Origin of the sequence: Rhizobium sp. JAB6 (assembly GCF_003024605.1) — a bacterium.
Lineage (GTDB): Bacteria > Pseudomonadota > Alphaproteobacteria > Rhizobiales > Rhizobiaceae > Rhizobium.
Genome location: NZ_PYJQ01000011.1, coordinates 1 through 115,343, shown reverse-complemented (window position 1 = coordinate 115,343; position 115,343 = coordinate 1). Strand labels below are relative to the sequence as shown.

94 protein-coding genes, 2 tRNA genes and 9 pseudogenes (1 of these 105 running past the window's edge) are annotated in these 115,343 nt (G+C 58.5%); 47 read left to right on the top strand and 58 right to left on the bottom strand.

Translation table 11 applies throughout. The features are described from left to right. Window positions 1–1,270 carry the 3' end of an NAD-glutamate dehydrogenase gene (locus tag C7U61_RS18970; RefSeq protein WP_106999618.1) on the top strand. It extends 3,521 nt beyond the left edge of the window, so 1,270 of the gene's 4,791 nt are visible here — the last part of the coding sequence; the start codon falls outside the window, past its left edge; the stop codon is at window positions 1,268–1,270. A 51-nt stretch (window positions 1,271–1,321) separates the two neighbouring features. Beyond that, window positions 1,322–2,710, top strand: coding sequence for an MFS transporter (locus C7U61_RS18965; RefSeq protein ID WP_181315876.1), 1,389 nt, complete (start codon window positions 1,322–1,324; stop codon window positions 2,708–2,710). Between the two features lie 66 nt (window positions 2,711–2,776). Here C7U61_RS18965 and purH read toward each other — a convergent pair whose 3' ends face one another. From purH to htpX, 4 genes are all read right to left on the bottom strand, one after another. Further along, entirely contained in the window at window positions 2,777–4,393 is a 1,617-nt protein-coding gene (gene purH, locus C7U61_RS18960) for a bifunctional phosphoribosylaminoimidazolecarboxamide formyltransferase/IMP cyclohydrolase (protein ID WP_106999616.1), read from the bottom strand. A gap of 96 nt (window positions 4,394–4,489) precedes the next feature. Beyond that, on the bottom strand, window positions 4,490–6,193 hold the full coding sequence (locus tag C7U61_RS18955) for a heparinase II/III family protein (protein WP_106999615.1): 1,704 nt from the start codon (window positions 6,191–6,193) through the stop codon (window positions 4,490–4,492). A gap of 92 nt (window positions 6,194–6,285) precedes the next feature. Beyond that, entirely contained in the window at window positions 6,286–7,695 is a 1,410-nt protein-coding gene (locus C7U61_RS18950) for an RsmB/NOP family class I SAM-dependent RNA methyltransferase (protein ID WP_106999614.1), read from the bottom strand. Beyond that, the gene (htpX, locus tag C7U61_RS18945) at window positions 7,692–8,690 is read right to left on the bottom strand and encodes a zinc metalloprotease HtpX (RefSeq protein WP_106999613.1); all 999 of its coding nucleotides are present in this window, start codon (window positions 8,688–8,690) and stop codon (window positions 7,692–7,694) included. Before htpX ends, C7U61_RS18950 begins: the two co-directional genes overlap by 4 nt. Before the next feature lie 224 nt (window positions 8,691–8,914). On the opposite strand from htpX, the gene C7U61_RS18940 reads away from it, so the two are divergent. Next, entirely contained in the window at window positions 8,915–9,133 is a 219-nt protein-coding gene (locus tag C7U61_RS18940) for a DUF1674 domain-containing protein (protein ID WP_106999612.1), read from the top strand. 201 nt (window positions 9,134–9,334) lie between these two features. On the opposite strand, the gene acs is transcribed toward C7U61_RS18940, so the two are convergent. Further along, the gene (acs, locus tag C7U61_RS18935) at window positions 9,335–11,293 is read right to left on the bottom strand and encodes an acetate--CoA ligase (RefSeq protein ID WP_106999611.1); all 1,959 of its coding nucleotides are present in this window, start codon (window positions 11,291–11,293) and stop codon (window positions 9,335–9,337) included. Between the two features lie 224 nt (window positions 11,294–11,517). On the opposite strand from acs, the gene C7U61_RS18930 reads away from it, so the two are divergent. Together C7U61_RS18930 and C7U61_RS18925 are read left to right on the top strand one after the other, a co-directional pair. Continuing rightward, window positions 11,518–12,225: a DUF1013 domain-containing protein gene (locus tag C7U61_RS18930; protein WP_106999610.1), complete on the top strand. Its 708-nt coding sequence runs from the start codon at window positions 11,518–11,520 to the stop codon at window positions 12,223–12,225. Between the two features lie 106 nt (window positions 12,226–12,331). Continuing rightward, a complete protein-coding gene (locus tag C7U61_RS18925; protein WP_106999609.1) occupies window positions 12,332–12,973 on the top strand; it encodes a carbonic anhydrase in 642 nt (213 codons plus the stop codon). Window positions 12,974–13,069: 96 nt separating this feature from the next. Here the strand turns inward: C7U61_RS18925 and C7U61_RS18920 are convergent, their stop codons facing one another. The 10 genes from C7U61_RS18920 to C7U61_RS18875 all read right to left on the bottom strand — a co-directional run bounded on the left by C7U61_RS18920 (window position 13,070) and on the right by C7U61_RS18875 (window position 22,270). Further along, on the bottom strand, window positions 13,070–13,891 hold the full coding sequence (locus C7U61_RS18920) for a lytic murein transglycosylase (protein WP_106999608.1): 822 nt from the start codon (window positions 13,889–13,891) through the stop codon (window positions 13,070–13,072). 283 nt (window positions 13,892–14,174) lie between these two features. After that, a complete protein-coding gene (locus tag C7U61_RS18915) occupies window positions 14,175–15,209 on the bottom strand; it encodes an aspartate-semialdehyde dehydrogenase (protein WP_069613887.1) in 1,035 nt (344 codons plus the stop codon). A gap of 369 nt (window positions 15,210–15,578) precedes the next feature. Next, entirely contained in the window at window positions 15,579–16,088 is a 510-nt protein-coding gene (locus C7U61_RS18910; protein WP_106999607.1) for a DNA starvation/stationary phase protection protein, read from the bottom strand. Between the two features lie 400 nt (window positions 16,089–16,488). Beyond that, a complete protein-coding gene (locus C7U61_RS18905; protein WP_106999606.1) occupies window positions 16,489–17,238 on the bottom strand; it encodes a glucose 1-dehydrogenase in 750 nt (249 codons plus the stop codon). 157 nt (window positions 17,239–17,395) lie between these two features. Continuing rightward, the gene (locus C7U61_RS18900) at window positions 17,396–17,650 is read right to left on the bottom strand and encodes a helix-turn-helix domain-containing protein (RefSeq protein ID WP_083258232.1); all 255 of its coding nucleotides are present in this window, start codon (window positions 17,648–17,650) and stop codon (window positions 17,396–17,398) included. A 151-nt stretch (window positions 17,651–17,801) separates the two neighbouring features. Then, window positions 17,802–18,566, bottom strand: a complete 765-nt coding sequence (gene lpxE / locus C7U61_RS18895; RefSeq protein WP_106999605.1) for a lipid A 1-phosphatase LpxE — start codon at window positions 18,564–18,566, stop codon at window positions 17,802–17,804. A gap of 194 nt (window positions 18,567–18,760) precedes the next feature. Beyond that, entirely contained in the window at window positions 18,761–19,873 is a 1,113-nt protein-coding gene (gene leuB / locus C7U61_RS18890; RefSeq protein ID WP_106999604.1) for a 3-isopropylmalate dehydrogenase, read from the bottom strand. A gap of 154 nt (window positions 19,874–20,027) precedes the next feature. Then, window positions 20,028–20,846, bottom strand: a complete 819-nt coding sequence (locus C7U61_RS18885; RefSeq protein ID WP_106999603.1) for a sugar phosphate isomerase/epimerase family protein — start codon at window positions 20,844–20,846, stop codon at window positions 20,028–20,030. A 384-nt stretch (window positions 20,847–21,230) separates the two neighbouring features. Next, window positions 21,231–21,839: a 3-isopropylmalate dehydratase small subunit gene (gene leuD, locus C7U61_RS18880; protein WP_106999602.1), complete on the bottom strand. Its 609-nt coding sequence runs from the start codon at window positions 21,837–21,839 to the stop codon at window positions 21,231–21,233. Between the two features lie 194 nt (window positions 21,840–22,033). Further along, the gene (locus C7U61_RS18875; protein ID WP_106999601.1) at window positions 22,034–22,270 is read right to left on the bottom strand and encodes a hypothetical protein; all 237 of its coding nucleotides are present in this window, start codon (window positions 22,268–22,270) and stop codon (window positions 22,034–22,036) included. Between the two features lie 111 nt (window positions 22,271–22,381). Between C7U61_RS18875 and C7U61_RS18870 the strand changes: the two genes are divergently transcribed. Both C7U61_RS18870 and C7U61_RS18865 read left to right on the top strand, forming a co-directional pair. Beyond that, the gene (locus tag C7U61_RS18870; RefSeq protein WP_106999600.1) at window positions 22,382–23,326 is read left to right on the top strand and encodes a CoA ester lyase; all 945 of its coding nucleotides are present in this window, start codon (window positions 22,382–22,384) and stop codon (window positions 23,324–23,326) included. A gap of 36 nt (window positions 23,327–23,362) precedes the next feature. Next, on the top strand, window positions 23,363–23,569 hold the full coding sequence (locus C7U61_RS18865) for a DUF1737 domain-containing protein (protein ID WP_106999599.1): 207 nt from the start codon (window positions 23,363–23,365) through the stop codon (window positions 23,567–23,569). 326 nt (window positions 23,570–23,895) lie between these two features. On the opposite strand, the gene C7U61_RS18860 is transcribed toward C7U61_RS18865, so the two are convergent. Further along, window positions 23,896–24,333, bottom strand: coding sequence for a metallopeptidase family protein (locus C7U61_RS18860; protein WP_106999598.1), 438 nt, complete (start codon window positions 24,331–24,333; stop codon window positions 23,896–23,898). A 162-nt stretch (window positions 24,334–24,495) separates the two neighbouring features. Between C7U61_RS18860 and C7U61_RS19700 the strand changes: the two genes are divergently transcribed. The 5 genes from C7U61_RS19700 to bfr all read left to right on the top strand — a co-directional run bounded on the left by C7U61_RS19700 (window position 24,496) and on the right by bfr (window position 31,306). Further along, window positions 24,496–25,476, top strand: a complete 981-nt coding sequence (locus C7U61_RS19700; protein ID WP_245410839.1) for a hypothetical protein — start codon at window positions 24,496–24,498, stop codon at window positions 25,474–25,476. A 40-nt stretch (window positions 25,477–25,516) separates the two neighbouring features. Continuing rightward, a complete protein-coding gene (locus C7U61_RS18855; RefSeq protein WP_245410843.1) occupies window positions 25,517–26,944 on the top strand; it encodes a DNA polymerase Y family protein in 1,428 nt (475 codons plus the stop codon). Continuing rightward, complete coding sequence (locus C7U61_RS18850; protein ID WP_106999596.1) at window positions 26,941–30,405, top strand: error-prone DNA polymerase; 3,465 nt, start codon at window positions 26,941–26,943, stop codon at window positions 30,403–30,405. The genes C7U61_RS18855 and C7U61_RS18850 overlap by 4 nt, the downstream gene beginning before the upstream one ends. Window positions 30,406–30,543: 138 nt before the next feature. After that, the gene (locus C7U61_RS18845; RefSeq protein ID WP_245410838.1) at window positions 30,544–30,855 is read left to right on the top strand and encodes a (2Fe-2S)-binding protein; all 312 of its coding nucleotides are present in this window, start codon (window positions 30,544–30,546) and stop codon (window positions 30,853–30,855) included. After that, window positions 30,821–31,306: a bacterioferritin gene (gene bfr / locus C7U61_RS18840; protein WP_069611399.1), complete on the top strand. Its 486-nt coding sequence runs from the start codon at window positions 30,821–30,823 to the stop codon at window positions 31,304–31,306. Before C7U61_RS18845 ends, bfr begins: the two co-directional genes overlap by 35 nt. 142 nt (window positions 31,307–31,448) lie before the next feature. On the opposite strand, the gene C7U61_RS18835 is transcribed toward bfr, so the two are convergent. The 7 genes from C7U61_RS18835 to C7U61_RS18805 all read right to left on the bottom strand — a co-directional run bounded on the left by C7U61_RS18835 (window position 31,449) and on the right by C7U61_RS18805 (window position 37,915). Continuing rightward, the gene (locus C7U61_RS18835) at window positions 31,449–31,988 is read right to left on the bottom strand and encodes an RNA pyrophosphohydrolase (RefSeq protein WP_106999595.1); all 540 of its coding nucleotides are present in this window, start codon (window positions 31,986–31,988) and stop codon (window positions 31,449–31,451) included. A 13-nt stretch (window positions 31,989–32,001) separates the two neighbouring features. Next, window positions 32,002–33,195 (bottom strand): divergent polysaccharide deacetylase family protein, encoded by a 1,194-nt coding sequence (locus C7U61_RS18830; protein ID WP_106999594.1) that lies wholly within the window; start codon window positions 33,193–33,195, stop codon window positions 32,002–32,004. A 215-nt stretch (window positions 33,196–33,410) separates the two neighbouring features. After that, window positions 33,411–34,739 carry a S41 family peptidase gene (locus tag C7U61_RS18825; RefSeq protein ID WP_106999593.1) on the bottom strand — a complete coding sequence of 443 codons (1,329 nt, stop codon included), beginning with the start codon at window positions 34,737–34,739 and terminating at the stop codon, window positions 33,411–33,413. Then, window positions 34,729–36,171: a murein hydrolase activator EnvC gene (locus C7U61_RS18820; protein WP_245410837.1), complete on the bottom strand. Its 1,443-nt coding sequence runs from the start codon at window positions 36,169–36,171 to the stop codon at window positions 34,729–34,731. The genes C7U61_RS18825 and C7U61_RS18820 overlap by 11 nt, the downstream gene beginning before the upstream one ends. Window positions 36,172–36,357: 186 nt before the next feature. Continuing rightward, a complete protein-coding gene (gene rlmH, locus C7U61_RS18815; protein ID WP_047634055.1) occupies window positions 36,358–36,840 on the bottom strand; it encodes a 23S rRNA (pseudouridine(1915)-N(3))-methyltransferase RlmH in 483 nt (160 codons plus the stop codon). 169 nt (window positions 36,841–37,009) lie between these two features. Continuing rightward, window positions 37,010–37,456, bottom strand: coding sequence for a ribosome silencing factor (rsfS, locus tag C7U61_RS18810; protein WP_069611404.1), 447 nt, complete (start codon window positions 37,454–37,456; stop codon window positions 37,010–37,012). Window positions 37,457–37,615: 159 nt separating this feature from the next. Then, complete coding sequence (locus C7U61_RS18805) at window positions 37,616–37,915, bottom strand: DUF1330 domain-containing protein (protein WP_106999592.1); 300 nt, start codon at window positions 37,913–37,915, stop codon at window positions 37,616–37,618. A gap of 170 nt (window positions 37,916–38,085) precedes the next feature. On the opposite strand from C7U61_RS18805, the gene C7U61_RS18800 reads away from it, so the two are divergent. After that, window positions 38,086–38,472, top strand: coding sequence for a winged helix-turn-helix domain-containing protein (locus tag C7U61_RS18800; RefSeq protein WP_106999591.1), 387 nt, complete (start codon window positions 38,086–38,088; stop codon window positions 38,470–38,472). On the opposite strand, the gene modC is transcribed toward C7U61_RS18800, so the two are convergent. From modC to rplU, 11 genes are all read right to left on the bottom strand, one after another. Then, entirely contained in the window at window positions 38,469–39,542 is a 1,074-nt protein-coding gene (modC, locus tag C7U61_RS18795; protein WP_106999590.1) for a molybdenum ABC transporter ATP-binding protein, read from the bottom strand. The two genes, C7U61_RS18800 and modC, sit on opposite strands and share 4 nt — an antisense overlap. Further along, window positions 39,539–40,240, bottom strand: a complete 702-nt coding sequence (gene modB / locus C7U61_RS18790; protein ID WP_106999682.1) for a molybdate ABC transporter permease subunit — start codon at window positions 40,238–40,240, stop codon at window positions 39,539–39,541. The genes modC and modB overlap by 4 nt, the downstream gene beginning before the upstream one ends. A gap of 85 nt (window positions 40,241–40,325) precedes the next feature. After that, window positions 40,326–41,123: a molybdate ABC transporter substrate-binding protein gene (gene modA, locus C7U61_RS18785; protein WP_106999589.1), complete on the bottom strand. Its 798-nt coding sequence runs from the start codon at window positions 41,121–41,123 to the stop codon at window positions 40,326–40,328. A 557-nt stretch (window positions 41,124–41,680) separates the two neighbouring features. Further along, complete coding sequence (locus tag C7U61_RS18780) at window positions 41,681–42,262, bottom strand: nicotinate-nucleotide adenylyltransferase (protein WP_245410842.1); 582 nt, start codon at window positions 42,260–42,262, stop codon at window positions 41,681–41,683. Between the two features lie 37 nt (window positions 42,263–42,299). Further along, a complete protein-coding gene (locus tag C7U61_RS18775; protein ID WP_106999681.1) occupies window positions 42,300–43,583 on the bottom strand; it encodes a glutamate-5-semialdehyde dehydrogenase in 1,284 nt (427 codons plus the stop codon). Then, a complete protein-coding gene (gene proB, locus C7U61_RS18770) occupies window positions 43,576–44,745 on the bottom strand; it encodes a glutamate 5-kinase (protein ID WP_106999587.1) in 1,170 nt (389 codons plus the stop codon). Before proB ends, C7U61_RS18775 begins: the two co-directional genes overlap by 8 nt. Next, a complete protein-coding gene (gene obgE / locus C7U61_RS18765; protein ID WP_106999586.1) occupies window positions 44,742–45,848 on the bottom strand; it encodes a GTPase ObgE in 1,107 nt (368 codons plus the stop codon). Before obgE ends, proB begins: the two co-directional genes overlap by 4 nt. A gap of 266 nt (window positions 45,849–46,114) precedes the next feature. Beyond that, on the bottom strand, window positions 46,115–46,702 hold the full coding sequence (locus C7U61_RS18760; protein WP_106999585.1) for a GNAT family N-acetyltransferase: 588 nt from the start codon (window positions 46,700–46,702) through the stop codon (window positions 46,115–46,117). Next, entirely contained in the window at window positions 46,699–47,334 is a 636-nt protein-coding gene (locus C7U61_RS18755) for a GNAT family protein (RefSeq protein WP_106999584.1), read from the bottom strand. The genes C7U61_RS18760 and C7U61_RS18755 overlap by 4 nt, the downstream gene beginning before the upstream one ends. 128 nt (window positions 47,335–47,462) lie before the next feature. Then, window positions 47,463–47,732: a 50S ribosomal protein L27 gene (rpmA, locus tag C7U61_RS18750; protein ID WP_004127267.1), complete on the bottom strand. Its 270-nt coding sequence runs from the start codon at window positions 47,730–47,732 to the stop codon at window positions 47,463–47,465. Between the two features lie 32 nt (window positions 47,733–47,764). After that, the gene (rplU, locus tag C7U61_RS18745; RefSeq protein ID WP_004127263.1) at window positions 47,765–48,082 is read right to left on the bottom strand and encodes a 50S ribosomal protein L21; all 318 of its coding nucleotides are present in this window, start codon (window positions 48,080–48,082) and stop codon (window positions 47,765–47,767) included. Between the two features lie 304 nt (window positions 48,083–48,386). On the opposite strand from rplU, the gene C7U61_RS18740 reads away from it, so the two are divergent. Further along, a tRNA-Ser gene (locus C7U61_RS18740) sits at window positions 48,387–48,476 on the top strand. A gap of 154 nt (window positions 48,477–48,630) precedes the next feature. Here the strand turns inward: C7U61_RS18740 and C7U61_RS18735 are convergent. After that, complete coding sequence (locus C7U61_RS18735) at window positions 48,631–48,882, bottom strand: hypothetical protein (protein WP_106999583.1); 252 nt, start codon at window positions 48,880–48,882, stop codon at window positions 48,631–48,633. A 535-nt stretch (window positions 48,883–49,417) separates the two neighbouring features. Between C7U61_RS18735 and C7U61_RS18725 the strand changes: the two genes are divergently transcribed. After that, window positions 49,418–50,506 (top strand): Fic family protein, encoded by a 1,089-nt coding sequence (locus C7U61_RS18725; protein WP_106999581.1) that lies wholly within the window; start codon window positions 49,418–49,420, stop codon window positions 50,504–50,506. Here C7U61_RS18725 and C7U61_RS18720 read toward each other — a convergent pair whose 3' ends face one another. The 3 genes from C7U61_RS18720 to C7U61_RS18710 all read right to left on the bottom strand — a co-directional run bounded on the left by C7U61_RS18720 (window position 50,507) and on the right by C7U61_RS18710 (window position 52,225). Next, entirely contained in the window at window positions 50,507–51,382 is an 876-nt protein-coding gene (locus C7U61_RS18720; protein ID WP_348627061.1) for a DUF6880 family protein, read from the bottom strand. It abuts the gene before it with no gap. 105 nt (window positions 51,383–51,487) lie between these two features. Further along, window positions 51,488–51,967 carry a DUF2442 domain-containing protein gene (locus C7U61_RS18715; protein WP_106999580.1) on the bottom strand — a complete coding sequence of 160 codons (480 nt, stop codon included), beginning with the start codon at window positions 51,965–51,967 and terminating at the stop codon, window positions 51,488–51,490. A gap of 15 nt (window positions 51,968–51,982) precedes the next feature. Next, a complete protein-coding gene (locus C7U61_RS18710) occupies window positions 51,983–52,225 on the bottom strand; it encodes a DUF4160 domain-containing protein (protein WP_106999579.1) in 243 nt (80 codons plus the stop codon). Between the two features lie 93 nt (window positions 52,226–52,318). Here C7U61_RS18710 and C7U61_RS19560 point away from each other — a divergent pair, with 93 nt between their 5' ends. Beyond that, the gene (locus tag C7U61_RS19560; protein WP_181315882.1) at window positions 52,319–52,600 is read left to right on the top strand and encodes a hypothetical protein; all 282 of its coding nucleotides are present in this window, start codon (window positions 52,319–52,321) and stop codon (window positions 52,598–52,600) included. On the opposite strand, the gene C7U61_RS19740 is transcribed toward C7U61_RS19560, so the two are convergent. The 4 genes from C7U61_RS19740 to C7U61_RS18690 all read right to left on the bottom strand — a co-directional run bounded on the left by C7U61_RS19740 (window position 52,558) and on the right by C7U61_RS18690 (window position 55,262). Continuing rightward, window positions 52,558–52,689, bottom strand: coding sequence for a hypothetical protein (locus tag C7U61_RS19740; RefSeq protein ID WP_348627060.1), 132 nt, complete (start codon window positions 52,687–52,689; stop codon window positions 52,558–52,560). The genes C7U61_RS19560 and C7U61_RS19740 overlap by 43 nt on opposite strands. A gap of 114 nt (window positions 52,690–52,803) precedes the next feature. Beyond that, complete coding sequence (locus tag C7U61_RS18700; RefSeq protein WP_106999578.1) at window positions 52,804–53,076, bottom strand: helix-turn-helix transcriptional regulator; 273 nt, start codon at window positions 53,074–53,076, stop codon at window positions 52,804–52,806. Window positions 53,077–53,738: 662 nt separating this feature from the next. Further along, a complete protein-coding gene (locus C7U61_RS18695; protein WP_106999577.1) occupies window positions 53,739–54,134 on the bottom strand; it encodes a cupin domain-containing protein in 396 nt (131 codons plus the stop codon). A 207-nt stretch (window positions 54,135–54,341) separates the two neighbouring features. Continuing rightward, a complete protein-coding gene (locus C7U61_RS18690) occupies window positions 54,342–55,262 on the bottom strand; it encodes an alpha/beta fold hydrolase (protein ID WP_106999576.1) in 921 nt (306 codons plus the stop codon). A gap of 147 nt (window positions 55,263–55,409) precedes the next feature. Between C7U61_RS18690 and C7U61_RS18685 the strand changes: the two genes are divergently transcribed. From C7U61_RS18685 to C7U61_RS19410, 11 genes and pseudogenes are all read left to right on the top strand, one after another. After that, the gene (locus C7U61_RS18685; RefSeq protein WP_106999575.1) at window positions 55,410–55,874 is read left to right on the top strand and encodes a helix-turn-helix domain-containing protein; all 465 of its coding nucleotides are present in this window, start codon (window positions 55,410–55,412) and stop codon (window positions 55,872–55,874) included. Between the two features lie 217 nt (window positions 55,875–56,091). After that, window positions 56,092–56,754, top strand: coding sequence for a flavin reductase family protein (locus C7U61_RS18680; RefSeq protein WP_106999574.1), 663 nt, complete (start codon window positions 56,092–56,094; stop codon window positions 56,752–56,754). A gap of 772 nt (window positions 56,755–57,526) precedes the next feature. Then, a complete protein-coding gene (locus tag C7U61_RS18675; protein WP_106999573.1) occupies window positions 57,527–57,781 on the top strand; it encodes a type II toxin-antitoxin system ParD family antitoxin in 255 nt (84 codons plus the stop codon). After that, window positions 57,781–58,074, top strand: a pseudogene (locus C7U61_RS18670) (type II toxin-antitoxin system RelE/ParE family toxin). Before C7U61_RS18675 ends, C7U61_RS18670 begins: the two are co-directional and overlap by 1 nt. Window positions 58,075–58,230: 156 nt before the next feature. Beyond that, the gene (locus tag C7U61_RS18665; RefSeq protein WP_106999680.1) at window positions 58,231–58,482 is read left to right on the top strand and encodes an antitoxin; all 252 of its coding nucleotides are present in this window, start codon (window positions 58,231–58,233) and stop codon (window positions 58,480–58,482) included. Beyond that, window positions 58,479–58,789: pseudogene (locus C7U61_RS18660) on the top strand (type II toxin-antitoxin system RelE/ParE family toxin). The gene C7U61_RS18665 and the pseudogene C7U61_RS18660 overlap by 4 nt, the downstream one beginning before the upstream one ends. Before the next feature lie 311 nt (window positions 58,790–59,100). After that, the gene (locus C7U61_RS18655; RefSeq protein ID WP_106999572.1) at window positions 59,101–59,775 is read left to right on the top strand and encodes an invasion associated locus B family protein; all 675 of its coding nucleotides are present in this window, start codon (window positions 59,101–59,103) and stop codon (window positions 59,773–59,775) included. 20 nt (window positions 59,776–59,795) lie between these two features. Further along, on the top strand, window positions 59,796–61,574 hold the full coding sequence (locus C7U61_RS18650) for a ShlB/FhaC/HecB family hemolysin secretion/activation protein (protein ID WP_245410836.1): 1,779 nt from the start codon (window positions 59,796–59,798) through the stop codon (window positions 61,572–61,574). A 56-nt stretch (window positions 61,575–61,630) separates the two neighbouring features. Further along, complete coding sequence (locus tag C7U61_RS18645; protein WP_106999570.1) at window positions 61,631–62,185, top strand: hypothetical protein; 555 nt, start codon at window positions 61,631–61,633, stop codon at window positions 62,183–62,185. 67 nt (window positions 62,186–62,252) lie between these two features. Next, complete coding sequence (locus C7U61_RS18640; protein ID WP_106999569.1) at window positions 62,253–78,464, top strand: hemagglutinin repeat-containing protein; 16,212 nt, start codon at window positions 62,253–62,255, stop codon at window positions 78,462–78,464. Continuing rightward, window positions 78,461–78,802 (top strand): hypothetical protein, encoded by a 342-nt coding sequence (locus C7U61_RS19410; RefSeq protein ID WP_146143966.1) that lies wholly within the window; start codon window positions 78,461–78,463, stop codon window positions 78,800–78,802. Before C7U61_RS18640 ends, C7U61_RS19410 begins: the two co-directional genes overlap by 4 nt. A gap of 636 nt (window positions 78,803–79,438) precedes the next feature. Here the strand turns inward: C7U61_RS19410 and C7U61_RS18635 are convergent. Continuing rightward, on the bottom strand, window positions 79,439–80,356 hold the full coding sequence (locus C7U61_RS18635; RefSeq protein ID WP_106999568.1) for a DUF1003 domain-containing protein: 918 nt from the start codon (window positions 80,354–80,356) through the stop codon (window positions 79,439–79,441). 469 nt (window positions 80,357–80,825) lie between these two features. On the opposite strand from C7U61_RS18635, the gene C7U61_RS18630 reads away from it, so the two are divergent. Next, window positions 80,826–81,782: a phytanoyl-CoA dioxygenase family protein gene (locus C7U61_RS18630; RefSeq protein ID WP_106999567.1), complete on the top strand. Its 957-nt coding sequence runs from the start codon at window positions 80,826–80,828 to the stop codon at window positions 81,780–81,782. 117 nt (window positions 81,783–81,899) lie between these two features. On the opposite strand, the gene C7U61_RS18625 is transcribed toward C7U61_RS18630, so the two are convergent. The 5 genes from C7U61_RS18625 to C7U61_RS18605 form a co-directional block, all read right to left on the bottom strand. After that, a complete protein-coding gene (locus C7U61_RS18625; RefSeq protein ID WP_106999566.1) occupies window positions 81,900–82,385 on the bottom strand; it encodes a DoxX family protein in 486 nt (161 codons plus the stop codon). A gap of 18 nt (window positions 82,386–82,403) precedes the next feature. After that, window positions 82,404–83,159: a DNA-binding domain-containing protein gene (locus C7U61_RS18620; RefSeq protein ID WP_106999565.1), complete on the bottom strand. Its 756-nt coding sequence runs from the start codon at window positions 83,157–83,159 to the stop codon at window positions 82,404–82,406. Window positions 83,160–83,169: 10 nt separating this feature from the next. Beyond that, window positions 83,170–84,024 carry a DUF692 domain-containing protein gene (locus tag C7U61_RS18615; protein WP_106999564.1) on the bottom strand — a complete coding sequence of 285 codons (855 nt, stop codon included), beginning with the start codon at window positions 84,022–84,024 and terminating at the stop codon, window positions 83,170–83,172. Between the two features lie 112 nt (window positions 84,025–84,136). Further along, window positions 84,137–84,421, bottom strand: a complete 285-nt coding sequence (locus C7U61_RS18610; protein ID WP_106999563.1) for a DUF2282 domain-containing protein — start codon at window positions 84,419–84,421, stop codon at window positions 84,137–84,139. Between the two features lie 46 nt (window positions 84,422–84,467). After that, window positions 84,468–84,734, bottom strand: coding sequence for a DUF2282 domain-containing protein (locus tag C7U61_RS18605; RefSeq protein ID WP_092718462.1), 267 nt, complete (start codon window positions 84,732–84,734; stop codon window positions 84,468–84,470). A 291-nt stretch (window positions 84,735–85,025) separates the two neighbouring features. Between C7U61_RS18605 and C7U61_RS18600 the strand changes: the two genes are divergently transcribed. From C7U61_RS18600 to C7U61_RS18580, 4 genes are all read left to right on the top strand, one after another. Continuing rightward, window positions 85,026–85,592 (top strand): sigma-70 family RNA polymerase sigma factor, encoded by a 567-nt coding sequence (locus tag C7U61_RS18600; protein WP_106999562.1) that lies wholly within the window; start codon window positions 85,026–85,028, stop codon window positions 85,590–85,592. Next, window positions 85,579–86,214, top strand: a complete 636-nt coding sequence (locus C7U61_RS18595) for an NrsF family protein (protein WP_106999561.1) — start codon at window positions 85,579–85,581, stop codon at window positions 86,212–86,214. Before C7U61_RS18600 ends, C7U61_RS18595 begins: the two co-directional genes overlap by 14 nt. Before the next feature lie 241 nt (window positions 86,215–86,455). Beyond that, window positions 86,456–86,529 (top strand) — tRNA-Gln (locus C7U61_RS18590). Between the two features lie 1,011 nt (window positions 86,530–87,540). Further along, window positions 87,541–88,350 (top strand): ABC transporter permease, encoded by an 810-nt coding sequence (locus C7U61_RS18580; protein WP_348627059.1) that lies wholly within the window; start codon window positions 87,541–87,543, stop codon window positions 88,348–88,350. Here the strand turns inward: C7U61_RS18580 and C7U61_RS18575 are convergent. Next, window positions 88,351–88,719: pseudogene (locus tag C7U61_RS18575) on the bottom strand (DDE-type integrase/transposase/recombinase); the annotation flags it as partial. It abuts the gene before it with no gap. A 79-nt stretch (window positions 88,720–88,798) separates the two neighbouring features. Between C7U61_RS18575 and C7U61_RS18570 the strand changes: the two are divergent. The 3 genes from C7U61_RS18570 (at window position 88,799) to C7U61_RS18560 (ending at window position 91,197) form a co-directional block, all read left to right on the top strand. After that, on the top strand, window positions 88,799–89,182 hold the full coding sequence (locus C7U61_RS18570) for a transposase (RefSeq protein WP_106999679.1): 384 nt from the start codon (window positions 88,799–88,801) through the stop codon (window positions 89,180–89,182). After that, a complete protein-coding gene (tnpB, locus tag C7U61_RS18565) occupies window positions 89,179–89,523 on the top strand; it encodes an IS66 family insertion sequence element accessory protein TnpB (protein WP_106999558.1) in 345 nt (114 codons plus the stop codon). The genes C7U61_RS18570 and tnpB overlap by 4 nt, the downstream gene beginning before the upstream one ends. Window positions 89,524–89,598: 75 nt before the next feature. After that, a complete protein-coding gene (locus C7U61_RS18560) occupies window positions 89,599–91,197 on the top strand; it encodes an IS66 family transposase (RefSeq protein ID WP_106999557.1) in 1,599 nt (532 codons plus the stop codon). Between the two features lie 8 nt (window positions 91,198–91,205). On the opposite strand, the pseudogene C7U61_RS19695 reads toward C7U61_RS18560, so the two are convergent. Further along, window positions 91,206–91,919: pseudogene (locus C7U61_RS19695) on the bottom strand (transposase); the annotation flags it as partial. Window positions 91,920–92,283: 364 nt separating this feature from the next. Here C7U61_RS19695 and C7U61_RS18550 point away from each other — a divergent pair. Further along, the gene (locus tag C7U61_RS18550; protein WP_106999556.1) at window positions 92,284–95,589 is read left to right on the top strand and encodes a glycosyltransferase; all 3,306 of its coding nucleotides are present in this window, start codon (window positions 92,284–92,286) and stop codon (window positions 95,587–95,589) included. Between the two features lie 50 nt (window positions 95,590–95,639). Then, window positions 95,640–96,551 carry a class I SAM-dependent methyltransferase gene (locus tag C7U61_RS19405; RefSeq protein ID WP_146143965.1) on the top strand — a complete coding sequence of 304 codons (912 nt, stop codon included), beginning with the start codon at window positions 95,640–95,642 and terminating at the stop codon, window positions 96,549–96,551. A gap of 955 nt (window positions 96,552–97,506) precedes the next feature. Here the strand turns inward: C7U61_RS19405 and C7U61_RS18530 are convergent. From C7U61_RS18530 to C7U61_RS18495, 8 genes and pseudogenes are all read right to left on the bottom strand, one after another. Continuing rightward, a complete protein-coding gene (locus C7U61_RS18530; RefSeq protein ID WP_106999553.1) occupies window positions 97,507–99,219 on the bottom strand; it encodes a capsular polysaccharide synthesis protein in 1,713 nt (570 codons plus the stop codon). Between the two features lie 236 nt (window positions 99,220–99,455). After that, a complete protein-coding gene (locus C7U61_RS18525) occupies window positions 99,456–101,021 on the bottom strand; it encodes a hypothetical protein (RefSeq protein WP_146143964.1) in 1,566 nt (521 codons plus the stop codon). Between the two features lie 265 nt (window positions 101,022–101,286). Continuing rightward, window positions 101,287–101,868: pseudogene (cysC, locus tag C7U61_RS18520) on the bottom strand (adenylyl-sulfate kinase); the annotation flags it as partial. A gap of 476 nt (window positions 101,869–102,344) precedes the next feature. Then, entirely contained in the window at window positions 102,345–103,004 is a 660-nt protein-coding gene (locus C7U61_RS18515) for a WbqC family protein (RefSeq protein ID WP_146143963.1), read from the bottom strand. A gap of 3 nt (window positions 103,005–103,007) precedes the next feature. Next, entirely contained in the window at window positions 103,008–103,958 is a 951-nt protein-coding gene (locus C7U61_RS18510) for a hypothetical protein (RefSeq protein ID WP_106999549.1), read from the bottom strand. After that, window positions 103,955–104,905 carry a glycoside hydrolase family 32 protein gene (locus tag C7U61_RS19400; RefSeq protein WP_146143962.1) on the bottom strand — a complete coding sequence of 317 codons (951 nt, stop codon included), beginning with the start codon at window positions 104,903–104,905 and terminating at the stop codon, window positions 103,955–103,957. Before C7U61_RS19400 ends, C7U61_RS18510 begins: the two co-directional genes overlap by 4 nt. Continuing rightward, window positions 104,902–105,570 (bottom strand): acetyltransferase, encoded by a 669-nt coding sequence (locus tag C7U61_RS18500; RefSeq protein ID WP_106999547.1) that lies wholly within the window; start codon window positions 105,568–105,570, stop codon window positions 104,902–104,904. Before C7U61_RS18500 ends, C7U61_RS19400 begins: the two co-directional genes overlap by 4 nt. Window positions 105,571–105,578: 8 nt before the next feature. After that, on the bottom strand, window positions 105,579–106,211 hold the full coding sequence (locus tag C7U61_RS18495; RefSeq protein ID WP_181315875.1) for a class I SAM-dependent methyltransferase: 633 nt from the start codon (window positions 106,209–106,211) through the stop codon (window positions 105,579–105,581). Between the two features lie 118 nt (window positions 106,212–106,329). Between C7U61_RS18495 and C7U61_RS18490 the strand changes: the two genes are divergently transcribed. From C7U61_RS18490 to C7U61_RS18445, 10 genes and pseudogenes are all read left to right on the top strand, one after another. Then, complete coding sequence (locus tag C7U61_RS18490; RefSeq protein WP_245410835.1) at window positions 106,330–108,030, top strand: radical SAM protein; 1,701 nt, start codon at window positions 106,330–106,332, stop codon at window positions 108,028–108,030. Continuing rightward, window positions 108,027–109,178, top strand: coding sequence for a DegT/DnrJ/EryC1/StrS family aminotransferase (locus C7U61_RS18485; RefSeq protein WP_106999545.1), 1,152 nt, complete (start codon window positions 108,027–108,029; stop codon window positions 109,176–109,178). Before C7U61_RS18490 ends, C7U61_RS18485 begins: the two co-directional genes overlap by 4 nt. Window positions 109,179–109,565: 387 nt before the next feature. Next, window positions 109,566–109,700: pseudogene (locus C7U61_RS18480) on the top strand (ATP-binding protein); the annotation flags it as partial. Between the two features lie 343 nt (window positions 109,701–110,043). Next, complete coding sequence (rfbB, locus tag C7U61_RS18475) at window positions 110,044–111,111, top strand: dTDP-glucose 4,6-dehydratase (protein ID WP_106999544.1); 1,068 nt, start codon at window positions 110,044–110,046, stop codon at window positions 111,109–111,111. Then, complete coding sequence (gene rfbD, locus C7U61_RS18470; RefSeq protein ID WP_106999543.1) at window positions 111,108–112,010, top strand: dTDP-4-dehydrorhamnose reductase; 903 nt, start codon at window positions 111,108–111,110, stop codon at window positions 112,008–112,010. The genes rfbB and rfbD overlap by 4 nt, the downstream gene beginning before the upstream one ends. A gap of 87 nt (window positions 112,011–112,097) precedes the next feature. Then, window positions 112,098–112,985, top strand: a complete 888-nt coding sequence (rfbA, locus tag C7U61_RS18465; RefSeq protein ID WP_106999542.1) for a glucose-1-phosphate thymidylyltransferase RfbA — start codon at window positions 112,098–112,100, stop codon at window positions 112,983–112,985. 61 nt (window positions 112,986–113,046) lie between these two features. Then, window positions 113,047–113,595: a dTDP-4-dehydrorhamnose 3,5-epimerase gene (gene rfbC, locus C7U61_RS18460; protein WP_106999541.1), complete on the top strand. Its 549-nt coding sequence runs from the start codon at window positions 113,047–113,049 to the stop codon at window positions 113,593–113,595. Window positions 113,596–113,860: 265 nt separating this feature from the next. After that, window positions 113,861–114,532 (top strand): annotated as a pseudogene (locus C7U61_RS18455) (transposase); the annotation flags it as partial. Then, window positions 114,532–115,107: pseudogene (locus C7U61_RS18450) on the top strand (plasmid pRiA4b ORF-3 family protein); the annotation flags it as partial. The pseudogenes C7U61_RS18455 and C7U61_RS18450, both read left to right, overlap by 1 nt. A 32-nt stretch (window positions 115,108–115,139) precedes the next feature. Continuing rightward, a pseudogene (locus C7U61_RS18445) lies at window positions 115,140–115,265 on the top strand (transposase); the annotation flags it as partial. Window positions 115,266–115,343: the final 78 nt, after the last annotated feature.

Genomic DNA, 115,343 nt, shown 5'->3' with positions numbered 1-115,343 from the left:
CCGGCTGACACGCGCCAAGCGCGACACGCTGCTTGCCTCCATGACCGATGAGGTGGCGGCGCTCGTTCTGCGCAACAACTACCTGCAATCCCTGGCGATCTCGCTGACGGAGCGCAAGGGCGCTGCCAATGGCCTGGAACTCAGCCGCTTCATGAGCGTGCTGGAAGGGACAAAGCAGCTCAACCGCAAGGTCGAGACCCTGCCCGACGATCAGACCTTCGCAGAGCGTTATGCCAATGGGCGACCGCTGACGCGGGCCGAAATCGGCGTGCTGCTTTCCTACGCCAAGATCGTCCTCTTCGATGCGATCGTTGCCAGCGACTTGCCCGACGATCCCTACTTCGCCGCCACCCTCAGCCGCTATTTCCCGGCCAAGATGCAGCGCTCGAACGCCACCGATATCGAACGCCATCGTCTGCGCCGCGAAATCATCGGCACGGCGCTTGCCAACGAAGCGATCAATCGGGGCGGCCCGGGCTTTGCGGTCAGCATGATGGATGCTACGGCGGCGTCGGCTGCCGAGGTGGTGAAGGCCGCCGTCATCGCCCGCGACGGCTTCGATCTTGACCGGCTCTGGAACGAGACCGACGCGCTCGATGGCAAGATCGGCGGCCAGATGCAGAACCGCGTCTATGGCGAGATCACCGAGGTCTATACCGTGCTGACTCGGCTCCTGCTGAAGACCGGGGCGGCCAAGGGCGAGATCGAGGAAACCGTTGGCCGGCTGCGCGCAGCATTGAAGAAGCTGCGACCCGTCTTTCTGACCCATATTCCTGCGGATTTTGCAGCCGAAATCGCCGCTCGCGAGACGGAATACCAGGCTGCCGGACTGCCGGAGACGCTCGCTTCGGAGATCGCGACGATCTACGCGCTTGTTCTCGTGCCTGAAATCATGCAGATCGCCGAGCGCACCGGCGATACTCTTAACCGAGCGGCGGAAAGCTACTTCACAGTGTCGCAGACCTTCCGCGTCGGCCGTCTGCTGCTTGCCGGCAGCCGTATCGTCACCGGCGACCACTATGAGAGCCTGGCTTTGGCGCGCAGCCTCGACCAGATCGCCGGCGCACGCCGCGATATCGTCATCTCCGCATTGTCCAACCATCCGAAAGACAAGCAGCCGGTTCAGGCGTGGCATGCGGAAGACCGCATCCGCATCAATCGCATCGCCGAAGAACTTGGCGGCCTCAGTGAAAGCGGCGACCCCAATCTCGCCCGTATCACCGTCGCCGCCGGCCTGCTCAGCGACCTTGCGAACGGCCGGGCAAGGTGACACAGTCCGCCCCGACCCGTTAGGCGGATGAGGGATTGAGGGCTAAATCTGGTGGCAACAGAAATTGTTGACAATGACGTGCCGGCAAAAGTGCCGGCACGCGGCATCTGGGGCTGGATGTTTTTCGATTGGGCGGCTCAGCCGTTCTTCACGGTCGTTACCACCTTCATCTTCGGCCCCTATTTCGTCGCGCGGCTGACGGCCGATCCGGTTTCCGCCCAGACGACGTGGAGCAACATGGCGACGATCTCCTCGGTGGTCATCGCCGTCCTCTCCCCCGTCCTCGGCTCGATCGCCGATCAATCCGGCGCCCGCAAACCATGGATCGCCTTCTTCGCCGTCATCAAGATCACAAGTCTCTTCTGTCTTTGGGGCGCAGCACCCGGATCGCCCGCAATCTATCCAGTGATCTTCATGATCCTCGCTTCGATCTCGGCCGAGTTCTCGATCGTGTTCAATGATTCGATGATGCCTCGGCTGGTCGCCAAAGACGATGTCGGCAGGCTGTCGAACGCTGCCTGGGGGCTCGGCTATCTCGGCGGCATGATCGTGCTGATCACCGTTGTTGCACTGCTGGCCGGCAACCCGCAGACCGGCAAGACCATTCTCGGCCTGCCGCCGCTCTTCGGCCTTGATGCCGTGTTGGGCGAGGATGCGCGCATTACCGGGCCAATCTCGGCCGTGTGGTATTTCATCTTCATCCTGCCGATGTTCCTTTTCACGCCGGACGCCGCCCGCGGCCTGCCGCTTGGCGCAGCGGTGCGTTCGGGCCTGCACGAGCTCTCCGCGACCCTCGGCGAGCTCAAGCGCCGGCGCGGAATCAGCCTCTTCCTCATCGCCCGCATGATCTATCAGGATGGCGTCAACGGTCTCTTGATCCTCGGCGGCACCTTTGCGGCCGGCATGTTCGGCTGGGCTACGATCGAGATCGGTATCTACGGCATCATCCTGAACGTCATCGCCATCTTCGGCTGCTTCGCCGCCGGTTACGTCGATCGCTGGCTGGGCTCGAAAATGACCGTCATCATCAGTCTAACACTGCTGCTCGTCGCCACTTTCGGCATCCTCTCGACCGGCCCTGGTTTCACGCTCTTCGGCCTCGTGCCGCTCTCCACCGCCAGCTCGGGCGGTCTGTTCGGCACGGCGGCCGAAAAGGCCTATATCGGCTATGGTCTCTTGATCGGCATCGCCTTCGGGCCTGTCCAGGCCTCCTCACGCTCGTATCTTGCCCGCAGCGTCAGCCTCTCCGAGGCAGGCCGCTATTTCGGCATCTACGCACTGTCAGGCCGCGCCACCAGTTTCATGGCGACACTGTTCTTCTCGCTGGTGACTTATTGGAGCGGCTCGGCCCGCCTCGGCATGGCGACGCTCGTCCTTTTCCTCGCCGGCGGCCTGCTGCTTCTGCTGCCCACGCCCTATCCGGCTGATAAAGCGACGTAGACATAGAAAATCCCGGCTGGTTCACCAGCAGGGATATACGATTTTCCGCTAAGGTATATCCGCCGATCAGTGGCGGAAATGACGCACGCCGGTGAAGACCATCGCGACATTGTGCTCGTTGGCCGCGTCGATCACTTCCTGGTCGCGCATCGAGCCACCCGGCTGGATGACGGCCGTGGCGCCAGCGGCAATCGCCGAGAGCAACCCATCGGCAAACGGTAGAAAAGCTTCTGAAGCAACGGCAGAACCACGCGTCAGCGGCTCTGCAAGCCCCATCGCCTTGGCAGCTTCCTCGGCCTTGATGGCGGCGATCCGGGCGGAATCGACGCGGCTCATCTGACCCGCACCGATGCCGGCCGTCTGGCCGTCCTTGGCATAAACCACGGCGTTCGACTTCACATGCTTGGCGACGCGGAAGGCGAACTTCATGTCTTCCAGCTCCTGCGCCGTCGGCGCGCGCTTGGTCACCACCTTCAGCTCCATGTCCTCGACCAGCGCGTTGTCACGGTTCTGAACGAGCAGGCCGCCTGAGACGGTCTTTGCGGTCAGGCCGGCTACGCGCGGATCGGGCAGGGCGCCGACCGAGAGGAGGCGCAGATTCGGCTTGCGGGCGATGATCGCCTTGGCTTCCTCGCTCACTTCGGGCGCGATAATGACCTCGGTGAAGAGCTTGACGATCTCTTCCGCCGTTGCAGCATCGAGCAGGCTGTTCAGGGCGATAATGCCGCCGAACGCAGAGGTGGAATCGCAGGCGAGGGCGCGCTTATAGGCTTCCGCGAGGCTGGGACCGGTGGCAACGCCGCAGGGATTGGCATGCTTGATGATCGCGCAGGCCGGACCGTTTTCCGGCAGGAACTCGGCAACGAGCTCATAAGCGGCATCGGTATCGTTGATGTTGTTGTACGAAAGTTGCTTACCCTGGATGAGCGTCGCCGTGGAAACGCCGGGGCGGTTTTCGCCGGTCAGGTAGAAAGCAGCCTTCTGGTGCGGGTTTTCGCCATAACGCATTTCCTCGCGCAGAACACCGCCAATGACGCGGTGGCGTGGCGTGGTGATATCGAGCGCTTCGGCAAACCAGTTGGAGATCATCGCATCATAGGCTGCGGTGCGGGCAAAGGCCTTGGCGGCCATGCGCTTGCGGAAATCATAGGTCGTCTGGCCCGCATCGGTGGAAAGTTGGGCCAGCAGTTCGGCATAATCGGCGGGATCGGTGAGCGTGGTCACATAAGCGTGGTTCTTGGCCGATGCGCGGATCATTGCCGGGCCGCCGATATCGATATTCTCCACCGTCGTCGGATAATCGCCGCCGGCCTTGCGAACGTCCTCGAAGGGATAGAGATTGATCACTGCAAGATCGATGCCCTCGATCCCATGCTCCTTCATCGCAGCCTTGTGTTCGGCATCGTCACGGATGGCGAGCAGACCGCCATGCACCTTCGGATGCAGCGTCTTGACGCGACCGTCCATGATCTCCGGGAAATTCGTCACTTCCGATACGTCGGTCACCGCAAGGCCCGCTGCGGCAATCGCCTTGTGCGTGCCGCCGGTCGACAGCAGGCGCACGCCCTGTTCGCTCAGCGCACGCGCCAGCTCGACGATGCCGGTCTTATCGAAAACGGACAGAAGCGCGGTTTTCACCTGCACCTTGTCGGGAGCGGGAATTTTCTTGGAAACGACGGCCATGGGCTTTCTCCGGTCTAGCACAGGGAGACGAGGCGTCCGGCGTAGATGGCGCGGGACGGATAATGCCGCCCCGTTAGCATAGCTCACGCGCTTAGCCTATGGCCGATGCGATAAAAACCAGCGGATTTCCGGCTTTTCCGTGATCCGGAAGACGATCTCGAGCTGATCGGAGGAGCGCATGCCAGACGGATCGGCAAAGAAGATATCCTCCGCCACAAGCACCTCGTTGCCGGGTGAGGAGAAGACCCAAGTCTCTCCATCCGGCGCGATCAGCAGCGCGGCATCCGTCTCGGTCTGCAGCAGGCTGATGGAGGGGTGAATGTGGAAGCGGGCCGAAGCAATGCCTTCGCCTTTCGGCTGATGCTTCTTGCCTTCGGGCACGAAGAACCGGTCGCGGCCGGCGACGATCGTGCCGCTGGCATTGAGACTGATCTCGCGCTCATGGACATAACCGAAGGCGGAGAGATAGCCGTCATGCGCCGCGCGGACATAGTCGCGCCCGTCCTCGGTCTCGGCGCGCTCGACGATGACCTTCTTGACGCCGCTGACCATGATCGGCCCGAGCGACTTCGATTTGGAGAACTGACAGGACGAGGTGTCGTTGAGCGTCACGGTCGAATGCGCAGCGGTCGCCCGCGCCGCCTGCATGAAGCGGTCGCCGGCAAATTCGGGTGTGCCGGAATTGATGATGAAGCGCGACTTGCCCGATGACATTTCGAAGGAAAGACAGCCGGCATGCGCGGTGCGGCTGAGATCGACAGAGGCTGCAGTTCCCGTATCGACGATAACGACGGCCGAACCGGCCGCCAGCCGATGATATTTGGTATGCGGCAGCGCCTTGAAAGCCTGCCCCGCCGTTTCGTCATAACGCAACACCGACATCAGCTCGTTGGCGAGGGTCGAGGTCGCGCCGTTGAACAGTGCCAGGTCGCCGTCCTGGTGACGGAAAAAGCGCAGCGCCGGATACATGCGGTCGATGCCGGGGATCAGCCGTACCGGCACATCGTGGCCGAGATTGACGTAGGTCTGGCGCAGCGGCAACAGATCGAGCAGCAGCTCCAGCGATGCGCGCGGGTTGCGGGAGATGTGGCCGCCATCCTGCAGAATCTGTCGGTCGATCTCGCGATCGAGCGCCTGCCCCGTCCGTTTCAGCGTCAGCGAACTGCTCGGCATGGCGACGGAGGCCATGGCTAGCGCAATGCGCACGCGGAATCGTGTGATGCCATCGGGCGACGACGCTACGATCCGGCGCAGAAAACGCACATGGAAAACGAGCATGCGCATGAAGCGGCGGTAGAAGCCGCTATCGGTGCCCTGCAGAAGCACGGGCGAATGCGACAGAAGCGCGATCAGGCGCTGCGCCGCTATATCTGGCGACCAGGCAAGCCCATGCAGCCGGCGGCCGTGAACGGCAATCCAGTCGGTAAGGATCGACCGTGCCACGGCCGAGGCCTGATCGCTCTTTTCCGCCCGCAAATGCCGCAGCCAGCGAAAATTATGCAGCCGGGCGGCAAAGGCCAACGAAGGCAATTCGAGCGAGAAGGGCGATGCCCCCTGTGTTTCCAGAACGCGTCCGGCCAGCAAGATGCGGCCGTTCAGGAGCTCTTCCGCAAAAAAGGGATCGACGCTGCGCAGGTCTGTCGGTGCCACGATCAGGCGTTCCGGCACACGCATCGTGTGGCGGGTGAGACGCAATCGCGTCAACGCCGCGCGGCGCGACATCCGCCGCCATGCTTCCCGCATGTATGAATTCACAAAACCCTGCCGCAGATCTGCATATGTGCTTCTGCATACTCTCATTAGCCGTGGTTAAAAAGAGGTTACGAATATATCAATTAAGGACATGTTTGCCGGTTTTTTAACCGTCCGGTAAAGCGATCCGAGCTCAGCACCTAATGCGTGCGGCGAAGCACCACGGCAAAGAAGCCGTCGAGACCGGAGGCAAAGCCATCGGAAAGCGGCAACATGTCCGGCGTGGTGCGGAAAGCGCCAAGCGGCGATATCGCCGCTTCCAGACCCGGCCAGTCGCTGGCTTTGATCGGGACGCGTTCGACACTCTTCGTGTCGGCAAGCAGACGCGCGACCAGATCCTCACCCTCTTCCGGATCGAGCGAGCAGTTGGAAAACACCACGACGCCACCCGGCTTGACCAATGTCAGGGCATGGCGAAGCAGGCGCTCCTGCAGGGCGGCGAGCTTGGCGATATCCTCCGGCCCCTTGGTCCAGAGCACGTCCGGATGGCGGCGTGTCGTTCCCGTCGATGAGCATGGAGCATCGAGCAAAGCGGCGTCGAAAAGTTCGTCGGGCTTATATTTGCTCATATCGGCAACGACGGTTTCGGCTTCGAAGCCAAGACGCGCCAGATTGCCGGTCAGCCTCTTCAGGCGATTGGCGGATTGATCGAGCGCCGTTACCTGGGCGCCGGCGAGAATGAGCTGCGCCGTCTTGCCGCCCGGTGCCGCGCAGAGATCCACGACCCGCTTGCCGGTTATCGAGCCGAAAAGCTTTGCCGGAATGCTGGCGGCGGCATCCTGAACCCACCAGTCGCCGTCGTCGAAGCCTTCCAGCGAGGGAATGGTCCCTTCGAACGCGGCAAGCCGCACGCCGCCGGTCGGCAGTACCACGCCGTTTAGGCGTTTGGCCCAGCCTTCTGGATCGGATTTGACCGTGAGATCGATCGCCGCCGGCTCGAGCTGCGTGTCGGAAATTTTCAGCGCAGCGGGAGCGCCATAGGCCGCTTCGAGGCGGGACAGGAACCAGCCTGGCATGGCCGGCACGTTCGCAATGCGCTCGAGAATTTCCTGCTTCTCGCGGCCGATGCGGCGGAGGATGGCATTGACCAGCTTGGCAAACCGGCGGTTGCGGGGATCGCGGTTAGCCTGTTCGACAGCAAGATCGACGGCGGAATGATCCGGCACGTCGAGATAGAGAATCTGCGTCGCACCGACGACGAGCACGTGATGCAGGGCGCGGGCGCCTTCCGGCAAGGGCGAATCGAGCAGCGACGATATCGCCGCCTCGATGCGCGGCAGGTGTCGCAGCGCGCTGTTCAGGATGGCCCGCACCAAGGCGCGGTCGCCGTCGCTGAGCGTCGTATAGGCGGCACTGCCGCCTTCGGTATCAAGCATGCCGTCGAGCGAGGTCTTGCGGTCGAGCACGGCTCCCAGGATCTTCGACGCCGCGGCACGGGCCGCAAGGCCCGGCTTCGACGGTGACGTATCAGGCTGCCGCGATGGCTGCGGCCGTTTGCCCGATCGTTTTCCGTCTCTGTTGGAAGCGTTGTTTTTCGTGTCAGAACTCAAGACCAGGGACCCTTCGGCGGTTGCGAACCACCGCGACCCGTATTCGGCACGGAGCGCGATTTGCGCCCCGGATTAGCAGTGAAGGACGGCCCCGTCGAGCCAAAGGCGGAAGATGGGCCGGAAGACGGTGTCATCGGCGAGGCGCGGCCGCCACCGTAACGGGCCATTTCATGCAGCGCGGCGATACGGTTTTCCGTATTCGGATGGGTTGAGAACAGGTTGTCCATGCGCTCGCCGGAAAGCGGATTGATGATGAACATATGCGCGGTCGCCGGATGGCCTTCGGCCTCTTCGTTTGGAATATGCGCCGCACCGCGGGCGATCTTGCCGAGTGCGGAGGCAAGCCACAACGGATTGCCGCAGATTTCCGCGCCACGGCGGTCGGCCGAATATTCGCGCGTCCGGCTGATCGCCATCTGCACCAGCATGGCAGCCAGAGGGGCGACGATCATCGCGACAAGAACGCCGACCATGCCGAGCGGATTGTTGTTGTCGCGGCGGCCGCCGAAGAAGAAGGCGAAGTTGCCGAGCATGGAGATGGCGCCGGCAAGCGTCGCCGTAATGGTCATGGTCAGTGTGTCGCGGTTCTGGACGTGGGCAAGCTCATGCGCCATCACGCCGGCCACCTCCTCCGGCGTCAGCGCATGCAGCAGGCCGGTGGAGGCGGCAACGGCGGCATTTTCCGGATTGCGGCCCGTCGCGAAAGCATTCGGTTGCGGGCTGTCATAGAGATAGACTTTGGGCATCGGCAGGCCGGCATTGCGGGCGAGATCGCGGACGATGCGGTAGAATTCCGGCGCGCTGCGCTCATCCACCTCCTGCGCGCCGTAGGTGGAGAGTACCATCCGGTCGGAATTCCAGTAGGAAAAGAAATTCATGCCGGCTGCGACGACAAATGCGATCAGCATGCCCGATTGACCGCCGATCAGAAAACCGACGCCCATGAAAAGCGCGGTCATGAAGGCAAGCAGCATGGCAGTACGCATGAGATTCATCGAAAGGTCTCCAACACATCTGTTGTCCGAACCTTTTTCTTTGCGGCCGGACGCGCCGGAGCCGGATGATTTCGGGTCTCTTCGACCTGAAATCTGAATCCGCTCCGGAATTAAAAATAGCAGAGCATGATGTCGCCCGAAAACCGCTCACACTTTTCGGCATCATGCTCTATGATTTGGCTATTCCTCCTCTCATTTCAATATTTCGGAGGTCGCGCGAGACCATGCAAACCGCAGATAACGACAATAAACTCGACACCGAAGCCGCTGAAATTACGCATAAGCCGCTCTCACCCGCCGCAAAACGCGCTCTCGCCGAAGCTGAGGAGCGCCGCAAGGCGCAGTCAAAATCCGAGTTGCCTACCGAAATCGGCGGCCGTGGAGGCGCCGACCCCGCCCGCTTCGGCGACTGGGAAATCAACGGCCGGGCGATCGATTTTTGAATTTCTGTCGGATTATTTCGTGAGGTGAGGTAGAGCCGGGCCGGTTGCTTGCTGGCATAACGCCAGGAAAGCCGGTGCGGTCCCTGCCTGCCTCTCCCTTGCAAAATCTAGCACTTATCTTTGCGGCTAAACACTGATTTTGCTTTCCCGCCCGCCTCTTCGGCAAACTCAAAGGCGGCGGGATAGCGCGAAGGCTCGACTTTAAGCCGCATCCGGCTTGTTCTGCCTGTTGGCGATCAGATCATCGACGACGGCCGGATCGGCGAGCGTCGAGGTATCGCCGAGTGCCCCGAAATCGTCTTCGGCGATCTTGCGCAGGATGCGGCGCATGATCTTGCCAGAGCGGGTTTTCGGCAGGCCGGGGGTGAACTGGATCTTGTCCGGCGAGGCGATCGGGCCGATTTCGGTGCGGACGTGCTTCACCAGTTCCTGCCGCAGTGCCTCGGTGCCTTCCATCCCGACCATCAGCGTCACATAGCAATAGATGCCCTGCCCCTTGATCGAATGCGGATAGCCGACGACGGCCGCCTCCGACACGTGTTTGTGCGACACCAGCGCCGATTCCACTTCCGCCGTGCCGAGACGGTGGCCCGAGACGTTGAGCACGTCGTCGACACGACCAGTGATCCAGTAATAGCCATCCTCGTCGCGGCGGCAGCCGTCGCCGGTAAAATACTTGCCCTTGTAGGTGGAGAAGTAGGTCTGGATGAAGCGTTCATGGTCGCCATAGACGGTGCGCATCTGGCCGGGCCAACTGTCGGCGATGACGAGATTGCCGTCGGCCGCCCCTTCCAGCACATTGCCCTCATTGTCGACCAGCTGCGGCTGCACGCCGAAGAAGGGCAGGGTGGCCGAACCGGCCTTCAGATCGGTTGCGCCGGGAAGCGGCGTGATCATGTGACCGCCGGTTTCTGTCTGCCACCAGGTATCGACGATCGGGCAGCGGCTGTCGCCGACCACCTTGTAATACCATTCCCAGGCTTCCGGATTGATGGGCTCGCCGACGGTGCCGAGGATGCGCAGGCTGGAGCGCGAGGCGCGCTTGACGAAATGGTCGCCGGCGCCCATCAGCGAGCGGATCGCTGTCGGCGCGGTATAGAAGATATTGACCTTGTGCTTGTCGATGACGTCCCAGAAACGGCCCTGATCGGGATAGTTCGGTACGCCTTCGAACATCAGCGAGGTCGCGGCGTTCGCAAGCGGCCCGTAGACGATATAGGAATGGCCGGTCACCCAGCCGACATCGGCTGTGCACCAGTAGATATCGCCGGGATGATAGTCGAACACATATTCATGCGTCATCGCCGCATAGACGAGGTAGCCGGCCGTCGTGTGCAGCACGCCCTTCGGCTTGCCCGTCGAGCCGGAGGTGTAGAGGATGAACAGCGGATCTTCCGCCTTCATCTTGGCCGGCGGGCAATCCGCCTTCACTTTGGCGGTTTCCTCGTGATACCAGACATCACGGCCGGGCTCCCAGCCGACCTTGCCGCCGGTGCGGCGCACCGCGATCACGGTTTTGACCGCAACCTGCTGCTTGGCGGCGATCTGAATGGCCTTATCGGTGTTTTCCTTCAGCGGGATCGACTTGCCGCCGCGAACACCTTCGTCGCAGGTGATGACGACGGTCGAGGCGCAATCGACGATGCGGCCCGCAAGCGCCTCCGGCGAGAAGCCGCCGAAGACGACCGAATGCACCGCGCCGATGCGGGCGCAGGCGAGCATCGCATAGGCCGCCTCCGGGATCATCGGCATGTAGATGGTGACGCGGTCGCCCTTCTTGACGCCATGCTTTTTCAAGACATTCGCCAGCCGGCAGACCTGCTCGTAGAGCTCGTTATAGGTGATCTTCTTGTCGATATAGGGATTGTCGCCTTCCCAGATGAAGGCAACGCGGTCGCCATGCTTCTTCAGATGCCGGTCGATGCAATTATAGGAGACGTTGGTCACGCCATCCTCGAACCACTTGATCGAGACCTTGCCGGTGAACGACGTGTTCTTCACCTTCGTAAAGGGCTTGAACCAATCGATGCGCTTGCCGTGCTTGCCCCAGAACTTGTCGGGATCCTCAACGCTCTGCTCATACCACTTCTGGTACTTCGCCTTGTCGATCAAGGCATGCGCCTTGGCCGCCTTCGTCACAGGATGAACCTTCTCCGACATCTCTTCCTCCTCAACTCCCTTGCACTCCGATTTGCCGTTGTGAGTGCTCTTTCCGCGCAATAAATAGCAGGTCAAACTACGACAGCAATTGGACAAAGTGCATTTCATGCGCAAAGAATTGCAATTACGCGACACTATCGCTATATAGGGCCGTATTTCCCGGACATTGTGGTGTTACACCCCGGACCGCGACACCGGCGCGGACTGACAGAAGGACTATATCCATGGCTCAACAATTGCTCATGCCGAAGGCAACTGCCATCTGGCTTGTCGACAATACGGCCTTGTCATTCGACCAGATCGCGCAGTTCTGCAAGCTGCATCCGCTCGAAGTGAAGGCGATTGCCGATGGCGAAGCCGCACAGGGCATCAAGGGCCTCGACCCGATCTCCACCGGCCAGCTGACGCGCGACGAAATTGCCCGCGCCGAAGCCAATCCGAACCACAAGCTGAAGCTCTCCGAGCCGAAGGTCCGCGTGCCGGAATCCAAGCGCCGCGGCCCGCGTTACACGCCGGTCTCCAAGCGTCAGGACCGCCCGAACGCGATCCTGTGGCTGGTGCGCAACCATCCGGAACTGAAGGATGCGCAGATTTCCCGTCTCGTCGGCACCACCAAGTCCACCATCGAGCAGATCCGCGACCGTACGCACTGGAACGCAGCCAATCTGACGCCGATGGACCCGGTCACGCTCGGCCTCTGCAGCCAGATCGATCTCGACATGGAAGTCGAAAAAGCCTCCAAGGGCCGTCCGCTGCCGACGGCCGCCGAACTCGGCGCAACCCTGCAGCCGGCTCAGGAAACCGAAAAGCTCGGCTTCAGCTATGAGCGTGAAGAAGAGAAGGAAAAGGAAATCGACGCCGACGCCGTTTTCGCCAAGCTGAAGTCGCTGAAGTCGACCAGCCGCGACGACGAGGACGACGACCAGTTCTAAGATCCGGCGATTGTATTTTTTCGAAAGCCCCGGCCTTGTGCGCGCGACCGGGGCTTTTTGCAGCGCAACGGTTGCCATCGGCCAAAGCGCGCGGTAATTCAATATCATGAAAAGCTTTCCCGACACCCTTCTGAACGGTTATCGCAACTTCATGAGCGGGCGTTATGCCGATGAGCGCGAACGCTACCGCACTCTGGCTGAGCTTGGCCAAAGCCCGTCGACCCTCGTGATCGCCTGCAGCGACTCCCGCTCGGCGCCGGAGATCATCTTCGATGCCGGGCCTGGAGAGCTCTTCGTTATCCGTAACGTCGCCAATATGGTGCCTCCCTACGAGCCGGACAGCAATTTCCACGCGACTTCGGCAGCGCTCGAATTCGCGGTTTTGTCGTTGAAAGTGTCGGATATCGTCGTCATGGGCCATGGCCGCTGCGGGGGTATCCGCGCCGCGCTCGATCCCAATGCCGAACCATTGTCGCCCGGCGATTTCATCGGCCGATGGATGGCGCTGCTGAAGCCGGCGGCCGAGCAGATCCAGAGCAACGACATCATGACGCAGACCGAGCGTCAGACGGCTCTGGAACGCATCTCGATCCGCAATTCGCTCGACAATCTGCGCAGCTTTCCGGAGATCAGGGCGCGCGAGGAAGAAGGCAAGCTTAGTCTTCACGGTGCCTGGTTCGATATTTCGACCGGCGAACTCTGGGTCATGGACCCGGCGACGCGCGATTTCATCCGCCCTGAGATTTAAAGGGGCCTGGCGCTTAGTTCGGCGGAAGGCAGATTAAATGAAAAGGCGCTGCAGACCGGCCGGTCGCAGCGCCTTTTTGGTTTGACGAGAGGGGGCTTACTTGCCGTCGATCTGCTGGCCGATATAGGCGATTGCCTGCTGGTAGACCTTGGCGTCGTTCCAGCCTGCGATGGCGGCGAAATTCGGCTCGCCCGGCTGATAGCCGGCGCCGGGCTGCCAGCCATGGCCGCGCAGGAAGTTCGCCGTCGAGGCCAGCGCATCCGCGCGCGATCCCACAAGATCGACCCTGCCATCGCCATCCTCGTCTACGCCGTAGAGGACCACGTTTTTCGGCATGAATTGCGTCTGGCCGATTTCGCCATGAGCTGCACCGCGCGCCGCCGGGCTGAGATAGCCTTCACCGACGAGCTTGAGGGCCGCATAGAGCTGCTCGGTAAAGAATGCGGACCGGCGGCAATCATAAGCCAGGGTCGAGACCGCCGACAGCGTATGCTGGTCGCCCATATAGCTGCCGAAGCCGGTTTCCATGCCCCAGATGGCGATGATCGGGCCTGGGGGAACGCCGAAACGCTTCTGGATCTTGGCGAAGAGCGCGGCATTGGCCTGCTTCATGCTCCTGCCGCGATTGATGATCGTCTGTCCCCCGCGCTTCTTCATGAATTCCTCGAAGGAAAGCTTGAAGCTCTTCTGGCCGCGGTCGGCGCGGATGGTGGGCTGGTTGTAATGAACGTTGGCGAAGGCCCTGTCGAGGGTGGAGGGGCTGACGCCCTGTCCCTGCGCTTCCCGCTTGAATTCCTGCACCCAGTTCTCGAATCCGGCGGAAGTGTTGCCGCAGGAGGCGGCGTTTGCCGCAAGCGGCATTCCCAGCAGCAACCCGCCCGCCACGAGAGCTGCCATTCCAGACTTTGTGAAGCGCATTCAGTGTCCCCGAATTCTTACCGCGACGCGAACGCGGTAACCGTTTTCGATGGCGCGAAAACCCTTGGAAGCCAAGGGATCACGCCGGTTTAGTCGCCACCGGACCATGCCAGCATCCGGCCATCATGTCATTATATTTCAGCGAGTGATGTTTTCGTTTCCGATAAAACAGTGCCGCCAAAATCATTCAAAAAAGCCCCGCCTTTCATCGAAATGGCGGGGCTTCCATTCTATTCTGAATACTCAAGGATGGTTGATAAACCGTAAATTGGTTTACAGACCCTTATGCAGCCTGCTTTCGGGGCTTGATCAGGCCGCGGTTGACGAGCAATTCGGCGATCTGAATGGCGTTGAGCGCTGCACCCTTGCGCAGGTTGTCGGAGACGACCCACAGGTTGAGGCCGTTCTCGACGGTCGCGTCTTCACGGATGCGCGAAATATAGGTCGCATCCTCGCCGGCGGATTCGTAGGGCGTGATATAGCCGCCGTTTTCGCGCTTGTCGATGACGAGGCAGCCCGGCGCTTCACGCAGGATGTCGCGGGCCTGATCGGCAGTGATCTCGTTCTCGAACTCGATGTTGACCGATTCCGAATGGCCGATGAAGACGGGCACGCGCACGGCGGTGCAGGTGACCTTGATCTTCGGGTCGAGCATCTTCTTGGTTTCGGCCAGCACCTTCCACTCTTCCTTGGTATAGCCGTCTTCCATGAAAACATCGATATGCGGAATGACGTTGAAGGCGATGCGCTTGGTGAACTTCTTCGCCTCGATCGGGTCGGCGACGAAGACGGCGCGGGTCTGGTTGAAGAGCTCGTCCATGCCGTCCTTGCCGGCGCCGGAGACCGACTGATAGGTCGAGACGACGACGCGCTTGATCTTGGCGAAGTCATGCAGCGGCTTCAGGGCCACGACGAGCTGCGCGGTCGAGCAATTCGGATTGGCGATGATGTTGCGCTTGGTAAACTGCGTAACGGCATCCGGGTTTACTTCCGGCACGATCAGCGGCACGTCGGCGTCGTAGCGCCACGCGGAGGAGTTGTCGATGACGACGCAGCCCTGGGCGCCGATCTTCGGCGAGAACTTCTTCGAAACGTCGCCGCCGGCCGACATCAGGCAGATGTCGGTGTCGGAGAAATCGTAATTCTCCAGGTTGGAAACCTTCAGCGTCCGGTCGCCGAACGAGACTTCGGTTCCCTGCGAGCGGGCCGACGCGAGCGCTACGACCTCATCGGCCGGGAAGCCGCGTTCGGCCAGGATATTGAGCATTTCGCGGCCGACGTTCCCGGTCGCGCCCGCTACTGCAACTTTGAAACCCATTTCTCAAGCTCTCTTTCTCTTCTCTCCTCTTTGGCGAGGGGGGAACCGCGGCCATGACGACCGGTTCCTGTCCCCGGCCGAGCCGGGGAGAGAGCGGCAGGCCAGAGACGTCAGACGGTTTTCGTCGTCGTTTTGGCCTTGGTTTTGGAAGAAACCGGAAAATAGACATCCCCCCCGGCACATTGCGCCAGGTGACTGAAGCTATCGAGCTGTTCGAAGCGAACCATGGAAGTCTTCCTTTTCCGCCGCCGGTTCTAAGATGTTTTCCACAGGAGTCAAGGATTTCCTCGCTCTCGTCTGTAGGGAGCGAGGAATCGTACGGCGAAACCGGCCTCAGCTTATCATGTCCGAAGGTGCGCCGCTTCGGTGTCAGCGGTTGGACTTGCGGGTGGTCTCGAACAGGAACCAGGTACGGCGTTCGGTTTCGTCAATCCAGTTTTCGAGAAGGCTGGCCGTGGCGACATCGCCATATTCGTCACAAACGTCGTGAACGGCCCGCATTTCGGCGGAGAGCCTCAGATTATCATCCGCCAGCTCGGCGAGCATGTCCTCGGGATCGACATATTCGGCATCATTGTCCGCGATACGCTGCAGCTTGGCGATCTGGCCGATCGACCGCAGGGTCGTTCCGCCGATCTTTCGAGCGCGCTCGGCCATGGGGTCCGTCATGGCAAAAATCTGCTCGCCCTGTTCGTCGAGAAGCAGATGATAGTCGCGGAAATGCGGGCCGCTCATATGCCAGTGAAAATTCTTAGTCTTCAGATAGAGGGCAAAGACATCCGCCAGCAGGGCGGACAGCGCTGCAGAAATATCACGTGTCGCGTCTTCGCTGAGATTGGTGCGAGTGCCCAATTTCGACTTGGTATTGGCGCTATTCATAAAGACGTCCTCCGTTTGTTGTTCACGATAGCGATCGCCGGCGGGTCTGAGGGGAGTTCGATGACATCAGCTGCTGCGTGGGATCGCATTGATGACAGGATTGCTTTGAAGTCTCACAGCCGAAATGTCGCTTCACGGCATGACCAACTGCGGTGCTTAGAGCATTTCCGCTTTTCTTCGAATCCGCGAAAACGCTCTATGTTATTGTTTCTTTACGCATTCCGGACGGAAAGCACTGCGCACTTTTCCTGGAAATGCTTTAGGCGGAAAACCCGAACGTCTCAACTAAATAGGAAAATCGAACGGTTTGGCAATTGCTCGCCAATGTATCGGCGCGACGTGCCGTTCATGCCGCGCCACCGATGCCGCCTCTCGTCGGAGGCGGCATCCAGATGAGCGGCTACTTCAGGCCGCCGCCGACATAGATGGTTTCGCCTGTCACCCAGCCGGCCTCCTGCGAAGCGAGGAAGACGGCAACCGAGGCGATATCCGCCGGCTGGCCGAGGCGGCCGAGAGGCGTCTGGGAGACGAGATGCTTTTCAAAGTCGCTGCCGATGATGCCTGCCGCAACGACGCCTTCCGTTTCGACGCCGCCCGGTGCCAGATTGTTGACGCGAATATTGCGTGAACCGAGTTCCTTGGCGAGGATCTTGGTAATGGAATCCACGGCGGCCTTGGTTGCCGTATAGACGGAAGCCGTCGCGAGATTCATGCTGACGGCGTTGGAGCCGATATTGATCACATTGCCGCCCTCGGGACCAAAGTGCTTCACGGCTTCCTGCGTGGCGAGCAGCGTGCCCAGCACATTGACATTGAACTGGCGATGGAATTCCTGCTCGGTGAATTCCTCAATCGGGGCGAATTGGTAGACGCCGGCATTGTTGACGAGGATATCGACGCGGCCGAAGGCCTCTTTCGTTTCTGTAAAGAGGCGCTTGACGTCTTCGGATTTAGAAACGTCGCCATGCACCGCGAGCGCCTTGCCGCCCTTGGCGGTTATTTCCGCAACCACCTTGTCGGCGCCTTCGCGGCTTGAGGCGTAATTGACGACAACAGCCGCACCCGCCTCGCCCATTGCCTTGGCGATGCCGGCGCCGATGCCCTTGGATGCTCCGGTCACGATCGCGACCTTGCCTGCCAGTTTGCTCATGTCCTTTTCCTTCAAAAAACTTAGACGTTTTTACAATCATCGAATCATCTGGCGCATGCGACCCGAAAACCGATCGCATCGTCACTTTGATATTTAGATAATCATCTAATTGATACAAGTGCCACGACAAGAAATGCTGATGGCGTGGATGGAATCGTCAGATCTTGGAAAGTTCCGCCATATAGGCGTTCAGAGTATCGCGGCGCAGCACGAGGTTGGCGAACTTACCTTCGCGCTGGATCTCGATCAGGCCGGCATTCTCGAGTTCCTTGATGTGATGCGACATCGTGGCGGCGCTGACGGCATGACACTCGTTCAGGAGGCTGCAAGGCATGGGTTCGCTCCGTGTGCCGATCTCCTTTAGGATCTGCACACGTCGCGGTTCGGCAAGTGCGCGGGAGATCAATCCCATCTGCCTTTCGCTTAAACGTATCGGCCCGGCATCCATGGCTTTTTTCACAAGCGGAACGAAATCGGGTTGACCGCCTTCGGTCATCCCTGCCCTGCCAGATATATGAATGCACGAGAGCCTTGGCAACCTTTGCGATGCAGCCGCGATGGGCTCAGGAATCGACCTGTCGCAGCTTGCTGCTTTTGAAGAGCGGCAAGCGCGGCGTCGGCCAGCCGGCGGCGTCGATACGGAAGAGCAGGCCGTAGCGCGAATAGACGATGGCTACTATGAAGGAAAACCAGCCGCCGAGCGCCAGGCCAGCCATGACGTCGCTCGGGTAATGGGCGCCGACGATAACGCGGGTGATCGCAAGCCAGAGGGCGCAAGCGGCGAAGATGTAGCGATAGCGCGGAAACAGAAAGGCAAACGCCACGAACAGGGCGCCGATGGTCGTGGCGTGGCCGGAGGGAAAGCTTTCGAAGCTGGCACGGCCATTGAAGGGCGAAAAGCCGAAGGGTCCCCAATCGGCAAAGTGCGTCGGGCGGGCGCGGCCGATGGCGCGCTTCAGCAAATTGGCGAGGATGCCCGAAAGCGCCACACTGGTCAGGAGATAGCCGCCGATCTGGCAGATGCGCAGGGCCTGGCAGCGGCAGCGCTGCGAATGCAGCAGCTTGCTGCCAGCCCAACCTTCGAAAAACAGGAAGGCGCTGAGGAGAAGGATCCATCCGGAATCGCCAAAATCGGTCAGCATTCCGCCGACGAAGCGGAGGGAGGGCGATAGGCTTTTAAGGGTGGCGCCGACGGGCCAATCAAACAGGAGAGCCGAGATAAGAACGACATTGGTGGTCAGAAAAAGACAAATTTTCCAACGGGATGGTGCAAAAGCCGCATTGCTTCGCCGCCAACGTCTGTCGAGAGACGTCAAGATCGCCTGCATAACCGGTACCTATGTCGATTTCCAATCAATGCGACAGGTAGCAGAGTGTTGTTACAGTTTTTCTAAAATTCGGTGACAGGTCTTCGCGGCGATCTCGAACTGAGACGTGCCGTTCACAAGAAAAGCCCCGATTTTCTTGCAAAACGGGGCTTCGTGTTTCACGTGAAATATAGCAGGCGATTTCTGCTCAAGGATTATGCCGACAGAGCCTTGAATTCGGCGAGGATGGCGTCACCCATTTCTGCCGTGCCGACCTGGCGGCTGCCAGGCGACATGATATCGCCGGTGCGGATGCCGCTGTCGAGCACGTTGGCGATCGCCTTTTCCAGCGCATCGGCGTCGGCGACGAGGCCGAAGGAGTAACGCAGGCACATGGCGAAGGAAGCGATCATCGCGATCGGGTTGGCAATGCCCTTGCCGGCGATATCGGGGGCGGAACCGTGCACGGGTTCGTAGAGCGCCTTGCGCTTGCCGGTCTTGGCGTCGGGGGCGCCGAGCGAAGCCGAGGGCAGCATGCCGAGCGAGCCGGTGAGCATGGCGGCGACGTCAGACAGCATGTCGCCGAACAGGTTGTCCGTCACGATGACGTCGAACTGCTTCGGCTGGCGCACGAGCTGCATGCCGCCGGCGTCGGCGAGCATATGCTCGAGCTGCACGTCGGAATATTTTTCCTTATGCGTGGCGGTGACGACCTGGTTCCAGAGCACGCCCGATTTCATGACGTTGCGCTTTTCCATCGAGCAGACGCGGTTGTTGCGGGTGCGCGCCAGTTCGAAGGCGACGCCGGCAATGCGCTCGATCTCGTAGGTGTCGTAGACCTGGGTGTCGATGCCGCGTTTCTGGCCGTTGCCGAGGTCGATAATTTCCTTCGGCTCGCCGAAATAGACGCCGCCGGTGAGCTCGCGCACGATCAGGATGTCGAGACCCTCGACCAATTCCGGCTTCAGCGACGAGGCCGATGCCAGCGCCGGGTAGCAAATGGCCGGGCGAAGGTTGGCGAAGAGCTGCAGATCCTTGCGCAGGCGCAGCAGGCCGGCTTCCGGCCGCACTTCGTAAGGCACGCTATCCCACTTCGGGCCGCCGACGGCGCCGAAGAGTACGGCGTCGGCGGCAAGCGCCTTCTGCATGTCCTCTTCGGAAATGGCAGCGCCATGCGCATCGTAAGCGCTGCCGCCGACAAGGCCCTCATCCGTGACAAAGCCGGCATTCTTCGCCTCGTTCATATAGGCGATGATCTTGCGAACTTCGCCCATGGCCTCGGGGCCGATGCCGTCGCCCGGCAGGAGGAAAAGATTGCGCACTGTCATGGGAAGCCTCCGCGAAAGAAAAAGTTGCGGGGTTTTTAGACCTGCAAATGCGGCTTTTCAAGCGAGGAAGAGGCCGAAACGGTACGGTTTTCGGGCTTTGGGGGCAACCACCCGCCCTTGAATCACGAGGGCGGGTGACTTGTGTTGTTTATCCTTACTCCGCCAACCCGAGCGAAGCGAGATAGGCTGCCGACGCCGGGATCTTCGACTTGTCCTTGATCTCGATGATCAGACGCGGATTGCTGTCAAGCTTGGCAAGGGCGGCAAAGACGGCGCGCCAGTGGATGCTGCCTTCGCCAAGGCTCCAGTGACGGTCGGCATAGCCGTCCGCATCCTGCAGGTGGACATGCTGCAGGCGATTGCCGGCGGCGTGGACGTAATAATCGACCGGCGGAGCGCCGGTATAGCCATGGGCGTAATGGGCATGGCCGGTGTCGATCGAAACGGCGACGGCGGGCGAGTTGAAGCTGTCGGCGAGGCCGATGCGGATATGGGGATCCTTGTCTTCGATGTTCTCGATGACCATGGTCAGCCCGATGTCTTCGGCACGCTTGACGGCTTCTTTCAGCGTCAGATGCGTGTATTCGATGATCTTTTCGCGCTCGCCCTTGTTGTTGTCGAGATTGTTGTAGGACCACGACGTATAGGGGCTATGGATGACCATCTGCGTGGCGCCGATATTGGCGCAGACGTGGAGCGCCTGTAGCAGGCGCTTGGTGACGACCGCGCGGATGTCCGGATCCTGCGAAGCGATGACGAAGCCCCAGAACGGGCCGTGGATGCCGAGGCGGCCCTGATGGCCGTCGAGCAGCTTGCGGGCGCGCTCGGCCAGGGGAGCCCAGTCGCCGTTCAGGATTTCGGCTTCGACGAAGCTCTGCAGCTCCAGGTCGCGCGGCTTTTCGAGGAGCCAGTTGCGATGGATTTCGACGTCGTCGAGCGTCATGGCGGCGCCGACAATGGGAAGGGAGGTCATGGAGAGGCTCCATTGCGTGGAGAAGATTTAAGGGCGGGAGAAGAGGCCCGAAGGTCTCGGCACGCCTGTATGAACCCCCTTCTTGTCGATCATATTACAGCGGGTGGGAAAGATGGTGTTTGTGCTATTTTCGCGGGATTTGCGTTTCCCGCTCCTGAAATGCGGAAATTGCGGAATAGTCCCCTCTTCCCGCAGGCGGCGGGACAATCGCATATTGAACTGAAGTCGTTGCCGCGTCCCTTCTCCCCGTTGGGGAGAAGGGTTTCCCATGTCGATCCGGCTCATATGCAATGGCCCTGCCACAGGTGGGAGAAGGGGTCCTCCCGGCATGAAAAAGCCGGGCGCAAGGCCCGGCTTCGAAACATGCGAGAGTGGAAAGACGGATCAGGCGGCCCAGGGGCGCGATGCGGCGTTGGTCTTTTCGAAATCGCTGATCGCGGAGGCTTTTTCCAGCGTCAGGCCGATATCGTCGAGGCCGTTCAGCAGGCAGTGACGCTTGAATTCGTCGAGTTCGAACTTGAGCGAACCGCCGTCGGGGCCGGTGATTTCGAGGTTTTCCAGATCGACCGTCAGGATGGCATTGGAGCCGCGCGAGGCGTCGTCCATCAGCTTGTCGAGATCTTCCTGGCTGACCTTGATTGGCAAGATGCCGTTCTTGAAGCAGTTGTTATAGAAAATGTCGGCGAAGCTCGTCGAGATGACGCAGCGGATGCCGAAGTCGAGCAGCGCCCAGGGAGCGTGTTCGCGCGAGGAGCCGCAGCCGAAATTGTCGCCGGCGACGAGGATCTTCGCGTTCTGGTAGGCCGGCTTGTTCAGCACGAAATCCGGGTTCGGAGAACCGTCTTCATTGTACCGGGCTTCCGCAAAGAGCCCCTTGCCGAGACCCGTGCGCTTGATGGTCTTCAGATAATCCTTCGGGATGATCATGTCGGTATCGACATTGACGACCGGGAGGGGTGCTGCGACACCGGTCAACTTCACGAACTTGTCCATGGGGGTCCTGCCTTCATTCTCGTCTAAGCACGAATTATCCTGCCAATAGAGCAAATCCGGCCCGAAATGAAGGAGAATCTTGGAAGTGCTCTAAAATGCGGCGCTATGGCCGTCTTCGCCCTTCAGCACATAGCATGGGCCGGGCAAATGGGTACCGGCGGCCGGCAATGGGCCGCCCTGCCCCACTTTCAATCTCAGAGGTCGATAATCGTGCCGCGACCGTCGTTCCAGACGCGCATTTCGCGCTGGCCGTTCGTCTTCGCCTTGGCGCGCACCGGTGCCGGTTTCATGCGCAGCGAAATCGCGCGGGCTGCCATCAGCACGGTGAGGATAGCGCCGACGGCGAGCGTGACCGAAACGGTAAGCAGCGCCATTGCCGCAAACACGGTGATACCGGCAAGCGCGATGAACAGGGAACGAATATTCTGCATGGTCGAGACCTCTCTACATCATGCAATGTGGTCCTCATCTCTGTCATCTGCAAGAGGAGCATGGCTTTTTGTTGACTTGCCTGTCGATTAAAAGCGCGGCAAAACGGCATAATGAGCCAATCTGCGAGCCAAAACCCCCCTTCCCGTACCGCTCGTCTGCGCCGCTCGGTTTTGAGCGTTCCCGCCATCAACCGCCGCGCCCTGGACAAGCTTTCGAGCCTGGATTGCGATGCCGTCATCTTCGATCTCGAGGATTCGGTTTCGCCGGAGAAAAAGGCCGAGGCGCGGGAGAATCTGCGGGCCTTTTTTGCCGCCTCCCCGCTTCCCGGCAAGGAGCGGATCATCCGCATCAATGCGCTTTCCTCCAATTTCGGCGCCGAGGACCTGGCGCTGGTGGCGGAGCTGGAGCCGGATGCGGTACTGCTGCCGAAGGTGGACGAGCCGCAGGACGTGACCGATGTCAGCGATCGGCTCACGGAAGCCGATGCGCCGGAAGACTTGCGTATCTGGGCGATGATCGAGACGCCGCGCGGCGTCCTGAATGCGGCGGCGATCGCCGAAGCCGGGCGTACCGCAGGGAGCCGGCTCGATTGTTTCGTCGTTGGCCTCAACGATCTCAGGAAGGAAACGGGTGTCCTGCCGCAGCCCGGCCGCACCTATGTCGTGCCCTGGCTGATGCAGGTGGTGCTTGCCGTCAGTGCCTATGGGCTCGAGGCGATCGACAGCGTCTTCAACGATTTCAAGGATGCTGAGGCATTCACGGCCGAATGCAGCCAGGGTGGCGCCATGGGCTTTGCCGGCAAGATGCTGATCCATCCGAGCCAGATCGAGGCTGCCAACCGGCATTTCGGCCCGGCTGAGGCTGCCATTGCCGAGGCCGAAGCCATCATATCAGCCTTCGCAGAGCCGGGCGCCGGCACCCTGAATGTCGTGAACCTTGGCGGGCGGATGGTGGAACGGCTGCACCTTGTCCAGGCGGAAAGACTCATTCATAAAGCTCGTCTGATCGAGCAGCGCTCTCCGGGCGCTGCGGCAGCGCCCCGCACTGAGGCCTAAGTATCAAATTGTCCGGCCAGCCAGAAAGATGCCTTGATGAAACTCTACCGCTTCCTTACCGGTCCCGATGACGCTTCCTTCTGCCACAAGGTGAGTGCGGCGCTGAACAAGGGCTGGGAGCTATACGGCTCGCCGACCTATGGCTTCAATTCTGCAAGCGGGCGGATGGAATGCGGCCAGGCCGTCGTCAAGGACGTGGCCGGCAAGGATTACGATCCGGAGATGAAGCTTTCGGAGCAGTGATCCAGAAGAAAAGCAGAACAAGCCGTCATTACCCTCGTCCACAACGAACGCACCAAATTATTGGCCAATGCGCGGGCGTCTACCGCTTGCATTGCTGCGGGTCTGATTGCCCCCGTGGTTTCAGCGGTGAATGGTGCCGCTGCTGAAACTATGAATAGCGCAGCCATCTTCTTTTTCTTTATCTTACCCTTTGTCATTGCGGCGCTGGGGTGGGTGGTCGTATTCGTCAACGATTGGAACGATCGGCGCCAGCAAAGGCTTCATCCCGGCGAATAACCGTCGGATTTTCCTTCTTTCCAGTCAGCGATTTTCGCCTGTGAAATGCGTCAGCGATCCGTCGCTTCCTCGGCGCTTGCCTCGATGCGCTCCATGTCCTCGTCGCTCAGGCCGAAATGGTGGCCGATCTCGTGGATCAGGACATGGGTGATGATGTCGCCGAGAGTTTCGTCGTTCTCAGCCCAATAGTCGATGATCGGCCGGCGATAGAGGCGGATCTTGTTGGGCATGTCGCCGGTCTGGGCGGTAAAGCGCTCCGAGATGCCGCGGCCTTCGAAGAGACCGAGCAGGTCGAAGGGTGTTTCCAGCGCCATATCCTCGAACACTTCGTCATCGGGGAAATCCTCGATGAGAATGACGAGGTTGCCCGTAAGCGAGCGGAATTCTTCCGGCAGGTGGCTGTAAGCCTCCATTGCCAGGGATTCGAATGTGCTGATGGAGGGAGAGTGGCGATCCCGCCAATCTTCGCTCTGGTCAACGCGAGCCATGAATATTCCTTCCTTGGCTGGTCATATAGAGACTTTGCGCTGCTTTTACGAGAGTAGATTGAGGCAGAGGAATATTTTCTCATGAAATGGTGTTGACTCTTTTCGCAAGCTCTGGAATCCATAAGAACATAACAGGAACATTATCGATCTGGAGTGAACGTCATGGCCGAGGCTGCCGTGGCGCGGGAAACGCTTTTTGCCCTGCGTGAAACCATTGCCCGACTGGAAGGCAGGCCGATCCCGGCCTTGGCGGCTGCGGCGCATGAGACGCTGGCAGACAAGCCGGCGAGGGCGGGGGCGGGTATTGCGAAGGCCCTGCCTGCTCAGCCTATGCTTGAACAGTTGCTCCTTCCGATCGGCGTCGAGGAGCTCGATGCGGCGCTGCAAGGCGGTCTGCCGCTCGATGCGCTGACGGAAATCCGATCGCTCGGTTTGCGCGATGCCGGGGCGGCGAGCGGTTTTGCCCTTGCGCTTGCGGCGCGGCTGCATGCGCGAGCATCGGATACGACCGCGGCCAAGTCTCCGGTCCTGTGGATCGGCGATACGGTGGCTACGATGGAGGCCGGCCTGCCCTATGCCATCGGCATCGGCGATTTCGGGCTGGAGCCTCAGGCTTTCCTGCAGGCGTCGCCGCGCAAGCTCGACGATGCGCTCTGGGTGGCGGAAGCAGGCCTTGGCAGTGCTGCCTTTGCCGTCGTCATTCTGGAAGTGCGCGGCAACCCCGCCCGTTTCGGCCTGACCGAAAGCCGGCGACTGGCGCTGAGGGCGAAAGCGGCGGGACGGCCTTTGTTTCTATTGCGACAGGGAGGCGAGGAGGAAGCAAGCAGCGCCCTCTTCCGCTTTTCGGTCGAACCCGCGCCGGCGCAGGCGCGGCCCCTGCCGGACGGATCGGTGCTTGGCGGCAGCATCGGTCACCCGGCCTTTCGTCTGACCTTGGAAAAGAGCCGAAACCCGGCGCCTCTTTCCGTAACCCTGGAGTGGAATGCCCATGACCGCCGCTTTGCCCCTATCCTCGACACTCGACGCCCTGCCTTTCCCGGCAAACACGCAGCGCATTCTGGCGCTGACCTTTCCGCATCTGCCGACCGACCGGATCGCGCGCAAGCGCTGGGGTCTGTCCTGGCGTTCGACAGGCAGGCTTGAAGCGCCGCCGCTCGCCTGTGCCGGCAAGCTCAACAATGCCATGCGACTGAGCGCCCTCAACGAACGGGCTGAAATGATCGGTTTGAAACAGGGTCAGGGCGTGGCCGAGGCAAAGGCGATCTGTCCCGATCTCGATGTGGTCGAGGAGGATCCGGCTGCAGATCGCAAGCTTCTGGAAGCGATCGCCGACTGGTGCGACCGCTATACGCCGCTGGTGGCGATCGACGGCAAGGACGGTCTGTTTCTCGATATTACCGGCTGCGCCCATCTCTTCGGCGGCGAAGAGGCGCTGCTCGAGGACATCCTGATCCGGATTTCCCGGCTGGGTCTCGATGTGCGTGGCGCCATTTCCTCCGCACCTGGCCTCTCCTGGGCCGTTGCCCGCTTTGATGACAGCCGTATCGTTCCTTCGGAAGCCATGGAAGAAGCATTGGCACCGCTGCCGGTCGCATGTCTTCGGCTTGGCGAGGAGACTGTTGCGGCCTTGCAGAAGATGGGCCTGAAGCAGGTGGGCGATCTTCTGGCTGCTCCGCGGGCGCCGCTTGCCCGCCGGTTCGGTGCGCAGCTGCTGCTGCGGCTCGATCAGGCCATTGGTCTCATCGAGGAGCCGATCTCCCCGCGCCGGCCGATCGCGCAATTGTCGGCCGAGCGCAGGCTGGCCGAACCGGTGCAGGCGGAAGAGGATATTCTGCAGCTTGCACGCCAGCTTGCCGAAACCCTGAAGCCGGGACTGGAAGCCCGCGGCATCGGCGGTCGTTCCTTCGAGCTCCTGCTCTTCCGTGTGGACGGTGCGGTCTTCCGCATCGCCGCCGGCGCGTCGCAGCCGCTGCGGGAGCCAAGCCGGATCGCCAGCCTGTTCACGGAGCGCTTCGGCGCCATTCATGACGATCTCGATGTCGGCTACGGTTTCGAAATCATCCGCCTCAATGTGCTTCAGCATGCGCCCTTCGATGCCATGCAAGGCGATTTTGTCGGAGAAGACCGCCAGGAAGGATCTCTTGCCGCCTTTGTGGATCGCGTGGCTGCACGGCTGGGACCGGATTGCCTGCAAGGGTTCGAGCTGCGGCAGAGCCATATTCCCGAACGGGCCGTGCGGCCGCTGCCGGCCATGGCCATCCTCGCCTCGAAGCGGCGCGCAGGCAGGGAAGATGCCGGCCACGGCTTCTTCCGCGGCGAGCGGCCGCTGCGGCTGTTTCGCATGCCGGAGCTGGTCGAAACCATTGCTGCCGAAGTGCCCGACGGCCCTCCCCGGCAGTTCCGCTGGCGGCGGGTCATGCATCGGGTCAGCCGGGCCGAAGGGCCGGAGCGGCTTTCGGCGGAATGGTGGCTCGAAGAAAGGCCAGGACCTGCCCGCGATTATTTCCAGATCGAGGATGAAGAAGGCCATCGTTTCTGGCTGTTCCGCAAGGGCCTCTATGGTCAGACCGAGATGCCGCCTGACTGGTATATGCACGGAGTCTTCGCATGAACGCGCGCCCGAGCTTTCACGAACCCATACCCTTCTTCGAGATCGGGGTGAGAACGAATTTCTCCTTTCTTGAAGGTGCCTCGCATCCGGAGGAAGTGGTGGCGCAGGCCGCCATCCTGAAATTGTCGGGGTTTGGGATCGCCGACCGCAATTCGGTTGCCGGCGTCGTCAAGGCGCATGCGCATACCAAACTTCTCAAGGAAAAATACAAGGAGGGTATTGAGAAGAACCTGGAGCGGCGCGCCAAGGGCGAGCCGGAAGAGCTTCTTTTGGAGCCGGTTCGTTTCCAGCCTGGCGCCCGTCTGGTGTTTTCGGACGGCACCCCCGACATTCTTGCCTATCCGGAAAACCGCACGGGCTGGGCGCATCTCTGCCGGCTGCTGAGCGCCGGTAATCTGCGCGGCGAAAAAGGCGTATGCATCCTCAATGAAAGCGATCTCGTGGAATGGGGTGACGAGATGATGCTGGCGCTCGTTCCCGATGCCGGAAGTACCGAGACGCCGGAGGAGCAGGCAAAGCTGGAACAATGTCTGAAGCGGCTATGGATGCGCTTTGGCAGGAAGTTCCACATGGTCCTGTCGCCAGCCTATGACGGGCGGGATCGGATGGTCTTTGCCACGCTTTCCATTCTTGCGCAGCGCAATGGCGTGCGGCTGATCGCCAGCAACCAGCCGCTCTATCATGCGACCGAGCGCAAGCCGCTTGCCGACATCGTCGTTTCCATCCGCGAGCATGTGCCGGTCGCCGAGGCCGGCTTCAGGCTGGCGGCCAATGCCGAACGCTATATGAAGGACGCCGCCGAGATGGCGCGCCTCTTCAGGGATTATCCCAAGGCTATCGCCAATACGCAGAAGTTTTTTAGCCGGCTTTCTTTTTCGCTGGATGAGCTGAAACACAATTATCCCGATGAAAGCAATGACGGCGAGCCCGTTGCGGAAACGCTGAAGCGGCTGACGTGGGAGGGCGCCAGATGGCGCTTTCCCGAAGGGATCCCCTCAAAGGTCTCGACGCAGATCGACCATGAGCTCAAGCTCATCCGCGAGCGGCAATATGAGCCTTATTTCCTGACGGTGCACCGTATCATGGAGTTTGCCCGCAGTGCGAATATCCTATGCCAGGGGCGTGGATCGGCGGCCAATTCGACGGTCTGTTATTGCCTGCGGATTACCGAGGTCAATCCCGAAATAACAAGCCTGCTTTTCGAGCGCTTCATCTCGACGGAGCGCGAGGAGCCGCCCGATATCGACGTCGATTTCGAGCACGAGAAGCGTGAAGAAGTCATCCAGTTCATCTACAGGCATTACAAGAAGGAGCATGCCGGGCTGACGGCGGCGGTCACCAGCTATCGGGCGCGCTCGGCCGGCCGCGAAGTGGCGAAAGCCTTCGGTCTGTCGGAGGACGTGCAATCGGCTCTTGCGAGCGGCGTCTGGGGCTGGTCGACGGAGGAGCTGTCCGAGCGCGAGGCGAAGATTGCCGGCCTCGATCTCAAGGATAAGACGACACGCAACGTCCTTTCCTATGCCTCGACGCTGATGGGGTTTCCGCGGCATCTGACCCAGCATGTCGGCGGCTTCGTCATAACTCGGGATCGGCTGGATGAAGTGGTGCCGATCATGCATACGGCGATGGACGATCGCTACATGATCGAGTGGAACAAGGACGATCTCGACAATCTCAACATATTGAAGATCGACGTGCTCGCGCTCGGCATGCTGACCTGTCTCGCCAAAGCTTTCGACCTGCTGTTGCTGCATTACGACGTGAAAAAACAACTTGCCGACCTTGGCAGCGGTGAATATCCCGACCGATTCCCGGTCTATGACATGATTTGCCGCGCCGATACGATCGGCGTCTTCCAGATCGAAAGCCGGGCGCAGATGAGCATGCTGCCGCGTCTGCGGCCTCGCAAATTCTATGATCTAGTCATCGAGGTGGCGATCGTCCGGCCCGGTCCCATTCAGGGCGACATGGTTCATCCTTACCTCAAGCGGCGGGAGGACGATCTACACAAGCGGCCGATCGAATATCATCGTCCGGAGTTGAAGGCTGTTCTGGAGCGAACTTTAGGGGTTCCGCTGTTTCAGGAACAGGCGATGCAGATCGCCATTACTGCAGCCGGATTTTCTGCGGCCAAGGCCGATCGGCTGCGCCGGTCCATGGCGACGTTCAAGCGGACGGGAAGGGTCGACGAATTCAAGAAGGATCTAGTTTCGGGCATGGTCGCGAAAGGCTATCCTCAGGACTTTGCCGAACGCTGTTTCAGCCAGATCGAAGGTTTCGGCGAATATGGCTTTCCCGAAAGCCATGCGGCCTCCTTCGCTCTGCTCGTCTATGCCTCGTCCTGGCTCAAGGCCTATTATCCCGATGTCTTCTGTGCGGCGATCCTCAATTCGCAGCCGATGGGCTTCTATGCCCCGGCGCAGCTGGTGCGGGATGCGCGCGAGCATGGCGTCGAGGTGCGGCCGGTGGATATCAATCGTTCCAGCTGGGATTGCCTGCTGGAGAAGGCATCCTTCGACCGCAGCTCGGTCGAGCCGCGTCACGCATTGATGCGCGGGATCATCAAGACGCAATGCGCCGTCCGTCTCGGCTTCCGTCAGGTCAAGGGCTTGTCCGAAGACGAGATGAAGCAGCTTGTCGAGCGTCGCGGCGATGGCTATCGGTCCGTGCGCGATCTCTGGCTGCGATCCGGACTTGCCAAGGCGCAGATCGAGCGCCTGGCGGATGCGGATGCATTTGGCTCCGTCGGCCTCAGCCGCCGCGAGGCGCTATGGGCGGTGCGGGCGCTCGATGCCGGAAGTGCCGCCGAAAAGCTCCCCCTCTTCGATCTCGGCGACCATGCGGAACTCCAGGTCGAACCGGCTGTCGTGTTGCCGGAAATGCTGCCGGGTGAGCAGGTCATCGAGGATTACCGCTATCTGTCGCTATCCTTGAAAGCGCATCCGGTTTCCTTCCTGCGCGCCGATTTCGCCCGGCAGGGGATCGTGCAAAGCCGGGATTTGCCCGGTATCGCCAGCGGCCGGATGGTGACGATCGCCGGGCTGGTGCTGGTGCGCCAGCGTCCGGGTTCGGCCAAGGGGGTGATCTTCATGACGCTGGAGGATGAAACCGGCGTCGCCAATGCGATCGTCTGGCGGAAAAAGTTCGAGAGATACCGCGCCATCGTCATGGGGGCGCGGCTGGTGAAGATCCGTGGCCGGCTGCAGAGCGAGAGCGGCGTCATCCATGTCGTTGTCGATCATATCGAGGATATGACGTCAGCGCTCGGTATTCTGCAGCGCGAGGCGCGGCGTTTCGGCGTCAGCGATCGGGCGGATGAGGCCCTTCGACCGACCATGGATCACAGGCAAAAAACGTCAGCCCTCCCGCCACGCGGATCGGGTGCGGGGGCATCGGCGGAAGGCCGCAGCCATGGTGCCGAAACGGCGAGGGTGATGCCGCGGGGCCGCAATTTCCATTGAGATTGCGGCTTGGCACCCGGCGAAAACGTTGGAGCTCAGCCGGCAGAGAAGATTCGAATCGTTTCTTTCTTGACAAAGAGCGTCTTCTTTAGCAGATAACAAGACAGCAGATGTCATGTTTGACGGGCCGAGCGAAGAATGCTGGTTTGCAGTTGTAATTACATCACCGAAAAAGAAATCCGGGACGTCATCAACGAACTCCTCGATCAGGACTGTTGGCAGCTCATCGTTCCGGCAAAAGTTTATCACGCGATGGAAAAGCGCGGCCGTTGCTGCGGCTGTTTCCCGAATGTCGTTGATATTATTATACAGACAACCCAAGATTATCATGCCCGTCGCCACTCGACGGAAGCGGAAATCTTTGATTTCATGTCCCGCCTGAAAAAATTCCATGAAGACAACAGGAGAGCGGACATTGAAAGGCGACAAAAAGGTCATCGAGCGGCTTAACGAGGCACTCTTCCTCGAGCTGGGCGCGGTCAACCAATATTGGGTTCACTACAGACTCCTCGAAGACTGGGGCTACACCAAGCTCGCCAAGAAAGAGCGCGCAGAATCCATTGAGGAGATGCAGCACGCCGATCGCCTCGTCGCCCGCATCATCTTCCTCGAAGGTCATCCCAACCTGCAGACGCTCGCGCCGCTGCGCATCGGTCAGAACGTCAAGGAAGTGCTCGAAGCTGATCTGGCCGGCGAATATGATGCCCGCACGGCCTATAAGAAATCGCGCGATATCTGCCACGATGCCGGTGACTATGTGTCCATGAAGCTGTTCGAAGAGCTTCTGGCGGACGAGGAAGGCCATATCGACTTCCTCGAAACCCAGCTTGAACTGCTCGGCAAGATCGGCGAAGCCAAATACGGCCAGCTTAATGCCGACTCCGCTGATTCTGCGGAATAAGCGACATCCCAGAGCGGTTCAGCTTTCACGGAATCTCTGAGCCGCTCCATCCTTTATTCCCGCAATTCGACGGAAAGCCGCCCCGTAGTTTCCCCAAATTGCTTTACGAAACCGGATGATTTGCCGCCGGTCTTCTTCTTCTTCAGTCTTCGACCTTCAGGCCGGCAAGGTGGCTGAATTCTGAAACCACCTGTTCGTAGACCGAGCGTTTGAAGGGAACGATCAGGTCGGGAAGTGACGCCATAGACTTCCATTCCCATGCATCAAATTCCGGCTCGTGGCCGCCCGGCGGCGGATTGATGGCGATCTCGCTCTCGTCGCCGTCGAAGCGGAACGCGAACCAGCGCTGAGTTTGGCCGCGATATTTCCCCTTGAGGCCGATGCCGATCAGCTGCGGCGGCAGATCGTAGTTGATCCAGTTCCTGGCCTCCGCCAGCAGGGTCACGGTTTTGATGCCCGTTTCCTCGTATAGTTCGCGATAGGCCGCTTTCAGAGGATCCTCGCCCTCGTCTATACCGCCCTGCGGCATCTGCCAGAGCTGCGGAGAGCCATCATATTCGGAATTGCCGACCGGAATGCGGCGGCCGGCCCAGACCAGCCCATTGCGGTTCAAGACCATGATGCCGACACAGGGGCGGTAGGGCAGGTCTTCGGCTTTCACGGTCGCGTGGGGCGTGCTCATCTTTCTCTCCGGGTCAGGGGTGTTTGGGATCCTCGGCAAGCGCCGAGACCGCGACGACTTCGATACCGCGCATTGCGGCCTCCTCGCTCCATTTGCTGATGGCGTCGACGCTTTCGTCGAAGGCGGAAGCGACGCCGATTGCCGAACCATTGCGGCGGGCGATGCGCTCTAGTTCGTCAAGTTTCCTGAGGATTGCGTCCTGCTGCAGCTCTCCATCGAGCTGGATATCGGCAAAAGCGTGCGGCACCTCAAGCGTTTTGGAAAGCATTCCGGACTTCGATTGAGCGGATGAGCCGTCGTCCAGGAACAGCAGGCCGCGCTTGCCGATGTCGCGCAGCACGGGTTCCATGGCGCCTGGATTGGCAAGGAAGCGGCCGCCGAGATAGTTCATGACGCCGGTATAATTGGTGATCTTGCCCATCGCCTTGTGTAGGTTCTCGATGTTTTTCGCTGATGACAGCGAGGTCAGCAGCGTATCCGGACCTGGATTGTTGCCGGGATAGTCGAACGGCTCGAAGGGCACCTGAATGAGGATCTCGTGGCCGCCGCGCCTTGCTTCCTGCATCCAGCGCTGCAGGCTGTTGCCGCTGGCGGCAAAGGCAAGGGTGATTTCCTCCGGCAGCTTTTCGATGGCGCGCTGCGTGCCGGTCTGGCTCAGTCCAAGGCCGCTGACGACGATGGCGATGCGGGGGCCGCGCGCGCCCGACCAGGGGCGCGCATATTGATCCATCGGCCTCAGGCCGCTTGGCGAGGTAATCGGCAGCTTGCCGAAGGGCGAATCTTCCAGCAGGCTCTCGTTCGGCGTTGCCGCCATGCGCGGATCCTGGCCCACCTGATTGGCATTGATCAGTACCGGGCCGTTGCCATCGCGATTGCTGGGGCTGAACATAGTGACGACCGAACCATCGCCGGTAACGACGCGGGTGGTATTGGCGCCGGATTGCGGATCGACTTGGGTCAATCCGGCTTGGCCGTTTTGTTCGGTCGCAGCCGGCTTGGTTTCGGCCGCAGGTGCCGGGTCTTCCTTCTTTGCCGTTTCGACGGGCTGACTCTTTTGCAAGGGGTCGCGCATCAGCGCCGAATAGAGAGAAAAGCCGGCGATCGCGATGAGACAACAGCCGCCGAGAATGCGCCCGAAGGGAATGGGACGCCGCCGGCGGCCGGTGCTGCGATTCTGTCCCAACGGTGCATGCAAATCCGTTCCCAAGTTTCAATCCACCCCAAGCGGAAACTGTATCGGCGACGAGCATATCGCTCACGGCGAAGCGGAAAAATGCCCGCGGCACTCAAAGTGCTAAAACATGAACAAAACTCTTTCTGAACCACGTCGGATTCAGAAGCTGATCGGGAGGAGCGGAACAATATGCCTACCTCGCTCCTCATTATGAAAGCGCCGGTCTGTTTCCAGCCCGGCGCCAATCCTTACTTGGAGGAAACCGCCTTTTCGGGGTTCGGCGGGAAGGCCGGATCGGTCTTGACGCCACGCAGCAGGTCGAGCGCGTAGTTGAGCTGGATATCGTCCTTCGGATCCGGCGGTACATAGGCCGAAGAGCCGGAACCCTTGTCGGTTTCGCTCTGGCCCTTGATGTGGCCCGGCAGGCTGGATTCGCCTTCCGTCGTCAGCTTGCCCTTGAGATCATCCGGCAGCGGCTGGTCGACCTTGATGTCCGGCGTGATGCCCGTGCCCTGGATCGAACGGCCCGACGGCGTATAGTAGAGTGCAGTCGTCAGGCGGAGCGCGCCGTTGCCGTCACCGAGCGGGATGATCGTCTGGACGGAGCCCTTGCCGAAGGACTGGGTGCCAAGCACAGTAGCACGGCGCAGATCCTGCAGGGCGCCGGCGACGATTTCCGAAGCGGAAGCCGAGCCGCCGTTGGTGAGCACGATGATCGGCTTACCATCAGTCAGATCGCCCGGGGTGGCATTGAAGCGGCGGGTCTCGTCCGGGTTGCGGCCGCGGGTCGAAACGATCTCGCCGCGCTCGAGTACGTCGTCGGCGACATTGATCGCCTGGTCGAGCAGGCCGCCCGGGTTGAGGCGCAGATCGAGGACATAGCCCTTCAGCTTGTCGGCCGGGATATCCTTCTTGATCTTGGCGATCGCGGCCTCGAGGTCCGGCGTTGTCTTTTCGGTGAAGGAGATGATGCGGATATAGCCGACATCCCCGCCTTCCTCGCGCGATTTGACGGCGGCAACGGCGATGACATCACGGATGACGGTGAGTTCGATCGGCTTGTCGACGCCCTTGCGCATCAGCGTGAGCTTGATCGGCGTCTTGACCGGGCCGCGCATCTTCTCGACGGCGTCTTCCAGCTTCAGGCCACGAACGGACTGGCCGTCGATGGCGGTGATGTAGTCGCCGGCAAGCACGCCGGCCTTGGCAGCAGGCGTATCGTCGATCGGGGTGATGACCTTGACGAGATCGTTGTCCATCGTCACTTCGATGCCGAGACCGCCGAATTCACCCTTGGTCTGGGTGCGCATGTCTTCCGCATCCTTGGCATTCATATAGCTCGAATGCGGATCCAGCGAAGACAGCATGCCGTTGATGGCGGCTTCGATGAGCTTATCCTCCTGCGGAGGCGTCACATACTGCGCGCGGACACGCTCAAAGACGTCGCCGAAAATCGACAACTCCTTGTAGGTGGAAGTGCCAGCGGCTTCCGCCGGCGCTACCGCCGAGTAGATAACGCTCATCGCGGTCGCACCCATCAATGCGCCGACGAGAACAAGAGAAGCCCTACGTATCATTGCGTGCCTTTCCAGTGTCTTTGGAGGTCCACCAGGGCCGAGAATCGACTGGTTTTCCATCTTTTCGGAATTCAATGTAAAGCGTTGGCCGATCCGTTTCCAGCGCCAATGCGGTCGCGCTCGCGACTCTTTTTTGGCCCATGGTGGCAAGCGGCTCGCCGGCAAAGACGAATCTGCCGGGGCGCGTCTTGATCGCGTCCATGCCCGACAGCACCATGTGGTAGCCGTCGCCCGTATCCAGGATGATCATCTGTCCGTAGCTGCGAAACGCGCCGGCATAGACGACCGTGCCGTCGGCGGGAGCGGTGACGAGCGCTTCCGGGCCGGTCGCGACCGTCAAACCCATCGCGGTGTGGCCAGTGCCATCGTCGTCGCCGAACTGGCGGAGAATATCGCCCGCCACGGGCAGCTCCAACTTTTTCTTCAGGTCTGAAAATGGATATGCGGGCGTAATGCGGTTTTTATCGGGCACGCCGCTCTCGGCAAGAGCCTTCGCCTGCTCGCGCTGCTGTTCGGTCATCTGCGCCCGGCGCGCCTCTTCCGCACGGGCGGCAGCGGCGGCGTCGCGCACGGAGCCGATCTGACTTTCGAGAGAGGCGACGAGCCCTTCCAGGCTGGTCGCCTGGCCTGCCAGCTCTTGTGCGCGCTTGCGTTCCGCTTCGAGCTGGGTGGCATTTTCCTTGCTATGTTTATCGTTCTCCGCAATCAGCAGATCCATGCGCCGCTCTTCCTCCAGACTGTTGGTCATGGTGGTGGTGAAGCTGGCTTTTTCGGCCGCCGTGTCGGCCTGCAACTTGCTGAGATCGGTCAGATCGGCAATGAGCTTGTCCGTCTCCTTGCGCATTCCGGGCACCACGGCGCCCAGAAGAATGGCGCTGCGCACCGAGGCAAGCGCGTCGTCGGGCGTCACCAGCAGTGCCGGCGGCGGATTGCGCCCCATGCGCTCCAGCGCGCCGAGAACCTCGGCAAGAAGGGCGCGACGCTCATGCAGCGAGGCGCGGATCTTGTCCTGCTTGACGGCGAGGTCCGTCAGCGTCTTCTCGCTCTGCTGGATCTTGCGGTCCAGGTCCTTGCGGCGGGCGGCACTGTCGATCAACGCCTGGCGTAGGCTTTCGGTGCTCTTGTCGAGAGAGGCTATGCTGTCTTCCAATTCCTTCGTCTTGTCGGAAGAAAGGCTGATCGTCTTGGAAAGCGCATCGAGCTCCGCGCGGGTCTCGTCGCGCTTGCGGGCAAGGTCCGCTGCCGGGTCGGGCGCCTCCTGCACAGACGGCGGCGTGGAGGCCGTCGTCAAAGGGCGATCTTCGGGTGCCTGCGGCGCGACGGCATTGGCTTCCTGGGCGACTGCGACGCCCTCCTGGGAGAAAGGGCCCGTCATATAGACGCCCATGCCGAGCGTTGCCGCCAAAGCTGGCAGCACGATACGCGAAAGCATGGGCGGGGCTTTTCTCATCCAGTCGGTTCGGCCTGGTCCCTTCGGATCGTGCAAAATAAGCTGATTTGCCGCGATCATCCAGGAAGAATCGTCATTTTGAGGGCGGGAATCAAAACACGCCTGTGTGAGCGTTTCGTTAACGCAAAAAGACCGAAAGCCAAACTGTTTTCGAAGCTGGGTCGGCGTTCACACCCGGTGGTAGGGGTGCCCGGAGAGGATGGTCACTGCGCGGTAGAGCTGTTCGGCAATCAGGATGCGCACGAGCTGATGCGGCCAGGTCAGCTTGCCAAGACAAATAGTCATGTCGGCCTTGTCGTAGAGGGCGGGGTCGAGGCCGTCGGCGCCGCCGATGGCGATCGTCAGGTCGCGCTTGCCCTGATCGCGGTAGGTCCCGAGCATGGCGGCAAAGGCTTCGCTGTCGAGCGCCTTGCCGCGTTCGTCGAGAAGAATGAGGACGCCGCCTTCGGGATGTGCCTTCTGCAGCAGCCCCGCTTCTTCGCGCTTGCGGGTCTCGCTGTTGGAGGCTCGGCTTTCGGCAACCTCGGTCATGCGCGCCATTTCCAGGCCGATAGCCGGTCCGGCTTTGGCGAAACGGTCGAGATAGCGAGCCGCAAGATCCTTTTCTGGTCCGGCTTTCAGCCGTCCCACCGCAAAAAGACCTATCCGCATTCCCGCTCCCAAGCCTATCCGCCGTCACGGCGGCGCAAACAAACCTTTTACCGGAGGCTCATCTCCGGCGATCAAAAAGTTGCGCACCGGGCCGGGAAGGCGCCCTTGGATCATACCGCATTCCGGACGGAAAGCCGTTGCGCGGTTTCCCTGAAAATGCGGTCATCCGCTAGTGCAGCGTGCCTTCGTCGAGATCGGGTGCTGCCCACATCTTTTCGATGTTGTAGAACTCGCGGATCTCGGGTCTGAAGACATGAACGATGATGTCGCCGGTGTCGATTAACACCCAGTCGCCGCCATCGAGACCCTCGACGCGGGCATTGCCGAAGCCCTCGTCCTTGAGATCGGTCATAAGATGGTCGGCAATCGCCAGGACATGGCGGTTCGATCGGCCGGAGACGACGACCATGTAATCTCCAAGCGCAGATTTGCCAGCAATGTCGATGGTGACGATATTTTCGGCCTTGGAGTCCTCGAGGCTTGCGAGGACGGCTTGCAGGGCGCGGGCGGCGGCATCAGCGCCACGTTCCGAGCTCTTCGGGATAACGACAGGCGTTCTTCCCTTGGCGTGTACTGTTGTCAGTGCTCTTCCTTCCTTGAGTAACAGAACATGCACATCGATGATCTGAGTCGATCACAAGACAAAGATAGGCATCAAAGCATTAAGGTTTCAAGACGCTGAGGGCGTTCTTGAGGCCTTGAAGATAAGGTTTTGTGTCCGAATAGGGCGTTTTCGCGCCAGATATGGGTGAATATTCGTCGCGAAGGCCAAAAATCAGCTCGTCGAGCTCACTCCGTCGACCAGAATGAGATTGCGGCTGAGGGCCTGATCGCGAACCTCAAGAGCTTGCGCATATTCCGGCGAGCCATACCAGGCTCTCGCTCGTTCCACATCCGGAAATTCCACGATCACGATCGCTTGCGGCGACCAATCGCCCTCCAGTCGCTCGATCGCGCCGCCACGGACTAAGTAGTGTCCGTCATAAAGCGCTATGGAGGCGGCAGCGCGGGTTCGGTAGGTCTCGAAGGCTTCGGCATCCCTGACGGTGACATCGGAAATGATATAGGCCGGCATCGATTTCTTCCTTCAAATCCCGAGCTTGGCGCGATCCGCACCCGGCACGCCAATGCGTTTTTCTTGAAGATCAGATAGGCGGCCTCAGCCGCTTGTCCATCTCCGCCGGCATGTACAGCCGGACGAAGGCCACGTATAGATCATGGAGATATCAATTGCTTACAGACGCCATGACAGATGCTCCGCAGCCACCGTTGGAGCCCATCCTCCGCATCAGCTTTCCGGGGCAGGACAGGCTCGGACGCGGCAAGATGGAGCTCCTCGAACATATTCGGGAAACGGGTTCGATCTCGGCCGCCGGCCGCGCGATGGATATGTCCTATCGCCGCGCCTGGCTGCTTATCAGCGAACTCAATCACATGTTCCGCGAACCGGTGGTCGAATCGCAGCGCGGCGGCCAGAAGGGCGGCGGGGCGGCCCTGACACCGTTCGGCGAGGAATTGCTGCGGCGGTTCCGCGGCATGGAAGCTACCTTGCGCGCGGCGATAGCCGATGATTTGAACTGGCTCGAAGCCAATCGCAGCTCGGCGGATGCTTCTGCGAAAAATCCTGACTAATGTTCGAGCGCCACGGTCTTGATGACGGCATGGATCGGCAGGCCGACCCGCAACCCCAGCCGTTCGGCGGAAAATTGCGTGATGCGCGCAAGCACCGTGTCGCCGCCGCAATCGACCCTGATCTCCGCCGTTCCATCGGCTGCCGTGCCGATCCCCAGCACTTCGCCGTCGAGAATATTGAGGGCGCTGAGGCCTTCGGGCCTGGTTGTCGCCAGCATGACGTCGCGAGCGGGAATGTGGACGCGCACGGTCTTGCCGACCGCGGCTGCCTGTCCCGGTACGATCAGTCTTGCCGCCCTCAGGGCTACGACCGTGAGATGATTGTTATCGTCGATCGCCTCAACGCGGCCTTCCAGCAGCACGCCGGCTTCGCGGCGGTCGGCCGCCAGAGGGCCGGAGAGCTGACTGAAGATGTCGACGGCGGCGCCGATCGTCTCGACCTTGCCGTCGCGTATGACGACGACGCGGCTGGCAAGGCGCGCCACCTCGGCGATCGAGTGGCTGACATAAATGATCGGTATCTTCGTCTCGTCGCGCAACCGCTCGAGATAGGGAAGGATTTCCGCCTTGCGGGCCTCGTCCAGCGCAGCAAGCGGCTCATCCATCAGCAGCAGCCGCGGCGAAGAGAGCAGCGCGCGGCCGATCGCGACACGCTGCTTTTCGCCGCCGGAAAGTTTGGCCGGACGCCGGTCGAGCAGATCGCCGATGCCGAGGAGGTCGACGACGCCGTCAAAACTTTCGTGGCGCTCACCTTTAGGTGCGAACCAGCGGCCGTAACTGAGGTTCTGCCGCACGGAAAGGTGCGGAAACAGCCGCGCTTCCTGGAAGACATAGCCGAAGCGCCGGCGGTGGCGTGGTACGAAGATCTGCTTGTCGCTATCGGCAAGAACGGTATCGCCAAGACTGACGCGGCCGTGATCGGGCCGGGTGAGGCCGGCAATGATGCGGATGATCGACGTCTTGCCGGAGCCGGAGCGGCCGAAAAGGGCCGTCACGCCGCCATCGGACGTGAATGCGGCCTCCAGCGTAAAGGCGCCGAGGCGGTGACGGATATCGACCGCGAGCGTCATTCGAAATCCACTCTGCGGCCGGCCAGATAGGCGAGGAATTCCGAGGCAAGCAGCGCCGCCATGGAAATGACGATGGCGACGATGGTGAGCCGCATGGCGCCGGCATCGCCGCCTGGAACCTGGGTGAAGGTATAAATGGCAGACGATAGCGTCTGCGTCTCGCCGGGAATGTTGGAAACGAAGGTGATCGTGGCGCCGAATTCACCCATGGCCTTGGCGAAGGAGAGGATCATGCCGGCGATGATGCCCGGCAGGATCAGCGGCAGCGTCACGGTCACAAAGGTCCAGAAGGGGCTGGCGCCCAATGTGCCGGCTGCTTCCTCCAGCTTGCGGTCGACCGCTTCGACCGACAGACGGATGCTTCTGACCATCAGCGGAAAGCCCATGACACCGCAGGCAAGTGCGGCGCCCGTCCAGCGGAAGGAGAAGACGAGCCCGAAATATTGTTCGAAAAGCGCGCCGATCGGTCCTTTACGGCCGAAGAGGATGAGGAGGATGAAGCCGGTGACGACGGGCGGCAGGATCAGCGGCAGATGGATGAGACCATTGAGGATCGATTTGCCCCAGAAGCGTCCGCGCGCAAGCAGAAGTGCTGCGCCGATGCCGAAGGGCAGGCTGACCAGCATGGCGACGACCGAAACGCGCAGGCTGAGTCCTATCGCCATCCATTCGTCACTGCTCAAACCGAATGCGTCCAATTTCCGCCCCTTGAAACATCTCAGGCTCGCCGCGGCCGGCGAGCCCGATGATTGAACCTTCATGCCTGACTTGCGGTGACAATTCTCACCGTTTCAGAACCGTAAAGCCCTCATGCTCGAAGAAGGGAACAGCCTTAGCCGATTTCAGAAAATCGAAATAGGCTTGTACATCCGGGTTCTTGCTGCCGCTGGTGATGGCGATCGGATAAACGATCGGCGGATGGCTGTCGGCCGGGAAAGTGCCGACAACGGCAACGCCGGGATCGGCGGACACGTCGGTCTGATAGACGATGCCATAGGGGGCTTCGCCGCGCGAAACCAGGGCGAGGGCGGCGCGCACGCTTTCAGCGCCGGCGATCTTCTTTTCGACCGAGGACCATAGGCCGAGCTTTTCCAGCGCCGTCTTGCCGTATTTGCCCGCTGGAACCGATTCCGGTTGGCCGATCGCCAGCCGGCCGTCGCCAAGCAGGTTAGCAAGATCGAGGCCCTGGTTGATCTCGACCGGCTTCGCCTTGTCCTTGGCGGCGACGAGAACGAGCTTGTTACCCAGCAGGTTGACGCGGCTATCGTCCTTGATCAGTTTCTTGCTCGCGACATAATCCATCCAATTGGTGTCGGCGGAGATGAAGACATCGGCCGGCGCGCCGTTTTCAAGCTGCTTGGCAAGTGGGCCGCTCGCCGCATAGGAGACGGCCACTTCCTTGGCGGTTTCCTTGGTGAAGGCGGCGTCGGCGTTGTCGAGCGCGTTTTTCATGCTGGCGGCGGCAAAAACCACGATCTTGTCGGCAGCGAGCGCCGGTACAGGTGCGGTCGAAAGGCCCAGCCATGCAGCGGAAAGGGCGGCGGTTGCAAGTTTGATCCATCGGCGTCGGCTGGTGGCCATTTAATTCTCCCCACAAATAGCGACATATTTCGACAAATATAACGGTGCGCGAGGCTTGGCTAGGGATGTGTTTGCAAAAATATATCGCGAGACGCCCGCATAACCCCACGAATTCTATGGATTTTCCACGTCGTAGCGCATGTGAGTAGCTGCGGGCATCGCAAAAATGCATAACTGGATTCGCCCAGCGGATTGGCAGGCGCTCACGAAACGCGACATACCGTTACGAACCGTGCGATTTCGCGTCATTCTTTCGCCAATCTCAATTGGATGATGGGAATTATAGGATCGACATTTTTGCAAAAGAAGCATTTTTTGAGCAGAAAACCCTCGGAGCCATGCTTGTTATGCATTGCTGCATTGCGCAATCGGCCATTTATCAAACAGTAAAATCTGGTAAAACATAACCATCGAAACGGCGATCTCCTCCTCCCAATGCCGTTCGATATGGATCAGCAACTCTCCTCCTCCCAGTTGCTGATCAGGTTCAAAAGCCCGACGCACCTCCTCCCGCGTCGGGCTTTTTATTTTCCAGACTTCCCGAAAAATTGACGAAACTATTGAGCGGCGCGCAAGGCTGTCGAGCTCAGCGCCGAGCGCGGTCCGTGGATGAAGGTCCAGGCCGGCGCCCGCTTCTTCCATAGCACGCGGGCATCATCCTCATCCACGCGAGCATAGTGGAAGGTTTTCGCCATCTTGGCCGAAAGATAGGAAAGCGTCGATCCCGGGCGATCTATGACTGCGATCGGAAAGGTTTGTGCGATTTCCTGCCACTTCTGCCAGCGATGAAACGTGTTCAGGCTGTCGGCGCCCATGATCCAGATGAAATGGACATGCCGATTGCGTGCCTTCACATGGGCCAGCGTATTGGCCGTGTAGCTCATGCCCAGCGTCTGCTCGAACGCCGTGACCTTGATGCGCGGATCATGGAGGAGCTGCTCGCTGAGCGCGATGCGTTCGGCGAGCGGTGCCAGATGATTGCGGCTCTTCAGCGGATTGCCGGGCGTTACCATCCACCAGAGCTGGTCAAGGCCAAGCCGGCGGATGGCGATCTCGGCGACGAGTGCATGGCCTTCATGCGGCGGGTTGAACGAGCCGCCGAAAAGACCGACCACCATGCCGCGTTCGGCATGGGGCATGCGCAGATAGCGTTGATCGATCTCTTCTGTCAGCACGTCAGGGCCGTATCTGTCCGGTGCCGCGAACGCGATATTTGAAGGAGGTGAGCTGCTCGACGCCGACTGGCCCGCGCGCATGCATCTTGCCGGTGGCTATGCCGATTTCCGCGCCCATGCCGAATTCGCCGCCATCGGCAAATTGCGTCGAGGCATTGTGCAGCAGGATCGCCGAATCGATCTCGGTGAAGAAGCGCTCGACGACAGTGGGGTCCTCCGCAATGACGGCTTCGGTATGGTTGGACGAATATTTGCCGATGTGACCGATGGCGCCGGTAATGCCGTCGACCAATGCGACGGAAATGATCGCGGCCAGATATTCCGTCGTCCAGTCTTCTTCCGTTGCCGCTGTCAGACCAGGAATGAGCTGCAGGACATCGGCGGAGCCACGGATTTCGCAGCCTGCTGCGGCAAGGCCATCGAGCAGCGGCTTCAGATGGGTGGAGGCGGCTTTCTTGTCGACCAGCAGCGTTTCGGCCGCGCCGCAGATGCCCGTGCGGCGCATCTTGGCATTGACGACGATGGATCTCGCCATCTCCAGATCGGCCGAGGCGTCGATATAGATATGGCAAAGGCCTTCGAGATGGGCAAAGACCGGCACGCGTGCCTCGGTCTGGACGCGAGCGACAAGGCTCTTGCCGCCGCGCGGCACGATAACGTCGATATTGCCTTCTAAACCGCGCAGCATGGCGCCGACCGCGGCGCGGTCGCTGACGGGCACGAGCTGGATTGCATGTTCCGGCAGGCCTGCCGCCTTCAGTCCTTCGACCAGGCACTCGTGAATCGCCTGCGAGGAGCGGCGCGAATCGCTGCCGCAGCGCAGGATCACGGCATTGCCGGCCTTCAGGCAGAGCGCGCCGGCATCGGCCGTCACGTTCGGCCGGCTTTCGAAGATAACACCGATGACGCCGAGCGGCGTGCGGACGCGCTCGATCTTCAAACCGTTCGGGCGATCCCAGGCGGCGATGACTTCGCCGACGGGATCGGCAAGCGCGGCAATGGCGCGAATGCCTTCGGCCATTTCGGCAACGCGCTTGTCGTTCAGCGTCAGGCGGTCGACGAAGGAGGCGAGCATATCGGTGCCTTCGATATCCTTCAGATCCCTGGCATTTTCGGAGAGGATATGGTCCTTGCGGGCCAGAATGGCGTCCGCCATGGCATTCAATGCCTTGTTCTTGCTCTCAGTCGCGGCGAAGGCCAACGGTCGCGACGCAGCCCGGGCCTTGCGGCCGATATCGTTCATCAGTGCGTCGATGTTGGGGCTTTGTGCGACAGTATCAAGCATGAGCTTCATCCTTCTTCGATTTCTCGGCCTTCGCCTTGACGGATGACGTCATGACGAGGTCATCGCGATGCACCATGGCGGCGCGGCCGGCATAGCCGAGGATCGCCTCGATCTCTGCCGATTTGCGGCCGGTGATCTGGCGGGCTTCTTCGGCATCGTAGCCGGCGAGGCCGCGGGCGATTTCGCGGCCCGACGGACCGATGACGGCAACAGTATCGCCGCGGCCGAAATGGCCGACGACGTTGCGGACACCGGCGGGCAGCAGACTTTTGCCAGCCCCAAGAGCGGTCACCGCACCCTCATCGACATGCAATTCGCCGGCTGGCTGCAGCTGTCCGGCAATCCAGGTCTTGCGAGCGGTGACGGGTGTGCCCGATGGCGCGAACCAGGAGGAACGGGCACCGCTTTCGATCTCATTCAGCGGCCGGTCGGTCTTGCCGGACGCAATAATCATGGCGCAGCCGGCGCCGGTTGCCATCTTGCCGGCATCGATCTTGGTGCGCATACCGCCGCGCGAGAGTTCCGAGGCGGCGCCGCCGGCCATGGCTTCGATCTCAGGCGTGATCTCGGCGATCGTATCGAGGAATTTCGCCTGCGGCTCGAGATGCGGTGGCGCTGTATAGAGGCCGTCGATATCCGACAGCAGCACCAGAAGGTCCGCGCCCGTCATTGTGGCAACACGGGCGGCGAGGCGATCGTTGTCGCCATAGCGGATTTCGCTGGTCGCGACCGTATCATTCTCGTTGATAATCGGCACGGCGCCGATCTTCAGGAGCTGGTTTATGGTGGCGCGCGCATTGAGGTAGCGGCGGCGCTCTTCCGTGTCGCCGAGTGTCAGCAGGATCTGGCCAGCGACGATATCGTCATGCGACAGGCTTTCCGACCATGCACGGGCAAGCGAGATCTGGCCGACGGCTGCTGCCGCTTGGCTTTCCTCCAGCTTCAGCGCGCCCGAGGGCAGGTCGAGCACGGAGCGGCCGAGCGCGATCGCACCCGAGGAAACCACGAGCACATCGATGCCCTTGGCCTTTAGTGCGGCGATATCGGCGCACATGCCGTCGAGCCAGGATTTCTTCAAGCCGGTCTTGCGATCGACCAGGAGAGCGGAGCCGATCTTGATGACGATGCGGCGGTAGCGATCGAGCGGCTTGCGGGCAGTCATCCCTGGTGATCCCCGTCTTCACTAAGACGTTCGTCAGCAGCCTCATCATCGGAGGCCTGTATGTCGCGATGCCGCACTTTCGGCGACTTTGCCGGCTTGTCGGCTTCGCCGGCATTGGCTTCGACAATGACGTCGCGCAGCGCGCGCAGCACTTCGGTCATGCCGCGACCGGTGACGGCGGAAATCTGGAAGGGCGTCTTGCCACAGGCCCGCGCCAGTTCACGCGTCTTCTTCTTCAGCGTTTCTTCGTCCACCACGTCGATTTGCGAGAGGGCGACGATTTCAGGCTTGTCGGGGATGCTGTTGCCGTAAGCTTCGAGCTCGTGCTTCACGGTCTTGTAGGCTTTTCCGACCTTTTCTTCCTGGGCGGAGACCAGATGCAGCAGCACACGGGTGCGCTCGACATGGCCGAGGAAGCGGTCGCCGATGCCCACGCCTTCATGTGCGCCCTCGATCAGGCCGGGGATGTCGGCGAGAATGAATTCCTGCCCATCGATGGTGGCGACACCAAGATTGGGATGCAGCGTCGTGAACGGATAGTTGGCGATCTTCGGCCGGGCGCGGCTGACGGCTGCGAGGAAGGTCGATTTTCCGGCGTTCGGCAGGCCGACGAGGCCGGCATCGGCGATCAGCTTCAGCCGCAGCCAGATGGTCTTTTCTTCGCCCGGCAGGCCGGGATTGGCCCAGTCCGGCGCCTGATTGACCGAGGATTTGAAATAGGCATTGCCGAAGCCGCCATTGCCGCCGGCGGCCAGCCGGAAGCGCTGACCTTCCTGCGTGATGTCGCAGATCAGGGTTTCGCCATCTTCTTCGAAGATCTGCGTACCGACAGGCACTTTCAGCGTCACGTCGTCGCCCTTTGCGCCAGCGCGATTCTTGCCCATGCCGTGCATGCCGACCTTCGCCTTGAAGTGCTGCTGGTAGCGGAAATCGATCAACGTATTCAGGCCGTTGACGGCCTCGACCCAGACATCGCCGCCACGACCGCCATCGCCGCCATCCGGACCGCCGAACTCGATGAATTTCTCGCGGCGGAAGGAGACGCTGCCTGCGCCGCCGTCGCCTGAGCGAATATAGACTTTTGCTTCATCGAGAAATTTCATCGTACGTCCGTCACCCGGTGTCGGCGCATATCCCTTCGGATCGAATGGGATTCACAAAGCCTATGCGCTCTTTTCAATGTCTGCCGCTCCTGACGCATCCAAAAGACACATCGAGCGGCCGTTTGCCCGTCACGTCGCCTTCGATATAGGCGCTTCGGGCTGAGGTCAAAGAATATCGTGTGGTTCCAGTGCCATAAAGGGGCGGAACCGCATGATTGGTATGACGGTCATCGCCAGACGGGCCGGCGATGACCAATTTCAGGGCCTTATGCCGCCTGCGAGAGCCGCAGCGCGCCCGGCTTCAGCACGGTTTCGATATGCGGAACCATGGTGTTGCGGGCAAAGCTGTAGATCTCCGAGCAACCGGTGATCTCGAAGCCGAGCTTCTGCTGCAGCTTCAAGGATGCCGGATTGTCGGCGAAGACGCCGGAATGAACGGCGACTTCGGGCATGCGGCGGGCAAAACGTTCGAGCGTAGCCTTGACCGCTTCGGTCATGATGCCTTGCCGCCAGTAGAAGCGGTTCAGCCAGTAACCGAGGTGCCAGCGGTCGTGGCGAAGCTCGATGCCGACGGAGCCGATATGGGCGTCATCCCGCTCTGTGATGGCGAGCGCCCAATCGACACCGAGACCAGAGGTGTGCTCGACCAGCCAGTCGAGCGCATCCTGCCGGTCATACGGCGCGGGAACGCGGGCCAACATGCGGGTGACGGCGAAATCCGAAAGCGATTCCGCAATCATATCGGCATCGCTGAGCCGGTGCGGGCGCAGCGTCAGTCGGCCGGTCTGGATGACCGGCGTCGGTCCCGGCATCAGGATCCGAGCATCGCGGCGGGTGACGGCGAGAGCGTTCATCTCATGCCTCCCCAGCTGCGCAGCGAGATCCAGGTCTTGCGGTCGAGCCTGTACCATTCGACGGGCACGGTACTGCCGAGCGCCAGCGAAGCGGCAAGGCCGGATCCCTGGAACTGGAAGCCGCACTTCTGAACGACACGCCGCGATGCGACGTTCGTTACCCGGCAACGGGCATCGATCTGCGCGACGTTCTCACGCGTGCGGAAGACCATGTCAATGAGAGCATGGGCCGCTTCCGTGGTATAGCCTTGGTTCCAGTAGGGTTCGCCCAGCCAGTAACCGATCTCGACCGTGTTCGGATCTCCCGTGGGTTCGACCCCGCAGCAACCGAGAAAGGCGCCGTTGTCGGCTTTGGTAATGGCATAGACGCACTTGCCAATCTCGCCAAGCTTCGTGCGTCGCACGAAATCGGCGGCATCGGCGGTCGTATACGGGTGCGGCATACGCGATACCATTGTGGCGACATTGGCGTTGTTGGCGAGATGGGCAAGGGCGTCGATGTCTTCTTCGTGAGGCGCGCGCAGAACGAGCCTTTCCGACAGTAAGACGGGGCAATCGGTCCTTAACCGTTCCGGCCTCAGCCGTTCTTCGGGAGACCTTGATTGGTCTTCCCTTAACAATTCGCCTTGCATGGTTCAGTCCTCCTTGGTTGAGGGTAAGAAAAAGGGGAGATGGCGCCCCATCTCCCCTTTTTTCTGGACTGAACCTGATGCGGTCAGCCGGGTCGATGAGACGCCGGCTGTTTTAGAGCGCTACCGGCTTATTCCGCTGCTTCCGCTTTCGGCATTACAGACACGTACACGCGGCCATTGGCCTTCGTACGGTAGTTCACGTTGCCCGCCGTAAGCGCAAAAATCGTGTGATCCTTGCCGAGGCCAACGTTGGAACCCGGGTGCCACTGCGTGCCGCGCTGACGCACGATAATGTTGCCTGCGATGACGGCTTCGCCGCCGAACTTCTTCACGCCAAGGCGCTTGGATTCGGAATCGCGACCGTTGCGCGAGGAACCGCCAGCTTTTTTGTGTGCCATTGGAGTTCTCCTTTAAACCTTGATCCCGTTACTTACTTGGCAGCCACGATGTCCGTGATACGGACAACCGTGTGATGCTGGCGATGGCCGCGCGAACGCTTCGAGTTCTGACGACGGCGCTTCTTGAAGGCGATGACCTTCTTGCCGCGGTTGTGCTCGACCACTTCGGCCTTGACGGAAGCGCCCTTGACGAAGGGAGCACCAATCGCAGCGTCGGCGCCTTCGCCGATAACGAGGACTTCGGTGAATTCTACGGTACCGCCGGCGGTGACTTCGAGCTTCTCGATGGTCAGCACGTCGTTGGCTGCCACACGGTACTGTTTACCGCCGGTCTTGATGACTGCGAACATTTTTTATCCTTTCATGTTCGTTCCGGCTCTCTCGCCCCGAGGACGAGCGGCCGTCTTTTTATCAGTCGAAACTTAGCAGGGATTCCAAAGGCTTGAGCCTTCAAAAAGTTCTGCCGGTGAAACCCCGCGCAAAGCAGGGCGGGCAAGGCGCGGACTTATCCACACCTATTACGTCGCACGGGATATATAAGCGTCCCTGATCTGTCAAGGCAAAAGGATGAAAAGCTTTCACATTCGCCCTTGCTATCCTCCCCGACTGTCGCTATGAGACAGCCCGCGCCAAACAGCGCCGACCAGCATAACCGGAGAGGTGGCAGAGTGGTCGAATGCACCGCACTCGAAATGCGGCATACCTGCAAGGGTATCGTGGGTTCAAATCCCACCCTCTCCGCCATTCTTTAGGCCTTGGGCTGTAAGGCTTTCCCGAGATTTACTGAATTACTTCGATGTTCGAAGCCGGTGCTTGAATTGGCTAGGGCCACACTCGAGGCACGACCTCGCTATCAGCCTTTATGAAGAATGCGGCGGGGAGATCCCGCCGCATCCATTTAGTGTAGATCGATCCGGCGCCAGGGCATCTGCGAAGGATGGATGTTCTGGAGGAAGCTGACAATGTCCTTTCTCCCATACGTTCCGTGACGGCTGGCACCTAGTAGCACGACTGGCTGTCCGAGCCGGAGGCTGAGAGCGGAAACAACCTTGTCAGCTTCGCGGCGGTTAGAGATCACATGATCCTGCACCGCCGCGACCGCAAAGTTGACGCCTTGCTCTCGGATAAGGGCGATTTGCCATTGCGCCATCAGTTTGCCCTCCTTTTGAGGGTCGCCTCTTGCTCACTTCCAACATGCTTCCGGCGTTTCAGCACTTCGCTTACTCGGCCTGGATTAACACCGTAACTCGCCGCGATATGGTGCTGGAATTCACCAGACCAGTGGCGCAACCAGACATTTACAGCATCATCAAATGACAGCCTGCATGGCTGTGGATATTCCGTCTTCATGACGGCTCCTTTCGCAAAGAGCCGGATATGGCTTGACTGCTTCCACCTATTGACTCAAGCTTTGGTGGTGTTCACGCAAACAGCCCACCGGCTGCAACACAATTCTAGGCCTACACGTCTTGACCACGTGTAGGCCTTTTCAATTTCTGCGATTCTGGTTTTTGAATCGAATCCATAGGTTGTTCTTCTCGGCGAATACTGTTGTTTTCCACAGGAATCCTAAGTCTACCGTTCGAACCAAAGTTAGCTACCGGTCGAAAATGTCTGTTAGCCGTTTTAACATGACGCTGTGACGTGTTAAAAAAAATCGATTTTTTTTACGCATTGAGTCGTACATGTTAAAGCCAACCTACCTGTTGCCCGATCTTGCTGCAGTGAAAGATCTCGAAACGATTGAGGTGCTGAAGGCACTGGCATCCGCGAATAGATCCCTTGCTGAATTGAAAGGGCGCGCGGCGGCAATTCCAAATCAAGGTATCCTGATCGACACTCTTGCTTTGCAGGAAGCTAAGGCCAGCTCAGAAATTGAAAACATAGTAACGACCCAAGACGAGCTATTTCAAGCGGAACTGTTTCCAGAAGGCCCGGAGTCTCCAGCAGCTAAGGAAGTCGCTCTGTATCGTGATGCGCTGAAATACGGATTTGATCAGCTGAGACAGTTCGAAGGCTTGCTGACCAACTCGACAATCGTTGGGATGTTTCGCCTTCTCAAGCAACGGGACGATGGATTTAGAAGAACGCCTGGAACTGCTCTGAAAAATGATCGCACAGGCCAAATCGTCTACGTCCCACCGCAGGATCAACACGAAATTATTGGAGCGATGGATGCCTTGGAGAGGTTCATCAACGATGATCGTTTGTCGTCGCTCGATCCCCTTATAAAGATGGCACTCGTGCATCACCAATTTGAAAGCATACATCCATTTCCCGATGGAAACGGGCGAATTGGCCGAATTCTCAACGTTCTTTATCTGACGCGTGCCGACTTACTTGAAATTCCGATCCTCTATCTCAGTCGAGCGATCAACAACTCGAAGGGCGAATATTATCGCTTGCTACAGCACGTGCGCGACACCCAAGAGTGGGAGGGCTGGCTGATCTATATGCTCAACGCCGTGGACGAAACGGCAAAGACAACCCTAGAACTTATCGAAAATATCCGTGATCAGATGGCTGCAACCAAACGGAGACTTCGCGATGAGTTTCCGAAACTATACTCCCAGGACCTGCTCAACAATCTGTTCCGGCATCCTTACACAAGGATCGATTATGTGCAGCATGAACTGGGGGTGACGCGCCAGACTGCAGCTAGATACCTTGATACGCTTGCGGAAGCGGGCTTTGTGAGCAAGCATCAAAGCGGACGGAATAATTATTACATCAACGACCGCTTGGTTTCGCTGTTTTTGAAGGTGTCCGAATAGCTATCCGAGTAAGCTCCAAAACCCTGACTTCCGCCCATGCTCCCGTTTAAGATCCGCGACGTAAGCCTCGTGCGGCCGGATGGTGTCAAAATCATCGATCTGGCTCGCCAACGATCGGCATTCAGCCAGGTGTCGTGCCGTGTGCTTGTATCGGCTCGACCGGCCGCTCTCCAAGGTGAAGTCGATCATCGATCGCAAGACGATCGTTGCCGCCAATGGATACTTCGTCGAAAGCACCTCGGCAGCCGGGGTCATCAGCTCGTAATAATCGCCATCGAGCTCGGCAGACCGCGTCGTCACGAGCTTCGCTGCCTCTCCCGATGAAGGCCAGCACAGGAAAAAGTAGAGGGCGCGATTGGCATCCGGAAATGTCTGGGCGAATGCGAAACCTCTCTCCTCGGCTTCGATGTCGTCGAAATCAGGCAAGCGGCGGACGTAGGCGCGAAGATGTTCGTCGTTCAGCGACTGTTCAAAGCACGCCCACCGGAAGGCCTGTGCTTCGTCGTTGCGCTCCAGCGCTTCCAGTGCCTCGACGCGCGCGAGCTGCCACTCGAATGGGACGTCCTGCCGACCTTTGGTCTCTACCTCGTCGAGCGCCGCGAGTGCTTCTTCGGCTCGTCCCGCTAAGACAAGACGATTGGCGATATCTGCGGCAACCATAGGAGCGCCACGCGCCTTCTCAGGCTGCTGAGCGATATATGCGTCAACATCACCCTGGGCGTTAGCAATTTCCTGTAGAGCGATGCGGACGGTGAGATCCTTACGATTCCCATAGACTTCGTCGTCGTAGATCGCACCTGCACTACTCCAGCCGATGACACGCCGATCATTCTTAGCCGGCTTATAAAGGCCATCTTCTCTCTGTAAGACGACTATTCGGCGTTTTGGATGGAGGGCGGCGCTTATTTCAGCAATGTCAGTTCTTTCTCTAGCTGCATTAAGGTCCCCGATGGGCTCTATATGACGAATCTCTGGCGTCGGCTATGCGGCTTTCGGCCTGCCGTTCTGACGTGGCCGGTAATGCGCATGCATCAAGAGCGGGTCGCGCTGGCTCGCACGTAACAGCATCTTGACGGCATGGCTGACGGGAGCGCCGGCACGATAGTTCTTCCATGTGCGCAAGGTAACGCCAAGGAAATCCGCAGCCTCGTTATTCGAAAGGCCTATCTCTTCCTGCCATTTCCGCAGATCATCGGCGTTAAAATCGCGCTGGTCTTCGGCGATCTGGAAGAGGTGATAGGCATCGATTGCCAAATCTTCGCCGGCCCACTCGACCGTTGCGCCATAGTCGGTAACTGCGGCGGTTTTCCAGATATCGGGAGACTTGAGGGGGGCGAGCAATTGGCCGCCGGTCGCAATCCAGCCAACGAGGTTTGCGGAAGATTCAGCGCCACCCTTCCACTTGATTGCCAGCGTCATGTTTGACGTTGGCGTTACGCTTTCAATTCGCGGCATTTCCATTTCTGTTTCCCTTCCTCAAGCGATTGGAAAGCGGGGATTGGTCCGGTTCCACTCGGCGGCAATAGCTGCCTTGTTCTTTGCTGCCCATTCGAGGGCGGTGTCTTGCGCCTTGCGTGCGAGCTTACCACGCAGGATTTCCAGTGTCGCGATCTCCACCAATGCGTCCCCATCCGGGGTGAGAATGTGGAAGTGCGGAGGCAGATGGTCGTTCGCGTAAACGCGAATGATGATGTTTCCGATTTGAACCAGTTTGCCCATGCGCCCCTCATTTCGATGGGAAAAACATAGGGCATATTATGCACCATGTAAAGATAGTTGGTGCAATTTTTACCCTAAATATGGAGAGAAGTTATGGATCACGCGAAGTTCTTCGCGGCGGCACGCTCGTCGTTGTTCGGCGGGCGGCCTTCGGCAAATCAGGTGGATGGCATGGAGGCAATTCTTGCCGCGTGGCGTGCCGCGCCATTCGATATGCGTTGGTTGCCCGCGGCGAGTTGTAGCGCATGGATGATTGGGAGTGAGGTGAAGCCGTACACGGTTTCCGGGGTCGCCAATCGATCACGCGCCCGATGTGTCACGCCCGATGTGGCTCAGCAGACCAACGATGTCCTGGGGGACACTTTCAGCCGCTGACCGATCTCGGTAAGATGCGTTTCCGGAAGCAGATTGGCGAGCCAAGGCAGCAGCCTGTCGGCAGCAACGGGTCCTGAGCGCGATGGCATGTGATCAGCGACGCCGGGAGCGCTGAGCAGCGCTCTTCCCAGCTAGGATCATAGTTAAGACGCCATTTGCCTTCGTCAGGTGGGCGACAGGCAGGCTCTATTAGAAGATCGTCGTCATCGACCATCCCCGAAGGTCGGAAGGAAGTTGAGGCCATCATCCGATGATGCCGGAACAGATCGGACCGTCTTGAGGTCACCGATCTCGATCCCCACGGTGCGTGCCACGACCAGGGATTTTTCGAGCTGGCAGCTTGGCTTGCCAGATTCGAGTTCTACGATGAAGCGCTCGCCCGTGCCGGAGCGAGCGGCAAGCTCGGTCTGGGTCCAGCCCCGGGCTTTGCGTTTCTCTCGAACGGCGGCGCCGAAATCCCGTGCAGACCTGTACATCGAACATCTCCTGAATCGGCTTATCGTACAGGAAGTTTCTCCCAAAACAATGCAATTCTTACCGATCGGGAAGTGCGGTGGTGAGGGCGTCAAAATCACCCCGATCGGGAAGTTCTTCATCTTCTCAGTTCGTCAAAAACAAGGTTTTTGAAATCTAGGTATCGCGCGTGGTGGTTGCCTCGCACTGATAACCATGGATGCGGATTTAACACGTTGCGACGGAAATGTTAAAGAAATCGAGTTCTTTTAACTTATCGAGCCGTACATATTAAATCCGTCCTATCAGCTTCCCGATCTGACATTGCTAATGGCTTAGGAACCCATCGAGGTTTTCAAGGAATTCGCTGCCGCGAACAGATCGATTGCTAACTTGCTAAGTCGAAGGGGCGAGCGGCCGCATACCCAATCCGGGAACTCTGATCGACACGCCTGTCGCAAGAGGCAAAAGCGAGCCCGGAGCTCGAAAAGTCACCACCTACGATGGGTTTTCTGGCGGACCTATTTCCAGAGAGGTTGGAGTCTCCTGCGGCAGGAAGACGTTCAACAAAAAGCTGCGCCCTGAGGAAGTAATCGAATTCTTTGAGAACCGTCTCCGCCATTTTGGCCTTTGTTGCAGGCCACTATCGAGCAAGCAGATTCGCTGAAAGCCGGCTCAACAAACATCAATCCTCCCGAAACCGGTAGACCACGTCAGCAAACGACCCCGTCGGAAACACATAGAAAAATTTCAAATTGGCTGGCGATTCGTTGCGGATGCCGTGTTCGGCGTTGCCGGGGATGAAGACTGTCGTGCCAGCCTTGACCGTGGTTTCCTCGCCGTCGATCCGGACGATGCCGGTTCCTTCGAAGATGAAGTAGATTTCCGAGGGGTCGTGGCGATGCGGTTTCAGCTCGCCGCCGGGCGCAAGTTCAGCGATGCCGGCGCTCATGCTGTCAGTGGGGGTGATGTCGTTGCTCAGCAGCGTGTGCCAGGAGATGAAGCCGTGGACGGGGTCGCTCCATCCGTCGCGCGGGTGCTCTTCGGCTGTAGTGATAACGGCTTGCGATCGCTTTGTCATTTTGCCTCGGGACGGTGGGTCGGCAACCATGTGCAACGGTGTCACAACGATAACGAATGTCAATCGGCCAGCTGCCAAGTTCCGTATCTGCCGGCTTGTGGTTAGCGAGATCCGCTATGGTGAAAGAGGCTGTGCCGGTACGGCATCGCCGGCCGCCGGAGCGGGCGGCGCTCCGCTCCTTTGTTTCGATTTTTTAGATCGTGCAGCCTAGCTGCGTCGCAGAAAATCCGCGATCAGGTCCGAGATGGTTTCCGGCGCGTCTTCGAAGCAATAATGGCTGACGCCTAGGAGGCGCTCGATGGGCGCCGAGGGGAAGAGGGCGGAAAAGAGCGGCAGGAAGTGCTCCGCATGTAGCGTCCTGTCCGCCTCGCCCCAAATGGCGATCGCCGGGTTGCCACGGATGATGCGCTCGGCGGACGCATCGGGTACCTCGAATTGATGGGCGCCGGTCGCAAAGCCCTTGGCCCAGCCGAGCGCGCCGAGGCACTCGGCCGCTGTGGCAAAAGGCGTGCCATAGGCTTCGAGCCAGGTATCGGTGATGATGGCGTTATTTTCAAAGCCGTTGAGCTTGAGCGTGCTGAGAATATTGTAGCCGAGATTGTTGAGCACCGGCTCCAGTGTGCCATCGGCTTCGGCCTTGAGGATCCATTGAAACCATGGGGACACGGCGGCATTTGCCACACCTCGCTCCATACTGTCGGGCTGACCGAAGGGCGTTGGCCCATTTGCCGAGATGATGCGGCCGACACGCTCAGGATGACGGGCGGCAAGTCCCATGCCCACAGGGCCGCCGAAATCATGCATCACGAGCGTGATATCCATGAGGCCGAGCGCGAGCACGAAAGCCTCCAGATTGGCAATGTGATCCTGCAGCCAATAGCTGCGTCCTTCAGGCGTTTCGCTTTTGCCAAAGCCCATGTGGTCGGGAACGACGACACGATGCGTTCGGCTCAACGTCGAGATGAGATGGCGAAACAGATAACCCCAGGTCGGCTCCCCATGCAGGCATAGGATAACCTCGCCATCACGAGGTCCTTCATCGACATAATGCATCCGGAAGCCGGGTGCCTCGGTGAAATGTGGTGCGAAGGGGAATGTGCCGGCGAATGTTTCATTGGCAGGAATCATAGTTGTTCTCCTAACGTGGTTTTAATTTGAAACCAAGTTTCAGTATCTCTTGTAGTTTTAGTTTGCAACCGATATATTAAGCTGATGATACGGCCGCTTGATCGCGGTCCTGACGGCAGACGTGAAAACGGGCGAGGGCACGGCGGCATGGCCAAAAGAGTGAGTCACAAGGATTCGATGTGCGGGGTGGCGCGGCCGCTGGATGCGATCGGCGACTGGTGGTCGCTGCTGATTATCCGGGATGCTTTCGATGGGCTGCGCCGGTTCGGCGAATTTCAGAAGAGCCTGGGACTTGCCAAGAACATCCTCTCGGCCCGCCTGCGCAATCTCGTCGCCCACGGCATCATGGATACCGTGCCGGCCTCAGATGGCAGCCCCTATCAGGAATATGTGCTCACGCAGAAGGGGCAGGGCCTGTTTCCGCTGCTGGTCGCGCTTCGCCAATGGGGCGAAGATTTCTTCTTCGAGCCCAATGAGCCGCATGTGACGCTGGTCGACAGAGCGACAAAGCTGCCGGTGCGCCGGCTGGAACTGCGGGCGCATGATGGGCGGATGCTTATGGCGGAGGATACGGTGATCATAGTGCCGCCGCCCGTGGGCGAGCGCGAATAAATCAGCCGGCGAAAATCTTGCAAGTCCTTCATTGGAGTTTACTAGGCGGCCGGACCACGCTTGCGCACAAGCGAGAGGAAGAGAAGGGGATCAGCGCCGTTCGTGGGTTGCCTGAGGGATGAGGCTGGCGCGCCTGCCTTCGAGCAATAGTTCGATCGTGGCCGAACTATTGCAGGCTCATGTCGGCTACACTGAAACTCTCAAAGGAGGGTTTGCCATGTTGACGAACGCAGCCGAATTCAACGCAGCCGAGAGCGATCGCGAGCATATCGAAATCAAGCCGAGCGTGCTTTATATCGGCACTCCCGTCGTGCTGATTACGAGCCTTAATCCTGACGGCACGACGAATATCTCGCCGATGTCCTCGGTTTGGACCTTATATGACCGTGTCGTTCTCGGCCTGACATCGACCAGTAAGGGGCGGGAAAATCTGTTGCGCGAGCCTCAGCTCGTGCTGAATTTTCCGTCGCCGGAACTGTGGCCGAAAGTCGAGATGATCGCGCCGACCACGGGCCGCGATCCCGTTCCCCCGCACAAGGAAAAGATCGGTTATCGTTTCGAGGCCGATAAATTCGATGTGGGCGGCTTTACACCGCAGCCAGCCGATCTCGTGCGGCCGTTGCGCATTGCAGAATGTCCGATCCAGTTCGAGGCGGAGGTGGTGGCGGCGCATGCTCCCGGCGCGGAATGGCCCTCGGAGCGGGCCGAAGCCTTCTCCATCGTCGAAGCGAAGGTCCTTCGCGTCCACGCGCACAAGGATATCGTTGTCGCTAACACCAACCATATCGATACCGGCAGATGGAGCCCGCTGTTTTACGTGTTTCGACATTATTTCGGCACCGGGACAGATCTCGGCCGCACCTTCAAAGCCGAGAGATGATACATTCAATTTCAGATGACGCCTACATGAGACATTGCAGGCCGCACCTGAAGTTGTCGGCAACCGCGCGGGTCATTCATGTCGTTCGGTCCGCGCCTCAGAGAGCGTGCGTGTACACAACGCCCTCAATTTCCCCGCACGCCACGTCCGAAATTCAGCTGATCTTTGCGAGTCATGGTCCGCCTTCTGGGCGTCCCACCACAAATCCCGCGAGCGCTATTTTCCTTAAAGCGCCGAAGACGCTGACCGGCGACGGCCTCAAATCTTCAGCCAATGGGGGATAGTCAATGAAGATCGATACCTTGCACAGGCAATGAGCGATCCAGTTTCCCGCTAAAAATGCTTCTTTGAATCTCAGTTGATTGACGAAAGAGCGACTGCCGCGAACGCCGTTAATCCAGCGAAAATCAGCAGCAGTTTCGTCATAATGGGGAATAACAGTTGGCGAGGGTTTACTTGTCGTGCGCAGGCGCGCACCTCATAAGAAGTCGATACTTTTGCATGCGAAAATCAATATCTGCATCATCGTTGCGTTTGGCGCGCGGGTCATTGCGTACATGCGCCCTCGCTGGAAATGCTCTTTCGAACCACTCTCAGCTGAGCTCCTTTGGAACAAAGACATTTCCACCAGGAGTGCCGGTTCCCTAGCCGGCCGAAGCCGGGGTTCAACCCCCGGCGGCTGGAGCGCAACCAAATTGGCTGCCGATTAGCAGCTGTCGGTTTGATAAACTTTGCCAACATCACGTAACCTGCTGGCACTATGGAGGCCCGAATGGCGACGATGAATGTATCTCTTCCCGACCGGATGAAAGATTGGGTCGAAGCGCAAGCAAAGACCGGGCGATATTCGAATGCTAGTGATTATGTCCGCGACTTAATTCGTAGGGACCAAGCCCGTAGCGATAAGATTGCCGCCATGCAGCGTTTTGTTGATGACGGTCTTAAAAGCGGCGTCGGCAGCCGATCGAAGAATGAACTCTTTGCTGCGGCCTTCGAGCGCGGAGAAACGACGCGCGGCGACAGGTAATGCGTTTCAGCCTTTCAGTTGAAGCGGAAGAGGACATTATTGCGATCGCCGAACAAGGCGTATGCATGTTTGGAACCGCTCAGGCTAGACGTTACCATGATGACTTGTTTGCTGTGCTTGATCTAATCGCTGCCAACCCGCGAATGGCTCGTGAGCGGTAAGAGATTTCGCCGCCGGTCAGAATTCATCCTTTCAAAGCCCATCCTATTGTCTATCGGATTGAGGAGGGCGGAGCAGTTTTCGTGATCCGAATACGCCATGGACATGAAGACTGGGTCGGCGATTCAGTTTAGGCCTAGCTGAGCGGACGAATAAGTCGTTGTGTCAGATCCAGAGAAGCCAATCGAATGTCGTCCGGCCTATGCCGGCAGGCATAAGCAAGTTTTCGCGATGGCCACATACCCACATATGTGCTAATGTGGGTCTTCGAAGTTCAGGAGCGCGTTGGGATGAGCCGATTAACAATCGATATAACGGACCAGCAACATCAAAGCCTAAAGGCATTGGCCGCTTTGCAGGGCAAGACAATCAAGCAGTATGCACTTGAGCGGCTTTTTCCGGGTGATACCGATGGAGAACGAGCCTGGGAAGAGTTGAAGGCGATGATGAACACACGCATCAATGGCGGGGTTGCCGGAAAACTGTCGACCAAAACTGTAAATGATATCCTTGAAGAGGAGATCGCCGAGGATCGTGCTTGACGGCCTATGTTCTTACCGCAGAGGCGGAATCTGATCTACGTTCGGTAATCCGATACACGGGCGCGCAATGGGTGCCGCCCAAGTACGCCAATATACTTCAGCTTTGGAGCGAGGGATCACAAACCTTGCCGAGGGCAAAGGTCCTTTTAAGGATATGAGCGCCCTTTATCCGGCCTTACGGATGGCGCGTTGCGAACACCACTATATCTTTTGTCTGCCTCGCGAGGATGCGCCAGCCCTGATCGTGGCGATTTTTCACGAACGGATGGATCTCATGAGGCGTTTGGCTGATCGTCTGAACGAATGATCTTTAAAACATTATCGCGTGACTACGAGCAGTATCGCCGGTTCTAATCCAGAGAGAGAGCCAAAGACAATTTTATTCAATTGCTGAACGTCGGTGTTGCAGATTTTACACGCATATCTGAAAACGAGCGTGTGAGACACCCATGTTATTGCTACTTTTTGCTGTACTTTTTTAGAAATCTGCTATTGAGCGGATCAGGCCCATGATCGGCTACGCCACCCTGTGGTGAATCTTCCTGATTTTTGACCGACATGCCGATTGAGCAAGGTACGCCTTGCCCAAGCGTATGGCTTTGACTTTGGGTAATTCGTATGTTCCCCGCCAATAAGACCCTTTCCTTCAAGACCCTAACTTCAGCGGTTTTCCTTTCTTCGGCGTTGCTTGCATTTTGTGCGGCGGCGCAGGAGCAGCCCGCTCCGGCCGCAAATACGACTACGAGCAGCGGAGCCGCCCAGGCTACAGCTCCGCAGGCAAGCGAACAGCAGCCCGCGCCTCAGGCCCGAGTTCAGAAGTTCGACGACTGGTACTATCGCTGCATCGATGGCAAGGCCGCGGATGGCGCTGCAGCGGAGAGCTGCGAAGTCGCGCAGATCGCCACGGTCAAGCAGGGCGACCAGGACGTGAATGTCTTGACGCTGGCGGTTGCCAGGGTTGAGGCTCCTGCTGCAACAGACAAGAAGGCGGCAAAGCAGCCTGCCAGTGAACTGGTGCTGACCACGCTGGTGCCGCTCAATATGTATCTGCCGGCCGGCATCAGCATCGATGCAAGCGACAAGCCCGTCGTGCAGCTTGCCTACCGCAACTGCAATCAGGCGGGCTGCTGGGCACAGCAGAAGCTGGATACCAAGATGGTTGCAGCCCTTTCCAAGGCTGCGGATGGCACCGGTCACGTCCAGATGATGAATGGCCAGAAGGTCAACATCAAATTCTCCCTCAAGGGCCTGTCATCGGCCCTGGACGCACTGCAAAAGCCCGCCTCGAAGTAAGCGAACGGCGGGAATAGCTCATGACACTGGCTTTAGGGTCGTCTCCTGCGTGGAGCGGCCAGGGCTTTTCGAAGTCGTCATTCCTTGTGGCATTTGCCGCCGCGTTGCTGTCGGTGATCCTGGTTTCGGCCCAGGCTGCCGCGCAACAATCGCCCAACGACGACTTCGCGCGCCGTCAGGCGCAGGAAGCGGAACAGCAGCGGCTGCAGAGCTTGGGTCAGATGACGCCGAAGCCCTCTGCGACCGAAGGTCAGCAGCCGCCGACGACCGGTGGCGGCGAGGCCGGGCCATGCTTTGCCATCACCCATATCGAGGTCGAGGGCGTCAAGCAGTTTTCTGCCGGTGCGATCGACGAGGTCACCGCTCCTTACGCGAACCGCTGTGTGGGCGTCGGCGAGATCAATGCGCTACTGCGCGACCTGACGCATCTCTATCTCGACAAAGGGTTTGTCAGCTCTCGCGTCTATGTGCCGGCGCAGGATATCGCCAAGACCAAGGTGCTGCGCCTCGTTGCCGTCGAGGGCACCCTTGCCGATATCTATATCAACGGTAAACCGGCGGCAGGCTCTGGCGTGATCGCTACGGCCTTTCCCGGCATGAAGGGCGAGATCACCAATCTGCGCGATATCGAGCAGGGCCTCGACCAGATCAATCGCCTGACCTCCAACAACGCCAAGACGGCGATGCTGCCCGGAAAGACGGACGGCACCTCGATCCTCAATATCGAGAACAAGCCCAGCCACCCCTGGCACCTCTCATTCGGCAACAGCAATCTGGGTCAAGAACAGACCGGCTATTCCAAATCCTCGGCCTCGCTAGGCTACGACAATCTTTTCGGCATCAACGACCAGTGGAATTTCGGCTACGAGCATACCGGCCCCGATTATCCCTGGCACAAGGATGGTCATGGCAAGAGCAACAGCTATTCCGGCAATGTCAGCGTGCCCTACGGCTATTGGACCTTTTCCGCCAATGGCTCCTGGTACGAATATGATAGCTCGGTTCCGGGCAATTTCGGCACGCTGCAGACATCGGGAGACAGCAAGCAGGTCGGCGTCGGCGCCGATCGGGTGATCTTCCGCGACAAGGATTCGATCACCACCTTCAACAGCGGCCTGACCTATAAGGAAACCAATAATTTCCTGCTCGGCAACAGGATCGAGGTCGGCAGCCGCAAATATACCGTCGGCGATCTCGGTATCTCGCATTCGCGTCGCATGCTGGGCGGCCTCTGGGTCTTCGATCTCTCCTACAGCCAGGGGCTCAATCTCTTTGACGCGGTCGCCCCCGGTGATGCCGGGGCAGGCAACGCCGATCCCCGCTTTTCCAAGTTCACGGGCACGATCACCCTGACGCGGCCGTTCGAGGTGGCGGATCAGCGTCTCGAGATCAATTCGATCGTCACCGGGCAATATACTCCCGACAATCTGTTCGGGGCGGAGCAGATCTCGGTCGGTGGCTATTCCTCCGTGCGCGGCACGCGTGAGACCATGCTTTACGGCAATAACGGCGTCTTCATCCGCAACGATCTCGTCTGGCGGACACAGCCATTTGCCGACAATGCCGAGCTGGCGAAGATCCTCGGAGAGTTTAGGCCCTATGTCGGTCTCGATTACGGGCGGATCGCCCGCCAGGCCCGCTACCAGATCGCGGGCGGCGACATGCTCGGCTGGACAGTCGGGGCCAAGCTCGCCGGCGGCAATCTCAATTTCGATATGGGTTATTCGGATGTCTTTGGCGGCACGGTCGACCGCCGCGACTCCGGGCTTCTGTTTGTCAGTACGTCAGTAAAGTGGTGAAAGCGATGGTAAGTAACGTGTCAACAATCCTGGTCAAGGATACTCCAAGGCGGTTTGTGCATAGCGTGAAGCTGCTTGCGGTTTTCGCGGTGGCGGCGATCGTCAGCGCCTGCCAGACCGCCGACCCCCGCCTGGTGACGGCTTTGCGGAGTTCGTCCGTCACGCAGATTCAGCTCGAGACCGCTCCAGACGTCAACATGGGAGGCTTCTTTGATAGAAAGAAGCCCGATCCACAGCTGTCGAAAGTGGTGGAGACCCTCGATGCTTCGCTGAAGCGCGAACTCAAGGGTCTGCCCGGTGGCAAAACACCCGCAAAGCTTATCGTGACATTGCATACGGTCGATCTCGCCAGCAACGCCGGCCGTATCATCCTGGACAATGACAGCAGCATGTCTGGATCGGTCCGCCTACAGGATGCAAAGACGGGACGTCTCATAGCCGAAACCGGCGTCTACGTGACCGAGAAGGGCGTGCGTGGCGAGGGTAACATCGGGGTCTTCGTCGCCATGGCAATCAATGCCGCGCAGGTTTCTCACAAAAGGGATGCTCTCGCCTATGAGCTCTCCGACAAGTTCGTTGCCAGCGTGAAGACGTGGCTCACGCAGAAGTAGGATTTTCTGCCGCCCAGGCGACATCTGACAATGGCAAAAATCATCGTGCCAGGAAGTGGACGAGAAGATGAGCGACGAAAGAAGCGGATTGTCGAAAAAGATTGATCAGCTGGGTAGACTTACCCGGCAATCGCTTGCCATCTTGCTAAGTGGTTTGCTTATCTACCAGCCCATGCTGGCCAACGCGCAGTCCGTATCGGCTGCCGTATCGGCACCCGCGGTCAACCAGCCTCACGTCGGTACTGCCCCGAACGGTGTGCCGCTCATCGACATTGTCACACCGAATGGCGCCGGCCTCTCGCATAACAAGTACGACAATTTCAATGTCGGCACCCAGGGTCTGATCCTCAATAATTTCAAAGGCGAGCAAGGCACCTCGAACCTCGGCGGGGTGACACCGGGCAATCCAAATCTCAATGTCTCGAACCCGGCCTCGGTCATCCTCAACGAGGTTACCAGTGGCAACCGCTCAGCTCTGAATGGCCCGACCGAAGTCTATGGTGGTCGAGCTGACGTCATCATCGCGAATCCGAACGGGATCACCTGCGCGGGCTGCGGCTTCATCAATACGCCGCATGCGACGCTGACGACAGGCGTGCCGAATATCGGCGCCGACGGCAGCCTGACCGGCTTCACCGTCAATGGCGGCGATGTCACCTTCGAAGGGGCAGGCGGCAATTTCGCGGCTGCTCCTGGCGCTGTCGATCTGTTCGACGTGGTTTCCCGCCAGATCCATGTCAACGCGCTGATCTATGGCAAGACCGTCCGCCTGACTGGTGGTGCCAGCCAATACAACTATGCCACCGGCGAGGCGACGGCGCTGACCGGGATTGCCGGCACGCCAGAATATGCGATCGACGGCGCAGCGCTCGGTGCGATGCAGGCCGACCGTATCAAGGTCGTCGTCACCGAAAAGGGCGCTGGGGTCAAGATGAGCGGCGACATGGCCGCCAATGCCGGCGAACTGTCGCTCTCGGCCGACGGCAAGATCTCGATCGGCAATGCGTCCGCACGCGATGGCGTGACCATCGACTCGAAGCAGAAGGTCACAGCCGCCAAGGTGACCTCGAGGCAGAAGGTGGTGGTCAGGGCCGACCAGGGGATTACTCTGCAATCGGTCGCAGCGGATAGCGATATCGTGCTTGCAAGCGGAACCGGTCTGCTCAGCGTCTCCGGCGACATCAACAGCGGCACAAGCGTGCAGATGAGTTCAGGCGGCGGGATTGCTGCCGGAAGCGTCACCGCTGGCGCCGGTGCGGCGACGCTTGTCGCCACCTCAGGCGACATAGCGATTTCAGGGGCCGTCAATAGCACAGGTGACCTCAATCTGGCCGCCACGGCCGGCTCGATCTCGGCCGCCTCGCTGCAGAGCGGCCGGAATATCACACTGAACGCCAATCTCGGTGCAACCATCGCAGGCAATGTACAGGCGCAGGGCAATATCACGACCACCGGCCGGTCGATCTCAACCGGCAAGGTTATCTCCGGCATCAACATCGCAGCGACCAGCGCCAATCCGACTAGCAATGTAGTACTCGGCGCAGCCGGGGATCTCAGCATGACGGCGACCGGCGGCAGTATCGCGACGGGCGATCTTCTGTCGGCTGGAAGCCTCAAGGCGAGCGGGACAGGTAATGTCACTGCCGGTAATATCCAATCGGCCAACGGTCTAACAATCACGGCAGCATCGCTTGCGGCAAGCAGCATCACCTCCCATGGCGCGCTTGCAGTCAATACCGCGGGCGGCCGTGTTGACGTCAGCGGACAGGTCCTGGCTGCTAACAATATGCTGATCTCGGCTTCTGCCCTTCAGGCCGGTGCGATCGCCGCGGGCGTTGACTTTGCCGCTACTAATGCGGCTGGCGGCAGCATCGTTCTCGGTTCGTCAGGCACGCTTGCGCTGACCGCAGCGGCAGGCAATATCGTTGCCGACAAGTTGCTTTCGGCGGGTGATTTGACTGCTCAGGCCACCCAGCTGCAGGCAAACAACCTCGTCAGCCACGGCAATGTTGCGATCACCGCAAGCAGCATCGGCGGTGGCGTCAATGTCGCCAACCAATTGCTCAGCGCCGGCAATGTCACGATCAACAGCAACACCGGTGGCGTTGGCGTCGGCCTTCTTGCCTCCGGCGTCGACTTTACCGCCACCAAGGCCGCCGGCGGCAATATCGTGCTGGCGGGTAACGGCGATCTGACGATCAACGACAGCGCCGGCGCCGTCCAGGCAGGAACCATGCTTTCAGCCGGGGCGATCAATGCCACCGGTCAGACCATCGCCGTCGATGCGATCACCGGCGGCAAGAACATCATGCTGACCGGCGTCACCGGTGCGATGACTGGAAGCGGCAGTGTCAAGATTACCGGTCAGGTCCTTGGCGGCGGCAGTGTCGGCATCACCGGCTTGAGCATTGCAGCCGACGCCTTTGTCTCAGGCGTCGATATTAGCGCCACCAATGCGGCAGGCGGGCGCATCACCCTTGGCCCGACGGTCACGGGAACTGGCAATCTGACATTGACGAGCGCAGGCGCGATCAGCGCCGGAACGCTGTTGTCCGCAGGCGATCTCATCGCAAACGGCGCATCGATTACGTCAAGTAATATTTCCGCACATCACGACATGACGCTTGGCGGCGTGATTAGTGTCAGTGGCCAAATCCTGGGTGCCGGTAACGTATCGATCGCCGGCCCGAACCTCTCAGCGCAGACCATTGTCGCCGGCCTGGACTTCAACGCCACTGACGCAGCCGGCGGTAAAATCACCTTAGGCCCTAGTGGCGATCTAGGGGTATCAGTCAATGACGCCGTCACGGCGCCCACGATCCAAGCCGCGGGCGCAATTGATGTGAGCGGCGCGTCCGTCACAGCAGATTCGATCACCGGCCGCGAGAACATCACCCTAGCCGGCGCCACCACCGTCAACAATCAGATCCTCGGGAGAGGCAACGTCAGTGTTTCCGGGCCAAGCATCAAGGCCGGTAGTGTCGTTTCCGGCGTCGACTTTGCTAGGACGGCTGCCGCCAATGGCAACATCGTACTCGCCAGCGGTGGCGACCTGACGCTTTCGGCGGCAAACTCGCTCAACGTCGGCTCGCTGCTGTCGGCTGGCGGGCTCAGTGCGACCGCTTCGAGCCTCACGGCGAACAGCGTGACCGCCCATGGTGATATGACGCTCGGTGGCGCAATCAACATAGCGCAGCAGATTCTTGGGTCCGGCAATGTGCTGATCAGCGGCCAAAGCTTGTCGGCGCAGACCGTCGTCGCTGGCATCGATTTCAGCGGCACTAATGCTGCCGGTGGCAATATCGCACTCGGCCAGACCGGCGATTTGACCGTGTCGGTCAACGGTACCGTGGCGGTGCCAACCATACAGGCCGCTGGCGTCATCAAGGCAAGTGGCGCCACGCTCGCGGCCGACGCCATCACCGGCCATAACGACATCGCGCTTTCCGGCGCCACCACCGTAACGAACCAGGTGCTCGGCGGCGGTAGCGTCGGCATCTCCGGCCCAAGCATCAAGGCCGGCGCGATTATTTCTGGCATCGACTTCGCCGCCACGGCGGCCGCCAATGGGCATATCGTTCAGACAGCAAACGGCGATCTGACTCTTGACTCAAGCGGCGCAATCGACGGCGGAACATTACTGTCGGCGAGCGATCTCATTGCGAACGGCGCGACAATTACGGTCGGCAATATCTCTGCCCATCACGACATGACCCTCGGCGGCGTGATCAGCGTCAGTGGCCAGATCCTAGGCGCCGGTAACGTATCGATCAACGGCCCGAGTCTGTCCGCCCAGACTCTCGTTGCCGGCCTGGACTTCAATGCCACCGATGCGGCTGGCGGCAATATCGTTCTCGGTCAAACCGGTGATCTGAAGGTCGCAACCAGCGGCGCTGTGACAGTGCCGACGGTTCAAGCTGCTGGCACCATCGATATTCACGCCGCAACGGTCACCAGCGACGCGATTACCGGCCATAAGGACATCACCGTTTCGGCTGTGAGCGGTCCCGTTAACGTGACCAACCAGGTGTTGGGTGGCGGCAACGTCAGTCTCGCGGGTTCTGCCATCAAGGCCAGCGGCATTGTCTCCGGCATCGATTTCACAAGGACGGCTGCCGCCAATGGACATATCATCCAAACGGCGAGCGGCGATATTTCATTGACGTCGGCGGGCGCCATCAGTGCTGGCACACTGCTCTCAGCTGGCAATCTGAACGCCTCCGGTTCAACGGTCACCGCTGACGGCATCACGGCGCATGGCGACGTGACGCTCGGCGGCGCGATCAGTGTCACAAACCAGATCCTCGGGTCGGGCAACCTATTGATTACCGGTCAAAGCCTTTCCGCCCAAACCGTCGTGGCTGGCATCGACTTCGATGCGACCAACAGGGCAGGGGGCAATATTGTCCTTGGCCAGTCTGGCAATCTCGCGATTTCGGTCGGCGGTAGCTTGGCGGCGCCGACCATGCAGGCCGCGGGTGTGATCGATGTCCGCGGCGCGTCCATTTTCGCCGACGGGATCACGGGCCACAAGGACATCACGCTATCTGGCGCCACCGCTGTAACGAACCAAGTGCTGGGTGGAAGCAACGTCAGCATCTCTGGTTCCAGCATCAAGGCCGGCGCGATTATCTCTGGCGTCGACTTTGCCGCTACGTCCGCAGCCAACGGACAGATCGTTCAAACGTCAAGCGGCGATCTGACGCTTGCTTCGACCGGCAATATCAATGCGAACACGTTACTTTCGGCCGGCCGCCTCGACGCCGCAGGAACCGCCATCAACGCCAATGCTGTGACAGCACACGGCGACATGAGGCTGGCGGGAGCGATCAATGTCAACAGCCAGATCCTGAGCTCGGGCAATGTGCTAATTAGCGGTCAGAGCTTGTCGGCACAGACTCTGGTCGCTGGCATCGACTTTACCGCCACCAATGCCGCCGGCGGCAATATCGTTCTTGGTCAAACCGGTGACCTGAAGGTCGCAGCCAGTGGTGCCGTAGCGGTGCCGACAATACAGGCGGCTGGCATCATTGATATGCGCGCCGCATCGGTCACCAGCGATGCGATGACCGGTCACAAGGACATCACCGTTTCGGCCGTAAGCGGTCCCGTGGATGTGACCGGCCAAGTGCTTGGCGGAGGCAACGTTAATCTCTCGGGTTCTGCCATCAAGGCCAGCGGCATCGTCTCCGGCATCGATTTCACAAGGACGGCTGCCGCCGACGGACATATTATCCAAACGGCAAGCGGCAACATTACCGTGGCGTCATCCGGTAATGTCAGCATTGGTATGCTGCTTTCGGCAGGCAATTTGAATGCCTCCGGCTCGACCGTTACGGCTGACGGGATCACGGCCCATGGCGCCGTGACGCTCGGTGGCGCGATCAGTGTCACAAACCAGATCCTCGGGTCGGGCAACGTATCGATTACCGGTCAAAGCCTTTCCGCCCAAACCGTCGTTGCGGGCATCGACTTCGATGCGACCAACAGGGCAGGCGGCAACATTGTCCTGGGTCAGACCGGAGACCTGGCGGTATCGGCAAGCGGCGCCGTGACGGCGCCGACGATGCAATCCGCCGGCAGCATCAATGTAAGTGGCGCGACGATCAATGCAAATGCTGTCACCGGCCATGGCAACATTACCCTGTCCGGCCCGACCACCGTTACAAGCCAAGTCCTCGGCGGCGCTAACGTCAGTATCTCAGGACCGAGCATCAAGGCTGGTACTGTCGTTTCCGGTGTCGACTTTGCCAGGACGGCTGCCGCAAATGGCAATATCGTGCTCGCCGGCAGTGGTGACCTGACGCTTGCCTCGACGGGCACCGTCAACGCCGGCACTCTGCTCTCAGCTGGCAATTTGAACGCCTCCGGCTCGACTATCGCAGCCGATGGCGCGACCGCGCACGGCGCCGTGACACTCGATGGCGCGATCAGCGTTACAAACCAGATCCTTGGATCTGGCAACATATCGATTACCGGCCAGAGCCTGTCGGCACAAACTCTTGTCGCTGGCATCGACTTCAGCGCCACCAATGCTGTCGGTGGCAATATCGTCCTTGGTCAGACCGGCGATCTGACCGTGAACGTCAATGGCGCTGTTGCGGCGCCGACCATACAGGCTGCGGGTGCGATCGACATCGGCGGCGCGTCCGTCGCTGCAACCTCGATTACCGGCCACAAGGATGTTACTGTTTCTGGAACGGCGGTGGGGGGCGTCGCTGTCACTAATCAGATACTTGGCGTTGGCAATATTGGCATCTCCGGCACCAGCATCCAGGTTGGGACCATCGTCTCGGGTGTCGACTTCGCCGCCACTTCCGCCAACGGCGGAAACGTCGTCCAGACCTCAAGTGGCGACATTTCCTTGACATCGTCGGGCAACCTTAACGCTGGAGCGCTGCTGTCGGCCGGCAAGCTCAGCGCCTCTGGCTCGACCGTCGATGCTGATAGCGCAACAGCGCATGGTGCTGTGACGCTCAATGGCGCAACCACAATAAGCGGCCAGATTCTTAGCGCCGGCAATATCCTGATCACCGGCCAGAGCCTGTCAGCCCAAACCGTGGTTGCTGGCATCGACTTCGATGCGACAAACAGGGCAGGGGGCAATATCCTCCTTGGCCAGGCGGGCGACCTGCAGGTATCGGTCAATGGTGGCATTGCGGCTTCGACAGTGCAGGCCGCTGGTGCTGTCAACGCGAGTGGCGCTACTGTTACGGCCAACGCCATCACCGCTCACAAGGATATCACCCTTTCCGGAGCAGCGGTGGGTGGCGTCGCAATAACCAATCAGGTCCTTGGCGGCGGTAACGTCGGCATCTCCGGCTCGAGCATCAAGACCGGCGCTATCGTGTCGGGCGTCGATTTCGCCGCAACGGCAGTCGCCAATGGGAATATCGTCCAGACGACAAGCGGCAGCCTGACGCTCGCTTCGACCGGTGCGGTCAATACCGGTACATTGCTGTCGGCCGGTAGTTTTTTGGCCAGCGGTGCGACCGTGAATGCGGATGCGGTCACAGCGCATGGCGATATCACGCTTAATGGTGTCACCAGCATTACTGGCCAGATCCTCGGCGCCGGCAACATCCTGATCACTGGCCAGAGCCTGTCTGCCCAATCTGTCGTCGCCGGTATCGACTTCGACGCGACCAACAGGGCAGGCGGCAATATCATCCTTGGTCGAGCCGCGACGATTGCAGGCAATCGCGCCGGAGATCTTACCGCCCGGCTCAATGGCGGATTGTCTGCATCGACAATTCAGGCCGGCGGCGTCATCAACATCAATGCCGCGACCGTGACGGCCGATACCGTCACCGGCCACGAGGATATCGCACTTGCCGGTGCAACCACCGTCCATGGCCAAGTCCTTGGTGGCGGAAACATCAGCATCTCAGGTCCGAGCATCTCTGCAGGCGCGATCGTCTCCGGTGTCGATTTTACTGGCACCGCCGCCGCCAACGGCAATATCGTCCAGACATCAAGTGGCGATATGGCCCTGGCTTCGAGCGGTAATCTCACGATCGGCACGCTGTTGTCGGCAGGCAATTTGACCGCGCAGGCGAGCGATCTGAGCGCAAGCAGCATCACAAGCCATGGCACGACCGATCTGATGGCCAACGGTCGCGTCGACGTCAGTGGTCAGGTCCTATCGGCCGGCAATCTCTCGATCGATGGCGCCAGCCTCTACGCCGGGCTTCTGGTCTCCGGCGTGGATTTTGCGGCGACCGCAGCCAACGGCGGAAACATCGTGCTTGGAGGGGCCGGTAAGACGGACCTCACCGTCTCCGGCAATGCCACGGCAGGAACCATCCTGTCGGCAGGTGATGTCACGGCAAAGACGGCCAATCTCCAGGGGGGTAGCGTAACAAGCCACGGCAATGTCGGCATCACCGGCAATGTCGATGTGAGCAGCCAGATTCTTGCCGCCGGCGACCTCACCATCAGCGGTGGCAGCATCAGCGTGCCAACCCTGATCTCGGGCATCGACTTTGCCGCCACCAATGCCGCCGGCGGCAACATCGTACTGGCGTCGTCGGGAGCCATGAATCTGATGGCCTCCGGCAATATCACGGCTGGAACGATCCTTTCTGCCGGTGATCTCGCGGCAAGAGCCACAAATCTGACGGCGGCCAGCATCACCAGTCATGGCAAAGTCGATATTTTCGGCAATCTCGCAGCCACCAATCAGGTGATTTCCGCGGGCAATCTCACAATAAGCGGCGGTAGCATCAGTGCGCCCGTCTTGATTTCAGGTGTTGATCTTGCTGCCACCAATGCTCGTGGCGGCGGTATAGTGCTCGGAACTGCCGGCAATATGAACCTGACCACGTCTGCGGGCATTATCGCCCAGAGCATGCTGTCTGCCGGCGCTATCAATGCCAGCGGGTCTGCGATTGCAGCCTATGCTGTGACCGGACATGGCGACGTCACCCTCGCGGGCAGCAACAGCGTCAATGTCGCTGGCCAGCTCCTTAGTGCCGGCGATGTCTTGCTCTCCGGTTCGACCGTCCAACTCGGCCAGGCAGTTACCGGCGTCGATTTCGCGACCACTGCGCGATCGTCAAACGGCGCCATCGCTCTTGGACAAAGCGGCGATCTGACCATTAACGCCGGAAGTGCGTCAGCCAGCACGCTGATCGTCGCAGGCAACCTTAATGTGGCGGCGAGCGCCTTTACGGGCGGCAACACCACTGGCCACGGTGCGGTCGCGATCGGCTCTTCCACCAGTCCCGGTGCAGTCAGGATCAACGGCCAACTCCTGGGCGCCGGCAACGTCTCGATGACCGGATCAGCCGTCAGCGGCAATGTCATCGCGGCCGGCGTCGATTTTGCGGCGATGGACCAATCGGGTACCGGCAATGTCATTCTGGGCCAGGGCGGCAATCTCACGCTCGCAGCCACGACAGGCGACATCTCTTTCAACAGTCTGCTTGCTGCCGGGACGATTACGGCCAACGCTGCGAACAATATCAGTGCCAACGCCGTCGCCCATGGCGACCTGGCCCTGGCCGCGGGCAACGCCATCACGCTCACCGGCCAATCGCTGGGGACCGGCAATATCAATCTCAACGGTCGGTCGATCTCGATCGATACGCTGGTCTCCGGCGTCGATTTTGCCGCCACCAACGCTTCAGGCAACCGCAGCCTGATGCTGCGTCGCGCCGGCACGATGACGCTTGCCGCCTCGAACGGCAGCATCAGCGCGAACTCGTTGCTCTCGGGCGGCAATCTCTCGGCCACGGCGACGCAAAATATCGGCTACAACAGCCTGCAGAGCCTGGGGAGCGCAGCGCTCGCAAGCCCTGGCGCCATTTCCTACACCAGCACCACCCGCGTTGGCGGCAATCTGACGCTCAATACAGGCGCACTGGATCTCTCGGGCAGCAGGGGGAGCCGGATTGCCAGCGGCGGCACGCTGATCGTCAACGCTTCATCCGCCAATCTTTCGGGCAGCAATCTCATCTTTGGCGGCCTGAGCCTCAATGTCTCCGGTGGTGCCGATCTTTCCAATGCGCAAGTCAGCACCGTTACCAATGCTGGCGGTTCTGGCGACATCACCATCTCCGCTGCAGGCCTTGCCACCACCGCCGGTACTTCGCTGCTCGCCGCGCATGACCTGACGCTGAACCTGCCGTCGCTCGGCAATACCGGGCAGCTGGCGGCCGGCAACAATCTGACCTTCAACGTATCAGGCGATTTCTACAACAGCCCGTCCGGTCTCGTCTTTGCCGGCAACAATGCCAACCTCTTTGTCGGCGGCACGCTCACCAACGACCAGGGCGCTATCCTGTCCGGCAACGGTCTTACCATAGCAGGGCCTGGCGGTGGTCAGCGTAACGGCGCCGTCGTCAATTCGGCCGGTCTCATTCAGTCCGGCGGCTCCATGTCGATTCTGACCAACGGGTTGACCAATACCACGACCTCCGGACCGGCAATTCAACGCAACTTGCAGGTCTCCGACGACATCCTCAGCGCCTATGACGTGATCACCAGGACCTATGGCTGCGAAACGCGTTGCGGAACCGGTTCAGGCGACCATGAAGAGACCTACGCCTGGACGCAAACCGTCAATCACCTGGTCAGCCAGATCGTCTCGCAGGATCAGTTGATCAGCGGTGCCGGCGCCTCTGCGCAGATCCGGGCAGGCAGGGACCTGACCATGAATGCGACCAATCTCTGGAATGGCTACAGCTCAATCAAGTCCGACGGCAACATGCTTCTCACCGTCGCCGGTACCCTCACCAACGACGGCGCGACGCTCAACCGCACGACGCAAACGATCTGCGACAGCAGCGCCCCATGCCAATACTACCCGGATGTTGTCTCCTCCGACACCACGCAAGGCGGCCTGGATTGCAGCGGTCCCAACCGTCCCTGCATTGGCAGCAATGACCCGACGCTCACCTATTCACGGAATCCCAACGGCACGCGCGATCCCTCACGCGATCTGAACCCAGGTACAACGGTCAACGTGCAGGTGATCGGCGCCCTTTCAGGTGTCATCCAGGCGCGCGGCGCCCTTGCCATCAACGGCGGCGGGGCCGTCAACAATGTCGCCTCCAACGGCTCCATCGCAGGCCAGGTTGCGATCGACGCTCCGGCGACTGCGAACAATCCGCTCGGCGCCCTCAACAGCATGACTGCCGGCGGGGCATTGTTCAACGTCAGTGCGGCACTTTCAAACGTCGCAGCCAATGGCGGCGCCAATGCGGGCAGCGGTCCGGCGCTTACTGGGAGCGGCCCGACGATCGGTTCGGGACCGGCGATCAGCAGCGGTAATCTGCGAGCCAGCGGCGGCACCTCGATCAACAACGGCACTTTGACGGCAAATAGCGACGCCGCGGTAAGCAACCGTCGCGTAACCGTCGCGACCGGTCCTGCGGTCAGCGGCGGCGATATGGCCGTGGCCAATGGTGTTGCGGTCAGCGGCAACGGCCTGACAGCCGCAAGCAGCGCTTCAATCGGCAGCACCGGCGTTACGGCAGCTACCGGTGTTGCGGTCAGCAGCACTGCCGTGACAACGACGGCTAGTCCCTCGATAGGCAATACTGGAATGACTGCCGCGGCAGGCCCCGCAATCAGCGGCAACACCCTGACGGCTGCCGGCGCTTCGGTCAATCCGAACAGCCTCATGGGCAAGCTTACCGCCGCGATCGGCAATAGCGGCAATCTCACCCAGATCCTGCAGACGAACGGCACACAGCTCGCCTCGCTTGCCAAGCCGCAGTCGGGTGGCGTCGGCGGCACGGTTCCGGGCCAGGTCTTCCTGTTCGAGACACGCGCTGCCTTTCTTGATGTCTCCAAGTTCTATGGCTCGGCCTATTTCATTGACCGGGTCGGCTATACGCCCGAAACCAAGGTTCCCTTCCTCGGCGATGCCTACTTCGACAACCAGCTCATCGACGAGCAGATGCGGCAACTGGTCGGCAATGGTCTTGGCGCGGGATCCTTTGTTCCAGGCGATAACGCCACCGACCAGATGAAGACACTGCTCGATAACGGTGTCGCCTATGCTGCAGCAAACGGGCTCGGCCTGGGGCAGGCGTTGACGCCTCAGCAGGCCGCGTCGCTGACGCAATCGATGGTCATCTACCAGACCGAGATCGTCGACGGCGCGCCGGTGCTGGTGCCGGTCGTCTATCTTTCGGCAGCAGACCGCGCCAAAACCACGTCCGCGGCGATCATCGCCGGCAACACGGTCAGCATCGATGCCGGCTCCGTCGACAATTCCGGCTCGATTGCCGCGGCCGACGGCATGACCATCAACGCGGGCAGCATCAAGGCGAATGGCGGGGCTTTCCTCGCCGGCGGCAATATGAATCTCAATGCCGAAAACGGAATCACGCTCGCCGCCCAAACCATGAATATCGGCGGACAGACCGTGGTTGCCGCCAATGGCGGCATCACGGCCGGCGGCAACCTGAAAATGGATGCCGGCGCGGGCGGCCTGACGCTGAGCGGGACGAAGGTGGCCGCAGGCGGCAGCGCGCAGCTTTCCGGCCAGACCGTCACGATCGGCGCCGTCAAGCAGGATAATGGCGGCGTCCAGACACTCGTCGGGACCTCGGTAACGACTGGCGGCAATCTGAGCATTGCCGGCACCAACGGCGTCAACATCATCGCCAGCTCCGCCAAGGTCGGTGGCGATCTTTCCATCGCCTCATCGAGCGGTTCTGTCAGCATCATCTCTGCTGGCGTTGAAAATACCGTTCTCACCAAGGACCGCCTGAATCTATCGCAGGGCGGCACGATCACGACCACGACCAGCCAGATCCAGCAGGGCTCGTCGCTCATCGCCGGCGGCGCCATGCTGGTATCAGGCAATCAGGGCGTGCTGATCGGTGGCTCGTCGCTTATGGCCGGCGGCAATCTTGGCATCGTCTCGACGAACGGCAATATCGCGATCACCGCCTCGCAGGACCAGACGACCAGCCAATCGAAGACGATCGCCGGTGCCGCTACCGGCTACAAGGGCGGCCAGTCATCCGCGACCGCCGTCACCAGCAACGGTTCGTCGATCACTTCTGACAGCGGAAGTGTTGTCGTTCAGGCATACAATGGAGACATCAGCGTCGTCGGCTCCGACATCAATTCCAAGAGCGGAAGCGCCAATCTATTCGCCAATGGAGATGTCACCGTCGGCGAGGCAATCGACAGTGCGTCTTCGTCCAGTAGTAGCGGCAAGACGAAGCGTAGCGAGACGACGACCACGGCGAACGGTTCCTCTATTTCCGGCCAAGGGGGGATCAATATTGGCTCTAAGTCCGGCGACGTTACCATATCAGCGTCGCAAGTCGTCGCCGGCGACGCTTCGCACAAAACTGACGCAAATATCAGCGCTGCCGGCAACATAGTCGTCGCTTCCGGCAAAGATACCGACGAGACTATCTCCGACAGCAAAAAGAGCGGCTTCCTGTCTTCCTCGAAGACCCACACGCATACCTACGACGAGGATACTGTCGGCTCCTCCATCTCGGCCTCCGGCAATGTGACCATCAACGCCGGTGGCGAAAGCGTGATCTCCGGATCGAGTGTTGCCGCCGGCGGTAATCTCGCCCTTTCGGGCTCGACCGTCACGGTCATGGGCGCCGAGGAAGAGCACGAGAGCGACAAACAGGTCAAGAAATCCGGTATCGGTGTTGGCTCCGGCGGTGGCTTCATCTCCATTTATGGATCGAAGGACTCGAAGAGCAGCCAGAGCTCAACCGATAATATAGGCTCGGTGCTTTCGTCTGGTGGCACGACGTCGATCACGTCCACCCAAGGCGACGTCAACATCTTCGGCTCGTCCTCGCATTCCGGCGCCGGCACGGTGATCTCGTCGGCACGCGACGTCAATATCGCGCCCGGTGCCGAGGAGCAGTCGTCCTCCAGCGAAACCAAGCGCTCCGGCTTCGGCATCAACTTCTCCTCCGGTGACGGCAGCCTGTCGATCGGCATTGGCGTCGCCAAATCGGAAGAGAAGCGTTCGAAAGACGCGAATATCAATGCCGTCACCACGCTGGATTCCGATGGCAGCATCACCATTGCCGCCAATCGTAATATCAACGATCAGTCCGGAAAGATCCTGGCCGCCGGCTCGATCGGCTTGATCGCAGGCGACAACGTCAACATGCTCTCGAACAACGACGTGACCAATGCCTCCGAGATGCAGAAGAAGAGCTTTGCCGGTGTCAGCCTGACGGTCCAGTCGTCGCTGATCTCGGCGGGACAACAGGCGATGCAGGCGGGCAGCCTGCTATCTGGGGACAATGGCATCTACGGGATAGCTCCGGCGGTTCTGGCCGGCGTCAAGGGCTATCAGGCGATCACGTCGACTATGGACGCCATTAATGCGGCGCCCGATCCAAAAACTGGCCTCAAGCCCGCCGTTGCCGGGATCTCTCTGACCGCCGGTTACAGCTTCAGCGAAAGCTCGCAGCAGTCCACGACCTCGATTCCGGTTCCGCCCGAGATCCGCGGCAGCTCGGTGAGCATCATTGCGCAATCCGGTGATGTCGTCGGCCGCGGCGTGCAGATCAGCGCCGGCATGGGCAAGGATGGCAAAGCACCGGCTCTTTCCAGTGATCCGGATAACGGCAGCGTGCTGATTTCCGCGGCAGGCAATGTGGATCTCGAAAGCGTCCAGGCGACCAACGACAGCAAGAGTAGCAGCAAGTCGGGCAGTGTCAGCGTCGGCATAGGCGCGAGTATCGATGCCAACGGCAACATCTTCAACGCCGGCCCGACCGCGAACGCCGCCTACGGGTCTGGTAAGCAGGTGGCAAGCTCGGTCACGCAGATCAATACGAATGTCAGCGGCACTAATACGGTCACAGTCGTCTCTGACGACACGCTGACGCTGGCCGGTGGCGTGCTCTCCGGCAAGACGGTCAACGCCATCGCCGCCAACGGGATCGTGATCGAAAGTCGCCAGGACACGGCATCCTACGATGAGAAGTCCAAGAGTGCCCAGCTCGGCATTAGTTCCGGCGGCATCAGCGGCGGCTATAATCAGGGCACCATCACCGGCGACTATGCCAACGTATCCCAGCAAAGCGGCATCTTCGCTGGTTCCGGCGGCTATCACGTCAATACCGATGGTACCATAGATCTGAGGGGCGGCTTTATCGGTTCGACCGCCGCTGCCGCCAACAATAATCTGAACGCCAATCAGATCCTTTATTCCGACATCGGCAATTCGATGTCGGCATCCTCGAGCAGTTACGGTTTCAGCTTGATCGGCGGCGGTATTCCCGTCCCGGTCGTCGGTCAACCGGCCAAGCAGAGCGACAGCGGCGCGACGTTGGCGACGATCACGCCGGGCAACTGGAATCTGACGGGCCAGAGCCAGGATCTTTCCGGCCTTAACACCGATGCCTCCAAGGCCAATAAGACCGTCGACCCGTTCGACATCGACAAGCTCAAGGCCCAGCAGCAAAGCGCTGCGGCATTGTCGACGCTTCTTAACATGGGTGTCGGCGAGCTTTCAGATCGGCTCGGTTTTATTGAAGGATCTGCCGAAAAGGTTGCTCTACACGCTGCAGTCGGCGCCATCGTGTCACAAGTCGCTGGCACCAACGTTGGTTCCGGTGCTCTCGGTGGTGCGCTGAGTGAAATCGCCAATGGCGTACTTCAACAGGTCCTGCAGACCAATCCTAACCTCACGGACACGCAGAAGAGCGCCATTACCCAATGGGTAGCGGCAGCTGTCGGCGCTGCTGCCGGCGGAGGTACGGGCGCTGCCGCTGCGCTCGATAATGTCAACTATAACTATCTGACGCATAAGGAGGCTAAGGAGCTCGAACTCGCCGAATTGGCCTGCCGGGGCGGCAGCGCTAAGGATTGCAAGCGCCATGATGAGCTTCTCGATCTCTCTCAGTCGCGTGACGACCAACTGAAGAGTTGTGCCGGAAACTCATCGAGCGAATGTGTCAAAGCCAGAACCGATTTGCGCATTGCAGCGGCACAATATGTGGATGCCGCTCTGACGGGCGATGGCGAATATGCTACGCCGATTGGAAGCCTACAAAGGCAATGGGCGCTTTTGCAAGCTTATGACTATGCTGACGACAGCGATCTGGGTCAAATCGCCGATGCGGATCGTATCGCTGCAAATTTCAAGAGTGACGAAGCAAAGGCACTGCTCACGGCGTCAAAGAGCGGATTATCCGCCGCACTTCGCAGCGAAATCCTTTACGGCGTCGTAACGCTCGGCCAGAATGGACCGTCAGGAAAAGGCTCCACAACCGGGCCTGGTGCAAGTGAAGTACCATTTGAGGAAGTCATTGGTGGCCCCGCTGGTACCACGCAGCGAGTCGATGTGTCCCGCGCGACTCGAGGGACCCCGGAATACGATCTCTTGAATGATCCGCCGGCAAATACAACCGTGGAGCTGAGCAACGGTACGAAATTCAAAACCAACTCGGGTGGCTACGTTGAGGAAATTACTTTCCAGCCGGTCGATAGCCCTGGTGTGCGCGACAGCCGGCAAACGGCAGTTGGCAAAGAGGGTATCGCGGGGGATGTTGGAGGCCATATTCAGGCTTGCCGCTACGGAGGCACATGCGATAGGTTTAACCTGTTTCCGCAAAACTCGAATTTTAACAACGGCGCTTATAAGAGCTGGGAAAATGAGATCAGTGGTGCGCTCAAAAATGGTGATGACGTGGGCACGGTGACCGTGACATTTGGCAGATCAGATCCGAACAACGCCCGCCCGGATACTCTGGAAGTCGAGTACAAAATCAACGGTGTGACACAAGTTCGGCAATTTGAGAACAAACCTGGAGGTGGTCAGTGAACCCTATCGAAGAACAAAGACTGATAATTGACCAGCTGTATCGTATTGTAATCGGTAGTTGCCCTTCGAATATCGAAACCGCAAAATGCCGATTTGACTATCAGCGGTTCGGAGATGGCAGTTCTAGCGTAAATCAAAGGTTTGAATACGTTGAAGCAGGAAATTTAGTTTCCGCCGGGCTGAATCGAAACCTACGCGCGCCGGTAATGCAGCTTGTTAAGCAACTCCACATGAAGATGAAGGCGCACACGGGCGGCGACTGGCAAGCCTTTACCTTGCTAGTTAATAAGGATGGCAGTGTAACTACCAAATTCGAATATCCCGAGACCAACCTCTGACTCTCAGGCCGTGTATAACCCACCCGCCAATAATTCGATCAATGGAGGAGCGGCTTCCTGACGCTCAGGCATTTTTGCAGTGGCTAACGGCCAACATACCTGGGAGTGAACAGCCGTTGGCAATGATCAGTGCGCGGTGGCGCAACATCAACAAGACGGCGCTAAAGTCTCCGAGGCGGCGATTGCACTGCGCGAGGCTGTCTATGAACTCCTTGTCGCCTGCGTCGCCGATGTCGCCCCGCCGATTGAAGTGGCCAAAGTCACGCGGCCGCTCCCTAAGGTGGGTTGGTAGGTGAGGCAACCAAATGGGTTACGGCAAACACGGGGCGCTTGCAGGGCGTGCTGACCAGCCTGACGAGCATGGCCTCAACGATCACGCCATTGGCGATCAGTGAGATCTATTTCGCCCCAAGGCATGTCTTTACCGGGTCGGTCTGGGTGCTCAGCGTTTCGTCTTATCTCCTGTGCGTGCCAGTCCTATTTACAAACCGGCCTCAGGCAGATCAACCGAGTGAAGCAGCAGCGGACAGGCAAGGGGAGCGCTCGTGACCGCAGCCACGGGGCGGCGCGAAGGGTGCAAGCGAGCAAGAGCCATCTATGCGGGGCGCCGGGCAACAGCCACCCGCTTGTCCACGGTCAGTTGACGGAATCGTCCGGATCGGGGTCCTTGCCTTTGGTGAAGAGGCTCTTCAGCGCGCTGGTCTTCGCCTTCGCCGCCTTGTTGGCCTTGATCGCCCTTGTGGCGGCTTTGGCCTGTTCCAGCATCATCTCGATCTGGATCTGCTGGATCTCGGTCAGGCGCTCCCATTGGCGGTTGAGGAGGTGGTCGACCTTTTCATGCAGGTGGCGGATTTCCAGTTCGGCCTTCAGGTTGACCTTGTAGTCGTTGAGAGCGCGCAGACGATCCTTCTCTTCCTGGCGGCGCTGGCTCATCATGATGATCGGCGCCTGCAGGGCTGCAATGGTCGAGAGGACCAGGTTCAGCAGGATGAACGGATAGGCGTCGAATGCCGCTTTATCGCCCATGATGAGGTTAATGGCCATCCAGACGGCGAGAAACAGACAGAAAGAGATAATGAACGTCCAGCTGCCGCCGAAGGACGCGACGCCATCTGCCATGCGGTCGCCAATCGAACGGTGGTCCTCGTAATCCTCTTCGATGTTCTCGGCCAGCGTATCATGCGTCTTCAAGCTTTCGACGACCTCGTCCTCGAGGTTGGAAAGCTCGCCGCGCTCCACTGTCAGCAGCTCGGCGATATATTGGGCGCGATAGTCGTCCATGACCTTGCGACTGATATAATCGTCGGCGCGAAGCTCCGGATGCTTCAGCCGCATGAAATCCGCCAGCGAGGGGCGGAGGTCATCGACATGCACGGCATCTTTTTTCTTGAGCACCTGACCGGTGATGGCGTCGACCAGCTTGACGGACTTGGCCTTCGCCTGGGCAAGGCTCTTGGTATAATCGTCCATCTCCACCACAGTCGGGCTTTCGCCCTCGCCCGCGTCGAAATCAACGATGCCTTCCGCCGGCTCAAAGCTCTTCGTTTCTGTCATCTAGGGGGCCTTCTTTGACGTTTTCTCGCTCATTTAGCCAATAATGCGAACAGGAATATGACTGTTAGAAGACAGAAAATATTGCGGTAGGTGCAGACCGCTATCCATCCGCAACTTTACTGTTCCATTTGCTCCTATCAAATTTCTAGCGCCATTATCCTAAGCAACGGCAAACACAATACGCCGTTCTTGCAATCCGCTATGCCGGATTTGATCCGGTCCTTCAAAAACAACCTTCCCGGGCGATTTCTTAAGCGTTTTCAATAGCAGTACGTGTTTCTCTAGGAATTTCTACGGACTCAATCACGTTTCGATTTTCACACCCTTGACCAAGGTTGGCCGACTTCTATTTGCCGCGTTGCAAAGACATTCGCGAGAGCGAATAAAATGTTTAGGTCTCAAATGAATTATCGTTAGCGGGTTTGGGGGCCTGTGGGCGGGATCTTTTGAAGGCGTGGAAAGGACCGCGATGCACAATCCCCCTGCTGAAGACTTGGAGTCTATCGCCCGACAAGGCAGCCGGTTCAAGCGAATGGCTGTCAGGATACCGACTTACCTGACTGATCTCAAAGAGAATCCAGCCTGGCTGCCTATGTTCCTGTTGGCCAGGACCCTGCCGTTTCGGCGCATCCATTGGCTTGCCACCAAGCAGCCCGTCAGGCTTCCCGTTTCCGGCCCCTCGATGTTTTCCGGTGTCGAGCGCAGCGCTGTCGTCAATGCTCTCCGCAGTGACGGTATCTATCCGAACCTGATGCTGCCGGATCATATTCATCGGGAAATCGCCGAATTCGCCGCCAACACTGCCTGCTTCGGCAATTTCAACAGAAAGCTCGAATTTGTCGCAAGCGAACATAAGGAAGCGGAAGCTCGATTCGGGCGGCCACTTCTGAGCGGGCACTTCTTCGAGCGCTCGCTCGATTGCGAAGCCGTCATGGCGGTTCAGCGTGATCCGCTGCTGATTGATGTCGCCCGCCAGTATCTCGGCGGCCAGGCCAAAGTGATCACCACCCGTATCTGGTGGAGCTTTCCGACCCAGGCCTCCGAGGCCGATAGAAGCCTTGCTTCGCTCGACAAATACCACTTCGATCTCGATGATTGGCGGATGCTGAAATTCTTCTTCAATCTCGTCGATGTGGACGAGGGCACAGGCCCGCACGTTTTCGTCAAGGGAAGCCATCGCCGTCGTCGGGTCCGGCATCAGCTGACCTTGCTTGTCGGGCATCCGGCGAACGAGGTGCTCGACTATTATGGCGAAGCGAATGCGCTGACGCTGACCGGCAAGGCCGGCTCTGGTTTCGTTGAAGATCCCTTCGGCTTCCATATGGGCACCGTGCCGACGCAGAAGCCGCGGCTGATGATGGAGGTGGGCTTCGGCGTTTCGAAGCCGTCGCGTCGCCGCTTCCACGGCGAACCCGTGCTGCGCTAGGGCAAGCCGCGCGACGTCGACTGCGGTTTTGCAACAACGCCAGGTGCAAAATCAAAATGCGCATTTAGCTGGCATCAAGGAGCGCCACTCGCAATTGGCGCTCCCCTCTCGCCGATCTCACGCCGAGCGGCTGAATCGCCTGGCAATCAGATGGTCGAGCGCGATGCGCCCTGGCCCGCCCGCGATGATCACCAGAAAGCAGGTTGCCCATGTACCGTGCGTCGGCCAGGCATCGGGATAGACGAAGATCTCGATGACGAGGGTCATGCCGAGCAGCGCCAGCGCCGAGAGCCGGCTTGCCAATCCGATGATCAGCATAAATGGAAAGAAGTGCTCGCTGAAAGCGGCGATATGGGCGGCGATCCAGGGATCGACCAGCGGCAGCTTGTATTCCGTCTGAAAGAGATAGACGGCATTGTCGGTCACGTGCCAGCCATCCACCTTGGTCTGGCCGGATTGCCAGAAGACGGCGGCGATCGACAGCCGCGCAATGAGTGCGATCAGGTCATGCGGAATGCGGTCGAGAAGTTTCAGGATGCCATAGAGCTTTTTGGGCATGGTTTCGCGTTCGGCCGGTGCGGCCGTCATCATCCGGTTCTGCATCTTCATTCCTCTTGGCGTTCAGCGAATGGCCATGAAAGCGCCTGCCGTGAACGCACCGGCGAGGTTGGCGGAAAGATCGAAATTGGCGGCTTCGGCGAGAGCCGTCTCATAGGTCTGGCCAAGCGTGGCGCCCGAAAACAGCTCTTCCAGAAAGGTTGCGCCACCCGGCGGCAGGCGATGCACCTCGACGGTCATCTGCGGGCGGATGACGAGAGCATCCTCGCCCGTCCAATCGGCAATATCCCCAAGCTCGATTTCGCCGGTATTCATCGCCCAGATGGTAACGGCCGGATAGGCGGAACGAACCACTGAGGCGGAAGGATGCGGCATGAAAGTCAGCTCCGCCAGGCCGGCAGGCTCGATGGTCGCCACGAGTGCTGCATCGAGCGGCACGGCGTCGGCCGCGTGATAGGCTCGACCCCGCAGCGCCTCCAATCGCATGACATCGGGCAGATAGGGGATTTCCTGAGCCGGTTCGAAACACTCGACGAAATCTGGGAAGTCATCGCCATAGGCAAGCAGCAGCGGCGAGCGCGGCGGATGCAGGCGAATGAACTCATGCGCCATGGCGGCGAAGAATTCCTCCCCGACGATCCTTTCCGCGGCTGGAAAGCGGGAGGCTAGGGCACCGATCAGGCCGACAGCGACATTGTTGCGATAGACGCCGAACCGCCGTGCCGGCTGTGGGCCATTCCAGGCGGTCAATCCATCGGGCACCGCGAGATCGGGATCGATGAGTGCTGCGGCGAATTCGCTTTGCGTGGCCAGAGACATCGATCCCTCCTCAGGCTGCTCTGCGGGCGGCGGCACGTTTCAGGATGGCATCGGCCGCTTCAGCCTCGGCCCTCAGAACCGGCCATTCCGGCACGTCATTATCCCATTCGACCAGGCTGGCCACTGGACCGATCCGATCGATCAGCTCCGTGTAAAGCGCCCAGACGGGATCTTTTACCGGCGTATCGTGGCTGTCGATCAAAAGCGGGGCACCTGAATCGTCGATGGTCTCCGAATGGCCGCTTAGATGGATCTCGTGCACCCATGGCACCGGGAAGCGCTCGAGATAGGCGTGTGCGTTCATGTGGTGATTGGTGGCGGCGACGAAGACATTGTTGACGTCGAGCAGCAGGCCGCAGCCGGTGCGCCTGGCGACTTCGGCCAGAAATTCAGTTTCCTCGATCGTGCTCTCTTCGAAGAGCAGGTAGGTAGCCGGATTCTCGAGCAGCATCTGACGACCGAGGATTGTCTGCACCTGATCGATATGGGTGCAGACCTGCGCCAGCGTCGCCTCGGTGTAGGGCAGCGGCAAAAGATCGTTGAGAAAGGTCGTGTCGTGCGTCGACCAGGCGAGGTGCTCCGAAAAGCTCTCCGGCTCGTAGCGATCGCAGACGATCTTCAGGCGAGCGAGATGCTCTTGGTCCAGTGGCTGCATCGAGCCGATGGAAAGGCCGACGCCGTGTATGGACAGCGCATAGTCCTGGCGCAGCCTGGCAAGCTGCGCATGTGGTGGACCGCCGGCGCCCATATAGTTTTCAGCATGGACTTCGAAGAAGCCAATCGGCTGACCGGCATCATTGATCTCGGCGAAATGTTCCGGCTTGAAGCCGACGCCGGCACGACGGGGGAGTTCTGACGGTTTCATTGCGGGCCTCCGGGTTTGGGCAATTCCAGCAAAGTTACGAAGCGGTTTCGCGTTCGGGAGGCAGGCGGCGCCGGATTAAACGATGCGCCGCCCACGTGTTCGCGCTGTCCCGTCAGACCGGGGCCGGCCCCTGCATCAGGGTGCCATGGCCGTTCGGCGTCTTGATTGTCTCGCAGGTTCCGGCAGGAACCAGCTTCCACGAGTTGCGCTGATAGTCGACCTTCGACGTGCCGGCGCAGGTCGTGCCGGGGCCGGCCGCGCAATCGTTCTGACCCTTGAGGGCGACGCCGTAGCATTTCTCCCTGGCATCGGCGGCAGATGCTGTCGCTGCGCCGGCAATCAGCGTCACCGCCGTTGCGACCGATGCGGCAAGGGCGAGTGCGGACATCTTGCTCATGACAAACTCCTTACGAGAGATGATTGACGATCAATCGGGTTTCGGATCAGGCCGGGGTCAGCGAGCCGTGACCCTTCGGGGTCTTCATCGAGGTGCAGGTGCCTGTGGGAACGAGCTTGAAGGACATCTTGTCGTAGCTCATGGTCGACTTGCCGGCGCAATCATGCTTGCCGGCGGCACAATCGTTCTGGCCCTTAAGGGCGACGCCATAGCATTTTTCCTTGGTATCGGCGGCCGAAGCCGGGACGGCGACGGATGCAAGTGCCGATGCGATCGAGCCAGCAATGGCCAGGGTGAGGATGCTGTTCTTCATGGATCTGTCTCCTAGATGGATGCGAGCCGTCATTGGCTTGCATCGAGGTCTACGGAGCGTTTCGAGCGGATGTTACAGCCGCATCGAAAATTTTTTCGAGATGGCGTCATTTATATTGTGCCGGCTATCTTCTGGCAGGCAGTAGCCCGGCAGGTGCGGCGGTGAGGCTGACATGTGCACGTGGTGGCAGGCACATCTGGGGCAGCACCTGCCTGAGAAACGAAAGGGCTTGAAAAATAAGTGCCGTTGCCGGTAACGAAAGTCTGCGGTCCCGCGTAGAGGAGATGTCGGATGAATCATTCGGCGCGCGAAGAGGAATGGGCAGTCTGGATGCGCGCGGCCATCGGCGGCGATGCGCAGGCCTATCACCGTTTCCTCACCGCCGTGGCGCCGCATCTGCGCGCCATGGCGCGTCGGCGCTGCGATCAGCTGGGTGCGCCGTTAAGCGAGGCTGAGGATGTGGTACAGGAAGTGCTGCTCGCCATCCATCTGAAGCGCGGCACGTGGGATTCATCCCGCCCGATCGGCCCCTGGCTGTCGACGATCGTGCGCAACAAGCTGATAGACAGCCTGAGACGGCGAGGGCGACATATGAGCGTACCGATCGACGACGTAATCGATTTCCTGGAGGCGGAAGAGCACACCGACGCCTTGGACCGGTTCGATGTCGATCGTATGCTGGAGCTGCTGAAGGACCCGCAGAAGACAATCGTGCGCTCGATTTCCGTCGAGGGAAGCAGTGTTCGCGAAACGGCGGACCGGCTGAAGATGACGGAAGGGGCCGTGCGCGTGGCGCTACACCGCGCTTTAAAAGCGCTTGCGGCTTTGTATCGGAGTGAGACCAGTGAAAACCGATGACCTCATCAATCTTCTGGCGCAGGACGCACCGGTCCGCACGCGGATCGGTAAGGTCCTGACCCTGGCGGTCGTCGCGGGTATCCTGATCAGCGGCGGGATCTTCTTCGCCATGATCGGCTTTCGCGCCGATATCGATGCAGCGATGGAGACTGTCCGTTTCCTGTTCAAATTCGTCGTGACCATCGCGCTTGCAGTAACGGCCTGTGCCGTCGTCTTCCGTATCGGACGGCCGGGCGTTTCGCTGCGCCTGTGGGGCTGGACGCTGCTCTTGGCGCCCGTCCTTCTGCTTGCCGCCGGCGCCGTCGAAATGGCCGTCATGCCGGCCGATAGCTGGAGTGCGCGGATGATCGGGCACAATGCCCGCTTCTGCTTAACGCTCATCCCTCTGCTTTCGATCGGGCCGCTCGCCTGCTTTCTTTTCGCCCTGCGCCAGGGCGCGCCGGAAAAACCGGGTGCCGCCGGCGCTGTCGCCGGCCTTGCCGCAAGCGGCATCGCCGCGACCTTCTACGCCTCCAATTGCACCGACGACAGCCCGCTTTTCGTTCTGCTCTGGTACCCGATCGCGATCGCCATGGTGACCGCAGTTGGATATATTCTCGGCAGGCGCCTGTTGCGCTGGTGAGGCGATCGAAGGCGTGACCGCAAAATTGGCGAGATCCCTCGTCTGGCAGCAGCTTTGGGGCATTGGGGCAGTGCGGCTTGGAAAATCCGCTGGAAGCAGACGGATTCCTGACCTATCGTGGCGGTCCAGGGTGACTGTCAAAAAAGTCGCATTTTCCTGCGTTAAAGTGTTTGCATCTGCGGCAAATTCGATTATAGAGGCCCTGCTTTCCCCGCAGGGGCATCCAACGCCCGGCGGCTGTTGGGAAATAGTTCAATGGTAGAACAGCGGACTCTGACTCCGTTAATCTTGGTTCGAATCCAGGTTTCCCAGCCAATCATTTTCCATAAGAAAATCAGCATGTTAGGCGAACGAGTGGATGGCGGCTTTCGCTGCTTCATGTCGCGTCTTGTTGCGCGCTATTTCCCTTCATTTCGGGGGTTCCATTAGGCGTAGGCGCCGGCGAAGCTATGCAACATGAAACGCGACATGCTTCGAGCATTCATCCGATCCCCATTACCTATCTTGTTTCCAAGTTATCCTTATCTCCCTATCGAGGGCTTTCACCGCTTTAGTCGGAGTATTGAAGCTCAGTTGACGGTGGCGCCACTACCGTCTTCGGAAATACCATCCGGTACCACATTCCTCGTCTGAATCTCTCAGCGTCCATCCAATCTCCTCGATTTGCGTAAAAATCTCGTCGATCAGTGGATTTCCCGTTCTTTTGTAGTGCACGGATGGCCGGTGGAATTTGTGATAGAAGGCCATACGGGAGAGGGCGCCCCACTTCAGTCCTGGAAATGCCGCACGGATTTCATCTCTCGTTGAGTCGGAAGTATACATTCTTCGTAGCTTTGAGAGCTCGAAGGCGGTCCAGGGATGTTAAGCCCTTTTCAAGCCGTGGCTCGGGCAACGTGCCCATATTGCTTCCCGGGTAAGGTCAGAGACAGCCCTATAAGCTCGTTTGCTCGATCAGCGCTCTATTCCTGCCTTAAGTTCTAAAAAAGTGATTTGGAAAAATTTCCGCTCACAACTATACAACAACACTCGAAAGAAGAAGCCTCTTTTTACTCGACGAGTGCTACCCTAAACTGTACCGCACTTTAATACCGTAATCGATTTGCAGAACCGCGCCGGGTGTCTGCCGCATACGCCAATGCTGGGAAAGGGCTTCGAAATTGAAAAAATGCAAAATTCGCCCGAGCGATGGAAAGAAATAAAAGCACGCATTTTGGAGTTCAATGATTTCAATCTAGTAATTGCCGGCGCCACCGCTTTGGTCGGAATCATTTATTTCGCATTACGCACTTTCGGATACGATCTTCCGTTATTGTTTTAGGATTTTGGATGCAGCCTCGCAAATCAACCAAAAAACGTTCAATAGTAGACGCATCGCGAGAAGTCTGTCACGTTATGAGCGCTGTTATATTGCGCGATATGCGCACTCGCTTTTTCAATCACGGCCTTGGATTTCTCGTGCAATCGCTGTGGCCGTTAGTACACATTTTCGTGATTCTGCTTATTAACATCTTCGCTGGTCGCGCAGCGCCTTATGGAAATAACCCCATGATTTTCTTCGGAGCTGGAGTTATTCCCACCTTGACATTTATTTATATATCGCGATTTATGGCTTATTCTGTAGTTATGAATAAGAGTATGCTATCTTTCCCGATAGTTCGCGTTACCGACATAATGTATGCAAGGGCATTATTGGAGATTATAGCCGGATTTATAACTCTATTTTTAATTTGGATAATCTTTACTGTAATGGGATTAAGTCCATATCCAGACGATCCACTTCAAGCTGTATTTGCATATCTCGCAACAATATTTTTCGCAATTGGAGTGGGATCTATAATCTGCGTTATAGCAACAATACAACCACTTTTCGTCACTGTGTACGCCCTTATGGCGCTTCTTTTCTATCTCGGATCCGGTTGCCTATTTGTAACACCTAATTTGCCAGACCAGATAGCGATCCCACTCTCGTACAATCCGCTGGCTCAGTGTGTTGAATGGATGCGGGTGGCTTATTTCGAAAACTACAGTGATCGCTTACTTGACAGGGAATATCTTTTATCGTTTTCCGGCGCATGTCTTCTTGTCGGCTTGGCTGCCGAACGATACACAAAGCGGTTGATGCTGGACGCAGATTGAACGCCAATCCTCCATCTTTGAACGCGCGTCGTCATCCGCCATTGCGTCGCAATGGCGTGGGCTCATGAACCAGTGGGCGTTCAGACACTCGGCGCGGAACTTGCCGTTGAAGCTCTCGATGTAGCTGTTGTCGGTCGGCTTGCCAGGCCGGGAGAAGTCGAGCACCACGCCCTTATGGTAGGCCCACAGGTCGAGGTCGCGCGAGATGAATTCGCTGCCGTTATCGACACGAATGGACGCTGGATAACCGACTTGCCGGCACACCCGCTCAAGCGTCTGCACCACGTCTTCGCCTCGATAGCTGAAGCGGGCATCGACTGCTGGCGAGAAGCGCGAGAAGGTATCGACAACCGTCAGAACCCTGATCTTGAGTAAGCGGACAGGCCATCCCACGTAGCATGGAGACGCGAAATCGCTCATTTTCAGCATGAATCATGCTGGGAATCCTATGAGTGAAGATATGAATCATGATCGTACGTTTGAAATTCTGACGGCAGAGCCGGTGCGAAGGCGGCGAACGCCGAAGTTGCGTTCCGATGAGGAGAAGGCCTTGATTTTGGAGCAAGCTCTCGCTCCTGGCGCGAATGTCTCTGCGGTTGCGCGTGCCCATGGGATGGACCCGTCGCAGCTTTTTGGATGGCGTCGAGCAGCGCTTGCGTCTGGTTCGGTTCAGCGCCTGAAAGCAACCGTAAACGATGAGGCCTTTACTCGTTTCGAGGCGGTGCGGACGGACACTGTCGAGATCCAGGTGGGCGACACGACACTTCGCGTCAGCGCTTCGATCGATCCGACGCTGCTGAGCGGTATTGTCCGGGCGGTACGGCAAGCATGATCGCTTCGGGTGTTGTTGTTTACGTGTCGTGTCAGCCCGTCGACTTCCGCAAAGGCGCTGCATCGTTGATGGCCCTGGTGCGCGATGGCGGCCTCGACCCGTTTAACGGTGCTCTTTATGTATTCCGCTCGAAACGTGCAGACCGGATCCGCATTGTTTGGTGGGACGGCAGTGGGGTCTGCCTTTACGCCAAAATAATCGAAGAAAATGGCTTCTGCTGGCCTGTCCCGTCTGCCGCCCGCGTCCGTCTCGACCATGCGCAATTAATGGCACTTCTAGCCGGAATGGATTGGAAAAAGATCCGCCCCGCCAAGGTGCGCCGGCCACTTTCGATCGGCTGATGACGATGTGCGGCAAGTTGAATCATGTTGCTGTAAGTGTTGGGAAATCGGCTGATTCTATGCTCTATTGCGCGCATGGTTTTACCCGGTCCCGACCTTCCTGACGACATCGATGCGCTGAAAGCGATGATCATCGCTTTGAACGCAGAGAAGGCTGCGACTGACGCCGAAATTGCCCGAATGAAGGCTGTCCAACAGAAAGCCGACGAGCGGATCACCACTTTGACGGCGATCTTGAAGGTTTTGCAGCGGGCCCAAAACGGGACGCGCTCCGAGCGACTGCGGCTGGCGATCAACGACGAGCAGATAGACTTCGCGTTTGAGGAGGTCGAGACTGGCCTTGCGGCGATTGATAGCGAACTTGGCCAAGTGGGCAAAGAGCGGCCAAAAAGGGAGGCGCGGCCTCGCAAAGGTTTTGCCGCCCATCTCGAACGCATCGAGGAAGTGATTGAGCCGGAGATTCCCGACGACTGCAAAGGCTTGGAAAAGGTTCTGATCGGCGAGGACCGATCCGAGCGGCTTGATGTCATTCCGCCGAAGTTCAGGGTCATCGTCACACGCCGCCCGAAATATGCGTTCCGCGAACGTGACGGCGTGCTGCAGGCTTTGGCACCTCCGCATATCATCGAAGGTGGGCTGCCGAGCGAACGGTTGCTGGCATATATCGCCGTGTCGAAATACGCCGACGGCCTTCCGCTCTACCGCCAGGAGGCGATCTATCTGCGCGACAGCGTGGTTCTAAGCCGCTCTTTGATGGCCCAATGGATGGGGCATCTGGGCCTCGAGTTGCGGATCCTGGCGGATTGCATCCTGGAGCGTATCAAAGCCAGTGAGAGGATATTTGCGGACGAGACGACCTTGCCGACGCTGGCTCCCGGCTCTGGTAGAACGATGAAGGCGTGGTTATGGGCCTACGCTTGCGATGACCGACCGTTTGGCGGGTCTGGCCCGCCGATGGTTGCCTATCGCTTCGAAGACAGCAGGGGTGGCAAGTGTGTCGCGCGTCATCTCGCCGGGTTCAGCGGCATCCTGCAAGTGGATGGGTACTCGGCTTATACCAGCATGCTCAAGGAGCGCGCCAAGTCCGGCAGCAATGAAACGATCAAGCTGGCCGGATGCTGGGCACATTTACGCCGAAAATTCTACGAGCTGCATGTCGGCGGCATTAATGACGCTGCAACAGCGTCGATCACAGCGATGACGGAACTTTGGAAGGTAGAGGACGAGATCCGCGGCAGTGATGCCGAAACCCGTGCCAAACGTCGTCAGGAGACGTCCGCTGGCATTGTCGCCGATCTGTTCCACTTGTGGGAGAAGGAACTCTCCAAAGTCTCCGGAAAGTCCAAGACTGCTGAGGCGATACGCTATGCCCTGACACGCCGGGAGGCGCTGGAGCACTTCTTGACGGACGGCCGCGTCGAAATCGACTCCAACATAGTCGAGCGTGTCATCCGACCCCAAACAATTACGAGGAAGAATAGCCTCTTTGCCGGTAGCCAGGGCGGCGGAGAGACATGGGCCACAATCGCCACACTTCTACAGACGGCAAAAATGAACAACGTCGATCCGCTTGCCTGGCTATCTCAAACGCTCACCCGCATCGCAAATCGCTGGCCAGCCGCTGATATTGAGCTGCTCATGCCATGGAACTTCAAACCTGACGCCGTCGGCTAACCGCTTACGATCTTGCGGCCCGTGGCCAATTGGTCATGAACGAAGTCCATGGCCCAAACATGGTTGGAATGGGTCGCCTCCGTGCGATCGGCCCGTAGCTTCGCCTTGACTCGACGCTTGGGAACCTTGTTGCGGAGTTGCAGGTCCATCTCCTTGTAAACGCGATATATTCGCTTCGGGTTGACGAGCCAGCCGTCACGCTTGATCAGGACATGCACACGCCTATAGCGCGTAGCGCACCCGTGTCTGGCAGATGTCTTTGATCTTCAGCTTCAGTTCGGCCTGCTCGCCGCGCCTGGACTTGTAGACATAAAGCGACCGGTCAATCTTCAGTACCGAACATGCTCGCCGGATAGAAACCTTCCAGTCCGCCTTGACCGTGTCGACAAGCTTGCGCTTGCGGGCAGGCTTCAGAGCGTTTTTGACGGCACGTCCTGAAGCATGGCCTTGTCCAGCGACAGGTCGGCAACAATCCGCTTCAGCTTGGCATTCTCTTCCTCGAGCTGCCGCAGACGCTTCATCTCCGAGGGCATCAGACCAGCGTACTTTTTACGCCAGTTGTAAAATGTCGCGTCTGAAATTCCGGCCTTGCGGCAGACCTCACCGATCGGTGTCCCGTCCTCCGCCTGCTTCAGAACAAAGGCGATCTGCGCTTCCGAAAACTTCGAGGCCTTCGAATTCTCCTCTTCTTCCCAACAGGGATCATAAGTGGAAAATCCCAGGTCTGAATGGCCTAATTTAACGGGCGCACGTCAAAACCCCGAAATCCGTGGGCTGTTCGTCGCGATCACAGTCAAACATTCCACCAGTGGTACAAAGCCATTTACCAATCTTACCAAAATTTTTCCTTAATAGTCTGTGAATCAGATTCAATTTTCAGCATTTGTTCGCGAACTCATTGGCTAAAATTGCAACAATGGCTTGCATTTTGCCACAGTTATCGACACATGATGAGCAAGAGCGCCGGGGGAAATATAGTGCATCTTAAAAAAATCGCTGAAGATTACGCGTTGATAGAAACCGCGAATTGCAAATGCTTAAGGAAAGCGAAAATTAGTTGATTTACCTAGCTACGGATCCCAGAAAATGAAGATGATCGATCGCTACTGGACCCTCAGGGCACTCCGCGGCACCCCCTTATTTGATGAAAAGTGGTACAAATCGCGTTATCCAGATTTGCGCGATTCTAGGATTGATGCGGCTGAACATTACTACGAACACGGCGCCTCTGAGCGCCGTAGAGCCAGCAGCAACTTCGATACACGGCGATACCTACGGCTGTTTCCCGAGGTCTTGGAGAGCGGGCAAAACCCTTTAATCCACTTTCTTCGCAACTTCGACAAAGATCCTCGCGTATGTCATTTCGAGTCGGAACTGTATGACCCTTACAATACATACGAGCGCTTAGAGCGATCTGGCACATTCGACATCGACTGGTATCTTTCCGAGAACCCGGACGTCAGGGAGTCAGGCGCCGATCCTCTGAAGCACTATATTGAATTCGGATATGCTGAAGGCCGTCCTGCGCATCCTGACGACAGACTGCGTGAACAGGCATACGGAATAGTAAACGGAGACATTCCTACGCCGCAGCTTAAACCGCTGGAGCCCACATCGAAGAGTTATATTTACGAAAATTATGTCGAAGATAGTAAAATCAACCAAGAGGTATTGCGTCTACAAACAAAAATATTGCAGGATTCACATAACTCACCACTATTTTCCTTTATAATACCTATCTACAAAGTATCTTCCGCGATTGTGCAGGAACTTATAGATTCCCTCATGAAGCAGTCCTATCTTAACTGGGAGGCATGCATCGCATTAGCATATCTTGACGATGAGGCTCTGCGTCAAGTCGTCGAAGTTGCTCAAAAGTCGGATCCGCGTATCCGCGTGACAATCATGAGCGAAAATAAAGGGATTTCGGGCAATTCGAACGCTGCTCTAGAAATGGCTCGTGGCGACTTTATAGTGCTGGTTGATCACGATGATATCATATCTCCAAATGCTCTGTTTGAATTTTGGAAAGTTCTCAACGTTCAGCCGGACGTCGACTTCATATACTCAGACAAAGATATGATTACCGAGAGCGGGGGGCGCCGTTTTAATCCCCTCTTTAAGCCTGAATGGTCTCCCGAGATCATGCTCAACGCCAACTACTTGACTCACCTCAACGCGCTACGAACGAGCAGAGTACGTGAGGTCGGAGGCTGGGACTCGAGCACAGATGGCGCTCAGGACTGGGACCTATTTTTCCGAGTGATAGGCCAAAGCGGTAAGGTGGCTCACGTTCCTAAGGTTTTGTACCATTGGAGACTGGTCGCGACATCGGTATCTGCTGGTGGAATGGCAGCGAAGCCGTATGCGGCAGCGGCGCAACTGCGTGCAGTTAAAGGTGGGCTGAACCTGCTAGGCTGGTCGGACGCGATCCCAGAGTTTGCAGATGACGGCCTCATCCGTATCAATTGGCAGAATGATCTGAGTCCCGAATCCATGCTTGTATTCGTTGGATCTACGGGTCTTCCTTCGTGGGCAGGGACTACGGGAGCAAAATCTTCCGTGTTCATTGAAGTTGGCGAGGACCTTGCTCAGAGAATAAACGACGCAATTGCGGCGTCAGATGCCTCTTTTATCGCCATAGTTCCTGATTTACTTCAGCCGATTACAGACTATTGGCTGCGAGAGATTTTAGCACCGTTGTGTAACAGCGCTATTGGAGCGACTACTGGCAAGCTCTTGGGACTGGATGCTCAGATACAGGACGCGGGCTGGGTCGCAGAGACTGGTCGGTTAGTACCGCTCTTCCGCGGAATGAAGCGAGCCGCCTACAGCGATATCGGCTTTGCTAATTGGTATCGCAATGTCGCAGCAATTTCTTTCGCCACGCTTTCGTTCAGCAGAGATACTTGGAGTAAAATCGGCGGCCTCCGTGAGGGCGAACGCCCGGATTTTGAATTTACGCAAAGAATCAAGTCCTCCGGCTTCCGCCTTTTATACAATCCATTCGTTGAAAGTTGGATTGACTATGCTCACACAGTGGAAAGATATCTCTTTGGGGAAGACGCTAATCGCGAAACGCCTTCGATCGAATGGAACTCTTGCTTCAATGTCAATTTGATTGCGAGTGGATCTCACGGGATCAACATACGCCGGTTGGCCGAAAGCTCCAAAGAGCACAGGTACGGAGCGGAAGCGTTTTACGTAGCTGGCCGTTTCGATGCTAAAGAAAAAGCTGAGCCAGCCCTTCTCATTAGCTCTAAACCAAAGGAAGTTCCAACCACGACAAAAGGCAGATCTCGGTCAGGTCCATCGAAACCATTAAATTTACTATTTCTCGTACCGAACTTCTCCAATCCCTTCTACGGCGGAATCATGACGATTCTTCGTTTCTGCGATTACGTAGCGAGGAAAGGAGAGGCAACGATCTTTATTGGCGTGTTAGGTTCGAGCAGTGAAGTGGCAGTGTCACGTACTATCGCCGCTGCATTCCCAAAACTGGCCTCGGTGGCTCGTATTATCTGTGTTAGTGATCGAACCGACGTTAATGAACTCAACATTCCAGTAATGGACATTGGGTTCTGCTCACTATGGACCACAGCATACCTGCTTCGAGACTTGAAAAAATGCAATCATAAATTTTATTTCATGCAAGATTATGAGCCCCTGTTCTACCCAGCAGGCACCACCTCCAAGATTGTGGAGGCGACGTATGGATTTGGGTTCCATGGCATTTCCAACACTCCCAGTTTAGCCTCCCTCTACCAATCGCACGGAGGCACTGCCGACTATTTTTACCCTTCGGTGGATAGGAGCGTCTTCTATCCGAATTGTAACCGCACGGAAGTACGTAGCCAGTCTTCCGTTAAAACTATCTTCGCTTACATGCGACCAGGACATCCTCGCAATTGCTTCGAACTCTTGGTAGCAGGCTTCCGAGACCTAAAGGACGCTTATGGCGATGAGATTTCGATTGTCACCGCTGGCGCTCCGTGGTCTCTTAGGGATTACGGACTGGAGGGAACCGTCAATCACCTCGGGTTGTTAGAATACCAGGAAACCAGTACAATCTATCGGTCAGTGGATATCGGTGTAGTGGCCATGGCCACGCCGCATCCATCATACATTCCCTTCGAGTTGATGGCATGTGGTACTGCAGTTGCGTCCACCCGAAATGCTGGGACTGACTGGTTTTTTCAGGGGGGCGCTAACGGGTTTCTTTTCGACTACAATGTGGCGAGTTTCGTTTCAGTGATGAGCCGCGCTGTTGACGACGCTGAAGAACGGCGTTCTATCGCAAATAGTGGACTGAAATTGATCGATTCGCGCTTCAGCGACTGGGATGCTTCCTGCCAATCGATACTTGACGTAGTTAAGAGAACTTTGACTTGAGTAAGGGATCAGCAATGTTGGAGCGAAATTCGGTCGCAAAAAGAAATTTGATGGATGGCGCGCTCGTACAAACAAACGAAGGCCCCCTTTCTGGAAGAGTATTTTACGTTAGAAACGGCCACCGCCACTGGGCTGACATCGAGTGGATCAACGAGAATTTTCCAGGATATCCTGGCTCGGTAAGCCTCATCTCATCCTCCATAGTCGAAGCGTTCTTGCCCGGACAGCCGACCTCGAGAGACTGGTCTGCTTCACGGTCCACACCTGGCAGCATTCGGAGCGTCCGAGATGCGCGGGAGGCCGTAGCTACTATCGCTCGGGGGCGAGGAGTTGAGATCGGCGGAGGCAGTTCGCCATTTCCTGTACCTCTATCAACCATTGTAACGCATGCAGATGTTTACCCATACGAGAAGCTAGTCGACCTGCGTTATGAAGGGCAAAATGTATGTGACATCGTTAGACCAGAAATTGTTACCGACTTCACATCCCTCTCTCCCATTGCAGACGGAACGCTTGATTTCTTCATAGCCTGCCATGTTATCGAGCACTCTCGAAATCCAATCCTGTCCATCAAATTGGCGCTCGACAAGCTGAGACCGGGAGGGCAGCTAATCCTGGTGGTCCCCGAAATCTCGAAGACGTTTGACAGGAACCGCGTGCTAACAAACTTAGACCACTTGATCGAGGACTATTACAATCCTTCGGCGGCACGCGACGAAGATCATTTTCGTGACTTCTTTGCAAATGCGGAAGGGTTTTATTCCGAGAGTGATGGTCCCTTCGAAGCGTTTTGGCGGTCCAAGCTGGCAGAAGACTACTCGATCCACTTCCATACTTGGACGCATGATAGTTTCTTGGAAATGCTTAGCTGGCTACGTGATAATGTTTTCGACTTCTCTGCGGTCTGGAGTTGCGACGTTGTAGGAGACGGCATTGAGTTCTACGTCAACATAGAAAAATGAGCACCGATCGGCGCGGTTGCATGTTCTGATTGTGACCGCGCCGATACCTCACTAATTTCACGTTTTGTGTCGATATCGAAAGTGAATCTCCAGCTTGCTTAGTATATCTCGGCGATCCTGCCCAAAGTGTAGGTCCTGACGTACACTGTTTGTTTCCACGCGAAAATGAGCAAGGTCAACAGGGTGGAGGGCACCCCAGGGTGCGACAAGGAAAATCGCGGACAACTCACCTTCTTCTATGCCGCCGTTCCAATGTTGGAGCGACAAGAATGCTTCAGTCGTATTTCTCTGGAGTGAGATAGTCGAGCGCCGAATGTAGCCGCTGGGTATTGTAAACAGTAGCAATGAAGACGCCAATCCGTTTTCGAGCATCATCCACGTCCTTATAGGCGAGACCTTGCACCTCCTCCTGCTTAAGGGTTTCATGAAGCTTTCCGCTTTTGTATTATCAGAGGGATTTCCAACGCGGCTCATGCTTGGCTGAATGCCGTGCCGATGCAAAAGCTCCGAGTATGCCCCACAAGCATATTGCCCTCCCCGGTCGGAATGGTGAACCAGGCTGCCCAGGTCGGGTTGACGATCAGCAATTGCCATCTTGAGCGCCTCGCTGGCCAGGCTTGCCCTGAGATGCGTGGCCAGCGACCACTTTTTGTAGGGTGCTCGATACCAACTGCTGGAATATGTGCGCAAAAAACACAGATGTAATGCGAATCTCTCCGTTGCGGGGCCTAGCCTTTGTTCCAGCGCTTGGAGAGTTAGTTCCGGGCGTGAATCTTCTGCACTTGAACGGGCTACCGCCGCCTTGGAGCACACATTAAGCGCGTTTACATCGCAAATGATTCATCTGTGTCGTAACTTGCGCTAATTCGGCTCCTAACCAAAACCGACTTACCAGATGCTCCCTTCAATCTAGCGTGTGATTTGTAACAGTTTCTCCGCCGACCATTCGTTGTGGCTAATCAATCGACATCTTGGGTAAGGAGGCCGCCCAGGCATCCAAGTCGGTCAGAGTACAGTTGGCGTCTTTGACGGCTTTGCGGCATGCGGCCATCAGGCGGTCGCTCTCGGGGTTCTGGAGCAGTGCCAAAGCGCAATGCGTCAAATAAGAGGGATCCGCTTCCGAAATTTTATGGACATACGGCCAGCCCAGGTCGGCCAGGAGGTCATACACTTTGGCACCGCCTGAGATCTGATCGATCGCAATGAAAGGAACTCCTTGCCGCATCGCCGCTATTGCGCCGTGGAAACGGGAAGTGAGGATCAGATCGCAATCGCCATATTGCGCTTCGATGGCATTAGCCGGCATAGCGGCTCGTGTCAGGTGATTTTCGATCGTGACGACGCGCAAAGGGCCGTCCTCGGCCGCCGATGTGAGGATGCGTTGGACGACAGCTTCGGTCTCCTGCCACCGGCACCGTTCGTCGCCGTATTCGCCCTGTTGCCCTCGAAGTGCCAAGCCGATGACCCTTTCTGCGCGGGTGGGTCTGTTGCGTCGGTCAACTGGGTTCGGTGCCACGATGGCAACGTCGCCGTATCGCGTGGGTCCGCCCTGTCTTGCGAAGACGCGGTCGAAAGGGTTGCTGTGGTTGGGGTCGTCAGCCGGCAGCAGGCTGACGCCGACGCCAGCCAGGTGGGTCGAGGCGAAATGAGCGAACAATTCCTGCGTCCAAGGATGGAAGCGCAAAATCGGGCCGCAAACGAACAGAACTGCGTCGACGCTCGATGGATCGATCGTTCGCCAATCGACACGCCGCGCGCCTGGCAAATTCAATTCTGCGGCGGTTGCATGGAGCACCTCATGACCGACGCCAACCAGATTCGCTGTTACGGTTTCGAGCGAGCGAAGGTCGCCGATTGTGCCATGGCCCGAGAAAGCGCCATACCATGCCACGAGAATGCGCCGCCGTGACGCGTCGGCCTCCAAAGGTGGGTCGTCAGGCGCCGCCCCGCGCCCGAATCTGCACAGCGTCGCCATCAAAGATTGGTCATCGAAGTGCGCCAGCTTGTGAGTCAACTTCATGACCGGCTCCGGCGGCGTGACATCTTCGCGGTAGGCCAACGTGGGCGGCTCAAGCAGCGCTGGGCTGTGGGGGGCGAAATGATAAGCGTGGCGCGCACTGTGCTTGGGCGTTAATTCCCAGGCGGCGCGAAAATTCGGGTCGACCCGGCAACAATTGGCGAACAGATTATGGACCCAGAAATAATTGTCGTGCTCACTGCGACCGAGCCAATAATCGGTCGCTGCGGCGCACCAGCGCTCGACAATGTAGGAACCCGCTTGTGCCGCCAGGAACCACGTGGACAACAGCCGATCGGGACTGGGTCGATCAAAGGCGAAGAAGCCGCTGGCCATTTGGGCCGGCAACCAGCTATCAAGGCTCCTCGTGCAAATCGTCGTCGCATCCACCCATACTCCCCCATAGCGGTGGAGCAGTTCCAGCCGAATGACGTCGCTGGCTGCTGCGGGCGGTATGGAATCGACGTTCAGGCGCTCCAACGTGGCAGTGGGCAGGAAGTTGGTGAGGTCCGGTAGGCTCAAGGCCTGAACCCGCCAATCCGGATTGAACCTTAGCCAGCTTTGCCGAGAAGCTTGCGCGACCTCCGGTGCTTCCTGCCAGCCTTGAAGCCAGAGCATCCAGATGATTTTTGGTAGGCGAGCGGATAGCAAGTGAACTCCTCACGTTATGCGTCGAGCAAGCGGCATTCGCTGAACTCTCGCTTAAGCCAGCGCTGGCGAGCTATGGGAAGATGTGCCGTTTCACAGCGCCGCCATTCCTCATAAGCTGCAGGCGCTACTCGGTCATTCCTTTGAATACGACCTATACCAGAGCACACTGGATCGGTCATGGATTCAGAAACTTACCCATAGGTTCGAAACGAAGATGCATAGCAGCAGCCCAACATTCATTTCGCACCTGAGCGAGGGCCTCCCCCTGGCGCCGCCTTACCTAGAAGGCTAGCCAATCTACGCAATGGGCGTGTAGCTCTCCACGAGTAGCTGCTGAAAGTTTCGTTTAAGCTTCTCTCAAGTGTTTGTACACGAGCCTCGGCATCTGCGAGATCACTTTGCCATTGGTTCTGGTGCCGCCGAAGCTGCTCTTCCTTGGCATCAGCAATCTCCTGCACGGTAGCCATCTGCCGCTGGATCTGCTCCAGCTTCGCGACGGTGGCCCGAAGCTGCTCTTCCTTGGCATCAGCAATCTCCTGCACCGTAGCCATCTGCCGCTGGATCTGCTCCAGCTTCGCGGCGGTGGCCCGAAGCTGCTCTTCCTTGGAATCAGCAATCTCCTGCACCGTAGCCATCTGCCGCTGGACCTGCTCCAGCTTCGCGGCGGTGGCCCAAAGCTGCTCCTCCTTGGCATCAGCAATCTCCTGCACGGTAGCCATCTGCCGTTGGATCTGCTCCAGGTTCGCGTCGGCGACCTTCTGTGCCGCATTCAGATGATCTGATCGCAGATCTGCATCGCGCTGCATTTGCTCCAATTGCAAACGGAAACGCTCGGCGTCGCTCCTCTGCCTAGCGACAAATTCACGAAAAGTCGCGTCCACAAAAAGCATGCGAGGATTATTATCGAGTTCATCTTTCAACGAAGAAAGGTCTTCTATGGCCTCTTCGTCGCGGGGATTTCGATCAAGCTTGACAACATTCGCCAGTATTTGGTCGGTAAAGCCTGTAATCTCTCCCTCGCTTTGCAAACTCTCTCCGCACGCCTGATGGTGCCGTAGGTCAGGTCTCAAAAAGGCGGCAATGTTCATTCTCGCCGCAGGCACAGAGATCGGCCACTCTACGTCCAAACACGCGCCAATTCGATTGGACACGCCCTCAAAATCACTAAGCAGAGCGTCATAAGGCACAAAAACCCGGGCAAGACCACGGGTTTCCGCTTCTGCGTCAAGTACGTGTCGCGCCCACATCAATTTTACGTAATCGGCAGTAATTCCATCGCGAGCATTGAGTGAGGCGGCGACCTCGGACGAATTCCGGTACGGGATAATGTAGCGGAGTTCTATATCGAGCTGATCCGACGCATCTTTGAACAAAGGCACCAGCCGGCAGATTCTTGGATCCTTCAAGACGAACAGTTGCGAACTGCCAAAGTCCTCTTCGAGGCAGACAACGATTGCGTCCCTGAAATGAAGATATCTCTCATCCAACGATCTACAATCGAATTTTCTCCAATCATTCCAACTGCTGCCACCTGCGGACAATAATTGGTCATTTATAGCAGCAAGGTGTTGAGGTTCCCAATGTCCCGTCTCGTTGCCTCGATTAGGTCCCATCAGTCTATGGGGCAAATCGGCTCCCAACAGACTTAGAACACGAGTTAACGCGCTGGTACCAGAGCGATGCATACCGAGCACAACCAGTCCGATGCGCCTCTTCGTATGGGTCGGCTGAGGCTCGCGATGCTCGGCTGGAATTAAAACGTTGATACTGGACTTTCCCGCCATTTTCTTGTTGTCGATCAAAGACGTGCACTTTCGCCCGTTTGCCGGAGCTGCTTTTTGCTTGAATCACCACTGCTGGCTGTTGGATCAGCAAGGTTTAAGCGAACCCTGCGCTTACATGAGAAAGATGGACCACGATCGCACCGATCCCGCAGCTTTCCCGCGTAGGTCACGATCCGAGCCGCTTCTATATCGAGTGGCATGGAACACCGGCAGGTTCTGAGCCAACTGTGATACCGCGGAGGCAAGATCGACGCCCTCTTAGTCCAGGACGACTGAGCAAATTTCAATAGAATTTCCCCCTCAAGAATGTCTCGACTTTCCGCGCTAATTGCGCGGGATCTGCCCCCGCAGTGCGCAAATGCAGTTCCGGGCACTCCGGTGGTTCGTATGGCGAATCGATTCCAGTAAAATGGTGGAGTTCGCCGGAGAGGGCTCGCTTGTACAAGCCCTTAGGGTCGCGCTGAATACACTCCTCAAGAGGAGCGTCGACGAAGATCTCTATAAACTCACCAGGTTCCATTAAATCTCGGGCGAACTGGCGCCCAGACCGAAATGGCGAAATGCAGGCAACGATAACGATGAGCCCGGCTTCCGTCATAAGCTTGGTGACTTCAGCTATGCGGCGAATGTTCTCCGCGCGGTCGGCTTCAGCAAAACCGAGATCGCTATTTAGCCCACGCCGAATATGGTCGCCGTCGAGCAAAATCGTATGACGGCCGTCGTCGTTCAAAAGCTTTTTTAGATGATTGGCGATTGTTGATTTGCCTGCCCCTGAAAGGCCCGTGAACCAAAGAACAGCGGGCTTCTGGTTCATCAATTTCGCACGAGATCCCATTGCGACTTCGACCAGTTGTGGACTGATGTTCCTTTCGGGTCGAGGGGGAAATCCATCATGCGGCTCAATGTCCATTCGAATTGTGTGCTCACCCAGTTTGGCATTTCGTCGTGACCGTGCTTTGATGCTGATATAGCAAATTCGGTAATCGCTTCCCCGTGACTGAACCGATCAACGTCAAATGGAAAAGCGGATCAAAGCATCGTGAAAAACGGCAGTAGTCGCAAGAGAAAAAGAACCAAGGTGGCAACTTTTGTGCTTATTTTTCCATTAGCAGCTGAAGAAAATTAAAAAATTTAAATTAATATTATAAATAACATAGTGGAAACGCTTCTTTAAAGGCGGATGCTCCACGCACGGCGAAGCGGCAGCCCCGCGCGACAATTTCGCGAAGCGTCCAACGAACAGACAACGGAACTTGCGCCCGTGATGAAGTGCTCCGATGAGCTCGTATTGCAGCTTGGCTTACCGCGCTTCCCGCCAAGCACCCAAAAGGCCAATGACGATCAGTTTTCAACGACGCATGTACTGCGAATGTCACAGCCGAGTTCGGTTGCATTGCCCTTCAACAATGGTTGAAGGATGTGCAAGAATTGGCCTGTGTAGGGCACTAAAAACTTCAACTGCAATCCCGCCGCGTCGAACTGTCCTGCGTCGTAAAGGCCGCGTCCTCCCGGCGCGTTAATGTAGCAGCTCCCTCCGAGTACTTTCACAATCTCCGTGATCCGCGCTTGCCCGCGCAGGGAAGGATCGATCTCTAATGCTGAACTACGGATAATTGGCGCATGGATGCCGACTGCGTGAGCCACTAGGCGGATGCCTGTCTCAAGGAAGTCAACAACCTCATCCAAACGCCCATAGAGATGATTGCAGACTGAGGCGGCAACTGGACACTCAACCTCGCGCGGGACATCAAAAGACGATAACCGCCTATCCAGCTCCCCACGCGCATCGTTATGCCACCGGAGATCTCGGATCAACGTGTCGCGCGGTTGATGCATCAAGGGTAAAGTCAGCCAGTGGCCGGGTCTCATCTCGCAGCGATGGACGCGCCCTCGTCGCGGAAACTGCACATCGTCATAGAGGATGAAGATATCGCTTGCCGCGAGGAGACGGAAATACCCGGCATACGGGTAGAGGTAGGGTTGCATCACGGCAATACGCACAGATCAAGCACCTGGCTCATATGGAAGTGGTCCATCGAGAAAGACATCCCGCAGACTCAATACATGCGCCTGGAAAGCCTGCACGACCGATGAGGCGAATTTCGTGCCGCGAAAGGCTTCGAATTCCTGCCGCTCGCACAAGAAGGTATGACGATTGAAAACATTGTTGCGCAGATAGTGGAGCACACGGATATCTGCCACGGAGCGCAGGCCGTGCGTTAGCATCTCATCCGAATTGGGACAGTTATACTCTGGCCCCAGTTCCAAAACATCTACATCAGCTTCAAGAATGGCGAGCGTCAATGCCAGTTGGGCGGTGAAATATATAGACTGAATACCCGCTAACTGCGTAAGCAATTTCTGCGTATAGCCGGCCATCAGCGGTCGGATGCGTTCGAACGCTGCGGCATTGAATGCGACGAAACCATAGTTAAAGTAAGGCGGGCAATGTCCAGATTCTACGGGTGAAGACATAGAATAGCTGCGATCGAGCACAGCCTCGGAGAAACCAAATTCTGCGAGCAGTAACCGCCATTGCGCCTCGCTGGTCGACCGGTCAGGGAAGGGTGGAAAATGCGCCTGCATTCCTGCCACTGTGGGTCGACCCGCAACCCTCAAATTCTCCAGCAGTTCATCTATCGGTCTCATCAGACAGGTGTCGGCGTCGATAAGGATGATCACATCGCTTCCGGCGGGCTTGGCATAGCGATCCAGGCCCGAGGAAAATTCGGCGTCGTTGGCCTCGCGCGGCACCATCTGCCATTCGACTGGATAAGCGTCCGACCAGATGTTGGCGGTGGCAACGCTGTCTCTGTTGGGTCCTTCACCAACAGAGACGCGAATCGGCGCCGCTGCATAGTCGCTCCCTAGCTTTGCCAACGACAGGGCCGTGAGCTTTACATTGGAAAAAAAGGAGGGGCGCGGCAGAATGGGAACACGAAATTCAAAACTCATCTTTCCCGCCTTCGTCGCGTCGCCCAGCCTATCCCCGCCCGACCGAAATTGTTGCCGTTATAGAACATGATCTCAGTGTTTTCATAGTTCATGATGCATGCATAGGCCTGCATCCAGTCGTCGAAATCGCCGACGACCGGCGGATTTACGAAACTTACCGGTTCGGGGCTGCCTACCGCGACCCCGTCCCGGTTCAAAGGTTGTGAAACGATGCGATAAGCGGCATCGCCGCCTTGGCGGAACTCGGCGCCGCGAAGGCTGTACCACAATCGCAGGCCATCACCATCTTGCGTTACCCATGGCCGACCAGCGGCACTGGCACCCATCCCCGCGCTCGACAAAGCACATAGCGAGTATGGCTCCCATAAGCGACCATCAGATGAGCGGCAAGTGCGGATATCGTAAAGTGGTTCCTGCTGCGTCCCCTCCATTGTCCAGCCGGTGCCGCTTACGTACCACATACGATAGCCGTCTTCACACCGTCGAACACATGGCATAGAGGCAAAAAAAGGATCAAACGGCCCAGTCGCTCGCACTGGACCATCGAACGCACTGGCAAAGGAAAGCCCGTCTTCACTAAGCGCAAGGCCGATGCTGAGCTGGAAGCGAACATCCGGTCGCAGGTGAACCCCGGTTGTATACAGGTGAACCTGCCCATCTATCCATATAGCACAGGCGGAACCGACGCCGGTGTGATCGTAGCTTCCTGGAGGACCAGTCTGCAAAAGGGGAGAGATATGTTCGGCGATTACGCGCATGTTGTCGCCAGGATCAAGATCGACGGCAACTGGCGATGCCGTGTTCTCAGCATTGCGTGCGCTGAAATAGACGCGCCATACGCGTGGTGCGATGGCCAAAACGCAGGGGGCTTGTGCGTGGCTGGTCCACCAAGCATGACCTGTCTTTACCGACAGCAACAACCCATGCCTTTTCCAGCCATTCGTCACAGGAATTTCTTCGTCTTTAGGCGTGCGCTTGAGTATGTTTCTGGGCTGTCGAACGCATGGCGGACGACGCTCTCGGCTGGAATATTGCGACGGATCATGGCACGCGACTGGATATATGAGTGCGCGCCTATGGACAAGGCATTGTCTATACCCACCTGTCCGCCGATCAGGCAACCGGCACCGATATGCACGCTGCTGGCAACACCGACTTGGCTTGAGAGAAAACAATAGTCATCGATCATCGTATGGTGGCCAATATGGCAGGCTGTCCACATCATACAGCCATCGCCGATTCGCACGAACGGCTGAAGGATACAGTTTTCAAGGATAAAAGCGTTTTCTCCAATCGTTTCAGCGAGGTTCTGCACCGAAGGATGGATGAATGAGGCGAAACTGTATCCTCGTGCCCGCCCTTCCAGGTGGCGTTCGCGGCGAAAATCGTTCAACCGCTGATAACTGAGCGGCCCTAGGATCTTGACCTTATCCGGCGGGAAACGTGCCTCTAAGCGCTCCCACCCGATAACAGGGAGACCGCAATGTTCATTGGTCGTGAGGCGGTCTTCATCGATAGTGAAACCTACCACCCGCCCAGGACCAAAAGTGTCAATGTAAACCTTCGCGACATCGGCGATCTGGCCGGTGCCAAATATAACAATGTCCTGCAAATACGCCCCTATAGTTGCGGTGATTTATAGACATAGACCGTATATTCGCGCAGCCCATAATCCGCCCGGATCAAGTGATGCCGGGAAAGGCTCATCACGAATCGGATGATGTTATCATATGGGACATGAAACAGGTCGTCACGTTCCCAATCGACGTATTTGGACATGAGGTTGAAGGCCATACCTCGCTTCGCTGCGGCGAACACCTTAGTAAGTACAGCTGTCATCGCGTCGAAGAAGACTTCATGGGGCACCTCACGTTTTTCCGTGAAAACGCCATTCATGATCACGTAGTCTTCCGACGGGATAACCGCATCGGGCGCCATCACATCCATACAGTCGAAGACAACTCCTGGGTACTTACTTCTGCACAAATCAACAAAAATTGGCGAAATGTCTAGGCCGCGGTAGCCCGGGCAAGGAGTACGGGTCTGCTGAAGATAGTCAAGGAAATGTCCTGCGCCGCATCCGAAATCTAGGAAGTCACCGTCGTCACGCGCCAATTCGGCCATCACCCTGTACCGGACGCGTGCGCCTTCTGCATCGGGCCAGTCGACGCCGCGCGCCGTGTCGCCATGCCGCCGGAAACAATTTTCATAATGTCCTGCAAGTATGTGAAAAGGCGAAGTTACTTCAAGCATATCCGTTACTGCGCAGTCGTTGCAAATGCCGCCACCTTTCTTTAGAAACAAGTAACTTGGAGGAATATAGCTTGTTAATACGATTCGCCATTCTTGCCAATTAAATGGAAGCACTTTGATGTCGGTTGTCCAGCCCCAGGAAATCCAGCGTTCAGAGCCGGAAAGTAGTCTGTCGACACGGCGACTGTCTGTATGTCTTATCAATCCAAAATTCACGCCGTCTTACTGGGGCATGGATCATGCTCTACCAAACATTCCCGGCGACAAGCGCAACTGGACGGTGACCGGTGCCTTGCCCACTCTAGCGGCCCTGGCGCCGGCACATTGCGACATAACCTTGATCGACGAGAACGTCGAAGAGATCGACTTCGATGCTCTGGAAAGTTTCGACGTTATCGGCGTCACGGGCATGATTGTGCAGCGGCAGCGTATGCATGAAATTCTGAACCGCCTGCGCAAGTCATCGGCTACAGTGGTTGTCGGCGGCCCCTATTGTTCAGTTTCCGACGCCGAATTTGCCGATCTGTGTGACACGCGCTTTGTCGGGGAGGCCGAAGAAACCTGGCCCGAATTTCTTACCGCATATGCTAAGGGAGATCTGGTTGCACGCCGATATGAACAGTCCGCCAAGTCGGATATGGAGAAGATGCCGCCGCCACGCTATGACTTACTAAAGACCGACCGGTATATGGTTGCATCGCTTCAGTTTTCTCGCGGGTGTCCGTTCCTATGTGAGTTCTGCGACATCATCACAATCTTCGGCCGGCGGCCGCGAGTGAAAACGCCGCAGCAAATGATCACGGAATTTGAGGTTATCCGCGCCGCAGGAATGCGTCACTGTTTCCTTGTCGATGACAATTTCATTGGCAATAAGCAGAAAGCCAAGGAATTGTTGCGCGTCGTTGTGGAATGGCAGGAACAGTATGAATATCCGCTCATATTCAGCACGGAGGCCAGCATAAATCTTGCCGATGACGCAGAACTGCTTGAGCTGATGGTCAAGGCGAACTTCCGCTCAGTGTTCATCGGCATTGAAACACCACGTGCATCTTCGCTGCAAGAGACGCGCAAGGTACAAAATCTTCGCGGCGACAGTATGCTTGACAAGCTGCAGCGTATCCGTGACGCGGGACTGGTCATCAAGGCCGGCTTTATCGTAGGCTTCGATGGCGACGACGAAGGTATTTTCGAGGAGCAATTCAACTTCATCCAGAGCAGCGGCATAGCACAGGCCATTGTCGCCATACTAAGCCCTATCCCCACCACGCCGCTGTATGACCGGCTGAAAGCTGAGGGAAGGTTGGACCCCAGCCACCCTGATGTAGCCTTCCATCCGAAGCAGATGACGCGTGAGACCTTGAAGGCAGGTTACGATGTTCTGCTGCGGCGACTTTATGAACCGGACGCCTATTTCAGCCGCCTACTGGACGGTTACAGCAGATCGCCTGCGTTCCGCGCCGCACGAAAAGCTCTGGATGAACATATTGGTCGCAAACCAAACCTTGCTGCGCGTCTTGCTGGAATTGCCGGAGGTGCGGTTATGGCTTTGAAGCTTATGCGATCCCTCGTCGGATCGAACGTCCTCCGCAGCGTGGGTGGCGCCTACCTGCGGCTATGGCGGCGCAATTGTCGCGACAATGGGGCCGAAGCCATTCCCTTTTCCACATTTGTTGTTCTGTGCTGCGAGCATTGGCATTTCATGACGATCTCCCGCAGTGAGCGCAAAGCCGATTTCGGTGTCTTGAGCACAACATCGTCGCCGCCGGGCGAAACGCGAAATGAAAGCTACCTGCCTCGTCAAACGAGGTCAGCCGCATGATCGGCGAGAGCCGGGATCTTTCTGAACTATACTGGCAGGTTGAGACAGCATCGCTTGAAATTCCGGTGATGCGCCCCTGCTTGCCTTCATCGCAGCAGCTGCTTCCATACCTGCAGTTGATCGATGACAGTCGCGTATACAGCAATGGTGGACCTCTGGCTCGTGCGTTCGAGTCACGGCTGCGTACGCATTTCAATGTTGAAGCTGTGACGTTGTGCGCCAACGCCACACTGGGCCTGGCGCTAGCGCTTCTTGCTCAGTCGCCGCCCATGGGTAGCTTCTGTATGGTGCCGGCCTGGACGTTCGCTGCGAGCGCCCACGCCATATATTTGGCCGGGCTCGTGCCGTACATCGTTGATGTTGACCACGACAGTCAGCAACTGACAGCGGATATGGCCCGAGACTTTCTGCACCACGCGCCCGGACGGGTCGGCGCCGTCATGCCCGTGATGCCGTTTGGTGCGTCGGCTGATATGCTCACCTGGGACACATTCAGGGACGAAACGGGATTGGCAGTGGTTATGGACGCCGCATCGGCCTTCGATACGGTACGGCCTGGAAAAACGCCGTGCGTTGTCAGCCTGCACGCTACAAAAGTGCTTGGGATAGGTGAAGGGGCCTTTGTTGCCTGCACGGATCCCCGTCTGATCGAACATGTTATACGACGCGGTAATTTCGGTTTCCATGGCACCCGCGAGTCGATCGTGCCCGCAATTAACGCCAAGTTGAGCGAATTCAGCGCCGCCGTCGGCCTGGCTGCGCTTGATCTGTGGCCATCATCGCGAGACCAATATCTGAACGTGGCGAAGGAGTATCGGCTGCGACTGGACAGGTCCGTTTCCATGATGCCCGGTCAGGGCGACACATGGGCGTCATCAACAATGGTTGTACGTGTGACAAACAGCGAAAAGGGAATCGCGTCGATAATTGAGGGCCTGCGTTCCAGCGGAATTGGCTCGCGCTGCTGGTGGGGCGGTGGCCTGCATCGTCACAGTGCTTTCATGGAATGTCAGCGCACGGATCTGACGGTGACTGACGATTTGGCCGCTAGTTCGCTGGGATTACCGTGCTGGCCCGACCTTTCAGCACGGCATATCGAGAGAATCTGTACGTCGCTTAATGCCATGGCGGTCCCCTTGGCGCATTAGCCGCCAAGACTGAAGGCTTGATCCTTCTTGAGGGCGGTAGGGGAAAGTACGGAATATCGCGGAAAAGGTTGGGGGCTATGAGTTGATGAGCCGCCTTCGTGACTTGATGCGACCGGGCTATGTTGAAGACCTGTTTACGATCATTCCCGCGTAAGACCCGTTCGACGAGCAGGCAGATGAAGCATCGATAGCCCCTAAAAATGAGTTCGGTGCAACTACGGCGTCAGCGGCGCGGTCGCGGGGGGGGGTGCCATCTTGCCAGAAACTGCCCCAGCAAGCGCTATAGCCCTTGTATCCACCAATCAGTGCATCGCTAGCGCAAAAATGAACGCGGTGAGAAGGTAGAAAAAAACGCGACAGCTACCGCGACGGGTAAGTTGCCCCAGCGGCGGCACGGGAACCGGTAAGAGCCATCTCGCCATCGCGATTGCCCGTGCACTGATCCGCAACGGAACACGCGGGCGCTTCTTCAACGTCGTCGATCTGGTCAATCGGTTGCAAACGGAAACGTGCAGCGGCAAGCACGACTATACGACACCCAGATTTCGCGCGCGAACTTGGCAAGAGTGCTAAGGCGGATGCTAAGCAACGGCTATTGGTCGTCGAAGCGGGGCGCAGAATAGTAGGCCGCTTGGCTGAAATCGAGGCTTCCCGTTCGGGCGGGCGTGCGCCGAAGGAGCCGCCGCAGCGTCAGCCTTGATATGGCATCCGTTCCGGCGTGTAAGGGAAGAAGTTTGAAATAGAGCTTTTCAAAGCTTTGGAGGTTGCTGTAGAAGTCTGACGTTCGTTCCAGAGCGTTCTCGAGCAATATAGCTTTGACGATCAAAATCGTATTGAGACGGGTCTAGATAGGTATAGAAGTAGAATGACGATATTGGTTTCTGGAGGCGCTGGCTTCATCGGCGGGAATTTTGTTCTCGATTGGCTTGAGCGACACGACGAGACGGTCGTCAATCTGGACAAGCTGACCTATGCCGGAAACCTGGATACGCTGAGGGGGTTGGAGGGTGATGATCGCCATGTGTTCGTGCATGGCGATATCGGCGATCGCGAGCTGGTGGGCGATTTGCTCGCGATTCACAAGCCGCGTGCGATCATCAATTTCGCAGCTGAAAGCCATGTCGACCGCTCCATTCACGGTCCGGGCGATTTCATCCAGACGAATATTGTCGGTACCTTCAATCTGCTGGAAGCCGTTCGCGGCTATTGGGATGGCTTGCCGGAGGGGGAGAAGCAAAGCTTCCGTTTTCTGCATGTCTCGACAGACGAGGTCTATGGCACGCTGTCGAAGGATGATGCGCCGTTCAATGAACTCAATCGCTATGAGCCGAACAGCCCCTATTCGGCCAGCAAGGCGGCATCCGATCATCTCGTCCGGGCTTGGCACCATACTTACGGCCTGCCCGTCTTAACGACCAACTGCAGCAACAATTACGGGCCTTACCATTTTCCGGAAAAACTGATCCCGCTGGTGATCCTGAACGCGCTGTCGGGAAAGACCCTACCGATCTATGGCGATGGCCAGCAAATCCGTGATTGGCTTTATGTCCGGGATCATTGCAGCGCCATTCGCCGCGTCCTGGAAGCCGGCAAGCTTGGCGAGACCTATAATGTCGGCGGCTGGAACGAGAAACCTAATCTCGATGTCGTGCAGACGATCTGCGCCATCCTCGATGAACTCAGGCCGAAGGTCGATGGCAGCCGCTACAGTGATCAGATCACCTTCGTCAAGGATCGGCCCGGTCATGATCGCCGCTATGCGATCGATGCGCGCAAGCTCGAGCGTGAACTCGGCTGGAAGCCGCAGGAAACCTTCGAGACCGGCATTCGCAAGACGATCGCATGGTATCTCGGCAACCAGGACTGGGTCCGTAACGTCACCAGTGGCGCGTATCGTGAATGGGTCGGTAAGCAGTACGAGGTTGAGTTGTGAGCGCCATTCTGATCACCGGCGCCAACGGTCAGGTTGGTTTCGAGTTGCAACGTTCGCTTGGCGTCTTGGGGAATGTCCGTGCCCTGACGCGCGCGGACATGGATCTGGCGAATGAAGCAAGCATTCTTGCCGCTCTCGACGCGCATAAACCCGGCATCATTGTCAATCCGGCCGCCTATACGGCGGTGGATCGGGCCGAGAGCGACAAAGAGCTGGCGATGGCGGTCAATGCTGCAGCTCCGGGGATACTGGCGCGTTGGGCGGCGGACAATGGCGCCTTGCTCATCCACTACTCCACAGACTATGTCTTCGACGGTACGAAAGCCGATCCCTTTGTCGAAGGCGATGCTGTCAATCCGCAGTCCGTCTATGGCGAAAGCAAATGGCTGGGCGAGGAGGCAGTACGTGCCTCTGGCGCCCAGCATGCCATCTTGCGCACGAGCTGGGTCTATGGTCATCATGGCAGCAATTTCCTGAAGACCATTCTTCGGCTGGCCGATGAAAGAAGCGCATTGAACATCGTCGCCGATCAGGTTGGTGCGCCGACATCGGCGGCCTTGATTGCCGATGTCACCCGCACGGTGATCGAGCGCATCATGGCTTCGCGCGCTCCCGGCGACCTCGCGGGGACCTATCATCTCACGGCACAAGGCAGCACCTCCTGGTACGGCTATGCCGCCCATATCGTTCGTGAGGCATTGGCAGCAAACGTCAAGCTTGCGCTGTCTCTCGATGCGCTGAAGCCGATATCGACGGCAGAATATCCGACCCCTGCCAAGCGTCCGGCCAATTCACGGCTGGATTGTCGAAAGCTGATGGATCGCTTCGATGTTGCGCTTCCTCTCTGGCAGGAGGGCGTCGACGACGTGTTGGCAAGATTGCTGGCTGCGCGGAATTGAAAACCGTAATTTTTTGCCGATGATTTCCGGCCATGTCCTCCCGCCGGCAAGACAGAGGCAGATGCACTAAAAACGAGACGCAGGATCATGACGAAGGCACGCAAAGGAATCATACTCGCCGGCGGATCGGGAACACGGCTCTATCCGCTGACGCTTGCGGTCAGCAAGCAGCTCTTGCCGATCTACGACAAGCCGATGATCTACTATCCGCTGACGACTTTGATGTTGGCGGGTATTCGCGAGATCCTCATCATCTCGACGCCGCAGGACACGCCGCGTTTCGAGCAATTGCTCGGCAATGGCAGCCAATGGGGCATCAAGCTTGACTATGCGGTGCAGCCCAGCCCGGACGGCCTTGCCCAGGCCTTCCTGATCGGCGAAGCGTTTCTGGATGGCGCGCCATCTGCCCTGGTTCTGGGAGACAACATCTTTTACGGGCATGATTTTACCCGACTGCTGCATGAAGCGAGCGCCAAGGAAACCGGCGCGACTGTCTTTGCTTATCACGTACAGGACCCGCATCGCTATGGCGTGGTCGAGTTCGATCAACGCGGCCGGGCGATCAGCCTGGAGGAAAAGCCGAGGATGCCGAAGAGCAATTATGCGGTCACCGGCCTCTACTTCTATGACGAAACCGTCGTTGACGTCGCTAAATCGATCCGCCCGTCGCCGCGCGGCGAGCTGGAGATCACCGATGTCAATGTTCACTATCTGCAGGCCGGGCAACTGGACGTGCAGACGATGGGCCGCGGCTATGCCTGGCTCGACACCGGAACGCATGAGTCGATGCTGGAAGCCAGTCATTACATTGCGACGATCGAGAACCGGCAGGGCCTGAAGGTGGCCTGCCCCGAAGAGATCGCCTATCGCAGCGGCTGGATCAATGCATCCGATGTCGAGACGCTGGCGAGCCCGCTGAAGAAGAATGCCTATGGGCAATATCTCCTTGGGATCTTGCGCGAGCAGATATTCTAACCGCTCAGGCGCGCTTTATGCCGCCGCATCTCCCTTGCAAACAATCTGAACAGGACGACGAATGAAAGCCATCGATACCGCTATTCCGGACGTCAAGATTATCGAACCGACGGTGTTTGCAGACGACCGCGGCTTCTTCTTCGAAAGCTTCAGCAAAGCGAAGTTCGAAGCAGCGATCGGACGAAGCGCCGATTTTGTGCAGGACAATCATAGCCGGTCGGGCAGGGGCGTCCTGCGGGGTCTGCACTATCAGCTGCCGCCGCATGCGCAGGCGAAGCTGGTGCGGGTGGTGGTCGGAGAGGTCTATGACGTTGCCGTCGACATCCGGAAATCCTCACCGACATTCGGCCAATGGGTCGGCGTTCTTTTGTCTGCCGAAAACAAGCGCCAGCTTTGGATCCCGGAAGGCTTTGCCCATGGCTTCCTGACATTGAGCGACCACGTCGAGTTTCTCTACAAGACCACCAATTACTACGCCCCGGAAAGCGACCGCGGCATTCGGTGGAACGATCCGCAGATTGGTGTCGATTGGCAATTTGCCGATCAGCCAACGCTCTCTGTAAAAGACCAGCGTCAGCCACTTCTGGTAGACGCCGAAGCTTTTGCGTGACATTCGGATTACATCTGATTTTCAGATGTTGGCAAGTTGGTTAAGATGTGGTCGTGTTTCTCGCAAAAGAGCTCGCTGGCGCGGTATGGTTACGCGTTAACGAACCGGTTTGGTTTCCACGCTTGGCATTCGCCGCGATCTCGGTGAGCACGAAGAACTTACGTCCCGAATGTAACCAGCAAACGCCTGCCTTAGCGGATTTGAATCGCGGTCAACCTTGAACAGCGGATTGTAACCCGTAATATGTTCTCCCGAACATATTGGCGGCTATACGCAGCTCTATCTTCCTGATCGAAGCCCGGGGCCGATCCATGAGGCAGCGTTCTGGGCACACGCGAGGCGACCGTTCTTCGCCCTGGCCGATCTGGTACCAAATGCGCGTCGGAAGGCGCAGGGCAAAAGCGCCGCCGTGAGCTCGCCGATCGCTCTCAAGATGGTGCAGCGGATCGATGCGCTGTTCGAGATTGAACGCCAGATCAATGGCCGAACTGCGGATGAGCGAAAGGCAACCCGTGAGCAGTTCAGCAGGCCGTTGATCAACGAAATGGGAATCTGGGTGCGCGATCAACGTGCCAAGCTGTCTCGCGACAACGATCTGGCTAAGGCCTTCGACTACATGCCGAACCGCTCGGAATCCTTCACCCGGTTCCTCGACGATGGTCGTATCTGCCCGTCGCATAATTGTGCGGGGCGTTCGCTGCGTGGTGTTGCTTTGGGAAGAAAAGCATGGCTGTTCGCCGGCTCAGATCGCGGTGGTCGGAGGGCCGCCGCCATGTACAGCTTGATCGTCACGGCGAAAATGAACCGCATTGATCCGCAGGCCTGGCTTGCCGACGCCCTTGCCCGGATCGCCGATCATCCGGTAAACCGGATCGATGAACTCCCTCCCTGGAACTGGGCGAATACCGTGACGACACCTCTGCCGCAGGCAGCATAATGACTGCCTCTCTCATCCGCTTGAAAGTCATGCTCGATGACGTTGAACCCCGGGTGATGCGGCGTGTCGTCGTGCCGTTCCGCATTCGCCTTGATCGGCTTCATGAGGTTCTTCAGGCCGCCTTCGGTTGGACCAACACTCATCTCTACGAATTCCGGATCCGTGACGTCGGCTTCGGCATTCCCGATGACGGTTTTGACGGGCCTATTGACGCTCGAAAAGCGACACTTCTTTCCGCCATCGAAGATATCGGTGCGAGATCGTTCAAGTATCTTTATGACTTCGGCGATGGCTGGATGCACACTGTCAAGATCGAGAAGACCGTTCCAGTAGTTGCCGACTTCAATGATCCCGTCCTCCTCGACGTCGTTGGGCGTTGCCCGCCAGAGGACGTCGGCGGCCCCTGGGGATACGAGGAATTCCGCGAAGCGCTCGCCAACAAAAACCACGAGCGTCACGACGAGCTTCTCGAATGGTGGGACAGCGCAGACTACGATCCGACCGCGGTCGATGCCAGCAACCTTCGCGAAAGCGTCGATGCATTAGCCGCCAAGTGGAAACGACGTTCACGTAAAGGCCTGAGCCTGCGGCCCTTACCGAATGCTTACTTCCCTAGCTTCGCACAGGCAGCTACTTCCCGAGTTTCCTGGAGCCGCGCCGGATGGCGGAGAAGGCTCTGACGGCGGTCATTCAGGAGGCTTACATCCCAGGCGTTTCGACCCGATCCGTCGATGTGCAAATTCCGAGGCAATCCGCCCCCTGATTCCGAAATGATGTCGCCCCCCAATTCCGAGAAATAGTCGCCCCCTTA

Bases quoted from the DNA above. Each gene is read 5' to 3' on its own strand.
- purH (WP_106999616.1), bottom strand. From the start codon at position 4,393: ATGGCCGTCGTTTCCAAGAAAATTCCCGCTCCCGACAAGGTGCAGGTG.
- C7U61_RS18955 (WP_106999615.1), bottom strand. From the start codon at position 6,193: ATGAGAGTATGCAGAAGCACATATGCAGATCTGCGGCAGGGTTTTGTG.
- htpX (WP_106999613.1), bottom strand. From the start codon at position 8,690: ATGAATCTCATGCGTACTGCCATGCTGCTTGCCTTCATGACCGCGCTT.
- C7U61_RS18940 (WP_106999612.1), top strand. From the start codon at position 8,915: ATGCAAACCGCAGATAACGACAATAAACTCGACACCGAAGCCGCTGAA.
- acs (WP_106999611.1), bottom strand. From the start codon at position 11,293: ATGTCGGAGAAGGTTCATCCTGTGACGAAGGCGGCCAAGGCGCATGCC.
- C7U61_RS18930 (WP_106999610.1), top strand. From the start codon at position 11,518: ATGGCTCAACAATTGCTCATGCCGAAGGCAACTGCCATCTGGCTTGTC.
- C7U61_RS18925 (WP_106999609.1), top strand. From the start codon at position 12,332: ATGAAAAGCTTTCCCGACACCCTTCTGAACGGTTATCGCAACTTCATG.
- C7U61_RS18920 (WP_106999608.1), bottom strand. From the start codon at position 13,891: ATGCGCTTCACAAAGTCTGGAATGGCAGCTCTCGTGGCGGGCGGGTTG.
- C7U61_RS18915 (WP_069613887.1), bottom strand. From the start codon at position 15,209: ATGGGTTTCAAAGTTGCAGTAGCGGGCGCGACCGGGAACGTCGGCCGC.
- C7U61_RS18910 (WP_106999607.1), bottom strand. From the start codon at position 16,088: ATGAATAGCGCCAATACCAAGTCGAAATTGGGCACTCGCACCAATCTC.
- C7U61_RS18905 (WP_106999606.1), bottom strand. From the start codon at position 17,238: ATGAGCAAACTGGCAGGCAAGGTCGCGATCGTGACCGGAGCATCCAAG.
- C7U61_RS18900 (WP_083258232.1), bottom strand. From the start codon at position 17,650: ATGGGATTGATCTCCCGCGCACTTGCCGAACCGCGACGTGTGCAGATC.
- lpxE (WP_106999605.1), bottom strand. From the start codon at position 18,566: ATGCAGGCGATCTTGACGTCTCTCGACAGACGTTGGCGGCGAAGCAAT.
- leuB (WP_106999604.1), bottom strand. From the start codon at position 19,873: ATGACAGTGCGCAATCTTTTCCTCCTGCCGGGCGACGGCATCGGCCCC.
- C7U61_RS18885 (WP_106999603.1), bottom strand. From the start codon at position 20,846: ATGACCTCCCTTCCCATTGTCGGCGCCGCCATGACGCTCGACGACGTC.
- leuD (WP_106999602.1), bottom strand. From the start codon at position 21,839: ATGGACAAGTTCGTGAAGTTGACCGGTGTCGCAGCACCCCTCCCGGTC.
- C7U61_RS18875 (WP_106999601.1), bottom strand. From the start codon at position 22,270: ATGCAGAATATTCGTTCCCTGTTCATCGCGCTTGCCGGTATCACCGTG.
- C7U61_RS18870 (WP_106999600.1), top strand. From the start codon at position 22,382: ATGAGCCAATCTGCGAGCCAAAACCCCCCTTCCCGTACCGCTCGTCTG.
- C7U61_RS18865 (WP_106999599.1), top strand. From the start codon at position 23,363: ATGAAACTCTACCGCTTCCTTACCGGTCCCGATGACGCTTCCTTCTGC.
- C7U61_RS18860 (WP_106999598.1), bottom strand. From the start codon at position 24,333: ATGGCTCGCGTTGACCAGAGCGAAGATTGGCGGGATCGCCACTCTCCC.
- C7U61_RS19700 (WP_245410839.1), top strand. From the start codon at position 24,496: ATGGCCGAGGCTGCCGTGGCGCGGGAAACGCTTTTTGCCCTGCGTGAA.
- C7U61_RS18855 (WP_245410843.1), top strand. From the start codon at position 25,517: ATGCGACTGAGCGCCCTCAACGAACGGGCTGAAATGATCGGTTTGAAA.
- C7U61_RS18850 (WP_106999596.1), top strand. From the start codon at position 26,941: ATGAACGCGCGCCCGAGCTTTCACGAACCCATACCCTTCTTCGAGATC.
- C7U61_RS18845 (WP_245410838.1), top strand. From the start codon at position 30,544: ATGCTGGTTTGCAGTTGTAATTACATCACCGAAAAAGAAATCCGGGAC.
- C7U61_RS18835 (WP_106999595.1), bottom strand. From the start codon at position 31,988: ATGAGCACGCCCCACGCGACCGTGAAAGCCGAAGACCTGCCCTACCGC.
- C7U61_RS18825 (WP_106999593.1), bottom strand. From the start codon at position 34,739: ATGATACGTAGGGCTTCTCTTGTTCTCGTCGGCGCATTGATGGGTGCG.
- C7U61_RS18820 (WP_245410837.1), bottom strand. From the start codon at position 36,171: ATGCTTTCGCGTATCGTGCTGCCAGCTTTGGCGGCAACGCTCGGCATG.
- rlmH (WP_047634055.1), bottom strand. From the start codon at position 36,840: ATGCGGATAGGTCTTTTTGCGGTGGGACGGCTGAAAGCCGGACCAGAA.
- C7U61_RS18805 (WP_106999592.1), bottom strand. From the start codon at position 37,915: ATGCCGGCCTATATCATTTCCGATGTCACCGTCAGGGATGCCGAAGCC.
- C7U61_RS18800 (WP_106999591.1), top strand. From the start codon at position 38,086: ATGACAGATGCTCCGCAGCCACCGTTGGAGCCCATCCTCCGCATCAGC.
- modC (WP_106999590.1), bottom strand. From the start codon at position 39,542: ATGACGCTCGCGGTCGATATCCGTCACCGCCTCGGCGCCTTTACGCTG.
- modA (WP_106999589.1), bottom strand. From the start codon at position 41,123: ATGGCCACCAGCCGACGCCGATGGATCAAACTTGCAACCGCCGCCCTT.
- C7U61_RS18780 (WP_245410842.1), bottom strand. From the start codon at position 42,262: ATGCCCCATGCCGAACGCGGCATGGTGGTCGGTCTTTTCGGCGGCTCG.
- C7U61_RS18775 (WP_106999681.1), bottom strand. From the start codon at position 43,583: ATGCTTGATACTGTCGCACAAAGCCCCAACATCGACGCACTGATGAAC.
- proB (WP_106999587.1), bottom strand. From the start codon at position 44,745: ATGACTGCCCGCAAGCCGCTCGATCGCTACCGCCGCATCGTCATCAAG.
- obgE (WP_106999586.1), bottom strand. From the start codon at position 45,848: ATGAAATTTCTCGATGAAGCAAAAGTCTATATTCGCTCAGGCGACGGC.
- C7U61_RS18760 (WP_106999585.1), bottom strand. From the start codon at position 46,702: ATGAACGCTCTCGCCGTCACCCGCCGCGATGCTCGGATCCTGATGCCG.
- C7U61_RS18755 (WP_106999584.1), bottom strand. From the start codon at position 47,334: ATGCAAGGCGAATTGTTAAGGGAAGACCAATCAAGGTCTCCCGAAGAA.
- rpmA (WP_004127267.1), bottom strand. From the start codon at position 47,732: ATGGCACACAAAAAAGCTGGCGGTTCCTCGCGCAACGGTCGCGATTCC.
- rplU (WP_004127263.1), bottom strand. From the start codon at position 48,082: ATGTTCGCAGTCATCAAGACCGGCGGTAAACAGTACCGTGTGGCAGCC.
- C7U61_RS18735 (WP_106999583.1), bottom strand. From the start codon at position 48,882: ATGGCGCAATGGCAAATCGCCCTTATCCGAGAGCAAGGCGTCAACTTT.
- C7U61_RS18725 (WP_106999581.1), top strand. From the start codon at position 49,418: ATGTTAAAGCCAACCTACCTGTTGCCCGATCTTGCTGCAGTGAAAGAT.
- C7U61_RS18715 (WP_106999580.1), bottom strand. From the start codon at position 51,967: ATGGAAATGCCGCGAATTGAAAGCGTAACGCCAACGTCAAACATGACG.
- C7U61_RS18710 (WP_106999579.1), bottom strand. From the start codon at position 52,225: ATGGGCAAACTGGTTCAAATCGGAAACATCATCATTCGCGTTTACGCG.
- C7U61_RS19560 (WP_181315882.1), top strand. From the start codon at position 52,319: ATGGATCACGCGAAGTTCTTCGCGGCGGCACGCTCGTCGTTGTTCGGC.
- C7U61_RS19740 (WP_348627060.1), bottom strand. From the start codon at position 52,689: ATGCCATCGCGCTCAGGACCCGTTGCTGCCGACAGGCTGCTGCCTTGG.
- C7U61_RS18700 (WP_106999578.1), bottom strand. From the start codon at position 53,076: ATGTACAGGTCTGCACGGGATTTCGGCGCCGCCGTTCGAGAGAAACGC.
- C7U61_RS18695 (WP_106999577.1), bottom strand. From the start codon at position 54,134: ATGACAAAGCGATCGCAAGCCGTTATCACTACAGCCGAAGAGCACCCG.
- C7U61_RS18690 (WP_106999576.1), bottom strand. From the start codon at position 55,262: ATGATTCCTGCCAATGAAACATTCGCCGGCACATTCCCCTTCGCACCA.
- C7U61_RS18685 (WP_106999575.1), top strand. From the start codon at position 55,410: ATGGCCAAAAGAGTGAGTCACAAGGATTCGATGTGCGGGGTGGCGCGG.
- C7U61_RS18680 (WP_106999574.1), top strand. From the start codon at position 56,092: ATGTTGACGAACGCAGCCGAATTCAACGCAGCCGAGAGCGATCGCGAG.
- C7U61_RS18675 (WP_106999573.1), top strand. From the start codon at position 57,527: ATGGCGACGATGAATGTATCTCTTCCCGACCGGATGAAAGATTGGGTC.
- C7U61_RS18665 (WP_106999680.1), top strand. From the start codon at position 58,231: ATGAGCCGATTAACAATCGATATAACGGACCAGCAACATCAAAGCCTA.
- C7U61_RS18655 (WP_106999572.1), top strand. From the start codon at position 59,101: ATGTTCCCCGCCAATAAGACCCTTTCCTTCAAGACCCTAACTTCAGCG.
- C7U61_RS18650 (WP_245410836.1), top strand. From the start codon at position 59,796: ATGACACTGGCTTTAGGGTCGTCTCCTGCGTGGAGCGGCCAGGGCTTT.
- C7U61_RS18640 (WP_106999569.1), top strand. From the start codon at position 62,253: ATGAGCGACGAAAGAAGCGGATTGTCGAAAAAGATTGATCAGCTGGGT.
- C7U61_RS18635 (WP_106999568.1), bottom strand. From the start codon at position 80,356: ATGACAGAAACGAAGAGCTTTGAGCCGGCGGAAGGCATCGTTGATTTC.
- C7U61_RS18630 (WP_106999567.1), top strand. From the start codon at position 80,826: ATGCACAATCCCCCTGCTGAAGACTTGGAGTCTATCGCCCGACAAGGC.
- C7U61_RS18625 (WP_106999566.1), bottom strand. From the start codon at position 82,385: ATGCAGAACCGGATGATGACGGCCGCACCGGCCGAACGCGAAACCATG.
- C7U61_RS18620 (WP_106999565.1), bottom strand. From the start codon at position 83,159: ATGTCTCTGGCCACGCAAAGCGAATTCGCCGCAGCACTCATCGATCCC.
- C7U61_RS18615 (WP_106999564.1), bottom strand. From the start codon at position 84,024: ATGAAACCGTCAGAACTCCCCCGTCGTGCCGGCGTCGGCTTCAAGCCG.
- C7U61_RS18610 (WP_106999563.1), bottom strand. From the start codon at position 84,421: ATGAGCAAGATGTCCGCACTCGCCCTTGCCGCATCGGTCGCAACGGCG.
- C7U61_RS18605 (WP_092718462.1), bottom strand. From the start codon at position 84,734: ATGAAGAACAGCATCCTCACCCTGGCCATTGCTGGCTCGATCGCATCG.
- C7U61_RS18600 (WP_106999562.1), top strand. From the start codon at position 85,026: ATGAATCATTCGGCGCGCGAAGAGGAATGGGCAGTCTGGATGCGCGCG.
- C7U61_RS18580 (WP_348627059.1), top strand. From the start codon at position 87,541: ATGCAGCCTCGCAAATCAACCAAAAAACGTTCAATAGTAGACGCATCG.
- C7U61_RS18570 (WP_106999679.1), top strand. From the start codon at position 88,799: ATGAGTGAAGATATGAATCATGATCGTACGTTTGAAATTCTGACGGCA.
- tnpB (WP_106999558.1), top strand. From the start codon at position 89,179: ATGATCGCTTCGGGTGTTGTTGTTTACGTGTCGTGTCAGCCCGTCGAC.
- C7U61_RS18560 (WP_106999557.1), top strand. From the start codon at position 89,599: ATGGTTTTACCCGGTCCCGACCTTCCTGACGACATCGATGCGCTGAAA.
- C7U61_RS18550 (WP_106999556.1), top strand. From the start codon at position 92,284: ATGAAGATGATCGATCGCTACTGGACCCTCAGGGCACTCCGCGGCACC.
- C7U61_RS19405 (WP_146143965.1), top strand. From the start codon at position 95,640: ATGGATGGCGCGCTCGTACAAACAAACGAAGGCCCCCTTTCTGGAAGA.
- C7U61_RS18510 (WP_106999549.1), bottom strand. From the start codon at position 103,958: ATGAGTTTTGAATTTCGTGTTCCCATTCTGCCGCGCCCCTCCTTTTTT.
- C7U61_RS18495 (WP_181315875.1), bottom strand. From the start codon at position 106,211: ATGCTTGAAGTAACTTCGCCTTTTCACATACTTGCAGGACATTATGAA.
- C7U61_RS18490 (WP_245410835.1), top strand. From the start codon at position 106,330: ATGTCGGTTGTCCAGCCCCAGGAAATCCAGCGTTCAGAGCCGGAAAGT.
- C7U61_RS18485 (WP_106999545.1), top strand. From the start codon at position 108,027: ATGATCGGCGAGAGCCGGGATCTTTCTGAACTATACTGGCAGGTTGAG.
- rfbB (WP_106999544.1), top strand. From the start codon at position 110,044: ATGACGATATTGGTTTCTGGAGGCGCTGGCTTCATCGGCGGGAATTTT.
- rfbA (WP_106999542.1), top strand. From the start codon at position 112,098: ATGACGAAGGCACGCAAAGGAATCATACTCGCCGGCGGATCGGGAACA.
- rfbC (WP_106999541.1), top strand. From the start codon at position 113,047: ATGAAAGCCATCGATACCGCTATTCCGGACGTCAAGATTATCGAACCG.